The organism is Mucilaginibacter sp. GW822-FHT03E02, from assembly GCF_058801545.1.
Genome location: NZ_JBXANJ010000001.1, coordinates 5,477,324 through 5,592,666, shown reverse-complemented (window position 1 = coordinate 5,592,666; position 115,343 = coordinate 5,477,324). Strand labels below are relative to the sequence as shown.

Below are 115,343 nucleotides of genomic sequence, written 5' to 3'. Positions count from 1 at the left end.
TATATTGTTGGTATCATACGCGATGGCATATTTATTTATAAAAAAGGTTTTGGCCTGGCCAATTTAAACTACAATTCGCCAATGAGCGATAGTTCGGCTTTTTATATGGGATCGACCTCCAAACAGTTTACAGCAGCCTGCTTATTGCTGCTTGCTGACCAAGGTAAGATCAATATCAATGATAATATCCGGAAATACCTGCCGGAAATGCCTGAATATCGCCAGCCCGTCACGTTAGCAAACTTGCTGCACCATACCAGCGGGATAAGAGAATATACTTCACTTATGCTGTTCAGCGGGCATGATATTAGTTTTGAGGGGCTGTATAACAACGATGACGTTTTTAATATGCTCCGGCGGCAGCAGGCGCTTAATTTCCAGCCGGGTGAAAAGTACACTTACAGTAGTGGCGGCTACATCCTGCTTGCTAAAGTGATTGAAAAGGTAGCCGGTATGACCTTAAGGAAATTTGCCGATTCCGTTTTGTTTAAACCATTGGGGATGAACCACACATTTTTTGATGATAACCGGGATGAAATTATACCTAATCGTGTGGAAAGTTACTACCCCTACCAGAACAGTTACCGTCAGTACATCAAGGCTTTCGACATGGTTGGCGACGGGGGCCTGTTTACTACGTTGAATGACCTGGCCAAATGGGATGCCGCTTTTTACAACGACCGGTTGGGTATAATAAATTTTGCTGAAAAGTTGGGTGAGCGGTACACTTTGAAAAATGGACGCACGATCCCTTATGCGTGGGGCATCAACAATGACACTCACAAAGGCTTACGCATTTTAGAGCACGGGGGCTTTATGCTTGGGTATGACTCTGAGATATTGCGTTTTCCGGATCAGCATTTCACAGTGATCGTTCTGAACAATGCTCGCGGACGTATCTGGACAACGTCTTTAGCTAATAAGGTCGCTGATTTATATCTTGCAGCCTATGAACAAAATAATGCTCCAATCGTCGCAATTCCGACTCCAAAAATCAGGATAAGCAGCGCACGTGCGCTGGAAATTGCTGGAAATTACTGGAACGTCAATTACAATTACTACAATCAGATCGTGCTCTCTAAAGACACTTTATATTTTGACAATACTGACGGATGGCGATCTGCTTTGATTCCCCTAAGCCGGGATACCTTCCAGATTAAAGGTACCGCGATCAAACTATATTGTTCGGGTGAGAACATGCAATTTCATAATCCTGATGACCCGAACCCCGATGACCAGTTTGTAAAATATGATCCCGCACCTCCTCAGAACGCGCGCGAACTCGGAGGTTACTGTGGTACGTATTATAGCGATGAACTGAAAACCCGCTACCATATCCAGCAGACGGGAAATAGGGTTACCTTAACTATCAATCAAAATCCCCCAATTCAAATTTTTCCTGTTAAAGGTAACTTTACCTGGAACAGTAAAATCAAACTTTGGATCGGTATCGGTGAGATAACTTTTTTAACCGGTGTACAAAATAGGGTCAGGGGACTGGAAATTGGAGACCAGCGGGTAAAGGGCGTATATTTTAAGAAGGTCGATTGATTATGACCTGGCAAACTGTTTTGGCAGAAAGCCGGTATGCTGTTTAAATACCCGTATAAAGTGGCTTTGGTCAGCAAAGCCGGAGGCAAATGCAACATCAGTGAGCGGCATTTTCGCATGTCGGATAAGGCTGACAGCTCTTTCAGCTTTTAACTTGCGCATATATACGCCAAGCGTACAGCCGAAGTATTGCGGGAAATGCTTCGAAATTGTGATTGGGCTGACCCCACCGGCATCGGCGAGTTCTGCAAGCGTCAGGACTTCATTCCAGCGATCATGCAGGAGCTGATGTATTTGAGTCACCCACAATGGTGCGCGGCCGTTGATAATATAGCTGGCCTTTAAATCGAGCGCCCGCAATAACAGCATTTCAATGGAAACAGCGGTGCAATCGTCATCAGCGAGCAATTCTTTATAAATTTTAATGGCAGCAAATTTAACGTCCGGTATTTTTCTAACTGCGATTTCAATAGTAGAAGGATTAAATAAGCCACGCGCTAAAAAGACGTCTTCAAGTTCAATATTCAGTCCCCTGGAATATGCTCCTTTCCGGATGTTCTGATGGGGCTCCCCAGCATGATAAAATGCAATACTTCCAGCCTGCATCTCATTTTCTTTACAATTCCGTTTCTCGATGCTGCCTCCGTTAATTGTGAAGTAGATCTGGGCATGGTCATGATAGTGCATTGCATCTGCCTGCAGGTCACCCGGCTCGTAATCAGTTATGCAAACGGTGAAACCAGCGTTGCGGTTAGCAGCGCTAACATTCCCAAAGAAACTTCCTTCATGCAATGCAATCATTGGTAATTAATTATAATAAATGAACCGATAATTTACAAAAAGCTGCAGGACTTAGAAAATAAATTGATGGATATGAATTTAAAGTTCGATTCGGGCTATTGTCAGTATGGTCACCCAAGCTCTAATGTAATTTAAAAACGATACATAAAAACGTTCTCCGAGATAAGGGACATCCCAAAAGTCCGATAGAACCTAAAAAAGATTTTATAGCTTATTAATTTCAGATTTAAGTGCCGAGAGCAACTCACTCCTTCATTATGATAGCGTACCCTGGAACAATAATAACGCCGAAGCCGCAATAAAGGCATTCGCACAGCACAGACATCGAGTAAAAGGCCAATGCATCTCAGGGGAATAAGGTACTACCTGAAAATGCTGGCCGTTGCTCAAACCTGTCGCCACCGCAATATCTCATTCCTGGACTTTTTATGAAGGAAAAAAGAATTTGGGAAAATGTTCAGCCCTGTACTATGCTGGGTTAATTGCCATTTGAATAGGAAAAATTGTTTATTCACCACCTGAAGTATGAGCGCAAAATCCAATTGGATTCATGGGAAACAGCACGGCAATAGACCGTCACTTCCCCACCACATATGTCGTCTCATCCTTCGCTTCCGACATCACAAAAAACGCTGAATGGTCCCTACATCGGGAAGTTTGGAGAGTTTGTTATTTTTACTTGCTTAATTGGAGTTTTCTTGACAGAGTAAACCATTGTATATTGTTAAATGATTGGATAACAGCTTTAACAAGTACTATCATGGAAACTTTTGAATTCTCAACGTCCAATTCAAAATATAGATTATACATTTTGGGGTGGACACTGGACATCGAACCACTTATTGAGTCAATTTATTTTTATATCTTTCTGATTTATAAATAATTAAATAAAAACAAAGTCGATCTCGGAAAGACTGCTGCCCCTTTTCTAGTAAAAAGGTCCCTCCACTGGAGTGATTAACAGCCATTTATTTTTTTCTGAAATGTAGTCAAGGTCCCATTGCCTGCAGGAAATAATCTCTTCTTTTTTAGTTATTACCGTAAGCTTCCTGCACTGAGAAAATGAAGCCGTCTTTAGTCCCAGCCCAAAGCGGCCCAGGTCATTTTTGCTTCTTATTTCTTTGGGGTTTCATGTTGCGAGCCGCATAGCTTCGACGAGCTCGGTTTCGAGCATGCCGGCACCATTATCTAAAATGGCAAATACGAGCTCGGGCTGAGGCAACATAACAATTTTAACGTCAGAACAACCTGCAGTAAGGCTGTTATCAATCAGGTCTGCGACCGCAACTTCGAAAGAGTAACCAATGTCGCGTATAGACTCAATGAAATTTCCGACATTAGGGTCAACAACTTCCGTTTTTAGCATATTTATAATGGTCCAGGTCTTATGAAAGACAGTAGCGCTAAATTTACTATATTTTATAATATCCTAACTATACTGTCGCTGATATCGATTAATTAATTTTATTTAGCTGACCAATGAGCTTTTCCATCGTTAGCTCAAAATTCGATTTCTTAAGTTCACATTCCCACAGCACAATTTCCTGCCAACCAAGTTTTTGCAAGTTTTCTTGGGCGAATAAATCACGAGAAATGTTGCCGGATATTTTTTTTGATCCAATATTCAGTGTTTGACTTTGGCACCGCAGCAAATCGGCAGTTTTCATGCGCGTGCCAGAAACAGCCGTGTACAAAAATTGCCGTTTTATATTTGCGGAGAACTATATCGGGTTTGCCCGGCAGCTTTTTATCATGCAGCCGGTAACGAAATCCGTGCGCAAATAGGTATTTCCTTACTGCCATCTCAGGTTTTGTATTCTTACTGCGTATTCGCGACATATTATAGCTTCTTGCTTCTTTCGAGTGCCTGTCAGTCATGTCAGTAAATTAATAAATATTTATAATGCGTACTATACCTCTTAATACGCAAACCATCAAAGCTATAACGTATATCTTCCTGATCAATATCTTACACAATACATAAATTTGCACATGGAAACAGAAAAAATGAACCTGGCTGAAAGGGACCGCTATCGTGCCTACATCGGGATGTACGCAAACAATAATGTCAGCATCTGGGGGCAGTATGAAAGGCTGGCTGATTACATATTCGGATCATACCCGGGCACTGACAGACGTTTTGATGAAATCGCGGTACCTTTATTACACAAAATAGCACATGGCATTGAACTTGCATTGAAAGAAAATATCGCCTTTTTCTCGGAATATCATGATATTCAGCGTCTTACCAAATTTGACAATTGGACTGCATCAATAAAAAGCCACGAACTTGCCGATTTAGCAGAAGAATTTAAAATTGCTTATGGTAGACTGCATAAAAAATTAGGATTGGATTCGGCTGAAACAGCAGAATTCAATAAGTATTTCTTACCGCTTTTAGAGCTGATCAGCATACTCGACCGGTCATCTGAAACCTACCGATATGCCGAGAAGATCGGAAAGAACGGTGAATTCATCAAAATGAGCCTTGAGCATAACAAGCAGGTAGACTTTTTAAAGGTTAAAGAACTCTTTGATCAAATTAAAACTTTATTTATAGGCGCGCCAAACTCAGTAGGGCATTATACCGACTTCATTGACTATCAAAGGGCACATCCGGAATACGAAAAGGGAAGAGGATTTCTTTACTGTCAAAAACTCATTTATACTGAATGGTTTTTAAAACAGACGCAGGAGAAACTCGATAAGGAAATGATAAAAGTAATGGATGGAGTCTGGTTCGATCAAAAATCCGGGGAGAATTACGAAATCCAGGTTTGGGATGGGAGTATTTATATTATTGCTGTTGATATTTCCAAAGCACGTCAGACTGCCAAGGTAAAAGGGCATAAAGCCCAGAAGCCTAAAACTAAAAAGCATAAAAATTAATATGGCAAAAATCATCACAGGCCCTGAAATATACAACGAAAAGAGAAGGATACTTTTTTCTGCTTTTCACCAAGGCGGAAAAAAGAGAGAAATGGCCTTTGAATGGCTGGAGGGGTATAGAAAATCTGGCGCGCTGAATATTCAGGGGTATACGGGATTAAAAGCAGAATTGGGCTTTTATAAAAATTATAAAAAAGATTTCGGATTGGTCTTCGCCGGAGATGCAGGTGACCACACAGATTTCAGCGCTGTTTTTGATGGCAAGCCATTCCGGATCGATGTGACTACTAATCTTGACTTTAAAAAGCTGAAGGACTATGAACCGCTGCAAAAGGAAGACGATGATAAATATAAAATTGCATTGGTTAACGAGATCGGCGAACTTGTAGAACTGATAGATATAAATTATCCCTTTTGCCCGGAATGCGGAGAAGGCAGACTGATTGATACAACGGTTTTGTGCGCCACCAATTATAACAGTAAGGGAGACTGCTTATGGGACCAGGATCAGCAGCTTATCGGCATCTGTAATTATTGCCAGTATTTTGAATTCCACCAACTGATTACCAGTAGTATAAAAAAATATGGAGCCGAAATAGGTGATGCGCTTGAACATGAAATGTCGTTTACCGAAGAAGAATTTCCGGAAGATGAAAGAAAAAAAATAGATGTTGAGCATATTATAACCTCGCACACCAATGACATTGTACCCTATCTTAACAATGCTTTTAAGCGACCTATAATGGCAATAGGTGATTATGAGTACGAAGTTACTAACCCGGATGGCGATGGTCATTATGTACTAAAAAACTATTATCGCAAGAATTTTAAATTCCTGGATGAATACATTTTAAATGAGTATGAAATTGAATTATGATAAGGGTTGGCTTCGTTTTTAAATGAGAGTAGTAGCGTTCCGTCAAACTTATAATACGAAGGGGTAAAGAAATGCTTGTCTGCAGCAGTTTTCTATCTGGCAATAATTGTGCAATTAAAAACGGTCTGTCGGTTTAATGATATATTAGCATAACCAAGGTTCGAGCCAGCATCCAGTAGTCTGGTTCATCTCCAAGATGATACTTATCAGGATTTTTTCAATAACTCAAGTTGTCGTTTTAAAACTTTAATTGCGGCAGCAACGCCCGTCTGTTGCGGAGCAACAGCGGGCGATTTTGGATTTCATCGTATCTCGACTATTAACCCATCTTGACAATCTGCGGCTTCTGCTTCGGCATCCTCACGGTTATTAAAAACCAAATTATTGCCTTCCGTATCGGTTACAATAATGGCGTATTCCGGGCCACCAAAGGTCTCGATAATAATATAATTCATTTTTTTAAGATTTAATGGTCATTCATCACCAACAACGTTCCGCCGAAATAATGTGCCTCCCCACTTACTCCATTCATTGGTTCGGCGTATTCGTGGACAAACTCCAGTCCGAAATGGTCGGCCATCTGCCGGATAATATCGGTATTCGGAGACCAGCGGGTCTCATAAAACACAGTTGGGAACAAACTTAACTCCAGTTCAAAAAAATATCCTTCCTCCGCCTTCACAAATTCCGGTAATTGTCCCTTATCCTCGCTTCGCTGCTTCTCTAATAATACCCTAAATAAATTATTAAGCTTTTCAAGTTTGTCCGGTTCACCCCGGAACTCTACTGTATTTGAACACCAGTTTGCCATAGTTTTTAAATAATGGCAGATGCCGAAGCATCTGCCTGTTATGATTCTTTAATTCAATAATAATGCGCTGTTTCCCGCTTTGGCAAAACCATTGCAAAGGTTAAAAGCCACCTGTGATCGGTCTTGCCCTGTTCCGTACATGATGGATTTAAATTTACTTTCATCATCACGATAGCTACGGACATTTTGGTAGTACCCTGTCACAGCATTATACGTCCCAAACAAAGTACCTTTCACGGAGCTTTCCTGCTGGCTATCTGCGGTCATGGCGTAATCAAACACACTTGATACCATGTTGTTGTAATGGCTTGATAATTCTTCATCCTTGCCCGTTTTCAGCTTTTCGTAAGTTTCCTTGTTCGGTATCATTGCTAATTGTATCAGCCGTTTGACCTGCGGGTCTGTTATTCTTACCCTTGCCCAACGGTTAAAGATAGCTTCTAACTCTATTGATAATTGGTCGGATATACCTAACATTTTATGTGCTGATTTCAATTTTTCGGCGGCACTGGCGGTATGTCGTATTTTAATGCAGTTACTGCAATTGTTCAGTGCGGCATTTAAAGTATTGGAACACCATATTCTGACTGGTGTAAAGGCGATAGTGATACTGCCCAAACCGTCATGGGTTGATGTCAAAAAAAGGTACTGGTCAATCAGGTCGTTACGTCCAACCTTAATATAATCGGGCAGTTTTGCAGTTATAAAAATGGTTTCACCGTAACCTAATGCCCCAGCGGTTTCATAGCGAATGCCACCGTTACCGCCTACGATGCTGTCGAAAAAGCTAAAAGCCTCGGTGTTCTGCACTACTTCGTAATCCTTGCCTATCTTATCGCCTAATATGGCTTCCGTATCGGTTCGGAACGTGTAAAAACTGTTATCGGAAATGATGTTGTTGCCACTTGGCAGGGTATGCAGATTGGGGCGTTTCATTACCTCGAAATCTAAACCCGCCTGTATCATGGCTTCGGCGCTTGTCGCGTTTTTGGCAATGGTCGTTCCTAAAATGTGCCATACTTTAGGCTTTACTATGTTATTACTGTAATTTGTCATGACTTTACTTTTTGGTGTTTAATGGAATAATTTTAGTTTCCAAAACCTCGACGTTTGGCGTACTGCTTACGCTCAACTTGGTTTTGGCTTGGAGTTCCGCAATAGCATCGTGGATACTTGTATGGGTGGTTCTGATACCCACCTTTATCAATAAAAAAATGCTTTCTTTCATGCCTGATAGTCATATGCGTTTAAAAATTCGTTCAACTCAAATTGAAATAAGGCGGGATTGTCTTTTGCCAACTCCTGTGCATAACCAGCCCAATAAATCTGGTTGGTTAATTCGATGAAAATCTCTAACATTGCTTTAGAATTTAGAATGGTTCAACCATTTTGAAATATGCCCTATGTACTCCGAATACATAGGGCATTTCCATTTGCACACTCAAAAAGGGATTACTATGCTGGCTTCCACTTCGGCCAGTTTGTCGATACAAAGCTGTTTTACCTCGTGGGCGACATAGGCGATAATGTAAGGGTTCTTGGTAACGAACTCGTTGCCGTCATCATCGGAAATCACGAGTTCGCAACGTTGAAAACGGCTGTCGCTTGCCATATCGTCCTTATCATCGTTTTGGGCGATGGTAAAGCTGTCGAGGTTGCCAATAGTGTTTTGCAGTTTGTTTTTTTGGGCGATTTTCTTGCTCAATGCTTCCACCACTTTCACGGTATCGGCCAACTTGCGTTCCTGCTGTTCCCTTAACTGTTCTTTAATTTCCTTTTTGGTCGGCTCGGCCTGTGGTTTGGCTTCCCCTGCCTTTGGCTGTTCTGTCTGTGGTGCAGGTGTTTCGACTTTGGGTTCTTCCTTTTTCGGCTCGTCCTTTTTATCGTTAAAGGCTGTGCTTACAGGCAGGTTATTGATTTTTTGCCCGTTACCTGCGGTATCTGTTTTATTGGTTGCGGCATTACTATCAGCTTTATTAACTATTCCGTTTGTTTTAACTTCTGTGGTTTTCATGATTTTTTAATTTTAAATGGTTACTAAATTTTACTCCTTGCTGTGATGGTCTCCGGTCTGCTGTTTCCGCTGTGCCGGGGGCGCTCTGCTTTTCTGTATGTCCATATCCGTTATGTTTTTCAAGGTCACCGTCGGCATGAGCCTCCGGTGGCTTTTTGTAAGCACCCTGACCTGAGCACGGCGGGCTGAAGGGCAAGACTTTGCGGAAAAAAATACGACCCCGGAGCGCAGCGGAGTGGGTGGAGATTTTTTTCCAGCAAACCCGCAGGGCCCCGGTCTTGACATGCAGACCCGGCGTTCAGAAATTTGCTTGCGAAAAGGCCAGTGGAGAAAATGGGAGGAGTTAAAGAAAGGTGATAAATAGGAGCAAAAAAGCCTGGTGGGTTGGGCGATGCGCCAGCGAAGCCCAAGCCGGCAGGTGTTTTAAAACGCAGTGAAGCGGCTGAGGAACGAAGCGGCTGGAACTGCTGGTTTAAAAGGGATTAATATTATTGCTTTTATACTTTTATTATTGGGATATTTGATAAACCTTAATGATAACCTTGTCAATGATTATGACAATGTGCATTATATTAATTGATTATAATAATTTCTAATAGGCTGATATAGTGCAAAATGAGCCAATATTTTCTGTAGAAGAATTAGTCGCCAACAATGAACGTAAAGGGAAACTAATTGCGTTAATAGGTTCTGGTGATGCTATATTGATGGCTGGCGCGGGCTGTTCAGCCTCCCTTTATCCGTCGTGGCGGGATTTTGTAGATAAATTAGACAAAGCAGCTAAAGATATAGATCCGGATTTTAACCAGGACAAGGATGCTTTTCTGCCGTTTGCCGACGCAGTGAAAGAATGTTTAGGCGAGGATCGTTATTATACATTGATTTATCAGACATTTCAGCCAGATAACGAAGGGGCAACTCATGAAGCTTTTCATGAAACTTTGTGCCGATTGCCTTTTAAAGCGATAACGACAACAAATTATGATATTGTTTTAGAAAGTGCGCTAAATAACATCAAGCCCGCTTTAGATATTTCACTTCAGTTTGAGAGTTCGATGAAAATCAGGCTTTATGAATTTCTGCAATCCTTGAACCTGAATTCTAAAACACCAAAGCGAGTGTTGCACATCCATGGAAAGTTCGACATAAAAGAAAGTATCATATTAAGCGGCAAAGAATATGAATCGAAATACGGTTTTGCCCTCGTAAAGAATGATGTGGACTTATTTGACCAACTTCAGGACGGAAACTTAACGAAAGAACAATTTCAGCAACTGCTTTTGCAATATGGTTATGAATGGCCAATCAAACGAAAGATTTTATGGTCAATACTGGCGACTAGGCGTGTGGTGTTTATGGGCTTTAGTCTTGACGACCCCTATTTCCGCCGAATGCTGGATCATGTTAAAGAAGACTTAAATACTTATGGTGCGGAAAATCACTATGTGGTTTTGCGTATTACAAAGTCTTCAAAAGAACAGGTCATTACATTTTCTGATTTGTTGAAACGGGAATACGGCATTATTACTGTCTTTTATGAGGACGAAGAAAAAAGCTACAAAGGGTTTGAAAACTTTATCTACGAATTGGGAGCTGCGATATTACCACAAAAACCAGCAAAGGTTGCCTATGCAGAAGAAGTTGTTGCAAAAGCAGAAGAAGCACATGGCGATGATGATTTAACTGAACAATTATTTAAATTAAGCGGTGAGCAGGACAATGAAGATTAACAGAACAATACTATTAGACCAGCTATACGAGTTTTCACTCGGTGATCATGGATTGATTGTCGGCAAGCCGGGTATTGGTAAAAGTTATATGCTCCGCGAGTTAAAGAAGAAACTACTGGATAATAATATACTTTCCTTCATCATCAAAATAGACAATGCTTTTGACAGTTCAGATCAGGCAATTGCAACGGAATTGAAAATAGATGGCAATTGGCTTGATACTTTAAGCAAAATTAAGCTTCGCAACGAGCATAAAGCAGTCTTGATTTTTGATGCCTTTGATGCTGCGAGGGATGAGAATATCCGTAAAGGCTTTCTTATGCAAATAAAAAAGGCTAAGAAATTATTGCAAGATAAATGGCACATCCTGGTTAGTGTTCGTACTTATGATGCATCGAAATCAGTTGAACTTATTAATCTTTTTCCAGGCGACGCTAATAGAAGCGATATAAATTATTGCAGAAAAATTGAAATTGAAGAATTATCTGATGCAGAATTGGATCAGGTATTTGCTCAGAATGTTAAACTCGGCGGTTTTTATCAAAACAGCAGCCGGGAACTAAAGGAAATATTACACATACCTTTTTTCTTACAACTTTCAGAAATTATTATCGGTGAACTTAATGCTACAGAATTAGAGGAAATTAGAAACATTAAATCAGAAACGCAATTGTTGAATACGTTTTGGCAGCGAAAGATTTTAAATACCGACAATCACCTAGCTAAAGAACAATTGCTGTCAAGTTTGACCTCGGCTTTAGTGCAGCGCCGTTCCCTTAGCTGTCCCAAATCTGAACTGTTACCATCATTAGCGAAAGATGATCTGCAATCATTTGAATATTTACGAAGTGAAAATATATTAGATGAAATATCATTAAATAATTCCCGTATTGCGTTTTCACACAATATACTTTTTGACTTTGCTGTTAGCATTTACTGCCTGAATAGCGATGCCAGGCAATTATTGAAATTCATCAACGACAATACGACACGTCCGTTCTTTCTGCGCCCAAGCTTTCTATATTTCTTTACTGGTTTGTGGTATTTGCATCCGGCGACATTTTGGTCGCTTTATGAGCATCTAAAAACGGAGACATCAAAAGAAATCCAGTTAATGGTAAGGCTTATTCTTTACGGCGTAATTGCTACTGAATATGCCAATATCAACGAAATATCAAATTTATTAAATACAAAAAATGCTGCGGATGACGTGAATATTAGAAACCTACTTCAGTCTATTCGATTTATCAGAAGGCGGACCTTAGTGCAGGATGTTTGGCTGCTAAAGCAATTATCAGATCAACTGTCTGTCGCCTATATTTTTGAATTTGCCTTTTTATTAGAGCGGGCGATTAAAGATTATCCTGATAGCGAGTTATTTGCCGCTTGTGGCGAGTCGTCGAGAAACCTCGTAAAATTCGTCCTTAAAAACCGGGGAACTGAATACAAGCAATATTTGGATCGAATAGCTGCCCAACGCGGGATTGAACTGGTTGCTAAGACCTATGTTACTGACCCGGGTGCCTCGCGCGAAATATTAGGGAGGATACTCGGCTTAATCAAGGAGCCAGGTTTTGAAATTGCGTATTTCACTAACCTCTCGGAATACAGCAGCTATATTATTCCAATTGATCCGGAGTTTGTTGGCAGGGTTTACGTCGCCATATTCAACTATCAGGAAAATAGCCAGGAACAAACAAGGATGGGTACTGGTGTGGTAATGAACCTTCTAAGCAACCGCAAGCAGGACTTTGAATTGTGTTATTATCGCCTGCAAAAGCTTTTCCCCGACTTCATTACCGATGCCCCCGATATTGCACTGCCTATAGGAATTCAAATTGTCAATAAGGCGGTGTTAGAGGATAGAATGATGGACAGATCTATAAAAAGCACTCCCTTTAAATACGAGAACTTGAATGCAGAAATTATCCACGACTTTTCGTCTATATGGGGAGACCGGTTATATAGCAATAAACCGGTGGAGATTTCATTTGATATCATTCATTTTCTTGAATCGTTAATTGAAAAAAATGACCTGCAAAACCTAACGAAATTTCTTAAAGTTTTTATTTCTGAAGCAAAAGTCGGTTTTCTTTGGAAGCAGTTCTTCAAATTAGCTGCTAAATATCCGGAGCAATTAATTCAACAAGTCTACCCGATAATACTTGTGCCAAACGTTTTTACTGCAAGTGAAACCTCATACGAGATCCGAGATTTAATCGAGAAAGGAATCGAGTTTTTAACTGATGAACAAGTGCTGAAAATCGAATATTTGATGTTTGGAATGTATCCGGCAGAAACAAAACCTAACGTCCTGCATACAGCGCTTTCAAGAATACCTCCGGAACGCTTGCAGACCGAAGCGGCAAAACTGTTTATGGCCGATAAAAATCAGATTGAAAACGAGCCGGGAATTCGTTCTTCGTTTTCATCCTCCGTATATACTAACGAAGAATGGTTGAAAGACCAGGGAGTTGATATTAGTACGCCATTGTTTAAAGACTTGAACCGGTTGGTTAACCAGATGGACGCATTTAGCCATACCTTTTTAAATAGTGAACCCATTTACAGTGAATACAAGCCTGTTTTAAGTTTGAGCAAAGAAGCTTTTTATAAAGTCCTGAAATCCGATAATGTACCTGTTGAACTGTTTTTTACGGTAATTAATTCCATTGCAAAAACAGTAGCAATAGCTACACGCAATATGGAAGACCTAACGGAAGAAGATTATGCTTTTATCAAAAAAACCTCGCTATTTGCTTTCAACTATTTGTCAAAATTTGACGATGACAATGCAAATAGTTCACCTGCACGAGGATATTCGCCAACACCGAGAATTGAGGCGGCTGAAGCACTATTAAACATTTATGTTTATAGGAAAGATAACGAACTACTTGTTGATTTGGAAAAGGCATTGCAGGATAAAAATTCTGTTGTGCGCTTTCATTCCGTTAGAAATCTGATAAAACTTTTCAATGCGGATTATTTGCTTTACCGCCGATTATTGATTGAACGTCTTGAAAACGAAACAGATTTTTTTGTTTACAGCACCTTGATGCAAAATGTGATGTTCAAGAATGCGACACTAAAAGATGACGCAACTCAGCTGCTAAACATTGCATATTCAAAAACAGAATTTTTTACTCACAATAATTCGTTCCTGGATAGTTTTTCAGAAATGTTATTGTGGGCACTGGCTCAAGAAGTAGAAGTTGCATACACTATACTTTATGAAGCTTATAGGTATCCGGAATTTTGCCACACCATCATATTCAGGATGTTTGAAAAAATGCATCCGTCTTTTCCTGAAAACGACTACAGCAACCCCGATGAGCAGACGAAAAAGAAAATTGATATTATCCTACACTATGTTGAACAGGCCGGAAAGGTGTTAGTCGATATCCCCGATGAAAGGTTTACTATGCAATTACCCGAAGTGGAGTCGGCGTTTAAGATCATTGATCAAGTGGTTATGCGGATATATTTTGACATTGACGCAAAAACGTACAACCGAAGTGATTTTAAGCTTCCTGTAAACGAAGAGAACAGGCGTTATTTTTACTTTTTGGTAAAGCCTGTTTTTCAAAAAGTAATTTCAATTTCAGAAACCATAACAAACAAAGGTTTTATCATTGGTCACACGGCGCATTACTTTATGCAAACTTTGAACATTCTGTTACATTATGATGCCAAAGACATACTGAGGATGTTGGCCGCCATTACGCGGTGCTCAATACAAGGGGGATACACACTGGATTCGTTCGCGATACAAGAGGTCGTACATATAACAGAAAAACTACTGGCAGACCATCGCAATTTATTATTGGAAGATCAACCATTTCAAGACCTTTTGGATATCCTTGACATTTATATCAATTCGGGATGGACAAACGCATTAGAGTTGTTATGGCAATTGGATGAGATATTTAAATAAGAAGCCTGACCTGACCAAATTGACAGATTAGGCTTCATTACATTTATATAAATATAAATGACTAACTATTCTTCTTGTTGGTTACCTCGGTGCGCACCTCCTGCGCAGTTACCTTCAATTGCTGCATTGCGTTACGCAGCCTGGTTCCGGCGGCGTTATTGCCGTTGTTGTAAAATTTCTCCGCATCAGCTTCCGCGGAGGCGATCAGTTCCTTTAATTTTGCGATCTGCTCCATAATAAAATAATGATTTAAAAAGTGAATAATAATTGTTTTTTCGTTTTTAAAAAGCCGCAAAGATAGCTTTCCGGTCTATACACTCATACCGTGTTCCTGTTCTTTTTCCTTGCCCTTTCCTTTGCCTACCTGCAAGGTTTGATCCAATTTCGGCTCCTTTAAGAACTGTTCCCGCTTTTCGGGTTTACCATCCTCCCTGAAGAAATTCAGTTGACTATAACGCGGCACGGCTTCCATAAACAGCTTGGTATCCTGTCCGTCTTTAACAGTCGTCACCAGAGGGCGGTTACCGTTTTCCAGGGTTTGAATTAAGGCTTCCTTCTTTTGGGGGTCGTTCAGTTCCTTGATCTGGTATTTATCCAATACTTTTTCCAGTTCAAAACCATAGGTCGGTACATGGTACTGGTTGGTCTGGTAATTCTGGTATCTGTCCTTCGGGCTGTCCATATCCAACTTGATCCAGGCAGCATAGCCCTGTCCACCCAGGTTCAGCAGGTCATTGCGAAAAACAGACCGGCCCTGTATCAGGTTAGCAGCCTGCTCCGCGGTAAAGCCCCTGCCACGTTCAACGAAAAAAGTTTGTGTTTGGGCGGGCGTACGGAACGTTCGCTGGAAGTCCTTGGCTACATAATTAACCTTGCCTTTTTCCATCTTGGCCAGTTCCACCTTATTGGCCGCATCCTTGCCTACAGCCAACTCACTGTTGCCTTTTTGTTCTTTAAAGAAGCTGATGGCCTCGGTTACATTTTCAAAGGATTTGACCAGGTTCTTGCCCGGTGCCTGCGCATTGGGCGTAATGACCATGTATTTTTGTCCATCTTCCAAACCCTTGCCGGTGTTCAGGGCCACTTCGTATTTATTAAAAAAGTAATTTTCGGATTGGCCGGATTGCCTGAAATGAAGCGTGAGGTCAACCTGCCCCTTGGCGCCGTTGACCTTATCGTTCAGTGTAAATTCCGGCACCCCTTTTTCGATCTGTTTTTCCATTTCGGCTGCCACTTTATCCTTAAAGCCCAGCTTTTTTAGTTCCTCTTTGAGATTTTCCAAATTGTTTCTGTTCATATCAATACTGTTTATGGTTAATGAATTTGCTTGTTTTAACTCTTCCAGCAACTGGTTGACGTGCCGGTAGTAAACGGGGTATTCGTCGCCCCCTCCCGGCAGGTACCCGAAACCCGACTTTACTTCCAAATAGTCGAGGGCTTCACCGATGGTGTCAAATAAACTCAGCTGATGCGGTTGTAGATCCATGTCTGCGGGCCGCAGTTCAAACACAACGTGATTTAGCCCGACATCCTGGGCATCTTCGAGCATTGCGATAATGACCTGTGCATGTTTGGTTTCCAGCCGCATATCAGGACTTGTTAATGCGAAGCAGTACGGTTTCACCGCCTTTGAGCTTTACCCGTATCTTCCTGACCTTTTTGCCGAGTAAACCTTTAGCCGCCGAAATACCCGCTGTCGCCGCCTGTGTGCTCAAACTGTTGTCCATACTCAAAAACTGCATGCTTTCCAATGCCCCGTTTGCGCCGCTGCCCGCTGCCTCGCCCAATTCCGCTTCCGGCACCGCAATGCCCGCCATCCCGTCCAGCGAAAACACGGTGAGATTGACGGGGATAATCGCGGTGCCCAGGCGGATATTGCGAATATCCAGTAACAGGCGCTGATTGGTGATTGTACACGAACCGAACACCGTTTGGCCCTTTGGAATAGTCAAGCCGTTGATCCTGATCGTATCCTGTAAGCGCAATCTGACCACGCCGCCCGGCGCTACTTTCTGGTTGCCGTCAATCATAGCGGGAATGGCCTTGAATGCGCTGTCTTTTACAACCGGCTTATTAATCGGCTGTTGTTCCTTAACCAGGGCCGGATTCTGAATGGCCATGATCTTGTCGAGCATCGTATTGAGCTGCTGCATCTGCGGATCAGGTTCATTCGCCTGCTGTTTTTGCTTCAGCAATTTTTCCAGCCGTTCGAGGTCTGCTGATCTGGCATCGGCCCCGTCATCAACCGCCAGCGGCCTGGGCACCGTAGCAGGCTGGCTGATCTGTTTATTGATTTGAGCCAGGCGTTCTTTGATCTTTACCTCATTATCCTGTGCGCTGTTTACAGGGGTTGCCGGATGCCGTAGGTATTTGGCCGTATCCCATCCTAAAGCGGCAAACGCGCCAGCGGCGGATTTTGATTTAGCCGATGCGGAATCACGCTGCGCCTTGTCATACACCGTCATTTTGTTTTTGGCATCGTCCTTTTGTAATTGCGGGCCTGGTAACTGGGTATTGATCCCTTTATTAATTAATTCCGCCTGGGCATTTGTTTCGCCCTTGCCGCCGCCGAGCGCGTAGAAGCCTAATGCCATAAATGGCAGGACTAATAGCGGCAGAAAGAGCAGCATTTTTCGTTTCCGTTCTTCTTGTGTTGTCATAAATATTGTTTTAAAAGTGAATAATAGCTTTCAAGAGCAGCAGCAAACAGCCACCGCCGAACAGCAGGCAGAAAAGCGCTAAAGCAATGATCTTGGAACTGCGGTTCCAGTACTGTGTCTTCCGACTCAGGTAAGCCGCCGCCTTTCTTTGCTTCCGCTCAACAGACCGCCTGACCGGCATGCTAAAGGCGCTTTCCACACGGTTGCCTGTCTTTATTTTTCTGAATAAGTTCATGGCGTGTTCTTTTTTTCCTGTTCATCGTTATTTTGCAATATTTCCCAGCCCTGTATCAAAAAGCCGTGCGGGTTATTGTCCGTTTCGGTTTTCAGGTCACTGACTTTTCCTTTTGTGATGAGTTTACGGGTTACCGTACTGCTGGCCCTGACCAGTTTTTCTGTGGCATAACAGGTAAAGCCATAGGGATAGGTATCCGGGTCTAAGCGGATGCTGTCTATGTTTACCTGCTGGTTGATATTACCGGAGATCAGGTTATTGAAATACCCCGCTTCCTTTAAATTATCATAAGCGGCCTTGGCACTCCCGTCGGCCAAATACAAAGCTTTGGTAATAGTAGCGTCGATCTGCTTGTCATCCGGCACCAGGGTAAAGAAATCCTCGTGAAAAGTCCTGATATGGTCACGCAATTCTACCGGCAGGTTCGTCTTCCGGTCGGACGCGATAGCTTCCAGCACCTTGCCGTTGTACAGGATATGTACCCGGTTCTGCGCTTTATTGACGATATCATAGCTTTTATAGATACAAAAGCAAAGCGTAACCATATTGGCCAGCAACAGAAAAATGCTGAATAGCTTGATGTGCTTAAACGCGGTGTCTATATTTTTGAATTGTTGAAACATAAAGGCCCCCTCTAAATCTCCCCCGGTAGGGGAGATTTATGTTAATAGTGATTAATTGAGTTAATTATGATTTACCAGAAAGACGATCCTTTTGATGACTATTGTTTCCCGCACTGTTCCAGCCATCCATAAAGTCGCGCGGCATGTTCAGGATATTGCTGCGGGCCTGTTCCGCGCGGTCGCCTATCGCTGCCGCAGCGCCAGGGGCCATGCTGAATGTAGTGGCGGCTACACTTGTCACCTTGTTTAGCAGGCCGTTACCTCCATGCGCATGGATCACATAATTGGCAACGCTCGGCACCGAGAAATAACCCACAATGCCAATACAGAGAAAAATTAAGTAACAAGTATCGGTCGGTGAAAAAAATGTGTCGCCGGCGCTCTGTATCTGCGAAATATCCAGCTTGATCATTTGCTGCTGTACCTGCCCGATAATACTCCCGAAGATATTGGCGATGGGCAGCCATAAAAAGATGTTGATGTACCTCGCTACCCATTGCTGCAAGGAATGCTGTAAGCCGTCGAAGACAGCAAACCCGAATACCAGCGGCCCCAATATGGCCAAAACGATCAGGTAAAAGGTGCGTAAAGTATTGATGCAGAGAATTGCCGCCGCATAAACCACCTGCAAAATCTCAGACATCCACTGCTTGATGTTATTCTTGAAATTGTACTGCATTTTATCCATCCAGAACTTTACGTCGTTGCCCAGGCTGGAAAAAGTGCCCTCATTCTGGTCGTTGGGATCGTCGGGATGCGTGTATTTATACCACTTGTCACGGTCGCCGTTGCCGTCATCGCCTACATACATCTGGTAGCTTGAACTGTTTTTGATTGCGTCCTGCTTTTGTTTGAGCAATAGCGCTATCGAGTTATCTGAATTGGTGACCATGGTGCCGGTCGCCGATACGATGGGCTGCATCACCCCGTTCATCAGCGAGATGACCATTGGAAACAGCATGATCGCCATCCCCAGTGCGAAGGGGCGCAACAGCGGATAGAAGTCGAGCGGCTCCGCCTGCGCGATCTGCCGCCATACCCGCGAGGCGATATACCAGAGTGCCGCAAACCCCGCTATGCCCCGCGCGGCATCAATGAGATTACTGCACATCGGGATCATTTGGTTATATACGTTATCCAGTACCGGCTGCATTCCTTTTAGGCTGCTCGTAATATCCTGCGCCTGGCTTAGATGGGGAAGGATCAGTAAAACCATTAAGCCCCCCAACCCCCTGAAGGGGGAGATTTTCAGTCGTGTTTTTAGTTGTTTCATGGGTATAAGGTTTTTAAGTTATTGACCTCGTTCTGTTCCTGTTGCCGTTGTAAAAGCAGGACACGGGCGCGCCTGTTAAAGTCCCGCAGAAAACTTAGCTTGTCATTACTGGAAGCATAAATTCGGTCGATAGCCGACAGGCGCTCATCGTCCGACATCCGTAATTTGGAAGCGGTCAGGATATTGGCCAGGTCGTTCACATCATTTAAAGCCGCACTGGTTAGTTGTGCATAAACCCTGGCCAGATAATCCAGCTCTCCGACATTAAAACTTCCGCTGCCTTGAAACTGGCGGTATGCTTTTTTGTATTCAGACAGGATGCTGGCCTCATCTGCAATGATATCCGGTACCCGTGCGTATTTCGCAACTTCGGGATTGACCTGTAACAAGCCATCCAAAAAGACCGAATGCAGGTTAAAATTACCCTGCGACAGGTTTTTGACCTGCTGGTAACCTTGCGTCAAGATGGAATATCCCTGCTGCATATCCGATAAGATGGCTTTGAATTGGGTTAGTTTTTCAATATCGAAGATCAGCTGCATCATATCCTGGTCCTGGGCTTTGGAGGGCTGAGAGCGGAAAGCGCAAAGCATAAAGCAAATAAGCCCCATCCAAACCCTCGCGGGGAGGGAGCACTTTAAAAGTCCTTTAATTGATCTCATAATACCTCCCTGATGATTGTGCATCCTTTAATTCCTGATTGCGCTGGAGCGATAGCATCCTGACGTTATTACAGAAAGATTGTGTAAAGGCATATTTATCTTTCACCCTAACATAGATGTGATCCAACCGATTAATACGCTCATCATCGCTCATTTGCGCCTGGCCGCTGGTAAGGACTAATTGCAGTTCGGTTAAATCCTTGTCGCATTCAGCCAGTATTTTAGCTTCGACCTGGGCGATATATTTCCGGTTACCCTCATCCAGGCCTGTCAGGCTGTTCAGGTGGTCAAATTGCCCAGGAATCTGCGCTGCATAGCTGATGATGGTATCCGCCTTTGGATTGTCCTTGATCTCCGGGTTGACGGTTCTTAATGAACTGTAATAAGCCGAATGCAGACCTTGTTCGTTTTTGATGTATGATCTAATATTGCCCAGGCCATTCCGCGAGATTTGATAACCCTTTTTGACGTAGCTGCTATATTGCGCGACAGCCGCGATTTGCTGTAACAGGTATTTCATCAGCGTTTCCTTCTGGTTAAACCACTCGCCAAAAGTCTGGGCTTCGCTGCGCTCCGCAGAGCCAAGAAGCAAGAGACAGGAACCTAGACAAAAGATCAAAAAACCTTTCATTTTTCGCCTTTGACCTTTTAGTTTATTCGATTCCATAATAGCGTTTTAAAGTTTCTACCTCGTCCGCGTCTTTGGCCCGCTGGATGCTGAGCACATAATTCTGGTTATTGAATTGCTTCAGGTCGCTGCAATTGGTATCTACCCGGTCCGCAGCCTGGTTAACCAGTTCCAGCCGTTTGGCATCGCTCATCTGCGTTTTAAAGGAATTGATGACCACTAAAATTTCATCCAGGTTTTTGACGCTTTCCTGTAAAATGCCCGAATAGACCGATTGCATATACTTCAGCTCATTGGCGGAGAAATGCTTATCCGACCTTAGCAGGCCCCAGGCATGGTTGTACTGGCTGACCAAAGCTGCCTGCTTTTCAGTCATGTCCTTGATCCGCTCGTAGTAAGCGATGACGGATTTGACCTGCCACAACTCATTGTAATAGCTGCTGTACAGATCCTTTTGCTTTTGCGACCAGTCTGAAATCTCGTTTAACTTCAGCTTGGATAGCTGGTTTTCCAGCGCCTTTTGCGCGTTTTGCAGCCAGATCGTCTTATTCTGCATTCGCTGCACTTCCAGGTCAATGGCCCGGATCACCCGGCCGACCGTTTCCTGCAATACCTGGCTGACCACGATCTGCGCATCCGCGTCTTTGGGTATAGACACAAAGATCGTAACCGCAGACATTGGTAAAATGACCATATATTTTTTCATAATATCTTTGATTATTCGTGTTTTCATTGTTTTTATGGGTGCTCATGAGTTTGCTTTTAGCCATATTCTGACACAATACATTCCTTAGCGCCATAATGGATAGCGCTGAATGCTTATTGGTAAATGGTTTCGTTAACTGATCCGTCTACAGCTTCCAGTAGGTATTACTGCCGATATAAAGCTTGTTCTGATCGGGCTGGAAGATGAGTGTCGTCTCATTCTGCATCAGCTGCATGACCTGTTTAACCGGGTCCCAGTTGCCAGTTAAATGCTTGATGTTGTACTTCGCCGGGTACAACTTACCGTCCCCGATCCTGCGGTAACCGGTTTTGCGGGTAATGAGGTAGATATAATCCGTATTCACGGCTTTGGAGATGACCAGTGTATCATTAGCCACGCTGAACTCGCTTTGCGACTGGTTCACATAGGTGCCGGGTATGAAATCACTGCCACTGTTACTCTTACAGGCTGCCATTAATAAAATAGCGCCGGCCATCAGTTTAAATGTTGCTTTCATAGTTTTAATTGTTATTTCTTTTCTGTTCGGTGGTTTGTATGTTAAAGCCCTTATGATTTATTGCGGAGTTCCGTCGCCAGTATCGCGATGCCTTTCCGGATGCTGCCATATTTTTTAGCGTACTGCTGCACTTTGACCTTTTCGCTTTCTTCGGTCGTATAGGCCAGGTATTCTTCCAGGCTGACCTCCGTGCGGTAGACTTTGGAGAGTTGCCCCAGGGAAATGAATACTTCCTTGTATTTGCGTTTGGGATCATTGGCCCTGTTCATGGAAAGAATCAATGCCTTTTCCTTTTCAGTCAAGCCCAACAATTCCTGAATTGCGTCGAACTTGTTTTGGTACTTGCTTTGGTCAAGCAGTATCTTGCAATCGCTGTTATTGATGATCGCCTGTTTTACTACGGGACTGCTGATAATGTCCTCAACCTCCTGCGTTACAACAATGGCCTCACCGAAGAACTTTCTAACCGTCTTAAACAGGTACTTGATGTACTCGGCCATGCCATCTTTGGCGATGGCTTTCCAGCATTCCTCAATAAGCAAAACTTTTCTAATGCCTTTTAGCTTACGCATTTTGCTGATGAACATTTCCATCAAAACCAGCGTAACGACCTGGAATAAAATGGGATGATCCTTGATATTGTCCAGTTCCATGACAATAAAGGGCTGGTTTAACAGGTCAAGGTTTTCGCTGGCATTCAGCAGGTAATCAAATTCACCACCGCGGTAATAGGGATTGAGCACATACAAAAAATTGCCGATGTCAAAATCTTTCTCCTTAACTTTTCCGTCTTCCAACACCTGCATATATTCTTCCATCAAGTATTCATAAAAAGTATTAAAGCAGGGAAAGAGATCGGGTCGTTTGGTCAATTGATCAAAGTACCCGGTCAAGGCATTGGATAACGCGACATATTCGCTGCGCTTAAAGGGTTCATCGTCCTTTTTCCAAAGGGCCAAAAGCAACGTTTTGATACTTTCCTTCTTCTCGGTATCCAGTGCATCACCCTCCGATAAATAGAAAGGATTGAATTTGATCGGATCGCTTTCCGAATACGTAAAATAATAGCCGCCTACCAAATCGCATAAACCTTTATAGCTATGGCCCACATCGACTAATACCACATGCGCACCTTGTTCATAATAGGAACGGATCATGTGATTTGTAAAAAATGATTTACCCGAACCGCTCGGCCCTAAGATGAATTTGTTACGATTTGTGGTGTAACCTAACTTCATCGGTTCATCGGATATATCTACATGAACCGGCTTGCCGGTTAAACGGTCGCCCATCCGCATTCCGAAAGGACTGATGCTGTTTCGGTAATTGGCTTCGAGGTTGAAAAAGCAGGCGGCCTGTTCAATGAATGTATCGAACGTATCATTCATGGGAAAATCGGCCTCATTGCCCGGCATCCCGGCGAACCATATTTGTGCAGCGCCGTCGGTTTCCTGCCTGGCGGTGGCATCCATTTGCGCCATAGCGGAGGATATCAGATTCTTCAGTTCTTTGATCCTGTTTTCATTATCTGACCAGACCAGTACGTTCAAATGTGCCTTAACGGGTAAGCGCTGCTGCCCGATCGCCTCATTTAAAAAATCGTTAACCGCGTCACGGCTGATCGCGTTTTCCCTTGAATAACCAGATAGCGACTGTAACCTTAGCTTTTTAGCTTCCAAGCGTTTGATGGTCTGTTGCCCGTCTTCAATAAAAATATACTGGTTTAAAATATGATTGCAGGGCAATAGCTGACCCAGAGGCGAGGCGAAGCCGATGCTGAATTTGGTACGGTCGGTGCTGTACCTGTCATAATTGATCCGGCTGCCGCAAAGGGCGGGCAGATCTTCCACATCGGCTAACGTATACAGTTCACAATGATTTTTGCCGACCCTGATCCCGTCTTTGATGTGGATGTCCTGCAACACCGGCCTTTGCCCGGGCTTGTTTAAAAAGCAGTATCGCTCGATAATACCGGCCCGCTCCGCGGTTCCGGCCAGTTCGTCGTCATTCAGACGGCTCAATGACACAAAGCCGCTGTCTTTCAATATCCTCGCGAATTGCCCGGCGCTATCCAAAAAATCCTTAACTAAAACGGGGTTGATAGTTTGCTGCGGTACAATACTCTTACGCAGGATATTGCTGTAAGCGGAACTTGCTAATTTCCTGTCTTTTGGCTTTTGGGACAGGAAGATATAGCAATGGTGCTCCAGGTATTCCCGTTCATTAAAGAACTGTTCACTGGAACGGGAGAGGAAACTTTTCCCGGCTCTTTCAAAATCAGCTTTAAAACTGCCTTCAGTGAACCAGTCCTGTTTATGAAAAATGCTGCCTTGCGGTAATAAACGGATCGCCTTCACCCAGGCCTGGTGGTATGCTTCATAATCCCGGTCAGACAAGGTGAAAATTTCCGGCAGGGTCACTTCGTAAGCGATAGTGATGTCGCCATGCGCTGACAGGATCGTAGCGTTTTCTACTTTGGTTAAGGGCAATATTTTTTCGATGTCTGTTCCCATGTTATGCTTGCTTCAGTGTGATAAATAATTTCCTTGACCGGAATTTGAGGTATACCGGCAGTTGCCTTTTGGCCAGGTGTTTGGCCAGACCGTGCTCACCAAAGCGGTGGCTTAAGCGGAATACACCAATAAATAAAATGGTTCCTGTTCCGAATATGACGGGCAGTATGATCCACAGGCTCAGTCCGCAGATATACAATACCGCGAAACCGATCAGCAAAACCACCAAGCCTATGGCCAGGTAAGCGATGTATTGCGCTTTTAATCCCCGGAAAACTATGGGTTTAGATACGCCTTTGTTGATTTGATATATGCTTGACATAATAGCCCCCTCTAAACGGCGTAGCCCTCAAGCACGCCTTTTTAATTTTATTTGTGCTTAATCTCCCCCCGGTAGGGGAGACTTTTTGTTTTTTTGATTATAAGCCAAAGAATGATTTGAGTACTGTGGCGACAACGACTAAGAACACGCAGGAACCGAACCAGGCGGCAGCTACCTTGTTGGTGTCCGGTTCCCCGGCGTTCCACTTATTGAAAACTTTAATGGCGCCTATGATCCCGACAACCGCACCAATGGCATACATCAGGTTACAACCGGAATCGAAATATCCTTTAACCTGGGTAGTGGCTGAATTGATACCAGAGTTGCCGTCCTGACCGAAGCAATAATTGATCGTCACCAATAAGGCCGCGAACATTAAGGTTTTGAGCAGGGCCTGTTGTTTTGGCGTATAGGGAATATGGCTTATGAAAAGGGATTTCGCTGATTTGAGTTTAGATTTCAGAGATTTTAACATGATTGAAAGCGTTTGGCGGTTAATAAATTAGTTCCACAAATTGTCGAGTTCTTCATCCGATATCGGGAAAAGCACATTGTCCCGGATGAAGTCGTTCAGTGCCCGCTGGCTGGGTGTGCCTTTGATATCCGGGTATTTCGAGCTGACCAGACCAAACAGGGAAATAAAATCCTGCTTGTTGCCTTGCTCTGTTTCCAGGATATGAAAGATACTTTTTAATTCCTCCAGCACATCGGGCACTACGCTTTGCTGCCGCTGTCGCCCTTCGTCGGTGTTCTCGTTTTCAAAATGCTCGTTCCGGTTTTTCCCGTCGCTCTGCTGGCGCTCTTCTTCATCACCTGCCGGTGGAGCGAAACCAAACTGCGCCATGCTTAACCTTGACATACCTTCGGGCAATGCAGGTTTGCCCATCAGGTCTTCTTCTTCCGTTGAAAACTCCTCATCCCAATCTTCGTCCCAGGCATGGGCCAAAGGTTCCGCCGATCTGTCCGGCTTAGGTTTGCCGCTTAGAAATTCCTTGACCTGCCCCCGGTAAAAAAACAGGATAATGGCCCCGTACCAAATCAAGCTGAGGACCAGGGCAGCGACTAAAAACTGCTGCCAGGTGAAATGCTGTAACATAATATTTCGCTTTAATACCCGCCGCTCCATTACGGCGGGATTTACAAAGGCAAAGTTTGTCATGTCCGCAATTTTTGGCTCGCAAGGGTTTCGGTACATGCGAACGATTTATTTTAAAGGCCTGATTTATAGTCGGTTTTTCGGGGCTTTTTCAATGCCAGATCATCGTCCACGCGCTTGTGAATGGATTCCCGCATCTGCTCGATGTAACGGGTAGGACTGGTTGATTTCCTGTTCCTGATGTCCAGAAAATCACGGTATGTCCTCGAAAGGTCGATCTGCAAATGCCTTTCCATAAAGCGGATGATCACCGAAATATCGGCATTGCCATTATTGAGCTGCCCTGTAAAATACAGTCCATAGATCACCTCGACGAGGTTGATCTTGTCACCGGTCCATTTCAGTTCCGGCGTTACTTTTTCCTCAGAAGGCATGTTGCTTAGTGATGGGTATAGCTTTGCAAGCGCTTTAAGTAAATAGTCCTGTAGAAGTTCATAGGCTATGATTTTAGAAAACAGGTAATCGCAACTGGTTGAAAATTCAGGATCAGGTTCCGGTACTTCCGGTATCAGCACACTTTGCACCTCCACACCCCGGACAAAATAGAGTTCGTCAAGTTCGGTCGCGCCTAAGCGGTAATACTGGTAATGGAAATAGATGTGCTGAAAAAAGCGCTGCACCGATTTCAGTTCGTCCCTGTAAAAGTTCTTCAGTGTTTGAGAATCTCCCGCAGGGATGCTCGTTTCAATGTTATACTTTTCCAAGTAATAGATCCGTAGGGAGTAGAAGAGCGGTTTAATATGCTTGAAAAAATGGATCTGTTCGGCCTTATCCTTAAAAGGATTTTGTTTGATATGATCCTTTAGTTCTTTTAGGGCCGAACGGATGGCTTTTAAGACCGCGGCCAGTATTTTAAAGGGTTCACTTTCCTCTGCTTCGATTTTTGCGATCTCACTCTTAAGCCGTGTTAACAGCTTTTCGCTAAATTTCACTAACATAAAAAAATAGGTTAAATGATTCCTGCGGTCTGCCGGTTATCCGGCTACGCCGACCATACAGGAGATGCGTAGAGATTTTGCCATAGCGATTCTGCTTAAATGGATTAAAAAACAGATCTAAATTAAGGGAAGGGTAAACGGCAGTAAATACTCAAATCAGGGATTTGGCATCCCTAAAAAGGGGTAATTTTCATGACAAAGGAGTCTAAATCAGGTTGAGCCAAGGAAAGAGAAAGATCTACGACTAATCCGACTTACAGATTTGATAATCAAGTAAGGGTTAAAATATTTAGGATAAGGTGTAGATTAAAAAGTGAAACAATGTAAAATTCAGTGTGGCAACTTGTTGTTTCGCAATACCTTTGTTGTAGTCTTGTTTATGGTCTCGATCATATTGCTGGTAGGCACTGTCGTAATCTATAACCAGTTTAAACTCATCAGAGACAGGAATCCCGGTTTCGAGAAAGGCAACTTGTTGTATATTCCAATAATAGGAGACATCTGGAGACGAGCAAATAATTCTCTAAACCAACGGGAAGAGTCAGGTACGTCCGCTTTTCCCAAAGTTTTATAAAAATATCCTGAACGATTCCCTCGCATACAGTCTCGTCACAAAGGCGTTTATAAGCTACATTAAAGAGTTTATTCCAAAATCTATTATAAACAGCTTCGAACGCTGCCTTATCACCCTATTTAATAACACAGCAAGTTCTTTATCGCTAAGGGCCGAAAATTCGAGCATTGGTTTATTAAATTAAACAGCGGGCAACTGAATATTTTTTAAAGTACGTATTATTTTGCGAGTTTAACAAAACAGAAAAAGAGAATGCAATACTTTCATGCCGACTGTATTTGGAAATATTCATTAGCACTTTTTGTTTCTATAATCAAACGGCACTTTCCTATAAATTATAACGGGTTTGCTATAATTTAAAGAAAAGGAATAACTCATAAAAATACATTTACATCAATAAATAAAAATGGCTTGTATCAATGACTGAAGTTATTCTGTTGGTTGTTCTAATAATAATGGCTACGTTGTCCTTATTGCAAAAAAATAGACAATGAGTGGTATTGTTAAGGTATAAGTAGCCGATAATATCACAAATACTAATGCTGCGGAAGACAGTACAAATGATTCGGACAATGAGTTTTTTACAGACCCTGCGTAAAACCATCATGGTTAAGTAATATCGAAAGAAGCTTAAGCTAAATACATACAATGCCTTTCGCCATGATTCATAGGCGTACCGCTCTAACATTCATAAAAAATAGTCGAAGTAAGCCCCAATTAGTCTCATGCTATGAAAAAAACCATTTTTATCAGTAAATATCATTGGCTTCTTCCGATAGTTATCTGGATTGGCGTGTTTTTTTTGCTATTCTTATTTCAAATCATGATTTCATATGAGGAACTGGATCGAGGAAAGGTTCTCAATACATTTTTACTAATCCAATGGGCAGTGTGTCTTTTTTTTGTCCATACTTACTTTTTATTGCCGATTATCCGTAGAAAAAATGGAAAATTGATTTATATACTGTTGCTGATTACCGGCTTAATATTGCATGTATTAATACTGATTAATCTGCAGCCGGATGTGTTCAGCCTGTCTGCAAAAAATATCCTGCCGTTAAAATCCAGAGTTTCTGGTGAACCGTTGTTTTTTCCGTTAGCACCTTACGTAATTGTCATATTTCACAGCTATTGTTATCGCCTATATATTGATCAAGTTAAGCAGAACCATATCCTGAAAGAGCTGGAAACTGTCAATGTTAAGATGGAGCTTCAGTTCTTAAGGTCGCAGATCAGTCCGCATTTTATCTTCAACCTCATCAATACACTGGTTTCCCTGGCGCGTAAAAAATCCGAATTATTGGAAGATTCGCTGATCAATCTCGCGCAGTTATTGCGTTACATGCTTTACGATATTAATGACCAGCATATCCCACTCAATAAAGAAATAGAATATTTAAAAACCTATGTCGACTTGCAGCTGCTCCGTTTCGGAGATGGTATTAGCTTCAATTTGTTAGTTAATGGCAGCTTTGAAGGCTATAATATTGAGCCGATGATACTCATCCCATTTATAGAAAACACCTTTAAACATGGTACAGATTCCGTTGCCCATCCGCTAATCGATGTAGCCATTTGTGTTAATGAAAAGAAAAGAATTTTAAATATGACCGTCAAAAACAGCGTGAATAAAATTTCAAAAAACCAGGATCACAGACAAGGCATCGGTTTGGCAAATGTTCAGCGGCGGCTAATGCTCCTATACCCTGGAAGGCACCAAATTCTGCTATCAGAGACAAATGATACTTACAATGTCAATTTAGAAATTAGCTTATCAACATGAATTGCTTAATAGTGGAAGATGAACTTCCTGCGCTGGAATTACTTGCTGACACCATACGTCAGGTCCCCTTCCTGAATCTTTTAGGAACCGCGAGAAATGCTTCAGATGCCATGAGCTGGCTGGATTTGTATAACATTGATCTGATGTTCCTCGATGTTGAGATGCCCGGGATAACGGGACTGGAGTTTTTACGATCCCTTACTCGCCCTCCTTTAGTTATTCTTGTTTCTGCTTATGAGCAATATGCGTTACAGGGTTTTGAACTAAACGTTGTAGACTATCTGGTAAAGCCGGTTCCTTTCTCACGGTTTTTAAAAGCGGTCCGTAAGGCTCAAAGCATTTTAAAAAACCTGCACACGGTGGGTACTCTCACACCATCTGAAACCGAATATGTATTTATCAACGCCAATTATTCCCTGGTTAAGGTTATTCTGTCCGACATCATGTATGTTGAGGGGCTTAAGGACCATGTAAAGATTCACCTTGTTTCCGGAAAAACGGTCATCACCCGTCTTTTATTAAAAGACGTTGAGGAAAAGCTCAGTTCCGGAAAATTCATGCGTGTACACAGGTCATATATCATAGCCCTTGATAAATTGGATACCATACAAAAGACCCAGGTTATGATCCAGGGCATAGAAATTCCTGTTAGTGATGGTTATCGCCAACAATTACAGCACTACGTTACAAGTAGAAATTTCTAAAGTGTCGCGGGCTGGCACAAAGCTTATTCTACGTTATCGAAGGAGAAAAAGATGCAAGTTGATTGATGCTATGACTGTTATAGCGTTAAGGTAAATTTATAATTCTGATAGCCCAGGTTATGTAACGATAGACTCATCATATAATTTTGGTAAGCTACTTGTTTTATGAGTAGCAAGCTGTTACGATGTGGGCGTAATATAAAGCTCGGACCTTTAGTAAGATGAGAATACCGGACGAGAAGATAACGCCAGGTAACAAAACTGGAAAGCCTTGATAGCCACAAATACGTTGTTGTGTACCCAAGGCCCGGCAAAGAGGACAAATAAAAAAGCGAATTGTCTCCTGGATTACTTAAAGTCGCCCGGCTTAAGCTGGTCGGGACTCATGTGCTTAGGATTGCCAATCAAAAATCCGCCTGCTTTTGATTAATGTTTATGCGAAGGTGGTCTTTTGGAACTGTTTGCGTTGAAGACGTAACCTAAGGAAAAATTAAAATTCAAACCGCTAATGGCATCAATTTTTCCTAGTGAGGCAAATTTTGTAGATTGAATATATCGAAGGTTGGTACCTAAAACTAATCTTTTCATAATCCTGAAGTCGATACCTGATCCTAATGTCATCTGCAACGGATGACGGTAGTCTGAATTGAGATTTGGCATGTTGCCGCCTTTAACCTTTGCGCCGGCCGCAAAGATCCAGATCAATCCGCCCCCAGCCATCACATAAGGATGTATGACACTACCAGATAGTAATTCATGTTTAAGTCCTAAACTAATCGGTACAATAAGCCCGCCGCCGACTTTGGTTGTTTCGCCTGCACTTTCGTTTTTTCTTGGAACGCTTAGGTTACCAACTCCCACAAACCAAGCTGTAGAATTGCTGAACCATTTCGTCAAAGTAAAAGCTTTGATCGAATGTGCATCACTGAGGTCCATATTAGTACCGTCTTTTATATTCGTTTTAACTGATCCGAACATGTAGAGTCCTCCGGCGCTGAAATCGATTACCCAGCGTTTATAAAAACTATATTGCATGACAGAGTCAGGAGCAGGCTCTGCCAAATCATCGGCAACCCATAAATTGTATTTTTTCGATGTCTTTGTTTTGGCAGCAAGCATCTCCTTCAAATTCTGCGAAAGCTCCTGCGACATCGAGACTACTGAACGGCTTTCAGCTATCAGGTCAGGATATTTAATCTTTAGATTTTCAACCAGGCAATAACCCCCTGTGTCGCTAACAATATAAACGCGATTTCTGTCATGCTGAAAATCTTGATAAGTATCTGCAATAATTGTGTTTAAGAATTCAATGTCGTTCTCGACTGCATCATCGGCACAACTCCATTGGCCACGTAGGCCAGCGGGGAACAACATGTTACAGGGATATTTAGAAAGCTGTTTTTGGGCCAACAGGTAGGTCTCATTTGCATCACTTCCATTTTGGTGAAGCACAATGACTAACGGAAGATTGGTGGTTTCCTGTTGGTCATTAATGTTGGTGTAGTACAAGTAACTTCTGTTTTGCCCGTTAATTTTTTTAATAAACGTCTGCTGTGCTCTCAAAGCGTGCGAGGTTACGGTTAACACCGCAGTCAGTACTACGATGTGCCTGATTATACAGGTTCTATAGAGACAAAATCTATGCGTTATTGAATTGTTCAAAATGGTCTTTAATTAAATGCTTTTAATTGGTGGTTAATAGGTTGAACAGTTTGCTTAGCAAACCGAGCTCCATTCCACTATTGGATGGGATTGTCCTCAACGCAGCGTTGAGATGCCCAGCGTCGCGAACTATGTCTCAGCGCTGTGCTTATCTTTCAATGCAAAAAAAATTAATAGTGGTCAAGTCTTAATCATCATCATCGACAGCATTTGGATCAAATACCCAGGTATCATCTAATCTGGTACTGCCGTTATTACCCGTGGTCACATAGGCGAGGTTTTTAATGGTAAATGCTACACCGTAAGCACGATTAGTACCTTCAAATGTATCGACCTGAGTCCAAAAATCTTTAACAGGGTCGTATCGCCAGGTGTCATTCAAGGCAGAATACTTCATTCCACAGGTTATATAACCATTGCCTCCGATTGTAAAGGCCATAGTATTTGACCGGCTGAGGTCATAATTGTCATCATCATTTTTTTCATCATTATCATCGTCATCAAATCTGTTAAGATCGCGTTTTATTATCCAGTTGCCGTCCACTGGGTTAAACTCATATAGTTCAGGAGTGTACGAACCGTTGTTCGTACCACCTCCAACATATACATTACCGTTAACAGTAAATGTAAAAGCGCCGGACCGTTTAACCGTGAGGCTATTTTCCTTTTTCCAGGTATCGGTGTTAGGATCATAGCTGTAAAAATCCGATTGTTCTTTACTATCATTATCTTTCCCCGTTCCAACATAGCCTTTGTTATTTAATGAGAAGGCTACTGCATCATAGCGGCCGACATTGATTGGCATGTCTGCTATCTTTCGCCATGAATTAGTAGACGGAGTATATTCCCAAAAATCCTTTAACGCAGTATCCCCATCGTAGCCCGTACCAAAATACCCTTTTTCGTTTATAGTAAATGCAACACCATTACTCCTTGCCTTACCCGGAAAGACGGCCATAGGGTACCAGGTTTTTTTGTCTCCATCAAACATCCATACATCATTAAACCGATCATCCCCGTCATATCCTGTACCAACATAGGCTTTATTGTCTATCGTAAAAACGAAGGCGCCATTTCGCGGTTCCCCTTCAAAATCGGCCGATCTGCTCCACGCCCCGTCCTTATCGCTGTCTTCTTTTTTGCAACCCACCAACGTGGTAAATAATAACATTATCCAATAAATGCTTCTTTTCATTTTTGTCTGTTTTATAGTCATATAAATTGATTCTTTCATTCTGCGGGTCAATTATTAACCGGTATTTTAGTCCGGAATCTGGTACTTGGTATATTTAATTTTGAGTTTGATTTTTGCCTGAGGACTACCCGGCGAGCCGAGGACAACCCGCTCAACAGAAGTTGGGAGCGTTGAAAGGGGTACACTGATCAGCAAAGAGAGATCTGCGTTATTAGCTGTTTTCCTTAAATTATTAAGGAACTGCGTAATGTTAAAAACATACCGCATTTTGCCCTGTATATCACCATCATAATTTTTCTGTAGTATTGCGGCCTGGTCACCCTCCCCGTAGAAATTGTTAATTGTTGATTGCGGTTTATTTCTCTTGTTAGCAACGAACAAGTTGAGTACTGCAGGTGGATCAAAAACGTTATTTGCATCCTTGGGAATTTCAATGATTAATGTTGCCTGGTTGATTGCATTGACCTTTTCATTCAGCCACTCCAGTATAAAAGGGAATTTGACTTTGGTAACCAATCCAATTCCAGATTGGACAAAACACCTATTGCCAGTGGCGGTATAAGTAAGAGGCTTCTTTCTGATAATGCTTTCTATCGCGGTACCGGTACGGTTACCGGTTATCCCGTTAAACTGCAGGGCGGAATTTGTCAGATTAAAATCAATCGACTTCGCTTCCCTGTTTCCCTGATCTGTCTCTTCTGAATAATAAACCTGAACTGAAGTACGGCTGGCCTTAAAATTAAGTACATTATTCCCGGTGCCTTGACCGGCAATCAACGCGATCCCTTTAAAATAATCATCGAATTTATCCTGCGTGGTAATTACCTGGTCGTTGTCCTTTACAAGATTGAAAAGAGACTCGCCTAAGCTGTTAGTCAGTTTAATTGTAATTGAATCAACTCCTTTAGGCCTTGGCCGGAAGCTTTTGCTCCCAAGTAATGTACTTTCAAACCTGACACTGCTGTTATTGTATAATGCAGATGTGGTGTTGATTAATGACTGTTCATCAGGATCACTCACTTTCAAGTTATCTTTAAGCTTAAGCTTTTCTGCAAGCTGATGAACTTCTATTCTGGACATTTGGGTAGTATCACCATAGTATGACCCCGAATAGGCCAGTTTAAGGGTCACCGAATCAAATCGCGCCGTCTTTGAATTTTTGAGGTCCGGACGGTTTGCAGGAACCGCCAAAGGTAGATATGATGACGTTTCAATCACGCCAAAATCCGGATCATTCAATTTTCCTATCAGTATTGTTCCTGTGCCAGAGGTTTTGATAGAATCAAGCAATAAGGTAGCAGCCTGAACCGTCGTCGTGTCGATTTCACTGTAACCCTCACCTGTGTCTTTTCCAAGGTGGATTTCATGAGTATTTTTATTACAGGCAGTTAGTATCATTAGGAACACCACGTATATCGTTGCCGTTTTATTCATTGTTTTTATTCGCTGTTTCTTTTTTTAATCAGGGTAGTTACCCGCTATACCTGTGCGTGAGAACCGTTACACCAGAATATGACGTGATGATATTTACTATCCGGATATTTCGTAGGTAAACATCCGAAAGCTGCATGTTAATAAATGTTAAACACGACGAACCCCCTATATTTCTCCGTCCACGGGCTGTTTTTTCGAGAAGATTGAATTTATTTGATAGCTGTTTTCAGGCTAGGACGCCTGGAAGTATATCCGTTTCAAATGGGAATTATAGGTTTTAATAGTGAATCAGCGCGAAGCTATCGGCCTCGTTTTCGGAATCGGAAGATTATCGCGCCCCTTATGTTACACCTCTTTGTTCTAACTCTTATATCGAGTAAAAAGATAGCTGTTAAATCGCTGTCTTCTTACTTTAGTGATCATAGGGATTTCCCGATGTTCAATATTGTATAACCTGCTTTTTGAGTAGCAATAAGTGCCCTGAAAAACAGGCGAAATGTTTGTGCTGTAAAATCAGATCGGGGTGAACTACTGATGAATCTACCCCGATCTTAATGGAATTCGTTTACTTTTCTTTCTTTAAAACCAGGGTTATGGCATCCCCACCGTTCATGCCCGGCAGTGTCAATGTGATCACATTGTCCTTGACCTTACCGGTAACTTTGGTGGTATTGCCCATCAAGTCCATGGTGAACGACAGGTCATCATCTTTGATAACACCATTTTGAAGGGTGGCGGGCGTTCCGTCAGGACCTGTAGTTGTTCCCGTTAGCTTTTCGCCATCAACTTTAAATATATAGGTCACGTCGAATTGATTCATTACTTTACCTGTCCATTTACCGGTAATATCTGCACCAAAACATGTGGCGATTACGGCGAGAGTGAATAATGCGGTTGTTAGCGATTTTCTGATCATTTCAGTTAATTTAAGTGTTTATAAATTGGGTTAATTTGGTTTTGCTTATTCATATCGCAGCGCTTCTATCGGGTCAAGTTTTGAGGCTTTTAGCGCCGGGTAATATCCAAAGAACACACCGATCACCGTACACACGGTGAATGAAACGATAATCGACGATTCATTTAAAACAGGGGGCCATGCCAATGCCTTGGCAATGATGAATGCTAAACCCTGCCCAATTACAATCCCGATAACCCCGCCTGTAATACTGATCATGATGGCTTCGATCAAAAATTGGTTGAGTATGTCTTTTCCACGGGCACCAATAGACATCCTGAGTCCAATCTCTTTGGTGCGCTCTGTCACTGAAACATACATGATATTCATGATACCGATACCCCCGATAATTAATGATATACCTGCAATAGCGGTCAGCAGGGCAGTTAGTAAGCCGGTAATGGTTCCCAATGTTTTGATCAGTTCTGCCTGCGTCCTGATCACGAAATCATCATCTTCCGTAGCACGCAAACGGTGTGTTACCCTCAATATCTTTGAAATCTCATCTGATGCAGCTTCTGACAGGGCCTCGGATTTTGCCGAAGCGTAGATACTCCCGAAATAAATAGACGCAATTACACGCTTCTGTACTGTGGTATAGGGTGATAAAATAATATCATCCTGATCCTGCCCAAAAGTATTTTGCCCTTTTACGGCTAAGATCCCGATGACCTGGAAAGGAATCTTGTTAAAGCGGATGATTTTGCCCAACGGGTTAACGCCTTTCGGAAAAAGGTTTTTCACCACCGTTTGTCCAATTAAACAAACTTTTGCAAAGGTCCTTACGTCCCTGTCGGAAAACATGATACCATCGCTAATGGACATATTTTTTATAGCGAGATATTGTGAATTTACTCCCTCTATGGTTGTTGGCCAGTTTAACGAACCGTTTATGGCTTGCCCTTTGGATTGAGAAGATGGCGAAATCCCATTAATATAAGTAGCACTTTTTTCAATCGCTAATATATCTTTTATCGTCAAGGTCTCTACATTGGCGCCTTGCAGCCTTGCACCACCAGGCACATTACTGTTAGGCATTACTGTGATCAGGTTGGAACCTAACCCTGCAAGAGAATTATGTATGCTTATTTTGGACCCTGCCCCGATGGCGCCAATGGTAATTACAGCGGCAACACCAATTATGATCCCCAGCATCGTCAATACAGCCCTGAGTTTATTACGCTGTAACGCTCTCAAAGCAAGTCTTATTAAATTTATTATTTTCATGATCTATAAATCAATAATCATCTGTTACCGGTAAGGCGGCAAGCATTTCTTTTGCCGATTTCCTGTTCTTGTGAAAGGTGTCTTTTACCACCCTGCCGTCTTTAAGGATAACCGTCCGGCTACTGAAGGCAGCTATATCTGGTTCATGCGTAACAAATACTATGGTTTTGCCTTGTACTTCATTAAGTTCCTGCATCAGCGCCATGATTTCGTAGGAGGTACGCGAATCTAGGTTACCTGTGGCCTCATCTGCGAGTATCATCACCGGCTCGTTAACCAAAGCTCTTGCGATGGCTACCCGCTGCTGCTGTCCACCTGAAAGCTCATTAGGCATGTGATGCATTCTGTCAGCAAGCCTTACAGCCTCCAATGCGGCTATCGCGCGTTCTTTGCGAATTGCTGGACTAATTGTTGGGTTGTAAAAAAGGGGTAGTTCTACATTTTCGAGCGCTGTTGTTCTGGGCAATAAATTATAGGCCTGAAATACAAATCCAATTTTTTCGTTACGCAGTTTGGCCAGCTGGTCGCGGTTCTGCCCCCCAATGTTGACGCCATCCAGCAGATAAGTCCCTTCGCTTGGTTTATCCAAACATCCAAGTGTATTAAGCAGGGTAGTTTTACCAGACCCGCTACTGCCCATGATGGTGACAAACTCACCAGCCATTACATCAAAGGAGACACCCTTTAAAGCACGAACTATTTCCGTTCCCATCTGGAACTGCCTTTTGATGTCGCTCAGTTCAAGTATCTTTTTCATTATTGCTTCTTCTTTGCGCCAGGAGGGGCCGGTAAGATTGAACTGGATTCGGCAACTACACCACCTGGTACAGGCAACGAGGAAACAACCTCATCGCTGGTATTTAGCCCTTTCAGTATCTCCGCGTGGGTATTGTCATCCAATCCGATTATTACAAGCGTTTGAACCAGTATATTGCCTTTCTTAATCCAAACGGAACCTGCTTTACCTACGTTGGAACCGGCTTCCTTTGTTTCCGCTTTTGCCTTGACGGGCTGTAAAACAAATTGCTTGTTTATAATGGAATCCGGTGTAAAGTTCAAAGCTTTAGAGCTTATCAATAAGGCATTGTTTTGTTCTTTGGTGTAAACGGTAATATTCGCGGTCATGCCTGGCTTTAGCTTCATATCATCATTCGGGGCATTAATGATTGTCGTATACGTTACTACATTTGAAGATACTTTAGGGTGAAGCCTTACTTCAGCAACTGTTCCCTTAAATGAATCTTCAATATAAGCATCAACTGTAAAGGAAGCACGCTGTCCCTTGGCTACATTGCCGATGTCAGCTTCGTCAATGGCAGCCTGCACCTGCATTTTGGTGATATCTTTAGCCAGCACAAATAATGTAGGCGTGCTAAAGCTTGCAGCCACAGTTTGGCCAATACTAATGTTCCTAGATAATACAACCCCGTCAATAGGTGAATAAATATCGGCATACGAAAGGTTTTTTGTGGAAGACCTCAGTTGCGCCTCCGCGTTGGCAACCCCCGCAACAGCTGCATTATAAGTATTTAAAGATGTCTCATAATCCAGTTTGCTGATAGAGCCGGTGGAGTACAACAGTTTTTGCCTGGCAAAATTGCTTTGGTTAAAGATCAGTTGGCTGCGTTGGGTTTGCAGGTTAGCGCGGTTCTGGTCAACTACGGCCTGTAGCAATGTTTTATCCAGTTGGGCCAGCAATTGCCCCTTTTTAACTCTGGAATTAAAATCCGCATTTACCGCACTAATGGTGCCTGAAACCTGTGTACCCACTGAAACCGTATCTAACGGCTGAATAGTACCCGTAGCAGTCACCGATTGCGATATATAACCGTAGGTTGGTTTCTCGGTTGGTAATACAATGGGTTGTTCTTTTTTCTTAAATGCAACGAACCAAACCAGGCCTGCAATTACGATAACCGATAATGTGATCAGTATCTTTTTATAACTTTTTTTCATCTTATTTCTTGGACTGTTAAAGTTTAACGGGTTCACCTTTATAGAAATCATAGATCTCTATGGTTAATGCGGCATTATATTTTGCCTGTATATATTGTTGTAATGCCTGTATGTAAAGTGTTTTCTGCTGTAAGAACTCCACCATATTAGAAACCCCTAATTTGATCTGCTCATTCGCTACCCGGTAAGTTTCCTGGTTGGATTTAAAAGCTTCTTCGGCGGCGTCAAACTGGTTCTGCGCGTTAATCACATTGATGTATGCCTTTTCGATATTTAATGAAAGGGCCGTCTTGGTATCTTTAAGGGTTAGCTGTGCCTGGTCGATATTGATCTTTGCCTCGGCTACATTTGTTTTATTGAGCCTTTTAGTAAAAATCGGCACGGATAGAGAAAGGCCGACCTGCTGATTAAAGCCATTACTCAACTGCGTAAAATAACCCGGTGTTGACCCGGCATAACTCGACCCTATAAAACCGGAGGCGGTTAACGTAGGTTGGTAGCCGGATTTGGCTTTGTTTAAACCCACTTTCGCGATATCAATCCCCAGCTGGCTGTTTTTTACTTCAGGGCGGTTCGCAAGCGCTATTTGCTGAACCGAATACAAGCTAACGATCGCTTTTTTTGAAAGGATAGTATCCGGTACCACGATATCAAACTGAGTGGAAGTAGGTACTTGCAATAGCTGCTTTAAATTAATCAGATCCTGCCGCTGCGCGTTCTCAGAAGTGATTAGGGAATATTTATCATTGGCATATTGTGCCACCAGTTGTGTTACATCCTTCTTGGCAATGCTGCCGGCTTTAAACCGTTCATTGGCCTGATCAACCTGTGCCTTAGAAGTGCTAAGGACATTTTGCTGATAAATGATTGTTTCCTTATCCAATAGTACGTTCAGATAATATTGCGTGATCTGAAGGGTAATATCGTTTTCCTGTTGTAAAATGCTCAGGTTAGCGGATTCTACCGATAAGTTTTTTTGCTGTATATCGCTTCTTAAATATCCTCCTTGGTATAATGTCCAGGAAGATGTTAAACCATAATTGCCTGAGCCAAATACGCGGGACTTGTAATCTCCGGAAGTGCCTGCTGGGGTATTATTATGGGTAGCGTACTGTGTTGCCGAACCATATAGGTTAGGTAATACTCCCGCCTGGGACAGCAGCAATTCTTGTTCACTTGTTTTTTGGCTAAGTCTGAGGCTGTTTAGTTGAATGTTATTCTTTTTGGCATAATCGAGACAGGTTTGCAAATCCCATTTAAGAGAGGCCATCTGGGTTGTATCCTGCGCAATTACTGGATTCATAGGAATGACAATACAGCAAAGCCCCATGAGTAGGTACGGCATTATTTTAGTCATTACATTGATGATATTTTCTTTGATCCCTAACATGAGTATCAAAGGAATAAGGAATGTTGTACTAAAAAAAGCGTTATAGACACTCAGCAGCAGAACATAGATAGAATGAGGGTTTCAATCTATGGGGTCAATCTGCAATCAGATCCATGTCCTTAAAAAATGAGTGAATACTTCTTTGTACTGTTCGGTTACGTGAATAGTAGTCTGATTGATTTGCACTGAATTTTTGGTAACTGATTTGATTTTATCGAGCGCAACAATAAAGGAGCGGTGAATCCGAAGAAAATTACTATGAGGTAATTTTTCTTCCAGGTTTTTCAGACTGGTCAATGTAAAGATGGGGTTGGCTTCGTTAGACAGGTAAACCTTGATATAATCCTTGAAACCTTCGATATAGAGAATATGACTAATGTTGACCTTGACAAGCTGGTATTCGACTTTAAGATAAATGTATTCCTGTTCCGCTAAATAAGTGGCCTGAGTTTGTTGAGTCGCCGGTTGCTGGTTTTCCCGCATGGCAAAGTATTCCTGTGCCCGCGTTACCGCTTTGGAAAAATCCACAAAATTAAACGGCTTCAGCAGGTAATCTAGTGCCGCCACTTTATAGCTTTCCAACGCATATTGATCGTAAGCGGTTGTGAAAATGATGCGCAGACTTTGCTTATTCGGCGACTGCTCGATTATCCTGGCCAATTCAATGCCACTAAGGTCAGGCATCCTGATATCCAGAAAAACGAGTTGGATTCCTGGCAATTCATGTATCGCTTTTAAGGCCGTTAACGCATTTGAATATCGTCCCGACAACTTCAAAAAGGGTGTTTGGCTTATATACGAGGAGATGCGGTTTAAAGAGATCGGCTCATCATCAACAGCTATACAGTTTATAATCATTACAGGGTGAGATTTAATTGTACCGTAAATTCATTGGCTACTTGGTTACTTTCTACTTTTAACTGATGCTTACCGGGATAAATAAGATCCAGTCTGCGTTGCGTATTGATCAGTCCAATACCATTACTTTCTTCCAGGTTTTCTGCTTTTTCAATGAAAATCGAATTGCGTACTTCAATATTTAATGTTCTGCCGATTTGTTTTATACCGATGTAAATGTAGCAGGGATGGATCGAACTAATCCCATGCTTAAATGCATTTTCAATAAACGGCAGGAAAAGCATAGGTGCAACTTTAACATTCCTAAGATTATTGGGTTTGTCAAATATGATCTGAACCTGATCCGTTAGCCTTAATTGCATCAATTTGATATAATCCTCAACAAAATTGACCTCTTTTTCAAGCGTTGTTTCATCGTTTTTGGTATCATACAATACATAACGCATCATATGAGATAAGGTATATATGGAATCCCCGGCCGACCGGGTATCGGTTTCGGTTAATGCATGGATGGTATGCAAAATATTAAAAAAGAAATGTGGGTTGATTTGCGCCTTTAAGAAAGCTAACTCGGAACTGATCTTTTCCTTTTCTGAATTTTGTACTTTAAGCTGATCCTGCTGGATCTTCTGCACTACTGCTATAATGATACCGACTCCAAAAACAACCAGCGTAATGATAATGATGCTAAAATCAACAACCGGATCATTTTGAAAATTAATGTGAGCCCTTTGCTTTGCAAAAATTTTCTCCATCATTACCGGAAGGTTAAGCAACGCACTTATCAGGCGATTAAGCAGCACCATAATTACCAAGGAACACGTTACCAGTACGGCAAACAAAAAACTTTTGCTTTTATAAAGTATCCGCGGAACGAAAACATTAAGGTTGAGATAAAAAACACCTGCCCATAAAAAATAATTGATTCCCTGCTTTATCCAAAATTGTGGAGGCAAACTTATAGGCCAGCTAAGCGGTAGGCACGTAATTACCAATAATCCTAATAGCAAAAAAAAATGGACTGATAATACCAGTTTCTTTAATGAGGGTAGCGTCATTGCTTATAATTGATGGTCTTTATAAAATTAGCTCATCTGGAATATATATCGCAATTGACAAATTTATCTCAATTAATGTCTATGCAATAGATATAAAGGCATACAAAATAGATGAAATGATGGTTTTACTCTACGGAATAAATCACGCTGATGCCTTGGCAATTACAGAACCATTGACCGCCTATTTCTGAGATGTTCAGTGCTTCGCCCTTATTTACAAAAAAATATGTGCCCTGCAAGAAATTTTTAAATATTCGTACTAACGCTTTTTATTTCTATAAACAAACGCCACTTTCCTATAAATTATAACAGGTTTGCTATAATTCTTAAACTCCTGATTGCCGCTAAAATTACTTTCGTAGTAATTACTCGAAATAATCCGCATCAATGACAAAAACAATACTCCTGATTGTCCTATTTTTAATAGCAACATCATCCTTTGCGCAAAAAAAATACACGATAAGTGGTACCATTAAGGACGAGGTCACCGGTGAGCAACTAATAGGTGCTACAGTAAAAATAAAGGAACTTCCGCAAAGTGGGACAGCAACAAACACCTATGGTTTTTATTCCTTATCAGCCGTTGATGGTGAATATACTTTATTGTTTACTTATATAGGTTATGAAACCGTTGAACGCCGGATTTCTCTGCATCAAAGTCAGACCATTAATATTGGATTATCGCCTAAAAGTGAACTAAAAGAAGTGGTTATCAGTGCTAATAAACCCAACAATGATAATATCGTCACGCCGCAAATGGGGGTTGAAAAATTAAACATGGCGCAAATTAACCAGGTGCCTGTACTGCTGGGAGAAAGGGACGTATTAAAGACCATATCCTTAATGCCGGGCATAAAATCGGCTGGTGAGGGGAACACCGGTTTTTATGTCCGGGGCGGCGCGTCAGACCAGAATCTGATCCTATTGGACGAGGCCACCGTGTACAATGCATCACATTTTTTTGGCTTTTTCTCAACGTTTAATTCTGATGCTATTAAGGATGTCAGCATTTACAAAGGCGGAATGCCGGCGGAATATGGAGGCCGGTTGTCATCTGTGCTCGATATTAAAATGAATGAAGGCAATAATAAAAGTTTCACTGTACAGGGCGGCTTGGGTTTGATCTCCTCGCGCATCAAAGTCGAAGGTCCCTTAGTCAAAGACAAAGGATCGTTTATGATCAGCGCCAGAAGAACCTATATTGACCTTTTCCTGAAGGCTTCGTCTGACTCTACCATTAAGGGTAGTTCGCTTTATTTTTATGATCTTAATGCTAAGGCAAACTATCATTTCGATGACAAGAACGCTATTTATCTTTCCGGATACTTTGGAAAGGATGTTTTAGGGTTAAAAAACACCTTTGGCACAAACTGGGGTAATTCTACCGGCACGATTAGATTCAACCATTTATTTAGCAACAAACTATTCTCCAATACTTCCCTGGTATACAGTAACTATAATTACACTATACAAAGCTTTCAAAGCAATGACAATTTTAAGGCTACTTCAAAAATTACCGACCTCAATCTGAAAGAAGATCTGCAATATTCGGTTGCAGATAGCCATACGTTAAAGTTTGGGTTGAATGTTTTGCATCACTCGATTGCGCCGGGTAGCATTAGCACAACTTCTTCATCCAGTTTTAACACCAGGAGTACTGAACAACGATACGGCCTTGAGAATGCGTTGTATGTGAGCGATGAATGGAAGGCGAATAGCCAGTTGACATTCTTGTACGGCGTGAGGTTAAGCGGTATGTTCCTTTTAGGGCCGGGGACATTCAGTACCTATGATGCCTCAGGGAATATTGTTACTTCTACTACCTATGGCTCGGGACAATCGGTAAAATCCTATTTTAATCTTGAACCCCGCTTTTCTGCCAGTTACCAGCTGAATGATGAGAGCTCGGTTAAGACATCTTATAACCGCAATACTCAGAATATTCACCTGTTAACTAACTCGACCAGCAGCACGCCTACTGATCTTTATGTAATGAGCAGCAACAATATCAAACCTGAAATAGCTGACCAGGTATCTGCGGGGTGGTTTAGAAATTTTAAAGACAATACCTATGAATTTTCGGCTGAGGTTTATTACAAATGGATGCAGAGCCAGATCGATTACAAGGATGGAGCACAATTGATCGCCAACCAGGATGTGGAGTCGCAGCTTACTTTTGGTTCGGGAAGGGCATATGGACTGGAATTGTTTTTTAAAAAGAAATACGGCCGTTTTAACGGTTGGATTGGCTATACGTTATCCCGCACAGAACAAAAGTTTGCCGCCATCAATAACGGTGGTTATTACCCGGCGCGGCAGGATCGCACACATGACTTATCTGTAGTGGGTATTTATCAGCTGAATAAGCGTTGGTCGTTTTCGGGAGCCTTCACTTATGGAACCGGGAATGCTGTTAGTTATCCGACCGGTAAATATGAGGTTGGCGGCCTGACTACTTTTTCTTATTCACAGCGTAACGGGTACCGGATGCCCGCATCGAACCGGCTGGATATAGGCGCCACATTGGAAGGAAAGGAGCACAAAAGATTTCATTCCAGCTGGACATTCGGGATATATAATGTCTATAATCACCGGAATCCATATCTTATTACTTTTCGGGATAGCAAGACCGTGCCAAATACTACTGAAGCGGTGGAGACCAGCATTTTTGCAACGCTTATTCCTTCTGTTACCTGGAACTTCAAATTTAAATGATCAAACCGCATGAAAATAATGAACTTAAAATATCAGATCGTCATACTTTTTTTATTATTCGAAACAATGTCATGTACCAAGGTCATTGACCTTAAATTAGGCGACGATACCGGTAAACTGGTTATAGAGGGCAATATTACCGACATGAGCGGTGTTCAATACGTTAAACTCAGCCGTAATGTTACTTTTACAACTACAAATACCTATCCTCCTGTAAGTGGTGCGGTCGTTTCGGTTAGTGACGGTAGCGGCACTAACTATATGTTTACCGAAGGACCTTCTGGCACCTATTCTATCGCCTCAATGAAAGGGATCACAGGTAATACCTATACCATGACCGTTTTAACGGGAGGAAAAACGTATACAGCCAGTTCAACTATGTCCGGGTTGATACAATTGGATTCTATAACAGCAAAAACCAGGGAGCTGGATAATAGCAAGAACCAAAAGGAGATCACTGTACACTATCAGGACCCAGCCGGGACAGTTAACCAGTATCGTTTTGTGATGTATGTAAATAATATCCAGGTGAAACAAGTCTTCGCTTTTAACGATGATTTTACAGACGGTAGATATGTTCATAATAATCTGCGCGAAGATGATATTGATATTTACCCCGGCGATACCGTAACTGTGGAGATGCAATGCATCGATAAACCAGTCTATACCTATTGGTATACTCTGATGCAGCAAGGAGGCAGTAACGGCCCCGGAGGGGCAGTTGCGCCGGCAAACCCACCATCCAACATTTCCCCAACTGCATTGGGCTATTTTAGCGCGCATACAACACAAAGCAAATCGATTATCGTAAAATAGACGGTTGACATGGAGTAAGCAGGGTATTCAAGGTGATATAAATGAACGTTTTTATATTAAAATCGAACTTTCATCCTATACAGTGGTCGTATATTTGAATGAACAATATCATAATTTAATTTATCGTGGACGAGCAGCACAGGCCATTGAATAAAAATTCCCCCTGGGGATTATGGACAAATCCCAGATACAGGTTGTTTCGGCATTTCATTGCCTTATTTGTAATCAGTGCAATGGTTTATAATGTCCCTATTTTGCCTAACGAATCTTTCGCATACTATATCAAAATCAGTCTTTTGTCTTTACTGTTGTTCATGTTTTATACGAATATGTACCTTTTGGTGCCGAAGTTTTTGCTGCGCAACCGGTACTATGGATATGGCCTTGGGATTGTAGCATATCTTGGACTGGCCTACTTGCTGGTAAGCCATGTAAAACCATATTTGGAAGCTGACCGCAAAGATCAAATATTAGTGCCCACTATATTTTGGATTGTTGTGCTGGTTGCCGCGTCTACAGCGATCAAACTCTTTCAACGTTGGATAAGAGATTCGGAGCGTATCAATGAACTGGAGAAAACTACTATACAGGCTGAATTAGAACAGCTCAAGAATCAGATTAATCCACATTTTCTGTTTAATATGCTGAATAATGCTAATTTGCTTACTCAGAAAGATCCCGTAAAAGCTTCACAGGTATTAATGAAACTTAGCGATCTTTTGCGCTACCAGTTGTATGACAGTACAAGGCCAAAAGTGCTGGTTACGGCCGATATTCAATTTCTGACTGATTTTCTTAACCTGGAAAAAATACGCCGGGATAACTTCGATTTCCAAATAAATCAAGAGGGTGAAATTAATGGGGTACAAGTAGCGCCATTGTTATTTATTACCTTTGTAGAAAACGCCATCAAACATAATGTGGATGCTGAAAGACTATCTTTTGTTGATTTGAATTTTAGAGTAAAGGGTGACGAGTTGTATTTTAAATGCATCAACTCAAAGCCACCGGTGAAAGTGAAAAGCAACCCAGGTGGTTTGGGATTAGCTAATTTAAAGCGAAGGCTTGAATTACTTTATCCTGGCCAGCATGATCTGTATGTAAGAGACGAAGCACATCTTTTTTGCGTAGCCTTAATGATAAAGTTATGAATTGCATCGTTGTAGATGATGAACCGCTAGCCAGGGAGGCTATTCAATTGCTGGTTGAAAAAACAAAAGACCTGCACCTTTTGGGTAGCTTCAACAGTGCCAATGCGGCTTCAAAGTTCATGGCGGACCATGCAGTTGACCTGATCTTTCTCGATATACAAATGCCAGGTATAAGCGGTATCGAATTTGCAAAAACTGTCCCTTATGAAACGTTGGTTATTTTCACAACGGCGTTCAGTGAATATGCTCTTGATAGTTATGAGGTTGAGGCCATCGATTATCTGGTTAAACCCGTTCAAAGCGAGCGCTTCCAAAAGGCCGTGAGTAAAGCAGCTTCCTACCTTCAGCTTTTAAAAACAGATCATTCCGGCGATCATATAGAGACGGTAGCTAACGATTACTTTTTTGTAAAAGCGGAACGAAAAATATTTAGAGTCGCTTTAAAAGATATCCTGTTTATCGCTAGTTTAAAAGATTATGTCATATTGCATACCGACGAACAGCGGATTATTACTGCTATGAATATAAAAACGATTCACAAACAATTACCTCAGAGCTTTTTTGTACGTATCAGCAAAGGTTATATAATTAATTTAAGGGAAATCGACTCGTTTGATAATAATACTGTTTTTATCCGTAAACATGAGATCCCGATAGGGAATGCTTACCGGAATTATTTTTTTGACGAGTTTGTCGCAAAGAAACTCTTCAGTAGATAATCGGGGTAATTTCAAACCATAGTTTATTATTACCTTTTTTGCTTCTTTTAGGCAAAGCTGTCTTTTGTTTTATGGTTTAATAATCCCTGACGAAAAAATAAATTAGCTGATTGAATGGATAGCGGTTTGTCATTGAAAAAATCAGGTGCATTCTCCAATATGTTTTTTAGTAACTGACAATATAGCGTCGTCGCGGCCCCAGCTTCTATTTCAATTTTGAAAACACCTTCTGACTGGCCATTTTTAACAATCCCAACCAGGAATGGGCTTAACGTGAACACCCCAAACTCGGCAAGCAAATGATACCCCATGGGCGCCTGCTTTCTTATTCCATGAAAGAATGCAGGCGTTAAAATAGTTAGTATATTTTGAATAACGTTTAAAAAGCGGTCTAATTCATGCAAAGCATCAGGCTTTGTTCCCTCATCTGGTCTCCATGATAGTATGCTTGTATCAAATAAATTTTTAAGAATACATACAATCAGCATCTCTTTATTTTCGAAAAAGCGATAAAGCGTTTTTTTAGAAATCCCGCACACGGATGCGATGTCATCCATGGTAACTGCTTGTGGTCCATAAGCAGCAAATAGGGATGTTGCATTTTCAACTATGTACTTTTCAATATCAGCCATAAAAATTCTTAACTAATTTAAACAGGCACTTACCCGGAAGCAGGTGCCTGTTTGTTTAAATTTTTTAGATGATCAATGATGGTTAGACGTTGTTACGAACTGACTGGTGGTCACTTCTTTTTTTGGAAAGCGCTGTCTGAATTTATCGCCGAAACGGTCAACGCAATAGTAAACCATAGGTACGACGAAAACAGTAAGGCAAAGACTTGACGATAGGCCGCCTATGATCACCCATGCCAGTCCGTTTTTCCATTCGCTGCCCGCCGCGCTTGATGTAGCTATTGGTAACATACCAATAATCATAGCCATCGTTGTCATAAGTATAGGACGTAAACGTTCTTTTCCAGCTTCTATTAACGCCTGCCAACTGGTATAGCCCTTCTCTTTAAGGTGGTTGGCAAAGTCAACTATCAGGATAGCATTTTTGGCCACCAGCCCCATTAACATAATCATACCCAATATGGTGAAAATGCTCATAGAGGATTTGGTTAACGCCAATAACAGAAATACGCCTATGAAGGCCACCGGTAGAGAAAATAATACCACAAAAGGATAAACAAAATTATTGTACAAGGCGACCATTACCAGGTACATGAGTATTACAGCTGCCATAATAGCGAGTCCCATAGCTCCAAATGAATCGCCCTGACGTTCCACATCGCCGCTCCAGCGCAAATCAATGCCTGCAGGTAATGGTTTTTCTATCAATAGTTGTTTGATACTATCGGCAACTACACCTGATGTAACTCCAAGCACGTTGCTTTTGACAGTTACGGAAGTACGCCTGTCCTTACGTTCCAATACGCTGGGCCCGCTGCCTTGTACCACATCGGCAAATTGTGATAACCTGATCAATTGGCCAGATGCATTGATAAACTCAATATTTTTTACATCTTCTACACTGTGCTTGTCAAAATCGTCAAATTTTACCCGGATATCGTATTCGTTGGTGCCCACTCGGTATTTGGCATCAGTATTACCGGCATAGGCATTTTGCAAAACAGCCCCTACCTGGTTAACGTTCAGGCCGAGCTGGCTCATTTTTTCCCGATTGATCCTTACTTCGGCCTCCGGATTACCTTCTTCAACGCTTAGCGTAGTGTTAATTGCGCCAGGCATAGCTTTAATTTGCTGCTTCAACTGATTAGCAGTTGCCATCAGTTGGGTGCTGTTCTCGCCGTTTAATACCAGTTGAATAGGTTCGCCGCCATTAACCATATCTACCATCGTCGGGCTTATCTTCACCCCTGGAAAGTGTTGGGCGATGTCCTGACTCTTCTGCAACATTATTTTCTCTGTGGGAAGAATCCTCTCTTTTTTGTCAACTAAGGTTACCGTCAGCTCTGATTTGTAATCAGAACCTACGCCAGATACCAATGACGATGTACTTGAACCCGCTACGTTACTAAAAACCGTCGTTACGTCTTGTTGTCTGCGGAGGTAGTCTTCTATTTGTAACGTGCGTAAATTGTTTTGTTTTACAGTTGTATTTTTATCGTACTCCAGCGCAAGTCTGAACTGTCCCTTATCGGTAGCGGTTACAAACTCGCTACCGATAACCCCTAATTTCATAACCTGGCTTAGCAATATAAAAAGCAACACTACAAAACCGCTCATAATCAACTTATGGCTGAGCACCCATTTTAAAGCATTGGTGTACCAGTTCGTTAATCCGGTAATCATTTTTTCGAATAGTAGAAGGGGTTTATGCTGAAGCTTTCTGTTATCCAGAATGGTTATCTTTCCAAAACGCGAAGCAAGCCATGGCGTAAGTGTATAACACACAAAAAGGCTCATTAATGTGGCCACCACAATGGTGGATGAATAAGCGCGCAAAATAGAGCCTACCGTATTTTGAATCAGGCAAAGCGGGCCAAAAACAACCACATCCACCATGGTAATGGCTATGGCCGAGAAACCTATTTCGGAACGTCCATCCAGTGAAGCTGTAACTTTGTCCTTGCCCATTGCTAGATGGCGATGTATATTTTCGAGTACTACTATGCTATCATCCACCAAAATGCCTATTACTAATGACAAGGCAAGCAGGGTCATTAAATTCAGTGTATAGCCAAAAAGATACATCGAAATAAAGGTTGCGACAAGTGATGTCGGGATAGCCAGAAGTACGATAAGCGAATCACGGAGGCTGTGCAGGAACAGCAGCATGATGATCGCCACCAAAATTACAGCCAGTATCAAGTCATCTACAACCCCGTGTGCGGCTTCTAATGTATAATCAGAAGTATCATCAGCGATAATAAATTTTACGCCTTTTGATACATATGTTTTTTCAATGCCGGAAATCTTTTGTTTGATCAGCTGGCTGATGGCAACCGCGTTGGCATCGTTTTGTTTTTTAATCAGCAAGCCAATACCATTTTGCCCGTTATAACGGAACACAGAGGTGACGTCTTTTGTAACATCAGCTACACTCGCTACATCTCTTAACCTGATAGGGCTGCCAGTGGAAGGCATACCGATTACCAGGTCATTCAATTGCGTTACTGAGCTATATTTGCCCGAAAGGCGTACTGTCATTTGCCCGGTCGACTCGGATTTTACTTTACCCGCCGGAAGCTCCTGGTTACCATTGGCTACTGCAGCGGTCACATTAAGGATAGAGAGCCCGTAATAGTCCAGCTTACTTTTATTAATGTTCACCTGGATTTCCCGTTCTTGTCCGCCTATCAACGTAATCTCACCGACACCCGGTATTTGTTGAAACAGTGGATTGATCTGATTTTTGATAATATCATAGAAATCGGCATTGTCCAGTGATGATGTCGCCATCATTTGCATAATAGGCTGGTCGCTTGGGGTTACTTTGCTGATACTGGATGCTTTTACATCCGTTGGCAAATCGCCTTTGATGTTATTTATTTTCCGCTGTGCATCCTGCTGCTTCTCGTCAATATTGCTGCCAGTAACAAACTCGGCGGTTATAATCGATGTACTTTCCAGTGACTGCGACGTAATGGTTTTTATACCATCAACTGTGCTCAGCTCGTCTTCTATTTTTTTAGTAACTGTTTGTTCTACGTTAGCTGGTGCGGCGCCTGGGTAACTGGTAGTTATCACCAGTGTAGGATTAGAGATATCAGGCAGTAATTCGTAACTCAGCTGCTGATAACAAAACAAACCGCCCCCTATTAGCACCGTGAATATAACGATGATGAGTGAGGGTCTTTTTATGGCTATTTCGGTTAATGACATATTTATATTTTTTTAATTTTATGGTTTAAAAGCGTGGTGGTAAAAATTCCTCTACCGGTTTTAGCTATTTCACATCTATTTTAGTGCCGCTGGTCAGATTTACTAATCCTCCTGTGATTACGATATCATTGACTTTCAATCCATTGGTTACTTGAACATCTGTTTCATTGCTGGCACCGATTTCTATATCGCGAAGTTTCGCCACGCCGTTTTGTGCCACATAAACTTGCGGTTTTTGTGAAGAGCCTAACAAAGCAGAGCGGGGAATACTGATCGCGTTTTGCAATGCAGAACTGCCGACGATAACATTACCGTACATGCCTGCCCTTAGTGGCGATTGCACGGTGTTGGTTACCAAAACTTTTACTGTATAATTGTGCGAAGCATCAGCGTTACTGGATATGTAATCTACAGCTCCTTTAAAAATTGTATTAGGGTACACATCCGTTTTTACATTCAGGGACATATCTTTCTTAAATTGCATTACATATTTCTCCGGAACGCTTATCTCTAGTTTAAGTGTCGCTATGTCAATAAGCGTAGCCAGCGTTGTTCCAGGTGATACTATCGCCCCCAAATCAAAGTTGCGTGCCGTTATCACACCGGCAAAAGGTGCCTTGATTGTATATTGATCGATTTGTCTTTGTAATTGCTCAATTTGGGCCTGATTAGTAAGTACCTGGGTATGGGCGTTGTCCATTTGCAATTGGGTAACACCGGTCGGCGCCGCGTTATAACGTTTTAATGTGGTTGCCGCGTTGGCAAGGTTTGCCTTCGCTGAACTGAATTGGGCCTGCAATACAGCATCATTAAGGTGAGCGATCAGCGTTCCCGCAACAACCTGGCTGCCCTCTTTTATGCCAACGGTGATCACTTTTCCTGATGTTTCAGAAGCTATGGATACTTCCCTGCTTGGCGAAAAGGTTCCAAGGAAGGTGGTTGATGCTCCAAAAGACGACTCTTTAACAGTATCGACCTGAACTAAGGCCTTAGCATTGATATTGGCATGGTATACCCTCTCCGTAACTTCTTTCTTATTGGAAGCCAACTTGAATATCGTAAGCGCTACTAAGCCCAGAACGGCAATGATGACAATAAGTCTGGTTGTTTTTTTCATTTTATTATAATTGATATGTGTGTTGTTATTGATTTTCACTAATGAGTTTTAGTTTTTAAGCAAGGTTCCTTGTGTTTTTTTAAGATTTAATTCTGCTTGCTTGATGTTAATGAGCGCGTTAACGAAATTATTTTGCGCTGTGTGCAAATCACTGCTGGCATTTATAAAGTCGCTTACCTTTACCAGTCCACTCTTATATTGTGTGTCAATATCCCTCATGACCTTTTGCGCCAGCGCCAAGTTGCGTTGCTGGTTTTGATAGGTAATAAAGTTGCTTTTCAGGTCTTCGTAGGCATCGGCAAGTTCCTTATTGTTTTGTTGAATGGTCTGCTGCGCCTGGACTTCGTATTTTTTGATTTCAAAGTCCTTTTGTTTGGCCTGATATCTGATACTGAAACCATCAAAAATGGGAATGGTCAGTTTTAGACCGACGTAGGACGACGGATAATATTTACCATTGATACTTTTAAAAGGGTCGGCATTGGTATAGTTGCCATAAAGTCCATACCCCCCGTTTAAGGAAAGATTCGGCAAATATCCAGCTTTGATATTCTGACGCTCCAGTTTGGAAATATTTATATTTTCCATGATCTGCCGATAATTGGTTTTTGAATCTGGATTGAACGTAGGCGTTTGCAGCAGCGCATTGCTGGCCTCATTATCGGTAAATGGCACTACTGTGATGCTGGTGACCAAGGGCAGGTTCATCAGCGTCTTCAATAAATTGTAATACTTCTCCCGATTATTTGCAAGAGATTGCAGGCTAGCTTTGTCGTTATCGCGGGTTACGGTAAGCCTGTCAACGTCAGTTTGGGTAGCCAACCCGGCCTTCAGCTGCTGTTGCATACTGGCTAGCAATGATTCCGTATTGTTTAGTGTTTCATTACTTAGTTCAATTTGTTTTAATACTGACTGGATATTGTAGTAGGTAGCTGAAAGATTGTAAACCAAATCTTCCTTACTGCTTTGTATTTGTAACTGATTAAGGTTTAAAGCCAGTTTTGCAGCTTTTAAACCGATGGTAACCGACGGGTTAAAAATGGTTTGATTTAATGTTATTTGTGCATTTTTTGTTTGCGGCACCCCAAACTTTACTGCGCTATAAGTGCCAACTGGTCCGCCAAAAGCTTCTGCCGGAATAACGGATGTTTGCACCTGGAAAGAATACTGATATGAAGCACTGCCGTTAATGTTAGGCAACAATGCACTATATTGCTGCTGCACGCCGGCTTTGGTTTTCTCCAGATCATAATTGTCGGCCCTAAGTTGTAGGCTTTGACGTAAGGCGGTATCTATACATTGCTCTAATGACATTACCTGCTGTGCTCTTGCTGAACGGGTCAGCATAATAAATACTGGTAATAAGCAGAGTATCTGGAAAGCTTTATTTTTCATTTTTATATAATTTTATTGTTTAACTTTTTTGTTTAATTGATTCAAAAAAAAACATTAATTGAAGTTCGTTTTCAAAAAATTGATCACGTAAGCCTTTCTATTGCTCATCAATTGAAAATATTGTTCATTGTTAAGCTTTAAGATATTTTGCAGCAAGCCACTTGCCGCAAACGGAAACATACAAATGGCCATCAGCGTCATAAAGATTTGTTTAGGATTCCCGGTGATTTCTTTTCTTTCTACCGCTTTTTCAATTTCATGAAGCATCGCATCGGTAAGACTGATAATCGTATTATCCATTGGCACCTCCTTCATTAAATTGGGATGGGTATTAAACTCGTTGAGTATAAACAGATCCAGCCCCGGTTCCTGGCAAACTTTGTCAAAATACTGAGTGACGAAGAATTCCATTTTCTCAACGATAGTTGATCCCTGGTTTGTTAACGCTTTTGCCCCTAGATTGATATCATAAAAAACATCCCGTAAGACGGTGAGAAATAGTTTCTCTTTACTACGAAAGTAGTAGTGAAGTGCTGTCCGGGCGATGCCCGCTTCATCCGCAATCTCTTGCAGACGGGCCCCCTTTAACCCCTTCTTCAAAAAAACTTTTTTTGCTGCTACCTTAATCAATTTTTCCGGGTCGGCATAGCTGTCTTTTTTATAAAACATATTTATTGAACAATTTTGTTAAATACAAAAGTAGAAATTTATTTTTAAATTCCTACTCGTTGTTCGAAGATTTAATTCAAATTTAAATTGAAGCAGATCGTGAATTTTAAATCCTCCAAGTGTTACTAAGTTTGTTTTTAGCGTGGGAAGGGGAAATTGCATGCAAAAAACTCAATAGTCTGATTTTCGGCATCTAAAAAAAATAGCTTTATGATGACATTCTTTCTTTCCATAATAAGTTTAATATAGAGCTTTTTATCCAATCGGCAGGGGGAATCATGGAAAGTTTTCTACCGGTGACTTAATGAATATCAATAAAATTCTTATCATGGCTGATGATTTTCCCATCCGCCAATTCAATCGTTCGGTCACTGGCTTGGGCAAAATCATTATCATGGGTTACTGCAATTATGGTTTGACCAAACTCATGTGCTATCTGTGTAAAAACATCAAATACAATTTTAGTGTTCTTACTATCTAAATTGCCTGTTGGTTCGTCGCACATAATAATTGCAGGATCGTTGATAAGCGCCCTGGCAATAGCTACCCGTTGCTGCTGCCCCCCGCTTAGCTTTGCTGCTGGTTTTAATGCCTGCTCTTTGATGCCTAAAACATCCAGTTTATGGTATGCTCTTTCTTCTACTTCTTGGTAAGTGTATTTTCCCAGCTTCAACGCCGGGATCATCACATTTTTCAGGCAAGAGAATTCAGGTAACAAGTAGTGGAACTGAAATACGAATCCGATATTCCTGTTTCGTAATGCCGCTAATTCATTTGTTTTCTTTCCTGTTATTCTTTCATTATTAACAAATAACTCTCCTTCGTAAGACGTGTCCATTGTGCTGAGACAGTAGAGTAAAGTGGATTTGCCCGAACCACTTTTGCCAACTAATGTTAAAAACTCCCCTTTATATGCCTCAAAACTAATATCGTCTAAAACCTTAAATTTAACGGGGTCATAAAAATATTTCCCTAATGATTTTGTACTTAAAATAACTTCTTTTTTTTCCATGTTCGGATTATTTTCTAAAGATTTCTACAGGGTCAACTCTTGCAGCTTTCCTTGCTGGAAAATAACCAGCACAAAGTGTAATAAACAAACCTAACCCAAAGCTTTTTGCAAAAAGTCCGGGTTCAAAACGGATAGGGAAATAACCCACTGGGCCGCCCATGTATATTCTTGACATTATTGCAATAAGCACGCCACCAACAACCAGCCCCATTAGCGTGCCAATGAATCCCATTATGAGCGCTTCGGATAGAAAAATCCTGACTACATCTTTGCCCGCAAATCCTGTTGCTTTTAATATGGCAATGTCATTTATTTTTTGTGCTATCGTTGAACTGAGAATATTGTAGATACCAAAAGCTGCTACTACTAAAATAGAGAGAGAGATAGCACTCATTAATATATCTCTCGTCTTGCCGCTTGCCAATACATCTGCATTCGTAGTTTTCCAGTCTTCTACCTTATATGGTGTTAATTGTTGCAACATAACCGCGTACTTTTCACTTTCATTAGGATCGGGTACGTTTATAAAAATATTACTTACGTAGGAAGGCCCTTCTTTTATAAATTGCTGTGCTGTGGTAATATTCATATAGGATTTTGCATTGTCAGTTATGCTATTGCCGGTTGTAAAAATGCCTGCTATTTTCATTACTTTTACAACGTTATAGGAAGAAGTTACTGTAATATTATCATTGATTCCAAGGTTTAACTTTTCCGCAATGCCACTTCCTATGATGATACCATTTAAGTTGCCTTGTACCCCGTTCAAGCTGCCTGCCACTATGTATTTGCCTGTCTTGAACATGGCGTCATATTCAAGTATATTTACACCATTGCCGTCTCCCCTTAACTGTGCCTTGCCGCGGTTATAAAATGCGTCAAAACCTACCTGTGCAATTGCATTCACAACATAGGGCTGTTTTTTAATTCTCGACAGCAACTGTTCAGGATTAATTATCTTCTTCGACAGAGTGGTAATCTGAGGATTCACAATAACAGCAACATGTCGAGAATCTGGAAAAGGCATCAGAGGCTGACTCAATTCATCATCCTTATAAATCTTGATGTGGGCGCTGTTTTTAAACATTTCATCTGTCGAAAAGGAAGAAAAGCCAGATGTCAGTGAATTCATAAATAAAAATATCCCGACACCAAGAGTAACACCTAATGCTGCAACGAGTGTTTGTCTTTTCCTGGTAATTATGTGTGTAAAAGCAATGTCTGTATTTATACTGCGTTTCATTATTATCAGTTTAATTGTGCTCCTGCCTCTGAAGTATTTGTTTTATTGGCCGCCAGATTTTCTGTAACCAAGACAGTATTTTCATCTATTCCACTTAATACCTGGACCCATTCATTGCTTACAAACTTCGTAACAACTTTTACTTTTTCTTTTTGTCCTTTTACCTGCACATATCCTCCAAAATCAAGATATTTTCTAGGAATAAGCAATGCATTTTTTGTTGTTGTTACTATGATGTTGCTTTGCAATTGTGTGTTTACAATAGTAAAATCTAAACTGTCAGTAAAAGCAAGTTTGCAAATGAATGACTGGGTGCTCTCATCAAACGAAGGATAAATCTCCTTAACTGTACCTTTATAGATTTTTTCCTTATTTATGTTCAATTGTATATATGCGATTTGACCGACCTTGATTTTCCCTATATTGCCCTCATCAACATTCACTTTCGAGTATATATCATGTATATTTCCAATTAATGCAATACTTTCACCACGTTTTACGTAGTCACCCGGTTGTTTATACTTCTTTAGAATTTTCCCCGCTACAACGGCACTTATTTTGTTTTTGCCAGTAATTAATTCGTATATATTTTTGGTTGCTTGTGTACTGATAGCCTGCTGATTGGCTTGCTGTTGCGATTGCTTGTAATTCTCCAAAGCATTTTCATAGTTTGATTTTGAAGATTCATATTGAATCTTGGCATTGTCAAGGTCTATTTTAGCAATACTGTTATTCTCCCATAATTTTTGATAGCGTTGCAGGTTAGTTAAATCCAGTTCCATCTTTTGTTTGTTGATGTTAATAGTATTTTGTGCCTGCTGTAAAGCAGGTGCATTGTTTTGTGTGTTTCGATGTGCTATTTTATACAAATCTGTTGCACTTTGTTCATTAAAAGTGGCTTCTCTATTATTAACAATAGCCAATACATTTCCTGGTGCAACAACATCTCCATCCTCAAAATTTACCTGTGAAAGATAACCGTCTGCTTGTGCTGTAAGATCATATGTATTGTCAGCCTCAAGTATGCCCGAAGCAAATACCGTTTCAGTCACATCTTTCCGGATCGGCTTTGTCTCTTCTGTTTTTTTGCCACAGGAATAAAAAAGCAAAACGGGAAACGTAAGTACTATCGTGCGAATTAATTTCTGATTCATTTTATTCTGTTATTAATATCAATTTTTGTTTTGGCATTGAGTACTGTTACCTGCGAAGAAACAAGGTTATAGTGGCTGCTTACCATTTCATTAAACTTATTAAGTGTTTGTTCAAGGCTTGCCTGTCCTTCAGTGTACAGGTTCAGGTATTTTTGATAATTCTCTTTTCTTAATAAATATATTTCCTTATTGGCAGTAGCCTGACTTAACGCTTTGTCATAGTCCGTATAAATTTGTCTTACCTGTAAATCTGATTTTATTTTTTGTTGCTCTGTGTTTTTTTGAGCAAGTAAATAATCATACTTCGCCTTTGAGGTTTGACTCATTGTGTTAGATGATGGGAACGGGATACTAAGCTTTAAACCAATATAGCTGCTCGGATACCATTTTACACTACTGTCAAATAATTTACCTCTTGTGTTATTTTGCTGACTAGTGCTACTCTGAAAAAAGGAAAGCGCTGGATACTTAGAATACTTTTGCTGTTTCCAATTTGATAAAGCTATCTTTTCCTTTAAAACGCTGTTGGCGAAAGCAACGTTATTATATTCAACAAACGGCTTTGTGTCAAATTCTGTTAGCGAAAGCTTATTCGCGATCTGTATGTCTTCCTTTTCAGGAATATCACAAAGTATTTTTAATGCTAAATATTGCTGCTTTATCAGATATTCAATCTGGTTTTTATTTTCCCGCGTAGTAAGATTGTTTACGTTTGCATCATTTACATCCTGTTGCTTTATAAGCCCTGCATTATACTTGTTCTTGGTAATTGCTAATAGGCTATCTGAGATAGCTACATTTTGCACGGTGCTATTCAATTGTTCCTGTAGCGAGACGATATTATAATAACTAGTGGCAATGTTTTCCCAAAGTTCTTTTAAGGTAAGCTTATTCTCTGACGCATTACTTTCAATATTAAGCTTAGACATTTTTAGATTTTCCCATCCCGTCAGGTTAAAAAGTTTTATGTTTATATCATTGCTGAAATTAGTAACATAAGGAACACCCGTCTGCACCTCTTTATATGTCCCTGCCTGACCACCGAACGCCTCTGAAGGGAAAAGGCTTACGGGTAATTTGGTATTGTGAGTATAGCTAAAAGTGGTATTGCCTGTTGGGTCTGGGACACTAAGTATGGCTGCCAGCTTTGCTTTTTTGGCCTGGTCTAACCGGATATAACCGGATTGAACAGAAATACTTTTTGACACTGAATAATTCAATAAGGAGTCAACGGATGTGAATATTTTCTGGGCGTGAACGGAACCGGAAAGAAAAATGAAACTACCTGTTACAAAGGCCTTAATCTTAATCTTCATCTGCAGGATCTTATTTTATTCTTGTTAGGTATACAGTTCTGCTGATCAGCATCTTCTTGGCCACCATTTTTAAATGATCTGGGTCAATCACAGTAACATTTACGTCAAGTTGAATATCCGCGTCCTCAGGGTGCATGAGACCTTTGAAAGTTTTTGAAGGCTCATTGTATTTCAATTTCTTCAGGATAATTACCCCGTTTTTTGATGGCGTATGGCTGTCATTTATTATTTTTCCATAATAGTTACTGTCTTTAGCTAGATATATTTCGATATCCATGGCTTTATCCTTTAGCCCGATTTTCCAGTTGCCGATAACGCCTTCATTTGTTTGGCAAAAGGCGCCCAATCCTCCAAAAAGGAGAATAATTAAAACGCTTGCGCGAATGCTTAATGTTGTCATATTCTTTTATTTTGGGACAAAGATTTACATATATCCCATTGACAGCAATTGTACGTTAGCCGAAATGGACAAATTGAGGATTGAACGGGATGAAGAAGCCCAAAACCGTTGGTTTCAGCAGCAATGAAAATAGTGCGACCTTATTAATAAAATACAAACCTTGATGGTTTTATCGTTATGCCAAGTCTTAACATCTGCCTTTTTTCCTTGTAATCAAGTAAGTTTTCGGCATATCCTGTGAACCACTGAAGTGTTATATATTGATTTTCATTTTTATTCAGCCGGTAACTGACTTGCGTTTGAAGCGAGCCCCGCCAGTCAAATTTGTGTCCTTTTCGCACGGTTGCGTCAATCATTAGCCTTTGGTTTAATGTCTTCCATTGGTATGCTACTTCAAGCTTCCCTACATAATCCAGTAAATCGGGGTTGTCGGCTTCATATTGAAAAGGTATCCAAAAGTTCAAATACAGCCTTGACCTTTTTGAGGCTTCAATCGCCCAATTGAGTGCAAGCCTGTTCCAACTTCTAGAATAAATACTGTCTTTACCGTTAGATTCATGCTCGAAAGCTACCGACAGACTTATCAGTTTTTGTTTGTAATAAAAGAATTTACTAATTGCGATTGAGGGATTATAATTTGTTTCTGCGAAAGGGCTGCTTTTACGGTAAATATCCCAAAAAGACTTTTGAGTATAACTCAGGTAGAGAACGGTGTTAAAGGGCAAAACTGCATTGGTAAGCCGCTGTTTAAAGCTGATTTGAAATTTGACATCGGAATTATATTTAGTTGGCTGAGTATTGACCGGAACGCCGGTTATAAAATAATTGTCCTTATAAATGGTAAATGACGGGGAGTTTTTTATAAGGGCACTAATTGAATCCTTCGCCTGGAACGTTTGAGCTTCCGCAATATTACAACAAACAAACAATAGGGCAGTTGTAGAAATTCTGCCGGCGGCAAGAACAGCAAGGCCCCGAGTCATATTAAAAATATTGCGCGCGTGCACTGCTAGTTGATTGCAAATAACGTGTATTTTGGACGTCTTTATGATTTGTGGCATAAGTGTTTTACTAAGCAGTAAAACTTTGGAATAATAGGGTAATACGAAAAGAGAATTTGCCTGAACTGGACAAAATGGAACCCGAACGTATTTTCATTGTGAAAGCCATTCCACAAAAAATGTGGTTTTTAATTTGCCTACCAATATCTGTTCGTTAAACGGCACGCTAAGGTTGATTATAATTTTTCTGTCAAAGAAATGGGCGGCGTCTTTTATTGCTTTACGATTTACGAGATGTTGCCGGTTGGCTCTGAAAAATGAAGGGGCAAAAAAACTCTCAAGGTCTTCAAGGCTTTCATTAACGAGAAATCTCTTCTGTCCAAGTGTATAGGCGAAGGTATATCCATCTTCAACAAAAAAAACTGCTATACTGCTGGCTTCCAGTGGAATTATTTTATCTGCCTGCCGGATGATTATAGCGCTTTTTTTAGGCGCAATTTTTGTTTCTAAAAGGCTCAGCTGCTCTTTATAATTCTCGTTATTTCTCGTAAACCTTTTCTCTAGCGTAGTATATTTTGCCAGCGCTTTTTCTATAGTTGCTTTGTTAAATGGTTTCAATATGTAATCAATGCCAGTTGCTTCAAAGGCCTCTGAGAAATAGTTGTTGTAAGCCGTGCAGAATATAACTGGAACCTGGTTCTTCATTTTTTTTAATATTTCAAAACTAAGGCCATCGCCCAATTGAATATCCGAAAAAATAAGATCTGTATCTGTATGGCTTTTAAAGTATTCAACAGCATCTTCAACAGAATGTAGCAATCCATCAATCTCTACATCTGGATTTACTGCAAGTATGGTCCTTTTCAAATCTTTTGCCGTAAGCTTCTCGTCTTCTATAATTACAACTTTCATATTTGAATACCATTTAACAGATGCAATTTAGCAGTGAACTCGTCCTTGGTGTCTGTAATTTCTACATCCTTATTTGCAATAATTCTGTAGCGTTGGTTTAGGTTTTTTAATCCGGTGCCAGTGGTTTCCACAGCGTTTGCTAGCATTTTATTGTTGCTAACCAAGATAGCCCCCCCGCCGATGCAGTTGATCTTTATGCGCAATGGTCTTTTTTCTGTAAATGAGTTATGTTTAAGTGCATTCTCAACTAATGTTTGCAGGGCATACGCAGGTATTTGCATTTTGTACACATCGTATGGGATGCACACATCAAAAATAACGGAGCTTTCAAAACGTATTTTCTGCAAATCAATATAATCGTTGGTAAATTTCAATTCCTGCTCCACTGACACCATGTCGCTTTTATGCATCTGAACAGAATAGCGCAAAAAATCAGAAAGTTTTATTGAGTAATTTTCAGCTTCATCAGGATTCTCCTTTATTAAAGATTTCAATACGCTAAGTGTATTAAACAAAAAGTGGGGTTGCAATTGCTGCAACAGCACCTGTTTCTGTGCCTCAAGATTACTCACTTTAAGTTCCTGTATTTCAATTTCAACATTTTTGTTTTTTTGTGTTGCCAATATAGAATTACAAATTATTAAAATGATGGCGTTAACGGCAAGCATTGAAACAGAAGGGTAAACAATTAAAATATATTTTCTAAAAAGCAGTTCACCTTCAGAGATAAAAGATGGTGCCGGAAATAATGCTCTAATAAAAATTAGTAATACTTGCAAAGTGGCCACAAAAGCAAAACTGGAAATATACCATTTCCAATTTTTAGATGCTCTAAAATAGCGGATGATGGCAACATTAATGACCCAGAATATAAGTACATTAAGCATAATAGCCAAGCCTGCAAACAAAATATATGAGGACTGTGCCTTGTTAAATATGTAAAAGGGTGCAACGCCGTATAAAGCAATTATCGGCGACGAAATAAGAGCAGTTCTGATCAATCTTCTGTATAAATCTCTATCCATATCACTACATTTTTATAAGCGTTCACGTCTTATACAGATGCTCTTTTATAAAACATATTTATTAAACAAAATTGTTAAATACAAAAGTAAAAATATACTTTTTAATTCCAAATCGTTTTTCGAAAGATTAACTCAAATTAAAATGCAGGAAATCATTGACTTTATATCCCCCAGGTGCTATTAAGTTCGTTTTTAGCGCGAAAACGGGAAATTTCTGATAGAGATTAAGATAAAGGATACAATATCTTTAATTTAAGCATCTAAAAAAATTAACTTCATAATGACATTCTTTCTTTCCATAATAAACTTGACATAGGTTTCCTTATCCATCGACAGGATGTGGCGAAGGAGTGTCTGACCTAAAAATGGAAAAGAACATAATGAAATTAATGTTATCATGAATTGTGCTGGGTGGATCGGTTTCATAGCTCCAGCTTTTACTTCACCTTCAATCCCTTCTGTCACATCTTTTACCCTTGCTTCCCGTTCCTCTTTATTTAATGCCAGGGCGGCCAGTTCAGGATTGGCATTCAATTCCGTAATAATGAACATTTCCAGGTAAGGGTGTTGTAATGATCTTTCTAAAAAAAATTCTATAAACTTTTCGGTTTGCTCTCTAAACGTGATCGCTTGCTCAGAAATAGATTGAATTTTTGTTTGCATCTCGATCATCGCTTCCTGAAGAACAGTATCTAATAGTTTTTTCCTGCTGCGGTAATAATAATGTATGGAGGCACGGTTAATTCCGGCTGCATCAGCAATATCTTGTGTAGTAGCATGTATGTTGCCATCTACAAAGAATACCTTCTTTGCGGTGTCCTTAATAAGTTGTTCCGTTTCTGTGGCTAAAATTTCCATTGATTAACATGTTTAACAAAAATGTTATGCAAAGGTATTGTTTTTTAATCAGCATACTATTCAGTTGTAATTCTATGAATATTGATTAAGTAAGGGAAGTCAATCTATTTAATTTGCTTTGGGCGATACCACGATTGAAACCGAAGAAGTCATCTATTTAATGTTAAGCAAGGTACGATGGTCGACTCGCAACGCAGGATGTCACTAAATTAAACTACATTTCCAGGAATATCAGGAAATTGATTAGAAGGGATAATTTATAGTAATTATCTACTTCGTTTGTTTCGTCCACCTGCCTTATTAGAAACATTAGCCTCATACAAGGAAATTACCTTTTTTTGCGTTTCAATAATGTCTGTTAAATCCTTTAGCTTTTCGCCTTTTGAACTCAATTCGGTTTCAAGTTCGAGAATACGATTTTGAAGTGTCACCATGTCTTTACTGAACATGCTTTTCAAAGGTTCCTCATTCAAATAATATAGAAACAGATTCTTATTTAGTAGCCTCGAAAATAAAATCAGCTTATCAATATCTACTGATTCTCTTTTATAAATACCAAAGAGTGTTGATTCATAAGGGTCATAAGACAAAATATCCTTATAAATGGCTGCCGCCTCATCGTATTTATCCGGGAATTTCCTCAATGCGAATCCCAGGTTTAACTTTGCTATTGTAAATCGAGGGCTAATTTCAACGGCCTTTTGAAAGCAATTGATAGCTTCAGGAGTGTCCTGAAATATATCATGATAAATCAACCCCAGGTTATTTAAAGCCTCAACATTTTTAGGATTTAAGCGAAGTGCTTTTATGGTTTATCCAGGTTTAGCATATTCCCCAGGTGAATAACGATGACAAGAGGACATTCTCGAAAACTTGACCACACCATTCCTGCTCTGCTTTCATTCAATTGTATATGAATGGGTCGAGGGGATACACAGCTAATTTGTTAATGATTTTGTTCTCCCGGGATTAACTGACGTTGTCTTGTTCTGAAAAGATAATCCATGAATAACAAAATGTTAAAAGGAACTAAATACAGTAAAACAGAAGTGGCAATTTTTATAATTCCCAAAGTTGTGCTTGATAAGTTTAAGCCAAATCCTGAGAAATAGGAGCCGCACGGTAGGGTTTTAAATTTGAATGGGATGTAGTCAGAATCAATAGAAGTATCGTGATAGTGACACCTGCAATAATCAGCCCGATTTTTTTAGTGGTTATTGGTTCTAAAGTTTTAGTTGCTTCAGGTTGAATATTAGCCGCTATATTGTTGATTGTGCATCCCCCATGCCATGTGCAGGCAGCCATCGCCATCAATCATAATACTGATGCATTTATAGTCATTAGAAAAAAGAGCATCGATAGATAAATATAACAAGTTAAGCGGCAAATAAGTGCCGCTTAACTGTTTCGCATTTTAGTAGCCCGGGTTTTGTTCTAAAACCGCATCCTTATTTAGTTGAATTTCTGAAAGCGGAATTGGCAGTAAAAGATTTTTAGCGACAATCCCAACGGTTGGATGTACTGCATCAGTGGCGTTAAGACGGATAGCACGGTCAACAAGTGTACCGGTACGCATCAGGGTTAACCTTCTGTTTTCTTCACCTATCAACTCACGCGCCCGTTCATCAAGTATAAAATCCATAGTCATTTGCGAGCCGGTTACCAGCGGGGCCCGGGCCCGGGTACGCAAAATATTGATACTTGCAGCGGCTTCGGCGGTTTTACCTTGTTTTACCTGGGCTTCCGCCATTAAAAGGTAAGTTTCACCCAAACGCATCATAATAAAGTCCTTTATCATGGCATAGCCAAAGGTATCATTGGGGTCAAACGCGCCCCATTTAGTAGTGCTTGGGCAGATTCTGAACAATGTATCGGTACCGGTAAACGGAACCGGTTTACCATAAAGTGCGCTATAGGTGGGGGATGGGTCGTTATAATAATATTGCCTTCTGATATTGTTGTTCGAGTTACGCATATCGCCTGCAGGGTATAAACCATATAGTACCCAGTTACTTAAACGTAACCTTGCAATACTGCGGCCACCCAATGAATCACATGGCAACATACCGGGCACCTGGTAATAGGCAGCTCCCCAAACACGGCGCTGCTGCGCATTATCAACGTTGCCGCCTACTACCGTGTTTGGATTTTCTTGCTCGAGTACCCAAATAGCTTCGGAGCTACCCTGCGAACGGCGCTGATTGCCATACACAAACATATCGGAATAATAATCGCCCCTGCCGCTTGCCCTAACACCATAACGGGAGTTAACGAGGCTGAATTTACCGCTGCTGATAACTGCCTGGGCCTGTTGCTCGGCAAGGTCGTTTTTACCCATGCGCAAATACGCTTCGGCCAGCAGCTGCATCGCCATGTATTTATTTGCCCGGCCAACAGCTTTGCCCTGCATATTCACTTTGCTGCCGGTACTGTTAAGGTCGGCAAGGTTGGTACTCGCATAAGTAAGATCGCTAACGATCTGCGCATTCACGGCATCAAGTGCTGTGCGTGTAAAATTAGCCTTGTAGCCGCTTACCGGGGCGGTAACCAGCGGCACTTTACCAAAAAGGGTGGCCAGGTTATTGTAAGCATAGGCCCTAAAGAATTTTGCCTCGGCTTCAACCTGTTTTTTGCCTACCAAAGTAATCTTGGTAGTCGTCGGATTTTCGGCAGAAGCAATAATAATGTTGGCATTGTTAATCAACGCGTAATACTTACTCCAGATGTAAGATGCAGCGGCATCTGTATTGGTTAACAGGCTGTAATTATAATAGGGCACTTCAATGCCCTCTTGCTGTGCGGTGGCATTGGCCACATCGGTTCCAACCTGCCAAACGCTTGGCCAACCCTGACGGCCTGAGTAAGTTAAAATACCGGTTTCATAATTATAGAGGCCAATAGCAGATGCCTCGAATCCTAATGAGTCAGTTAATGTTAACGGCGTATATGAAGAGTAGGGTTTTTCGTCGAGATAGTTTTTTTTACATGACGTAATTGTCACGGCAAGTATGCATACAACACCCAATATTGAATATTTTTTCATGTCTTTTACGTTTAACTTATTTTAAAGAAATATTGGCTCCAAAAACGATGGTGCGGGTTTGCGGGTAGTTATTGGTCCAGTCTCCTGATCCTCGTGTTGAATAATTATCTTCCGGGTCCCAGCCTATCCATTTGGTGAAGGTGTACAGGTTCCGGCCACTTGCATAGATTGTTAAACCTGCAATATGTAACTGATCGAGTATTCTTTGTGAAAATACATAGCTTAGGGTGATATCTTTAATGCGGGTGTAGCTGGCATTATGCGGATAACCATAACCGCGGGTGTTGGTATACGATAATGCCTGGAATTGATTATTGCCATTTGTTGGTGTCCAATAGCCAATTGCGGCAGGTGTATTTCTACGCCCGGCTTCGTCAGCATAGTTAAAATCAGCGTTATTTTTTAACATTCCCTGGGCCGTCTGGATAAATACGCTAAGATTAATTTGCTTGTAGTGGAAGGTGTTGGTAATACCGGCTGTCCATTTAGGCGCTGTCTGGCCTAAAATGGTTTTGTCGTTAGCAGTTATTTTTCCATCACCGTCCAAATCAGCAAATTTAAGGTCGCCCGGCTTAGCGCCGGGGTCTTGTTTTGAAGCATCTTCACCGGTTTGCCAAATGCCCGTCATCTTATAGTCGTAGATTACGCTTATGGGTTTTCCAAGAAACCAGCGGTTACCCAAATCGTCTTTACCATCTCCGTAAAGGCTTATAATTTTGTTTTTGTTGGTTGAGTAAACAATATTGGTTTCCCAGTGAAAATTTTTCAAATCGATGTTATGGGTGTTCAGTGATATCTCCAATCCTTTGTTTGAGGTTTTGCCAATATTATCAAGCACTGAACCGTAACCGGTAATGCCAGGCAGTCCGCGGCTTAGCAGCAAACCCGACGTATTTGAGCTATATACATCAATAGTGCCGGCAATACGGTTTTTGAGCAATGAAAAGTCCATGCCAAGGTTGGTGCTTACAGTGCTTTCCCAATGCAGGTTTGTATTACCCAGGTTGCTGGCTTGTACACCTATCTGGCTTACGCCGTTGAATGGAGAACGTATGGTACCATCGGTAGTAATAGTGCGGTAAACAGGCAGCGCCTCGTTACCGGATTTACCATATGACAGCCGTAACTTAAGGTTATCCACAACCTTCGAATCTTTAAGAAAGGCTTCCTTAGTTATATTCCAGCCGGCAGCAGCCGAAGGAAACCAGCCATACTTATTAGTATTAGCGCCAAATACAGAGGAACCATCGCGACGGGCTGTTAAGGTTAACAGGTACTTGCTATCGTAAGAATAGTTAATACGTCCCATTTGCGAGTTAGCCGCGTAACGATCAGAGTATGACGATGAACTTAAAGTGCTGCCCGCGCCGATATTATTAAATGATAGTTCGTCATTAATATAACCGGTACCTGATGCGGTAGAGGTAAAATACCTGCGGCGCTGTGCACTGTACAAACCGGTGAAATTCAAATGGTTTTTTCCAAAATCACGGTCATAGTACAATAGGTTCTCAATGGTATAACTTTGTGTTTCGGAACTGGCTGCACTCGCTGCACCTAATGGCGTATTCGCCAAACGCCCGCTGTAACTGTCAACACGGGCAGGCAAATAGTTATAGCCCGCGTTTAGCCGGTATCTTAATCCTTTAATTGCACCGCCAAATTTTACTTCGGCGTAGCCGTTTCCGCTTAGGTTCACGCTGCGGTTTATCTGTTTAGTGGTCAGTCCCAACATTGGGTTGGTATACAATTGTTCGGGCGACTGCGGATATATCATATAGGTGCCGTCCGGATTGTATTCGGTCCCGTAAGGGCTCATAGCAGTGGCGAGCAGTAAATTGGCACGGCCACCATCATAGTTGTTATTTGAAAAGAATGTTGAAGTACCGACTGTTAAGAAATTCGTTACATTAATGTCCAGGTTTGACCGTATACTTACCCGATGATACTGGTAGCCCTTAACCACACCTTTTAGGTTCAGGTAATCGCCCGAAATGAAGTATTTAGTATCAGGAGTGCCACCTGAAATGCTGAGGTTATGGTCCTGCATTATTCCTTGCTGCGTTGCTTGTTTCACCCAATCGGTGGTGATGCCTTTGGCGTAGTTGGCTCTTTCACCGTTATTGTAAACCGGTTCGGTAAACTGCTGTTTGCCGCCGGTCTCCATCAGGTAATCCAGGTATTTTTGTGTAAATGATGCAGGGTCACGCGGTGCAAGCAAATGCGCGATATTTTCGTATCCCGCATAACCGTTGTAGCGGATAACCGGTTTGCCGGATGTTCCGCGTTTTGTAGTCACCAGTATAACTCCATTTGAACCGTTCATACCGTAGATTGCAGTTGCAGAGGCATCTTTTAATATTTCAACCGAAGAAATATCATTGGGGTTAATATCATTGAGCGAACCACCACTTTTGCTCAGCGGGATACCATCAACTACTACATACGGGCCTGAAGTTGCGGTAATAGAGTTTTGCCCCCTGATGAGCGCAGCCGGTTGACTGCCCGGAATGGCAGATGTGGTAGTAACCGTCAGGCCCGCCACCGCACCTTCTATTGATTGTAAAACATTAGTAACGGGCAATTCCTCGAGTCTCTTTTTAGGTACCGAAGTTATTGACCCCGTAACGTCCGAACGTTTTTGGGTACCGTAACCTACAACCACTACTTCGTTGAGTAGCTTGCCATTGCCCATCAGTATTACTGTTGGTGTTCTGTTAGTACTGCTTACCCGAACCAGCTGAGGCTCCATGCCTATAAAGCTAATTGTTAACGTGGCCGGAGCATTAAGCGTTAAATTGAAGCTGCCTTCGGTGTCAGTGATTACTGCCTGTGTTGATCCGTCCACTTTCACAGAAGCACCGAGCAGAGGCTGGTTCTTATTGTCTACCACCTTTCCTTTCACCACGTACGATGTGCCCTGTGCAAATGCAGGTTGGCTAAAGCTGTTAATTATTACGCTTAAAATAAACGTAATATAAACTGCGTAAGTAAATTTTTTTCTCATATAATTTAATTTTTGAACTTGTTTTTGATTTGATGTTTTTTCTTTTTTTCTGGCAGGTATAACCCTATCCTGGGAGCTATACTGCGGGCATAGTTGTTTTTACAAAGCATACTGATACATAGCTGTTTGATGTAAGCGTTTTTTACTGATAACTAAAAATGAACGACTTGGCGCCAATCGATAGAAACTAAATAAGGAGATTTTTTCATCGCCCGTGGGGGACAAACCTGTAAATTGACGGGGGGGTAAATCTACATAGCCCCCCTTTTTGCGTCATTCGCAAGATATTGTTCCATTGTGTAGAATTTCCTGTGGTATGATTGAGAGATTTAAACTATACTAACTTATGATTCAACCGAAAGTATCCCGATAGGGCCCGCCGTTTTGCAGCAGCTAATAGTATTTGGTCATTGTCTCGTTCTTGGTCTACTCTGTTGGAGAATACAAACAATTTTGAATACCTATTAAAGACTATATTTCAAAACCGTATATGGCAGAGCGAAGTAAAGATTGTATCAAAATAAAAAAGTAAAATTCAATACAAAAATGATATTTTGTCGTTCTTGAATTCCATTGGTCTTTGTGAGCCCTTGCACACCTTGTCGAGAAAATCAACCATGAGAGACACGATGGTTCGCAGAGGATGTCACAGCAAAATTTAATTTGGCCTTTCTGGAGTTCTATCCTATCTGGCGAAAAGATATTATGACTAACGCCTTGGCTCTTCCATCAAAAAGGTCTTGCGGAATGCTGCGCGATGCTTCTTAATAAAATCCGATGGTTTAACTCCAAATTGTTTTATGAAATGCTCGCGGAAATATTTAATGTCGTTAAACCCGGCATTCAGAGCAGCCTCGTTTACATTGCAATTGGTATGGATCATAAGCTCGGCGGCTTTGCGTAACCTTACAAAGCGAATGAAACCTTTAACGGATTTACCACTTACAATTTTTATCTTTTTAAACAGACTGGAATAGCTCATCCCCATTTCGTTGGCTATTGTTTTTACATCAAAATCGGGATCGGCCAGGTAGTTTTCAATGATCGCAATACACTTATATAAAAAGTCTTTATGATGTTCGGAAATATTACGGGCGTTTGACTTTAAGGTTACCTCGTTATAAAAATAGTTTTGCAATTCCTGCCTGTCTTTCAAAATACCCTGTACCCGGGCTATCAGTAGATCTTTTTCAAAGGGCTTGCTTACAAAGTCAACGGCTCCCACTTCTATACCCGCTAGCTTCGCCTCGGGGTTAGGGTCACCTGTGAGTAACACAACCGGGATATGGCTAAGCGATGCATCCTGCTTGATAATCCGGCATAAATCAATTCCCGATAGCGAATCCATTACAATATCGCTTATCACTATATCAGGCACGTGTTTTTTAATCATTTCCAGACCCGATTCGCCGTTTGTCGCTTCGTATGTCTTGTATTTCTCTTTAAAGATTTTTTTGATGTAAGTCCGCAATTGCAAGTTATCATCAATTATTAGCAAGGATTGCCTGTCGGATATCAGTAATTCCAGGTTGCTTACATCTTCCTCGGCCGAGATCCCTTCCTGTGACTCGTTATTGATCAATTCCTCTAGCAGGTGCTGGTCAGATGTTTTTCGCTCTGCTTCATCGTTTGCCGGTAACAGGCTGGTTTTGGGCAACGTTGCTGTAAATGTGGTGCCTCCCAGTTCGTTTTTAAAGTATTTTATTTCTCCGTTATGGCTCTTTATGAAGCTTTTTACAAGATAAAGGCCGATGCCAAAACCTGTTTTGAGTAAGGAATTATCTTTAATTTGATAAAATTTATCAAACGGCTTTTCTCCGGCGTCCCCGGCAATACCGCAACCATTATCGCAAACCTCAACTACTACGCTAGTTTCCGTTTCAGAAAGGCGTATATTAATTTTACCACCTTCTGGAGTAAACTTTATTGCGTTTGATATCAAGTTAAATAAAGCGATTTCCAACTTTTCGCGATCCCCGGCTATCATCAATTGTTCATCATCACAATCAAACTGATAATAAATATTTTTCATTTTAGCCTGATGTTTAAAACACAAGTAAACATCTTTAGTAAGCGCATAGAAATTCAGGTTAACAATTTTTAACTGGCCATTTTCGCTTTCAGTTTTTCTGAATAGCAATAAATGGTCAACCAGGCCAAGCAGGCGGCGCGCGTTCCTGTAAATGGTGTTTAGTTCCGAATTGTTTTTATCGTTGTTCAATAAATCTTTTATCGGGTTAATTATAAGTGTAAGCGGCGTACGGAATTCGTGCGAAACATTGGTAAAAAACGACAGCTTCTTTTCATTCAGTTCTTTTTCCCGTTCAACTTTCAAATTGGCAATCTGCACTTCATATTTTAGTTTTGTTTGTCTCATAGCGTACAGCCAAAACCGATAAATAATTGTTCCGATTATAGTAGCATAAATCAAATAAGCCCACCACGTTCTTTGCCAGGGTGGCAAAATGGTTATATTAATGGTGCGCTGGTTATTAATCCATACGCCATCAGTGTTGGTTGACTTTATTCTTAACGTATAATATCCTTCATTCAAGTGTGTATAATTAACGGTTCTTATTTTCCCTGCATTATTCCAAACATGATCCCACCCTTCCAGATAATAAGCGTATGAAATTTTATCCTGAAAAGAATACTCAAGCGCAATGAAATCTGCCGAAATAACTGCTTTGTCATACGGCACCGTGATTTCGTTAATATTCATCACACTTCCTTTACCCTTATATGCAGGGTCTCGCTCAATCGATAGATTGTTTATTCTTAATCCGGTTAAGAATATTTCCGGATTACTTATGGAACGTTTTAGGCTATCGGGGTTAAACTGATTGAATCCTTTTATCCCTCCGAATAAAAACTGACCCGACTTTAGTTTTAAAGCGGCATTATAACTAAATTGATTACATAAAAGTCCATCTGATGCATAATAGTTTTTGATAGTTTTCGAAGCCGGATTGAATTTACAGAGCCCATTATAGGTGCTGAACCAGATTGATCCTTCATTATCTTCTAGTATGTTAAGTACTGTGTTACCTGGCAAGCCATCGGCGCTGGTGTATCTGGTAAAGGTTTGTTTGGTTCGGTTAAACAAAAGCAGGCCACCAACATCTGTTCCCAGCCAAAACCTTCCCATCTTGTCCTCGTGAATAGTAAATATTACTGAGTTCATAGGGTAAATGCGATGCCGTTTGCCGTTTAAATCAATCTTAATCAGCTGGCTGTTGTTTCCTGCCCATAGGCTGCCCTCCTTATCTTCACAAAAACAATTGATGCTGGTCAGGCGGCTATCAAACAGCTCAAACTTATCTGTTGTAGAGTTATACAAATACAAAGCGCCCCCTCGCGTGGTAGCAGCCCATAGGTTGTGATGCCTGTCTTCAAATAATTTCCAGACACTGCGGTCTTCCATCCGTGTAACAGTGTTAAAGCATCTATAATGTTTAAACGTTTGCGTACTTTTATTAAACAGGTTGATGCCGCCGTTAAAACTGGCAATCCATATATTGTTTTTATAGTCATTGATTATACTCATTACAAGATCGCTGCTTAATGAAGCCGGCGAGTTTTCGCTATGTCGATAATTTGTAAAGATATTTAACTTGGTATTCCAGTAACTTAGGCCTCCTCCTGCTGTTCCAATCCATATATTTGCATCGGTATCCTCACAAAAGGAGCGGGTGAAGTTGTTAATCAGGCTATTTTTATTTGCAGGGTCGTGGGTGATTGCTGTAAAAGGGTGATTTTTGTTGTCTATTATGTTTATTCCGCCTTTGAGGGTGGCTATCCACTTTCGTGAATCCCTGTCTTCATAAATGTAATATACCGAGCTGCTGCTTAACGAGCCTTTTGCTTCCCCGGCTAGGAGATAACTCACTTTCCCGGTAAAAGGGTCAATTATATTTATACTTCCGCCATCTGTAGCAACCCATACTTTTTCAGCTTTGTCAATGTATATCTGCATGATGTTTTTGCTGGTTAATTTGTTATCCTTCTGACTCACATCAATTAACTTATCATGTGCTACATCGTATTTATAAAGCCCCTGTTCTGTTCCCATCCAAACAAAGGCATTATGAAAATCAGGAGTAATGCAACTAACACCTTCCAACTTATCGCTAATTAAAATAATTTTATCCGACGATCTGTTATACTGGCAAAGGCCGATACCACTGATAAACAACCATATCCGGCCCTGTTTATCAATAGATATGTTATGAACATTATAATTGCGGACTTTATCTGAGTAAACTACCTGGCGACAAATTATCTGCCCTTTTTTACATACTAACAAGCCAATGTCGTTGGTCCCGATGTATACATTTCCGTTTACATCGGCGCCCAGGTTGTATATTTTTGAAGTGATTTTTATTAATTTGTTCCCGGTTGCCGGGTGATAATACACCGAGTGAATTTTTGCGTCTGCATAATTATAATAAGCAACGCCGCTTTCGGTTCCTACCCAAATTTTTTTCCCCCAACCTTCTGTAATACAATTTACGTGATTATTGCTAAGCGATTCTTCGTCGTTCCATTTGTTTTTGAATACCTGGAAATTGCTGCCATCATACCTGTTCAGGCCATCGTAAGTGCCAAACCAAAAAAAACCATAACTATCCTGAAACAACGTGTTAACTGAATTATTAGAAAGCCCATTGTCAATACTTAAATACCTCATAGACTGACCAAAGCTGTTGTTATTTAACAGGATAAAAAAAGCCGAAAGAATAAGGGCAAAAAAGTGTAGTAATGGTTTATTCATCAACGGTAATAAATGGGTTTAATGCTATGGAAATCAAAGCTAAATATTTCAAGCCTTTAGTAGATGGAAATATAAATAGTTTGTGATATAATTTTAACATTATAAAATGTCGGATTTACAGCTATAATTAAGCTTATTTATATCTGCTTTGCACGGAGTGAATGATGTTGGTCAAAACGGGGCACTCTTCACTACTTAAAGCACTCTCAAATGCCAACAACGTATTCAAGGGGTTGTATTGACAGGACAGAGTACACAAAAACATATTCAGAACAAGCTGATTGAAAAAGTTAAGGAGAAACTATCTACAACGGATTTATCCCTGAGCGAAATTGCATATGATTTGGATTTTGAACATCCGCTATCGCTTAAAAAGCTGTTCAAAATAAAAACCAACTTTTCGCCCTTGAAGTTTAGGCATTCATTCAATTAGTCAGTGTTAATAAAATATGTTGTCGTATTGTTATTAAAAGATTATTGAGGGTCTTGAAACTGCATCCGAGATTACCCTACAAGAGCCTGTTATCTTGAAGAACAGGCGAAATTTGTTGGTCGGTAATTCACAAAAAGTCAAATAAAAAAATGATGGAAGAATAAATAATAATAAATCAAATAATTTACGACGGCATGATCAGCTTACTTTTGCCTGCCATTGGAGAGATCAAATGGATCTTGAATTGGATAATCTGGAAATTCAGGAATATGAAAAAATCCGGGAGTGTCATTATTATTTCCTATTCCGTTTTAAATTTTCAGCTTGCAATACAAATCTTGGGAATCAGTTATCTAAATTTAGTTATTTAAATAGTGATACTTTACCGCCTTAGCTTGGCTTTCATATCGATATATTTTGCTCTTCGTTATTTGCGGTACCATCTTTTAACTTTTCTTGTTCTTCCTTCTGAATTTGAAGTCGCTCTTTCGGTTTCCTGGCTTCGATCTTTTCCATTTCCTCAGCAATAAGCACGCTTATTGCTGCTTTGATTTTCTGGTAGTTTTCTTCCACATCTTCCGGCGAAACATATTCCACTAAAGGTATCGGTTTGTATCCGGCTTCTTCTTTAGCAATGGCCTCATGGTCGTTCTGTATCTCACTGTGAAATAATTTAAGCTGTATTTTTTGTTCGGGATTATCGGCCACCATACCGACAAAATCACCTGACGACAATGTTGCAATTTTAGAGGCTGGTATCGCGTAATCCAATTGGGTAGCTTTGGTGGTAGAGGTATCGCTGCTGTTAATGGTCATGCTGTTCTTATCCTGCACGATCTTGCCAAAGTTATCGGCTAAGGTTTTGGCAGTATCCCCGGTCACCTGCCCGCTGATGATATTCCCGACAATTCCTGTAATGACGTCTGCCTGTTCAGCGCCATAATCTTTTCGTAGCTGGCTGAAATCCTGTACGGCTAAAGTCGTGGCCACCTTATTGCTCCGCGCCGTGGCGATCAGGCTGTCCATGTTATTGAAAAAGATGGTTGGAAACTCGTCAAAGATCAGGCTGCTTTTTAACTGGCCCTTCCGGTTTACCAGTTTGATCATACGGGATATATACAGCGATAATACCGCCCCATAAATTTGTAGTTTCTGCGGGTTGTTTCCCATGCAGACGATCTTCGGTTCTTCTGGATTATTGACATCCAGCGTAAAGTCATTGCCGCTCAACACATAGTATAATTGGGGTGAAGCTAACCGGGCCAGCCCTATTTTGGCGGAAGCAATCTGACCCTCTAATTGGGCACTGGCGCTATTGTTATAAGCTAGAATAAAAGGATTGATCAATACCCGCACCTGTTCTTCTTCCTGTAATACGGAGAATAGCTGTTCATAATCAGTTTGCATCAGTTCGATCACATGGGGCAAGGTGCAATATTTACCATCCTGGTATTTGCGCAGATACCATATTACGGCTGTCAAAAAGTTGATCGGGCTTTCCACGAAAAATTCGCCTTGTTTTTTTATCCACTCGCGGTTAAGTCCTAACATGATCGTGCGGCTCGCTTCCGTCGCGTCCGTAATATCGGTCATAGCTTCCGGCTCCAGCGGATTGCAGCGATGGGTATGGTTCAGGTCATCGAAATTGATCACATAAAACGAAGGTCTAACCTTATAGCTATCCTTGTACATTAACAGCTTGTTATAGGCGATTTTCGAGAGGTCATCGTATTTAAAATCATAGACGAACATGGAAAAGCCTTTTTTGATATGCTGGTCGATAACGTGCCTTATCACGAAGTAAGATTTACCCGCGCCGGGTGTGCCTGCCACCAATATGCCCCGGAATGGATTGATAAAATTGATCCATGAATCGCGTATCCGGCCTTTGAGCTGGTATTTGGCAGGCAGGTTAATGGAGTACTCATTTTCCAATAATTCTTCCTGCTGCGGGAAAGTTTCATTTTCTGAATTGAAGATATCCTTAATCAGTTTGTCTTTTAACAAGCGTGATAACCAGGTGCCACCTGTTAAGATGAGCAAATAACCTATCCCTGTTAAGGCCATATAAACAATGGCAATTACGGGTAAACTGACCGGCAGGTAAAAACTTAATTTGCTTATAAAATAAACGAGCAGGCCAGAAAGGAGATAGGCAATAATGCTCTTGTAATTGATCTTCTCATCCTTTTTGCCTTTTACGCCGGTTAAGGATATGATCAAAAACAGCAGGGCCGCAAGTTTCGGTTTCCACAGATCATTAAATAAACCTACACGGGCAATGTTGCCTATAATGCGGTCAGTTATCATTGCTGTCCAATGCCAGCTTATAAATGCCTGGTAACAGCAGATATAAAAATGGATAGCCAATATGAATATGCTGATCAATCTGGTAAAATCGATGATCTTGCGCAATCCTTGTGTATCTTCTCCTGTTTGCATGAGTCCTTCCTACATCCTCCCCCGATAGGGAGAACATTGATCTTTATAGTAAATATCTAATTGAATTGATTATAAAGTCAGTCCCTGATCTTGTTGCCGCTCGTTATTTTTTCTTTTTTTCTTTTTACGCGGGATGATCGGCGCCACGTCGGTTCCCCCTTTGGCGAGAGCGATCTGTAGTATATTGGCAGGGGCTTGTGTCCTGCCCTGGTTTTTGACGGGCATGTTTTGTTGCTGCTTTTGGGCCGGCCTTATTTTCTGCCCGGTTTCATGGGTTCGCTTTTCCGCATGCAGCGCTATTCTTTGGTCAAGTGTTCCTTTCTTCTTTTGGTTGGCATAGCTAAAAGTATCTGTAAAACCGCGTTCAAAACTAAAATATTTGTCAAACAGCGTTTCACCTGATTGTTTAAAGGCCGAGCGATCAAACTGACCCAGTTTCTGGGAATGAGCCGCATTTTTACCCCGTGAATTGTTCATTGGGCTGAGTTTGACTTTATTGGTAATATCCTTGCGGCTGACGATGACCTGTATATGCATTTGTTCGCCCGGCTTGCGTTCACCGCGCTTTTTTAATCCTTGTTTAACTTCGGGGTCTTTATGGCTATAATAACGGTAGTTTTCCAGCTTACCGAACCAAAGAAGATCTTTATTGCTATTAATGCCCGGCCGCTTGAAATTCATAGCGTATTCGTCCATGATCTTAGCTGCATAGGCCTTCAGTTGCTGTTGTGCACCATGTTCCCCGTACTTTTCTTTGAGAAAGGCGATCTCCTTCTGGCTTGGGCTGATATTGATAAGGAAAAACTTGGAATCGGCCCTGCCCAGTTTAGCCACATTAGTATCTATGGCCTGCATGGTTTCAAAGGATTGTATGCTATGACGTTCCTGGTTAAACCATAGTTCCGGTCTTCTTTCCTTATCCATCCGGTTTTCCTTATCCAGATAGTGAACCAGGCTACTGCTGCTACCTTTGTTATCTGCAGTTTCGCTGTCAGTGATATTGATATACATAATATGCCTCCTAACCCTTTGAAGGGAGATTTATAGTTTGCTGATATGTTGCCTTGTTTCCTGTAGTAATGTTTCCCTATCCTTTGACGAAACATTATAGCTGGTTTTGCTATAATAATTCAGGATATACAGGAATTTAAGTTTCAGGCTTTCCTTGTCATCCAGTTTATCAGAAATGGTTTTAAGCAGGCGATTTGTTTCAGTTGATTGCTGTGCCTGGCCTGCCAGTATATCCCGGTTGGCTTTTAAGACGTGGTTATTAAAGCTGTCGATAATCTTGAACTGCGAAGCGACCATGCGGTCAACCTCGGTCTTGATGGGAATAAGCATTTTTTCTTCCTGTGCCCGAATAAAACGAATATAGGTATCGTGATTTTTGACCAGCGTGTTTTTCAATACCTCATCATTAATATCCGCCGGGTCTTTGCCGGTACGGTGAAAGTACTCGACCATCTGGCTGAACAATTGCAGTTTGCCACGCCCCAATTTTTTAGTCAGCTTACAGATTTTATCGTCGAGCGCAATAGGAAACCGGATGGTTTTCACATTAAGGTCTTTAGCTATTTTCATCTTATTTTTTAATCATTGTATACACCACTGTATACATTTTTCCGGCGTGCCGGTACTTCTATGGGCACAATGTATACCCGGAGTATACATGAAACCCCGTTTGCTGGGCAAACGGCAAGCAGAATAGGGCTCTGCCCAATTCCCGCTTGCTCCAATTTTTCGAAGAAAAATAGGACGCTCTTAGCCGCATATCGGCTTCGCCCGTATGCTAATTCTGAGCAGCATCATGCCGCCTGCCCGGCGGGTCAATTGGAATAAAGGATCGTAAAAGCTGACGTATCCGCTGTGGCGGCTCCGTTCGGATGCGTTTGATTTTAGCATAGAATTGGCCGTTAAATGCTCGGCCCTTGAGATCGGACATTATTTTTTGATTTTTCATGACTATCTGAATTGATAGTCAAAGGTGGGGTGGTTGATTTATTGCTGTTCGCAAGAGGCGCGGTAGTTGCGATAAAAAAAGAAAATTGATTGATAATATGTCCCGATTGTTTTATCATTACCAATTAAATCTCATCTCTAAATCATGGAAACGCAAGCCATTAAAAGTTCGATCATGCCCCAGGTCGTATTGTTTGAATTAAATGGTACTGAAGTAATATACAGATCGGAGGGCATTGAATTTTACATCATCAAAGACCCAGATGATAATATTTTTTTCTTAGCGAAGACCCAATCCAAAGTCGAAAGCTTAAAATATCTAAAAGGCCTTACACGCCGGATGAATTGATGGATGCGTTCATCGCATTCGTTCTTTCCTTCCTGAAAGAGTATTTTAAGGATGTACCTTTAACTAATAGGAGCAATTAAATCGAGGGTATTTATTTTTCGTTCGCATTTCACGACTTTCTTGCGAACCTCAATTCTAAAATTCCGGCATCTTCGTATCTTTTAAGAGAAAGGACACTAAGATGTTAACGGAAAAACGCTCCATAACCCCGCACAAAGCTATCGATCTGTTCGAAAAGAATGGTATTACTATTGACAAAGAAGAGGCCGAGCAGATCATTGCGTTCCTATATCTACTTGCAGAAATATTCATTAACGAGATGGCCCGAGTATGATGTTGACAGCTATCTTGTATATCAGGGTTAGTACCGACGAACAGGCAGATAAAGGTTATTCCCAACGCAATCAGGACGAAGTACTGCACAAGTATTGTCAGCTGAAGGAAATCAGCGTACTTGAAGTAGTTTACGAAGACCACTCGGCCAAAACATTCAACCGTCCTGCCTGGCAGGCCATGTTTTCCGGCTTAAAGAAAAACAAACGCCGTAGTCCAGACCTCATCCTGTTTACCAAGTGGGACAGGTTCAGCCGCAATGCGGGCGATGCTTATCAAATGATTAGTCATTTGCGCAACTATAAAATCGAACCGCAGGCCATCGAACAGCCACTTGACCTGTCCGTACCCGAAAATAAAATGATGTTGGCCTTTTATCTGGCGGCTCCCGAAGTAGAGAATGATCGACGTGCACTGAATATCTTTCACGGGATGCGGCGGGCGAAAAAAGAAGGCCGCTGGATATCTTCTGCGCCGGTCGGCTATGTCAATAAATCCTATGAAGATGGTCGCAAGTACATCGCGGTTAAAGAACCGCAGGCAGCTATCATGCGATGGGCTTTCCAAGAAATAGCTTTGGGTAAATACGCGGTGGAACAAATTTGGAAGTTGGCCAAGGGACGGGGTCTGGCCTGTGGCCGCAATAATTTTTGGAACCTTATCCGCAACCCGGTTTACTGCGGTAAGATCATTATTCCTTCTTTCAAAGACGAACCCCTGCACCTGGTCGATGCTCAACATGAGCCCATCGTCAGCGAAGTGGTCTTTAACCAAGTACAACAGGTATTAAACGGCAGGCTACGGCAGGCTAAAAAGATGGTCAGTCCGTCGCAACTGCCATTGAGGGGCTTTTTAAAATGTCCCAAATGCACCCGTATGCTCACAGGCAGCCCCTCCAAAGGCAGCCGTAACTATTACTATTATTATCATTGTTCCTCTTCCTGTGGCACCCGTTTCAGCGCTGATCAGGTTAATAGAGCGCTGATAGATGAATTAAAAAAATATGTAGCCAGGCCGGAAGTAACTTTGTTGTTCAAAAAGATCATTATGGATGTGGCACAACACAAATATACTGACCAGCAAAACCGGCAAAAACAAACGTTAAAGCAACTCGAAGATCAGCAAACCCGTTTAAACCGAGCCAGAGACCTGTTGCTGGTAGGAGATCTCGATTCCGATGACTACCGCAACATTAAAACGGAAGCAGAAAAGAAGATAGCTGTTTTGAACGACTTGCTTGCTTCTATGAACGACCCAATGCAACTGGTACAACGTGCATTAAAGAAATATGAGAAGCAATTATTAAACCTGGCACTTTTCTATCAAAATGCAACCGTAGAACAAAAACGTAAATTGGTTTGCTTGCTATTTCCGGGTAATTTGAAATATATGGGAAGCCATTTCGTAGTTGATAAGACGGGGGATGCTTTAAGGATAGTTTATAATACGTAAGCTCTTTTAATTATTTAGGGCTCAATTCAGGAAAAGCTTCGCCCTCTACAAAGCGTTTCAGCAGTTCAGGTACTTCCTGGCGTAGTTTCTCTTCCAGTTCAACACCGCTCCAGATATGAGTTTCTCTAATACCATATTGTGCAGCATAACTTTTGATCACTGCTCGGGTATTGACACTTACCCGACCTCCACAAACGACCGTAAAACAATTCGGGATGGCATTTTTTTTAACCAGTTTGTCGATATCATCTGTGACTTTCTTTAAAACAAGTGAGCGGTAATTAGCGCATTGATAACAATAGCTCTTGTCCTCGCTAACTCCCCATATATCGCGCCCGTCATCGTCTCCGGTTTGCCCAAGCCACTCTATACTATCCCAATTCTTTAACCTGGAAATGTAGGCAAACACCAGCCGTTCAAATTCAGTGCCGCTACGGTCTTCAAAATGGATAGGCAACACTGTTTTCTCAACTAATAATGAAGTTCCTCTACCGGTTTTAAGATAGTCAACAATATTTTCAACAGCTATTTCAGTTCCTTTGGATGGGGCTAAAGTGATTAAGTCGGCCATTGCCCTCCGATTATCCTTAACAAATTCCTTTGCAATTCTGAAGTCTTTTAATGCTTTTTGCTGAATGATATCATTAAACAGTTTTTCTATTAACTGTACAACCTCCGAGGCATCTCTGCAAAATTTCTTTAATGGAATCAGGATTAAACGCAGATCTTTTTCCACAGGGTTAGCATCTTCAGGCCTGGTGCTGTATTTAAAATGATAGGGATTACGGTTAGTAATCAAAATTGCGGGTAAAAGATCTTGGGCATCCTGCCCATTGATATTATGCCAGGAAAGGACTTCGTCTTCAAAATGCACCCGATTGGTTCCACGAATGATAACTGCATTATTCCGCGCAGCGATAGTGACCATTCGCTCATAATTCTGATTTAAAGCGTTACCAATCGGTGTGTCCCAGCCATAATCAAGTAAATAAATATAATAATCCCGGCTGCCATCAGCCGGTAAATTATTCAGTGATTCTACATAAAGTCCCATACGTTGTATTAGATTAAGCCTGTTTTTCGCAAATCTTCTACAACAACTATAACACTTGCGCGGATATGCTCGTAATATTCTATGGCTTGCATTTTGGAACTGAAATTTGCTTTGATTAACTCATCCCGTAATGATTGCACCAATAATTCAAGGGGTTTGTAATCCCATTCCCTTTGTGACATAAAGATTTGTACAATAGGTTTTGCGCCCTCATATTTTAATGCAGTATTGAAGTCTGTAAGTATTTTACCGAACAAGTAGCCGGGTATTACCATGCCTTGGCTTAAATCCGGATAATAGCTGCCCCATTGTTTTATTTTAGCAAAGCTGCTAAGAACACCATTAGCAACATGAATCAAAGATGTTCTGATTTCATCGGCTATAGCGCTGGGTTCAGCTAATTGCTTTTTTAGGCTTTCATGTTCATTTTTGAGTTCTGCGTTTTGATTTTGTTCTTTAATTAAATCCTCTTTTTCTTCGGGATTTTTAGCATATAAACCAATTTTAAAATCGCTTATTTCTATTTGGTGTAACAGGTCGTAATAACTTTCAATTGCGGTCATTTTAAAGGTTTTAAGGTTCATAATTCTGTAAATATATGGAAAAATACGACGGTTATTTGCCTGAAAAACCTTAAATTGGTAGTGTATCAAAAGGTTAAAAACATGAAAAAAGCAGCATTGTATGTGAGGGTAAGCACCGATGAACAAGCCGAAAAAGGCTATTCCCAACGTAACCAAGAAGAAGTGTTACGTAGGTACTGCGAAATAAAATCCATAGAGGTTGGCAAGGTGTATTATGAAGATCATTCAGCTAAAACATTTAACCGCCCAGTCTGGTCAAAAATTTTAGTTGACCTGCGAAAAAGCCGCGGCCAAGCTGATCTGATCCTTTTTACCAAATGGGATAGGTTTAGCAGGAATACGGGAGATGCGTATTATATGATTAACCTGCTCAATAAATTTGGTGTCGAACCACAAGCGATTGAACAGCCACTTGACCTGGAAATACCGGAAAACAAAATGATGCTGGCCTTTTATCTTGCTGCGCCGGAAGTAGAGAATGACCGCCGAGGCTTAAATGTTTTTCATGGTATTCGCCGTGCAAAGAAAGAGGGGCGTTGGACTTCAAGCGCACCTGTGGGTTATGCTAACCTTATTGAAAACGGGCGAAAATATATAGCACCTAAAGAGCCCATCGCTTCTGCTATGCGCAAAGCGTTTAAAGACGTATCAGAAGGTAAGTTTACCTTGCGGGAAATTTACAAGCAAGCAAAAGAGAATGGCATTACTTGCGGGTACAATAACTTTTGTAATATCCTACGGAGTCCGATCTATTGCGGGAAAATACCCGTTCCTAAATATAAGGACGAAGAAGCTTTTTTGGCAAACGGACAGCATGAGCCATTAGTAAGCGAAGTGCTTTTTAATCGTGTTCAGGATGTTTTGAACGGTAATATAAAAGGAAAAGCCACAACGATACGCAGTTCGGAACATCTACAATTGAGGGGATTTTTAGATTGCCCAAAATGCACTCGCAAATTGACCGGCAGTTCTTCCAAAGGTCAGGCCGGACAATATTATCATTATTACCATTGCGGAATCGCTTGTAAATGGCGTATCAAAGCAGAGGACGTTAATAAAGCCGTTGATAAGGAAATTTTGAAGGTCGGCATAAGAGAGAAGTATGAACCGTTTTACAGAGAATGCATTAGTAAAAGCTTCCGCTTGCACTCCAATAACGGCGAATACAGCCAAAAACAGATGGTTGAGCAGATTAAGGCACTGAATGCACGTATTACCCAGGCCAGAGATCATTTCATGGCGGGAGAGTTTACCCATGCAGATTTTAAGGCAGTCAAAAACCAGTGCGAAATTGAGATCAATTCCCTTGAAAAAAAACTGCCGGATATTATTCTATCTACTAAAATGGTCGATCAAAAGCTAAATGGGCTAATGTCGAACCTTAACATATTGGCTGACAAGTATAAACAAGGTGATACTGAGCAAAAGAGACGTATAATTAGTTCGATCCATCCCCAAAATATAGGTTTTTCAGGATTAGAACATCGAACTAATGGATCAGTCCGAAAAGTTGTGGGCGAATAAAAAAAGTATTTGTTTTGCGGCAGGAATAACAAATACGAATACCCTTGTCAGCAGCATACGAAACCCTTGTCCGTTTAATCTTACCAGAAGGTATCTTAGCATATTTTGAGCTTATAAATGTTAATTCTTCAGAAAATGGGCAGCTAAACATTTACCTGGAAGAAAAGAACCTCGCTCCATCGGGGTATGAAAAGGCACAACTTGAATCAAAAGGTTTCTTACCGGAAACAGCTATACAGGACTTTCCCATCCGCGGTCATAAAGTAGCTCTTTGTATCAAAAGACGCAGGTGGGAAGTAAAAACAAGTGGAGAGATCATCACAAGAGACTGGGATTTAGTAAGAAAAGGTGCGCGAATGACAACAGAATTCGGCACTTTTTTAAAAGGTATATTTGGATAATCATCCTATTAGCAGCCATTTATTAGGCAAGTTATATCAGGTGGACGGCAAGCAGCTCGGTCAGCAATATAAAGATCACCTGAGTGATTTTCAGAGCTGGGGCCAGAAAGAGCATGCAGAGGAGTGGATGCTGTTTGCAGATAATATAGGCCCTTACCTTAGTATAGATGAAACCGCCTTGAGCAACGGAGAACTGTATACCATTGTTACCAATAAAGCAGCCAAAGGGGGTAAAAAGGCTATCGTAGCGATGATCAAAGGCACACAGGCCGAACAGATCATGGCTGTACTGGAGCGAATACCTGTCCGTAAAAGGAATAAAGTTAAGGAAGTGACGATGGATATGGCTGCTAACATGATCAAAGCTATCCGCAGGTGTTTCAATAATGCTGTGCGGGTTGTTGACCGGTTCCATGTACAAAAGCTGGCTTATGATGCTGCACAGGAAGCTAGGATCAAATATCGCTGGGAAGCATTAGAGCAAGAGAACAAAGCAATAGAGGACGCTAAAAAGAACAAGCAAAGCTATCAGCCTGAAGTATTTAGCAACGGGGATACTTTAAAACAATTACTGGCCAGAAGCAGGTATCTACTATTTAAACACCCATCTAAATGGACCGTATCACAGAAAGAAAGAGCTGATTTGTTGTTTCCAAGGTATCCCTTGTTGCTCAAAGCCTACAACCTGTCAATCCGGCTGGGGCAGATTTTCACTATCTGTAAAGACAAGCAGCAGGCGTTTAAAAGACTGGCAATCTGGTATAATGATGTAGAAGACGCAGGTATTGATGCTTTTAAAACTGTTGCCAGATCTGTAAAAACGCATTATGAATCTATCTTAAACTTCTTCGATAACAAGAGTACCAACGCATCTGCAGAATCTTTCAACGCTAAAGTCAAGGCTTTCAGAGCTACTTTAAGAGGTGTAAGGGATACTTCTTTCTTCTTATTCAGACTTGCTAATATCTATGCCTAACTTTTTATCCCCCCCCACAAGAATTCCGCTTGATCCGAACTAATCGGATCAATGAAACCGTAGGGGCTATCTTGCTGATTAATAAACGATTGGGGGCAAAAAAAAACTGGACAGAATCAGAATTATCTGACCTGTCCAGTATGGTGGTATCAGCTGGGATCGAACCAGCGACACAAGGATTTTCAGTCCTTTGCTCTACCGACTGAGCTATGATACCTCCTTTTGGGGAGTGCAAATGTAGCTTTTTTTTTGTGTTTGGAAATTATTTTTTAAAAATAGTTTATAAAAAGCATCCAACACACTGTAATAAAGGCCATTATTTTTACCGAAATCTTTTTTAAACTGCCTGTTGACATCCGCTGCTCTTCTATATATTCTCTATCCGGCCATACAAAAAATTGTTACACAAATACAGCATCACTTAACACACGTGATATAGGTTTTGTATATTTAGGCCTTCTATCTATTTATAACCCTGACAACCAATTACTTAAAACAATTTTTATGACAACAGCCAAACCAGCCTCTATCGACGATTATATTGCAGGCTTTCCCGAGGATATTCAACAAATATTACAACAGGTACGCGCTACCATCAGGCAGGCGGCCCCGGAAGCCGAAGAAAAAATAAGCTATGCCATGCCTGCCTTTACTTTACATGGTAACCTTATTTACTTTGCAGGTTATAAAAGCCACATTGGGCTTTACCCAACGCCAGCCGGGATAGATGAATTTAAAGATGACCTTGCCAAATACAAAGGTGCAAAGGGGTCTGTTCAGTTTCCCATTGATCAACCTATGCCATTAGACCTGATAGCCAGGATCACTAAATTCCTGGTAAAGCGCAATTTAGAGAAAGCCAAAAAGTAAACCTGCGTTAACTTAAACCGGCTAACTATTTTGTAACAGATTTATTGAACTTAAACTGAAGCGTAAGCATGAAGTATCTTTTGATTATCTGTGACTGAACATCAGTTATCGAATTTTCATTAACCGCCCTGGCAGTACTGATATTTTGGTTGAAAATATCGTAGCAGGATAGCTTTATCTCGCCCCTATCCTTTTTCAAAAAACCACGTGCCAGGCTCAGGCTAAGCAAGTGGCTATTTTTTTGAAAACCCGCTGGCACCAATGGGTTATATAAATAGGTATAACTTCCCTCAAGGTTCATTCGTTTTGGCCAGTAAACATTAAAATGCGCATTGGCGTTGTGCATAATATAATTTTGATTATTGAAATTTACCCCGCTGTAAACTGTGTGAACATTACTTACTGTATATTCCGGGTTTATTTCTATAATGTCTTTCCAATTAACAGAAAAACGTTCGGTTATATTAATACTATAACTGTCCTGATAACCATCCTGGTGGTTCAGCACATAAAAATCGTGGTTTTTGCTTATAGTTAAATTGCTTGCCGCACTAAACTGTAAATCCTTTCTTTTTGCAAACCGCTTGCTAAACCTGCCGCTAAAACCATAGTTGTACCTGCCATTCCTGTTAATAGGCGTACTTGTTTCAATCAGTTGAGCATCAAGCGTGTGTTCCCTGAAAATGCTGTTTTTTTCAAAGGCGGCATTTGCAGAAAGGTACAGAATAATGCCACTTTGGTAATTATATTTATTAAAGTTGATATTGAAGTTATCGCGGGTTGTAGGCTTTAGGTCCGGATTACCGGTTACCGAAAATAATGGACTAAACACTACTGTATAGGGTATCATATCGCCAATATTGGGCAACTGAACACTCTGGTTGTACCCTGCAGAAAAGTTATTGACGCTCAGTTCGGCACTGGGCAGCAAATTGGTAATGTGTTGATTTATATCCTGCGAATTCCTGTTAAAAACGTTATTTACTTCCTGCAGCATGGCCGATAAATGAGCAGTAATAGTAATATTCTTCGGAAAGTGATAGCTAATACCCGGCGTTAAATTTTGCACCCATTTGTTTCGGGTTAAATCGCTGCTTTGCACCAGTAAAAGGCTATCATACCTGCCAGTCACGGGGTTATAATTATAGGTTGATACCTTGTTTAACTGGTTACTGTAATCTAAACCCGCGCTTACATCGATAGTTAACTTCTGATTTACGGGGTAACGGTACGATGCCTTGATACGGGCATCATTATCCCTGTTATTGTTTATATCCTGCCGCATAAAAGTGTATGAGGGAAATGAAGTGATGTACGACGTTAGCTGCTGGCTATCAAAGCCATTGCTCCGGCTTGGATTGATTTGCAGATTTTGTTCTATATTAACAGATGCCCCCTGCTTTTTCAATTGCCGGTTATAACTCAATGCATGCTCAAACCTAAAATTGTTCCCCGACGAGTTATTGCTGTTAACAGCGTTGTTAATTGGATTAATAAAATTACTGAAACTATTACTACTATAACCGCTTGAACCATCGTTTTGCGCAATGTTGATAACGGGATCGTATTTAACCTCTGTGGCTTGGTCGGGCTTCCATCGTACTGATGCACTTAAAGAATGCTTACCGGTGGTATTGCGGTTGTTGCTTACTGACCGGGTTGTGGCAATAGTATCGGCTAAAAACTGCTGCCTGTTGGTAACCGTATTAAACGCGGTACTATTATGGTTGTACAGGTATGATAGGTTCACTTTTAGTTTTTTTCCGTAATCGGTATTGATATTAATGCCGCCCGATGTTGTTGTTTGCTTGCCTGCAGGTGCCCTGCCAAAACCAAAACCTCCCTGCGAAAACGCTACGCCCCCCCTGTTTACGCCGCCCATTGTATACAGATCGTTAAAATCAAACCCGGTGCTATTAAGGTTGTTACTTACGCCTAACAGGCTCACTTGTAAAGTATCCCTGAACAGGTTTATCAGGCCGCCGGCCTGGTAATGATCTTGCGTACCTGCACCCCCGTAAACTTTACCAAAAAGGCTTTTTTTCAATATCTTTTTAAATTTAAGGTTGATTATTTTATTCAGCTGTGCCGCGGGCACCACGTGATCCGGATCGTTTTCGCGATCGTCATAAACCTGCACTTTGGCTATCATATCAGCATCAAGGTTTTTAGATGCTATCCTTGGATCGTTAACAAAAAATTCGCGGCCGTCAACCAATATCTTTGTTACATTTTTGCCCATAACGGTTATAGTACCATCGCTGGCAACCTCCAGGCCGGGCAGCTTCTTCAGCAGGTCTTCCACCACGGCATTGGGGCGGGTTTTAAAAGCCTCGGCATCAAATTCAATGGTGTCCTTGCGTATTACAATGGGCATACGTTCGCCTTTAATCACCACCTCTTTTAATTGCCTGGAACGCATACTAATAGCCCCCAGGTTAAGCACCTGTCCTTTAAAAAGTGTAAAAAGTTTGCGATAAGGTTGATAGGCAACAAATGTGATGAGAACCTTAAGCGGAATCCCTACCGGCATATTGTGTAAAGAAAAAGTGCCTTCCTTATCACTTAAAGTGTAAGCCACCAAAGTTGATGTAGTATCGCGGGTATCTAAAACGGCTATAGTAGCAAATTCAACTGGTTTTTTATCCAACGAATCGATGAGCTTTCCTTTAATGTTCCCTTTATTTTGCGCACTGGATAATATCCCGGCGAACAATAACAACACAGTTAGTGGAAGTATTTTACACATCTATGCAATAAGTTTAAGTATTACTAAAGATGCGCAGTTTTAATAACTATATCGAAAACATTAACATAAATAAAGAAATTTTAACAATACTTAACATTTAGTCAGTTTAATACATAAACTATATTGCCTATTAATAACAAGGCTCATCTCAATCTCATTTCTTAAGTGTGATGATCCTGTCATACCAGCCTTCGGGAGTCAGGCCGCCGGCGCTTAAAATAGCGGTATGGCTATCGGGACGGGTAACATCATAAATTGTTTCGGAACCGCGAATCGTAGCATTCCCGGCATGCACAACAGAATAATCAATCACCACTTTACCGTCGCCACGGAAATTGTAGGTAGCCGAATCGATGAGGCTTTTTACGTGGGCAACCAGCCTGCCATTTTCTGTAAATTCATACGTATCTGCAGCTACGCCTATGTATTTACCTCCACCGCCTTTAAAGGGCCCTCCACCTGCTAATGACGATGAATCGCTCAGCAACTGCCACTTGCCGGTTACACCAACGTTTTGATTGTCGTTTTTGCCGCAGGCTGATAAGCCAATAACTATTAAAGCTAAAAGACTGATAGGGTACAGGTATTTCATCATGGTTTAGTAATTATTGGATAATATAACTATACGTGAAGGTTAACGTAAATGCTACATCGTTCCTATCATTTTTAAAACCTTCAATGCTGGCATCGCCAGTAATACTCAAATCAATGCCCGTTGTTTGACCAATGAGGCGGATCAGAAACAAGCTTTATAACTCCGTAGGTTTTGCCCACCTGTTGCAGTTTTGAATTACTGTTATTACCCGGCGTGGCTGGTATTGGTATTACCAGGCCATTGGCCTGCTTCAAGTTTAAGGTTCCGGTCCAGGTAATCGTCATATCTATAGCGGTGCCTTCAGAATGTTTAGATGGAAAGGCCGGGCGAAAAGCAATACCATATCCTGCTACCATAGCTTTAGCTGCTGCAATTGACTCTGCCGGTGTTGGATGCACCCATTGAATCTCTAATCCGGGAAGAGTGCCTGCATGTTGAGGTGCAAGCGTTCCGGCGGCTATATCAAAGGAAGTATGCATTAGGAACGCCCGCTCCGTTGGCCTCAGCGTTGCCGAAATAACTACAGCGGCATGTGCGGCTATTAGTGCATCATGAAATAACTTTACCTGGTTTTTAAAAGGTGATACCAGATCATCTATTGATCTGCTTGTGGGGTACCGGTGTACCCATTGGGAGCCGCTTAATTCCATAAGTTTTAGGATTTAGGATTTTTCATAGCTAAGATATTGATTTACTGACAAAAAGCATTACCTATTGCAATAATTATTTACCTAAGCAACCAATAGGATTCTGATTAACTTGGCAGGAAGGATATCTGAAAGACAAAAAGCGGGCCTAATATTGGTACATACGAACCAAATGTTAAAATCTTCTTTGCCCCAGCAACCGCAAATAAACCTGTTCGTGCAGTTCACGCATCGCGAAGAAAAAAAGTATAAATACCAGTAGATTTTGAAGGTAAGTTGAATGGCTAATTGCAATTTAGGTTACATGATAATGTTTTACCGGGTTTGCCCCTCGTTATGCAACCGAAGTGACACCTCTTACCACTATTAAAACCCGATCTCGTAGCTAATAACCAGTATACCTGTTCAGCAAGTGCAGGTTATTTAAAGCATCGCCCATGGTGTTGTTAAAATACGCGTAAACTGTTTTACCTTCTGCTTCCCATTCTTTTACGTATTGCGCATATTCATGCAAAAAGTCATCGCCATAGCTGCCACGATATCCACCTTCGGGCCCATGAAACCGCAGGTAAACAACATTATCGTTAATAGCTATCAGCGGACTGGCAGATTCCGGCATATCATGCAATACCATCCCCATACTATATCGCTCCAGCAACTCATAAACATCCTCTTGGTACCAGCTACGGTGCCTGAACTCAGCCGCTACTGCCCATTCATTACCCGGGTCATTCAGGCGAATGATGCTAATCAGTTGCTCAAACGCGTGCAAATTGCTCACCTGTATACTGGCCGGGAACTGCACCAGCAGGCAGCCTTTTTTATGACCGGCATTGTTAATTGCCTGCATAAATCGTTCTACATCTTCGGGTTTAAAAGCCAGGTTTTTATTGTGTGTTATCTCCCGCCACAATTTATAGTAAACCTGAAATTATCCGGCACATCGGCAGCCCATTTAGCAACGGTTTTACCTATGGGCAATTTATAAAACGAGCTATTGATCTCGATAGAATTAAACAAAGTTGCGTAAAAACCTAACCGGCTTAAATGTTGAAATTCTGCCGGAAAATCGCGTTTGGGTATGGGAATCTTTAAACCACTTGTACCTGCGTAAAATAAATTATCGTTGTCCACCCAAGTATAATAAAACAACTGGCCCGATTGTTTTATATCGAAACGATCGTTCCGATATAAAACCAAGCCCCTTTTTGAATTTTGACTTTTGAATTTTGACTTAGCCCAACTGCTGCAATTGCTTTATATCTTCGGGCGTTGTTTTACAACAGCCGCCAATAATTTTGGCGCCTGCCACGTACCAGCTTTTTGCACCATCATAAAAATGGGTATCACCGGCGCTAGCCGGTAGCCAGCATTTATTTTCCGCGTCCCAAACCTCGCCCTTGTTGGGATAAACCAGGATGTACTTGCCTGTATTTTCGGCCGCTATTTTTACCAGGGATGCAATGTGCTGCGGGGCGGTACAGTTAACCCCAACAGCCACAACCTGTGCCGATTGATTTAATAGCTTTACGGCTTCGGCAAAATCCTCTCCGCTGCTCAGGTGAGTTGCATCTTTACAGCTAAAACTTATCCAGGCTTGTACCCCGGGAAACTCCGCCAGTAATTCCTGCAAAGCTACGGCCTCATCTATACAGGGGATGGTTTCGCAGGCCAGCACATCCGCGCCGGTTTCAACCAGCACCTGCATCCGGCGGCGGTGAAATGTTTTCAAATCCTGAATACTTACCCCATAATTGCCCCTATACTCAGATCCATCGGCCAACGAAGCCCCGTAAGGACCAACAGAGGCAGCTACAATGGGTTTTTCGCGACCGGGGGATGCTTTCATAAACTCATCACGTGCGTCAAAAGCCAACTGTACGCTTAGTTGCATCAGGGCAAGGGCTTCGTCGTCAGTGTATCCGTGTTTTGCAAAACCTTCAAAGCTGGCCTGGTAACTGGCTGTTGTTATAACATCGGCGCCGGCCACCAAATAATCATAGTGCACCTGCTTAATCAGTTCCGGGTCCTCGCTCAGCAACTTTGCCGACCATAAGCTATGATTAAGGTTAGCACCCCTTGCCTCCAGTTCGGTTGCCATTGCCCCATCAAGTACAACGAAACCCTTTTTTTGAATAAAATTATCGAAGATATTTTTCATGCGTGAAATTCTGCCCGCAAGGTAGCAATTGTATAATTTATGGGTTACACCTTACAATTTAAATTTTGAAGAATGTACCCCGCGACGACACAACAATTCCTCTCTCAAAGGATCGTATTTAACAATTACATCTTATAAACATCCCTATCGCCATTTATTTAAATGCCTTAAGGTTACCAGTTTGGTGCCTCCCTTAAAATCGATATCATCACGAAATTTTATCCTGATTTTATTATTGGCTACTTTTTGCACAAGCCCGTTAAATGCTTTTAATTCATGGTCTATCCTCCGGTTGAGGGTATCGCTTTTTATATTGACTTTGGTATCCAGCCCAAATAAACCATATTGGCTTACTGTTACCGGCAGTGGTGGCAATTGCCATTCCCAAATCGGGAACGAATATAGCCGTTGCCATTTATGACCTTTGAAAGTCATGATGGTATATGAGTTTAGGCTCGACCAATCGGCATTGTCTATTACGTATGATATCTCATCGGTGCCGTCGCCATTTAAATCGCCTTCATTTTTCAGGAAAGTTAATCCAAAATTATCTTTCGATGCAATTTGTAGTTTACTTATATTCTTGTTATTACAAGTTAAGACTGATATTGGTTTCTTCCTGATAACCGAATCAACCATACCATCATAATCTACATTATCATAAAACTTATTGGTTTCTTCATGATCTATGCCGCTAACAAAATGTTCGGTAAGGGTGTCTTTTTTGTCATCTCCGTCAAAATCGCCGGTGATTACAAAACGGTAACCCCAAACAGGCTTCGCAGGCTTTACGCTACTCGTTTTATCTTTCGATTGCTCATTTTTTAAAGAAACAATCTTAGCCGGCCCTGTGCTACCTGGCCTTTTTTGAGCGTTTGAGCAGGCGTAAGTCAGCAGGCAAATAAGAATAAGGCTCGTAAAAAGGCGGGACATGCTAAAAGAAATATTGCCTTAATTTAAGCAATAATTATCAGTGTTATTGTAAGCCTGCAAAATATAAAAGTTGTTAAATTTTGCAGGCTTAAATGCCGGTATCCACGGAAACAAGATATCAATACTGCTACACCAGCACCGTACCCCCGTCAATTACCAAACTCCGGCCTGTTCCGTATTGTTGTTTCATCAGGTAAATAAAACCTAAGGCTACGTCCTCGGCCTCCCCTACTCTTTTCAGTAGCAGGTTATTTTGCAGGTATTGGTACATGCCATCGCGCTGCTCATCGGTCATGGAATCCCAAAGGCTGGTTTTAATAACACCGGGCACCACGCAATTTACACGGATAGGCGCCAGCTCGACAGCCATGGCCCTTACAAAGCCCTCTATGGCACCACAAATAGCCGATGCTACCGACCACCCCGCTCCGGGCCTTTGGCTGGCTGTGCCGCTGGTAAGCGAAATGGAGCCCCCCTTGTTAATATAAGGCGCACCGTACTTCACAGCGGCAAACGCACTCCAGAAACGGAGATTGAAAAAACCTATCGCTTCATTAACAACCGTATGGCTGATGTTGCTGAGGTTAAGATTTTCGCCGGCGGTATACACCAGGTGATCAAACCGGCCTGCTTTTTCAAAAAAGGCTTTAATATTTTCTTCTTTACTTAAACCTACAGCATAACCTTCGCTGCCCGGGGGTAGCAGCTCCAATGCTTTATCAACGCGTTGCTGGTTGCCGGATACAATAACCACTTTAGCACCCTCGGCTGTTGCCGCTACGGCTGTTGCCAGGCCCAGGCCGCTGCTGGCCCCCAATAATATTACTCTTTTATTTACTAATGATTGATTGTTCATCGTTTTTAAATTTTGATGGTACAAAATTCGGCACGATGGCAGCCTATCCACTTAACAAATGGTAAAAAGCGTTATCTTGTGACCATTACTAACGGGCTTGGCAAACGCCCGTTCATTTTACAAATATTAGCATCAAGTACCTAAGCCGCGACAAATACGCATTTACTACAGACAAAGACGCTGCGACAGTTAAAAACATTTTACTGTTAAACACTTTAATAAACCCCAAACTGGTTATGATAAATACCAACAAACGGTTTATCGGACAGGTGGACAACAATAATTTCCGGGTTATTAGCTCAGGAAAAAGGGGTATTTTGTGTATTTTGGAAGGCAAAATAGAACTCGCTGAAGGCAAAAAAAACGAGATTATCATCGAGACAAAGCTTCACAAAGCATTTTTGATATTATTTATTGTATAGGCCGTTTTGATGTTCGCCTTATTGATGGTATCTCCCTTTTTATCTGAACCGAAAGAGCCATTTTCACTATTGATCTTATTTCCGTTTTTTATCGCAGTTTGCTTTTTCAGACTTTTGCTGCATGGTGGCTATGTTCTTTCGCGTAACGCCGGCGTCAAAGCTATAACCAGGTTGCTTGAATAAAAATACTTTCCTCAGCTCATCCGCTCGCGCGCCTCAAACTGTTTAATAATGCCACGCCTTTCTATCGGGTTTTGCTTTGGGAGCTCTGCCATTCGCACCCGGTATACCATATGCGGAAACTGCCTGCCGCCCATAGTAGTCCACAGGTTGCTGGTTTCTTCAAAGCTGGGCGAGTAATTTTCGACAGTGAGCCTAAACCCATCGTTACCTGTTTCTGCCCCGGTCTTGGCAGGCCAGGTAAAGACGTTGTTGCCGTCAAAAAAGTTTATGATGTGCGAAAGATTTAACAACGACTGATCGTACGAATGGTAAACGCATGACGATATCAGAACATAAAGGCTCAGGTACCGGGATGCCGCCCGGCCAATATTGCGCGTATTATCAGGAAAGTGCTTTACAGGAATATCTTCAGATGCAATTACCAGGGTAATAAGCACGTTGTTTAACCGGTTAATTTCTTCGCCCGTTAAATGAGCAACATTGCGTAGCTGAACAAAATCATCGGGCACGCTGCCATTGCCTGCGGCGGTTTTGAGGTTATTGTTTAATTGCTGGGCCAAAAGTTTTACTGCCTGGTAAATCATCACTTTAATTTTAATGCTTTGCTGCAGTAAAATTGGCTATAAACAGCTTTTTTATGATAAGTGCCGGTACTAATATTGGCCCGTATAATTACGCGATATTGTTACGTATACCTACTGTGGCAAGCCAGGCTTTTAATGTACCACAATCAGGAAATTCGCTTTTAAAATGGATATGATTTATTTATCGCCGAGGCGCAGAGCGATTTGCTTATTTTTTCTTTGCGCCTCTGCGTCTTTGCGCGAAAAACTTGTAAACGCTATTTCTCTGGTACCACAATTATTTTACCACCCTAATTTTAGTGACTATAATATAATTGTATGTAGCAAAAATACCTGTATCTTTTTTGTAACTTAAATTAACGTTTATAGGGAACCGGGTATTTTCATTAATTCCCAATTGGGCCAGCGAGGAGTTGATATGATAATAGGAAGGTGGATTTTTTGCGGTATCGTTTTTAATGGTGATCAGTAAGCCACCACATAAAGGCGAAGGGCACATGCGAAGGTCGTAGCCTGTTAAAACCCCATCGCTTTGATACGGGGTTTCGTTATTCTTTTTACAGGATGCAAATAGCAACCCTAAACAAAAGATGATAGCAAGCAATTTCATGATTAGTTTTATTATCAATACGAATTTAGTATTCGCAGCGATACAGGCTACTAAAAATAATTAAAAATCAACACTTTATATACCCATTAAATACAAATACCAACGAAATAACTTATATTGGTGTTTGCTTTTAATTTAGTACTACATCAACCTTATTGCCTGTAAATGACACCTACCCAAACCAATGCACCATGGCCAATATGGAGGCTGATAGCCTTCCGCTTTTTTTTCATTTACCTTACCCTGCAGATAGCGCCGCTGGCCTGGCTGGGCGCAATCCCCGGAGTGGGTAAATTATTGTCTTTTTACTATTCTTTTGTTGATTGGGCTGTAACCACATCTAACAAGCTATTTTTTCATGTTCGCGAGGTATTGGTACAGCCAAACGGCAGCGGCGATACCTCATGGGCCTGGGCGCAGTTGTGGGCAATGTTATCCGTAGCGATCATTGGCTGCCTGCTATGGTCGGTACTTGACCGTAAGCGGGCCAACTACACCCACCTTAACTACTGGCTTTGCCTGGCAGCCCGTTATTACCTTGCCTTTTTTGCCTTAAGTTATGGCATACTTAAAATATATGCCTTGCAAATGCCCTTTCCCAACCTGCATCAGCTGGCTACTCCGTTAGGCGATTTGCTGCCTATGCGTTTATCGTGGATGTTTATTGGTTACTCCAAAACCTACCAGGTATTTTCGGGCATTATGGAAACATTGGTGGGCCTGCTGCTGCTTAACCGCCGCACGGCTACCCTTGGCGTGTTTTTGGCGACCGGCGTATTTGCCAATGTAATGATGCTTAACCTCAGTTATGATATCCCGGTAAAAATGTTTTCTATGGAACTTACTTTTGTAAGTTTGTTTTTGCTGGCCAATGAGGCCGGGCGGCTTTACTACTTTTTTGTACTCAATAGGCCTGCGCCAATTGCCGATACTTATCATTTTAAATATACTCAAAAATGGATGCGTATTGGCCGCATTTTAGTCAAATGTGTATTTATAATACTGGCAGTGTTTATGCAAATTATAAACAACTGGCAATACTACCAAACGCAACATGCTGCGCCGGCCTTGCAGGCTTTCAAAAACGGCGTATATGAAGTTGCCGTTTATTCGGTGAATAATAAGGAGATCCCTTTATCCATTACAGATACTTTACGATGGCACGACTTTATCCTGGAAGATGGCGCAGGCAGCATCAAAACTGCTGATACCGCTTTCAGGCAACGCTATAAACGGGGGTATTTTGCCTACAATACGGATGAGGCAAAACATATTTTCAAAATAAAAAAAATGGCCGACGACAGCCTATGGATGGCCAGTTTCAGGTATGAAAAGCCGGATAGCACAACTATAAAGTTATGGGGCAAATTGCTTAATGATAGCCTGTATGTAGTACTGAAACGGACAAACCGCCACTTCCAGCTGGCCGAGCGGCAGTTTCACTGGCTAAGCGAGCACAACAGGTAATTGGGAGATCTGTGGTCTGAAGCCTGTGGTGTGGGGTCTGTGGTGCGAACCGGACTTTTACCTTCGAATGCTTCCGATCACAGAACACAGACCTCCGACCTCATACAACAGGCCTCAGACCACAGCATTCAATTGTAACAACTTTACTGTTTAAATCTGTAGCTATCAAACAATTAATCAACATCGATGCTTTTTAGATAAAATAGTTAGCAATGCCTAAGTGGATTAAAATAATATTGAGAGTATTGGGGGCTTTAATAGGTGTTGTAATCATCGCGTTTGCAGGCGTTTCTATGTACATCATCTTCAACAAAGAAAAGGTGTTAAAAATGATGACCACCGAACTCAACAAAAACCTTAATGGCACGCTTACCATTGGTAAACTCGATCCTACATTTTTCAAGGGCTTCCCCGGTGTTTCGGTAAGCCTTAAGGATGTAATAATAAAAGACAAACAATGGCCGGTACACCGCCATACACTATTAGATGCCAAAAACTTCGATGTATCTGTAAATGCCGCGGCTTTGCTGCATGGCAGCGTGGAAATTAATAAAATAGATATCAGCAATGCCGTTATTGATTTGTTTACCGATAGCACAGGGTACAGCAACACCGCTGTGTTTAAAAGCCAACCAACGGATTCTGTTAAAATAGAGAAAAACACCAGCCCATCTACTCAGATCAAACGCTTTGGTTTAACCAATGTGAATTTTACCGTCGACGACCGCAAGGCTTTCAAGTTATTTAAGTTTGAGGTACAGGATCTTGATGGCCGCATGCAGTGGCCTGCTACCGGCTGGCACGCCTACATCAGCCTGAAAACAATGGTTAAAAGCTTTTCTTTTAACACCAGGAAAGGCAGCTTTATGAAAGATAAACTACTTTCCGGCGACTTTGACATCACTTACAATCAACCATCAAAACAAATTACAGTAGCCCCTAAGGTTTTAAATATTGGTGGCGATGCATTTACTATAGGCGGTAAGTTTGACCTGGGCAAGCCGAACGTTAATTTTGCACTTAACATTACCAACGATAAAATCTTGTGGACAGATGCATCCAACCTGCTGGCGCCCAACATTACCAAAAGCCTTAAAATGTTTAATATTGATGACCCGATAGCCGTAACCTGCAAAATTGCAGGCACTTTTGGCGGCGGGGGCGATCCATCTATATTTGTTACTGCCCGGATAAGCGATAATATTGTTACCATGCCCGGTGTTACGATTGAAAACTGCAGCTTTAGCGGGGTATTTTCCAATAATTATATGAATGGCAGGGGACTTAATGATGATAACTCCGTTATCAAACTCTATCATTTTAACGGTACTTATAAAAAGGTGCCATTCACCATCGATACGGCTTTTATAAATAACCTGAATACACCGGTGGCCACGGGCATTTTTAAATCAAACTTTGATATTGCAAAACTAAACGGTGCCATTGGCGACGAAGACCTGCGCTTTACCAAAGGCTATGCCGATATTAAGCTGGCCTATAAGGCCAATCTGGTTAACTTTCGGCTCTTAAAACCTCAGTTAGCCGGTACTATCAATATCAAAAATGCAGCTGTAAGCTATGTGCCGCGTAATCTTAATTTTAAAAACAGCGCCATTACCATCAAATTTGCAGGTAACGATTTATTGCTGAACAATATCCGCATGCAATCGGGCCAAAGCATTGTTTACATGGATGGCCGGGTGAACAATTTTTTAAACCTGTACTACACCGCTCCCGAAAAAATAGTGCTTAAATGGCAGGTGCGCAGCCCGCAATTGCATTTGGCCGAATTTCTGGGCTTTTTAAACCGGGCCGAGCCGGTTGAAAAGGTTAAAACCAGGAGCAAAAAAACCAACATGAACGATGCCTTAAGTATAGCATTTGAAAAAGGCAAGGCCGAGATCCACCTGCGGGTTGATAAAGTTTATTATAAAAACTTTTTGGCCACCGACGCAACTGCCGACTTTTTAATGGCCGACAACAGCATCAAGGTTAACAACTTAAGTGTTAAACATGCGGGCGGCTCATTAAAGCTTAACGGCAATTTTGTGCAAAACGGCAAGGTTAACGATTTTACCATCAATACTAAAGTTGATAACGTAAATACCAGCAACTTTTTCCTGGCGTTTAATAATTTTGGGATGAACAGCTTTACGTCGAAAAACCTGAGTGGCTTTTTATCAGCGCAGTCCCATCTTACCGGCAAAATTAATGGCGCCGGTAACATTGTGCCGGGCAGCCTGAAGGGCCTAACCACAGTTGATTTAAAAGAGGGCGCTTTACTAAACTTTAAACCAATTACAAGCGTAGGCAAGTTTGCGTTTCCGTTCAGAGATTTAAAGAATATCCGCTTTCAAACGCTTAATATGACGTTTGACATTGATGGCGATAAAATAAACATCAGCCCGATGCAAATAAATTCAAGTGCCATTAACATGAATATAGCCGGTGTTTATTCATTCTCGAAGGGTACAAATATAGCGTTGGATATACCTTTGCGTAACCCCAAAGGCGATACCGCAATAATTGACGCAACCGAACGTAATAAAAAGCGTATGAAGGGAATTGTATTGCACATTTTGGCCGCAGATGGTGATGATGGCAAAATAAAAATCAAGTGGAACAAAAATCGCGATAAAGACAAAAAAGATGATAAAAAAAATGAAAATACCGATGATAAAAAGGGCTTCTGACAGTTTTAAAAATGGCAGGATATGTGCCTCATTTATAACAAATAAAATAGATGTATTTTTGACACAATAATAGCAATTGAATGCGTATCTTTGTGCATCCATTTAAGAGAGATCACGATTGATAATACACTTACCGGTAACTGCAACATATTTCAATACGGTAAACACCGCGCATCCTACTGCAATAGTATCAAAAAGCCAACCCTTGCATCATCAGTATCCCGGGTTCAGAAAAAAATTAGGAGCACCGTTAAATGATCATATTTTTTTGTAAAGCAGGTTAAACCAACCGTGTAAATTCTTATCGGACATATAATTAGCTGAAATAAATCTATTCAATAAAATGAGACAACTCAAAATATCCCAATCCATTACCAATCGTGAATCTCAATCACTTGAAAAATACCTTCACGAGATAGGTAAAGTAGATTTAATATCTGCCCAGGAAGAAGTGATCCTGGCGCAAAAGATCCGTGAGGGCGACCAGGCCGCATTAGAGCGTTTGACAAAAACAAACCTTCGTTTTGTGGTATCTGTGGCAAAACAATACCAAAACCAGGGTTTAACCCTGGGCGATTTAATTAACGAAGGTAACTTAGGTTTAATTAAAGCTGCTAAACGTTTTGACGAAACAAAAGGCTTTAAATTCATTTCATACGCAGTATGGTGGATTCGCCAATCTATATTATCTGCCGTTGCCGAGCAGTCACGTATTGTGCGTTTACCATTGAACCAAATTGGTTCATTAAGCAAAATTCATAAAGCGGCTTCAAAATTAGAGCAGGAATTTGAAAGACAACCAACACCGGAAGAACTGGCCGAGGACCTTGAAATATCTGTTGATAAAATTGCCGATTCATTAAGCAATGCGGGCCGCCAGGTATCTATGGACGCTCCGTTTATACAGGGCGAAGAAAATACCTTGCTTGATGTTTTGCAAAGCACCGATGCAGCAACCGATACCGAACTGATGATGGATTCATTATCACAAGAGATCAAACGCTCATTAGGTATCCTTGCCGAACGCGACCGTGAGGTTATTATCCTTTTCTTTGGTTTAGGTGGTTATGCTGCCCATTCGTTAGAAGAAATTGGCGAGAAATTTAACCTTACCCGCGAGCGTGTACGCCAGTTAAAAGATAAAGCGTTGATGCGTTTACGCCACAACTCAAAATCAAATCTTTTACAATCGTATTTGAACTAAGAAACGATCTTACAGATTATAAGAAACGCGAATGATGAAAATTATTCGCGTTTTTTTGTGGTATAATTATTTCTCCTGTCATGCTGAGTGGTAAAATTTCGCGAAATTCCGAAGGGAGAATGACAATGATTTCTCCCCAATGTCATGCTGAACTTGTTTCAGCCCCCCACGTGCTAAGTATACTTCATGCGGGTCACCTGTCCTGTGGGATCCTGAAACAAGTTCAGTATGACTTCCGTTTTTTAACTTGTCATGGGTAGGTACGAAGCATCTGCATACCATGCAATATTCGTCATGCATCGTTCGCGAATAGGAGATGCTTCGTTCCTCAGCATGACGGCCTTTTTTGATACAAAAACTTTACCCCATAAAAAAAGCATCTGCCCTTTAAGAACAGATGCTTGTACGATTATAATAATAGTTTATTTATTAACCTACTTTTACATTTACCGCATTTAAGCCTTTTTTACCTTGCTCTACATCGTAGGTAACGCTATCGTTTTCACGGATAGTGTCGATAAGGCCTGAGGCATGTACAAAAACTTCGGCACCACCATTTGTTGGTACGATAAATCCGAATCCTTTGCTTTCATTGAAAAATTTTACTGTTCCTTGCATTATATTTTTATTTAATTAGGCGAATGTACAGTTAAATAATTAACAATTTGTTATAAATAAGGCAATTAAAGTTTTACCACGCAAAAAAACTTTAAATAACAAAAGCCCTGGGGTTACCGCGGGGCCTTTATTATTAGCATGTTAGCCTGCTATTAGTGCGTTAAAGCAGCGCTGCTGTACACATGATACTCGCCTGGCGCAAGTGTTACCGGCATGGTTGCCGAGGTAACATTTAGCGTTGCCCCCGTTAATGCATCGGTATAGGTACCGGTTGACGGAAAGGTAATATTGGCAGTTTGCGTTACCACATCAAAGTTTCCTAATACTTCCACATTGGCGCTGGCATCTTTTAACTGGATACTTTTAACATAACCTGATAAATCATACATATAATTTGTTGATGCAAATACCGCGTTTTTTTTATGCAGGTTAATCATTGCCGAATAAACTTTATATAGCTGCACCCGCTGGGCATCGGCAAAATAGTTCCACAAAATAGGTTTATTACCTGTGCGGCCGTTCAGGTCGATAGATTTATCGTAACCCAATTCACCAAACTGCCATAACATTTTAGGGCCGGGTACCGAGAACAGGAATGCCGCAGCCATTTCTTCGCGTTTTAAGCCGGTTGCAATATCCTTAACATTATAACTACCCGAAGCGTTTCCATAGCTTTCATTTTTAAACATCAGGCGCTCCTCGTCATGGCTTTCAAAATAACCCACCAATTGGTATGGCAGGGTAAAGGTATGCTGATCGTAAAAGATCCCTTTAAAATCCCAGCCGGTAATGTAGCCCATGGTAGCCTGGTTGGCTGCATAATTCAGGTTGTTCCAAAGCATCATGCCCTCACCGGATAGTTCTTTTTCTTCCTGGTTGGCTGCAAAATGTTCCAATATCACATAAAAATTATTATTGTCGATGCTTTTGATGTAATTGTTGTAATCTTTCCAGATGGCAACGCGGCTGGCATCATATTGGCCCCAGGGACCTACCGCGGCATCGCTGGTACCATAATTTACCTGCGTGAAGCCCTTGGAAAGATCAAACCTGAAACCATCTATCTTATACTCCTGCATCCAGAATTTGAGCACATTTTTTACAAAGTACTTGGTGGCAGCGCTTTCATGGTTAAACTGGTACCCTACGTTGTACGGGTGCGTAGGATCAACATTGTACCAGGGGTTATTTGCAGCTGGCTTGCCCGCGGCAGTATTAAAATACATTTGCACCATTGGAGATTGACCGAACGAATGATTTAAAACCATATCCTGGATAACCGCAATCCCTCTTGAATGGCATTCGTCGATAAATGCTTTTAAGGCATTTTTAGTTCCATAATATTTATCGGGCGCAAAGTAAAACGAAGGATTATATCCCCATGAAAGGTTACCTTCAAATTCATTTATAGGCATCAGCTCAATGGCATTTACACCAAGTTTGGCCAGGTAGTTTAATGAATCTTTTAAGGTTTGATAATTGTGATTGGTAACAAAATCGCGCACAAGCAGTTCATATATCACCAGGTTCTTTTTCTCAGGGCGTACAAAGGTTGGCACCTTCCAGCTATAAGCAGGCTGATTGGCCTGCAGCACGCTTACATTTCCGGTTGTTTTGCCGCTTGGGTAAGCTTTTAAACCAGGATAGGTAGTTGCATCTATATAGCTGTCATTGGCAGGATCCAACACTTTTTGGGTGTACGGATCGGCTACTTTAAGTGTGCCGTCAATCAGGTATTGGTAGGCGTACTCGGTATTGGCATCAAGGTTATCAATCTGGATCCACCAGTTTTTGCCATCGGGTGTATGATTCATGGCGTATTTGGCATCGGCTGTCCAGTTATTAAAATCGCCTATAACGCTTACCGATGTTTTTGATGGCGCGTACAAATTTAAAATAACCGACTTGCCCGCGTTGATGTAAGTAACCCCATCAACAGCGCCCGAAGGCAACGCTTTACCCCCCGGCACTACCGTCGTGGTGTCTCCGGGAACGTTCCCGGAATTATCTCCAGAAGAAGGCTTCTTGCATGAGGTAGATCCAATCACCAAAAAGGTGACCAGCAAAAAGTAAACATTTTTGATTATCATATATTTTGTGTTTATAAAATTGGCGATATAAAAGTAACCTGAATTTTCTATTTTAAGTATAACAACACCCAAAATAAATTTCTCAAAAATAGCAACTGGGGTTATGCTATGAAAACCAAGCGTTTACAAAAGTATATAATTAGGTTTTAAGAAACAATAGGCGCTACCACTTTCAGACAACCGGATATAGTGGGTGAAAATCTGTGCAACATACCGGACGATTATAACCCTAACCTTGACAGGGGTGACGCAGCATGAATATTTTTAAATAAACCTGTCAATCCACAAAAATTATACTTAGCATTGCGCTTATTTAGAATCATTCTTGAAAATGATATTCGCCATAGTATTGCTTAATCATGTCAGGTTATACGCCTATACTATCAATTTAAACTTATGAACAATTTTTATAAAATAACCCTATTTATACTATCCATCGTGGCATCCGGCTATGCCCAGGCGCAAAAGAGCACCAGGGATACCCTGCACCTGGATAGTGTGATTATTAAAGAAAGCAGGGCAAAATACCTGTCCAATGTGCAGGGTACTTATATTTTTGCAGGTAAGCGTACGCATTTAATTTACCCTGATGCCGGTAAAATTACCCTTGTCAATAACTCCGCCCGAATGCTATTTGCCAAAGTGCCCGGCCTTAATGTTTGGGAAATGGATGGCGCCGGTTTGCAATTAAACATAGGCAACAGGGGTACCGATCCGCACCGGTCTATCGAGATGAACATGCGGCAAAACGGATACAATACCAACTCCGACGCATTTGGCTACCCCGAAAACCACTACAATGTACCCTTCCAGGCCATTGGCGAAGTACAGCTTGTACGGGGCTCGGCCGCGTTACAGTTTGGCCCCCAGTTTGGCGGCATGGTAAACTATAAAATTAAAGAGGGTGACAGCACCAAAGTTTTTGGTTTTGAGAGCGAACAAACTGCCGGTTCAAATAACTTTTTTAACTCCTACAATGCCGTTGGCGGAAAAGTTGGCAAACTAAGCTACTACGCGTTTTACTCCACCCGTCGGGGCGATGGCTGGCGGCCTAACGCGGTCTTTGCTTACCACTCGTACTATGCCAATATCAAATACCAGTTTAATAGCAAGGGCAGCATAGCCTTGCAGTTTTCACGATCAGATTATGTACAGCAAATAGCGGGCGGCTTAACAGATGCTCAATTTGCAGTTGATAACCGGCAATCATTCAGGGCCAGAAACTTTTTTAACCCCGAAATTAATATCCCGGCATTGTTATTCAATTACGCGTTTAACAGCAACACCCGGTTGGAAATTACATCACATGTCGTATTTGGCCAGCGTAACAGTGTGCAGTTTATCAATACGCCCAACATTAAAGACACCGTTAATGCAAGCCTGAAAACCTTTAACCCAAGGCAGGTAGACAGAGATTATTATGCAGGCTTTACAACCGAAGCGCGTTTATTGCATACCTACAAATTGGGCTACCTTAAAAGCACCTTTACCACCGGGGTAAGATATTTTGAAGAAACCACCAAACGCAGGCAAAAAGGCGTAGGTACCATCGCCTCCGATTTCGATTTAACCCTGGTTAAACCTTATGGAATAGATTTAAGGCTGCACTCCATCAACTATGCTGCCTTCGCTGAGAACATTTTTCAGGTTACGCCACAATTTACCATAACGCCGGGAGTACGGTATGAGTTTATCAAATCAACCACCTCGGGCGTTATCAGTAATGCCACCTACCCCATTGGCTATAAAGGGAACCGCAACTTCCCGCTGTTTGGCACAGGGTTACAGTACCAGTTCGGCAATGGCAGCCAGCTGTACGGCAATATATCGCAAGCTTACCGCCCCTACCTGTATGCAGCCGTTACCCCTGCTGATAACCTGACAATTATTGACCCTAATATTAAAGATAGCCGGGGATATGATATAGATATGGGTTACCGCGGTAATATAGGCGCTATTTTCAGTTATGATATTAATGGCTTTTATGTACGCTACAACAACCGGGCAGGTACGCTCACCCAAACCGACGCCCAAAACGTAAGCCATCTGTTTTTAACTAATATTGGCAATGGCGTGGCCAAAGGGATCGAGGCTTATACCGAAGTATCATTACTCCGTTCGTTTGATGCCCGTGCGGGCAGCGATATCCGTTTGTTTAACTCACTGGCTTATACGCACGGGCGCTACATCACCGGATCAATTAACCAGGCAGGTAAAAATATTAGCCTGGCCGGCAACCACCTGGAAAATGTACCCGACTGGATAAACCGTACCGGCCTTACCTTTTTAAGCGGGCCTGTAAGCAGTACCCTGCAGTTGAGCTACACCAGCAAAAGCTATAGCGATGCCAATAATACGGTATTTAACTCGACCGGCGCTACAGGAATAGTACCTGCCTATCATGTGGCCGACTGGGCATTTAACTATCGGTTCCTGAAAACCTACCATATCAGCGCCGGCATCAATAATCTTTTTAACGCCAAATACTATACCCGCCGCATTAACATGTACCCGGGGCCGGGCATTTTGCCGGCAGATGGCCGGACATTTAATATCGGCTTTGGAATTAAGCTATAAACAAAAAAGGCCTTCCGGGATTATGGAAGGCCTTTTTGCTTATTTTTTGTCAACTATTCTAAATGTTTTTTTACTATTCCGGTTAGCTCAGTTAAATCGAATGGTTTTTTAAGGTAGCCGTTGGCGCTGCCGGCTTTGGTAATTTCTTCTATATTGTTTACGGCTGATATCATAACAACTGGTATATGACTTGTGGTTGGGTCGCTTTTAAGGCCTTTGCTTATTTCCTGGCCGCTGGCATCGCTTTTCCAGTCGGTAAGCCAGTTATCCAGCAGGATAAGGTCAGGGTTTATTTCTAAAAGTTTTTTTAATATCCGGGCATTGTCCGAGGCTACAACTTCGTAACCCTCCTCTTCCAGAACGTACACTATAGTATCCCTGATGTCTTTATCATCTTCGATCACTAAAATTTTCTTAGCCATAAGGTATTGATAGTTAATACCGAATATAGTTAACTTTAATTAAAAATTATAAAAATTTCCTATAATTCATTTTAAAATTAAACAGGTCCGGTGTTATAATAACAAACAGACCACTTTTTGTTTTGGCAATTAAGCTGATACAGGAAAATATTTTCGGCTATAATTACCTTAGCTATTATAGCAAATGCGGCAGCGGGGTTCGTAGCTTTCTTTCTCGCCCAAAAGGATGCGGGCGTTATCGGGTACAAGGCGATAGGAATACATAGCAGGGTTTCCGCATTGCACGCAAACGGCATGCAGCTTGGTAACCGATTCGGCAATGGCCATAATGGCCGGCATAGGACCAAAAGGGCGGCCCTTAAAGTCCATATCCAATCCGGCTACTATAACACGAATACCCCGGTTAGCCAGTATGGTACATACTTCGGGCAACTGATCATCAAAAAATTGAGCTTCGTCGACCCCTATCACGTGGGCATCATTGGTGAGCAATAATATAGCCGAAGCACTATCAACTGGTGTTGAGCTAAACCTGTTGGCATTGTGCGAAACGATGGCATCTTCGCTGTAACGCGTATCTGATTTAGGGCTAAATATCTCTACTTTTAGTTTAGCTATGCGTGCACGGTTTAACCTGCGGATAAGCTCTTCGGTTTTACCTGAAAACATAGATCCGCATACCAGTTCAATACTGCCACCTGATTCACTTTTACGCCTGAAAACATCTTCGTGGTAAACCATTCTTTAAATAAATTCTAAATCCTAAACTCTAAATCCTAAAAACAAACTCTAAATCCTAAAAACCAAACTCTAAATCTTAAAAACCTGTTGTAATTGCCAAATTTCGATATTAGATTCTTGACTCCTTAGCCCAAAAAGAAAAAACGGAAGATGTAAAACAAAGCAACCGATATTCATATTGTAACTACAGCATACAACGCGTATGGTATAGCACGGCGCCAAATATCAGAATTTTATCCTATTTTTGGTAAGCATTTTCCCAACATTGAAGCCATGAAGCAAATGGATATTTTTAAAAAGATTGGTGGTATTTTACAAGAGCTTAATGACCAATATGATTACCTGAAAGCCGAAAGCAGCGATTTGAATGAACTTGAACTGGAGCTTTTTGTAGCCAACGCCCATTTTTTAAAAGATCATGCCGAAATATTGCGCAAAATACATGAGCGCAAAACCACACCGGCCGAAAAACCGGAGCCGGTTGCCATCAAGCCGGAACCTGTAATTGAAAAACCCAGGCCAGCGGTTACAGCCACACCTGCATCAAGACCAGAGCCTTTACATGAACGTCGCTTTTTTGAGCCGGTAGTTCAGCAAAAACCGGCAGTTGAAAACAGGCTGGAATTAAGCAAAGAAGCCGAACCGCTTGTTCACGTGCCTTATAACCCGGTTAAACCCGAAATAGAATTGCCTATTCCTGCTAACGAAGAACCGATCTCTTTTATCGACCCTGAAGCAGATAACACCATAGATTCATTTGAAACCGAACAGCCCGAATTACTAAATCAGGAATTAGTTTTGGAGGAGGCCGAAGATCCTGAAGCGAATTTTAAAGATGCCGAACCCGTAACGCAGATTGAAGAACCGATAACAGTAAGCGCACCATCGGTTGAAAAACCGGCACCTGCGCCGCAGCCCGAGTTATTTAAACCAATGGCGTCTAAAACTGAAACGGCCAAAGAAGAAATCCTCACTTTTAACCAAAAGATGTCGGCCCAGAAAACCGAACGAGACAACGGCCTATCAGCACAGGTAAACGCCTTACCCGTTACCGACCTGAAATCGGCCATAAACCTGAACGATAAATTACTTTACATTAAAGACTTGTTTAACGGTTACAGCCTGGCCTACAGCGAAGCGATTGAAATAGTAAACCGTTTTAACACCTACGAAGAAGCCGAGCGCTTCCTGAAAACCAACTACGTTACCAAAAACAACTGGGAGGGCAAAGCTGCAACTGCCGAGAAATTTTATACTCTTTTAAGAAGAAGGTATCCTGCGGTTTAGTCATTAGTCATTAGTCATTAGTCATTAGTCATTAGTCATTAGTCATTAGTCATTAGTCATTAGTCATTAGTGGCAATGAAAATCCGCAGTCAATTGTTTTGATCTGCGGATTTTTTTGCTCTTATTTTGACTTTCGACTCAAAACTTCGGACTTAAGACTTACAACGTCGATCCTTGTTTCTTTCCTTCGGCGGCCTCGCCGCCTGTTGCTATGTTACCTCCCCTGCCTTTTGGGTCAAAGGCGCGGAATTTAATTTCGCCTCCTTTATAATCAACCGGTGCGGTGTATATTTTGCTGTTAGCGTCAGGGTCTTTACCGTTGGTGGTGTAACGGATGGTTAGGCCGGGGAATTCGATATTGCTGGCATACTTACCATCCTGCAAGCTAATGCCTGGCTTAGGTACACGATAATTATAACCACCATTATAATAACTTAAGCGGGGCAACTCCCGTTTGCCCAATACATTCAAAAATGTCGACCACGCTAAATCATATTCCTGTTTTGCTTTTATGGGGTCTTTTTCGGTAGCCCAGGCCGGGTCTGCCGCCCAGGCACGTTCGGCAAGGCCAAACAGGCGGGGGAATATCATGTAATCCATACGCTCGGGTCCTTTAACTGTTTCGGCCCATAGCGCGCCCTGTAAACCAATAATGTTGGTTTTACCATAATCGGTAAGGCGCTGCTTGCCTAAAAATATGTTTTGGTTTATGGGCGCGCCATTCCTGTCAACGTCAGCATTCTTAAAATAGTCATATGGGATAAAGGAATAAAATTTATCGATACCCAAAAACGCGCCCCAATAATAACCCGGCTCATCAAATGATTTGTAGTTGGCCATATCAAAGTATAAATTGGTAACACAGGTAAGCACAACCTTGTAGCCGCCATTGGCCAGCTTGTAGGCCAGGTCTTCCTGGCCGCCGCCTAATACGTTGTTCCATACATCGGCCTGCAGGTGTTCGCCGGTAAAATCGGGATTGGGCACATAGGTGTCGTTACCGTCTATCTTTGTTTTGCGCAGGGCCATTTCTTCCCATCCCGCCAGGTGAATTCCTTTCGCTTTTAATATCTGGTTTACCCGGCCGTAAAAATAATACCATAAATCGCCTGTGTTTTGAATTTCGGGGTGGCTGGCCTTTAAAGTGAGGTAGGCCGGCGATTTTTCCCAAACGTGGGGTGGCACTTCATCGCCGCCAAAATGAATACCAGGCAATGGCGCACCGGCTTCTTTGTAAATGCTTATCAAATCATCAACAACCCTTTCAACAAAGGTATAAGTTGATGGCAACGATACGTTAATTACATTATCATTCCAATATTGTACAGACCGGTATTCGGATTTATCGTCCAAATCGCGCAGTAAATATTTGGTGGCTTCGTCTTTTTTGCCTTCGGCCACCAGGCGATCATAACGGGCATCCATGGCTTTGATAGATGCACGGGCATGGCCGGGTGTTTCAATCTCGGGGATTACGATGATGTGCCTATCGGTAGCGTATTTCAATATTTCAATGTACTCCGCCTTCGTATAAAAACCGGAGCCGTAAGGATTATTTACATCAGGCCCCGAACCATGGGATGCAGGCAGGTGATTTTTGCTATCCAGCGTATGACCGCGTTTTGAACCAACCGAAGTAAGTTCGGGCAATGATGGAATTTCAATTCGCCAGCCTTCGTCATCTGTTAAGTGAAGGTGCAAAACATTTAGCTTATAAAGGCTCATGGCCTCAATCAGTTTAATAACCTGTTTCTGAGTCTGGAAGTTACGGGCCACATCCAGCATCACGGCGCGGTGGGCAAAACGGGGAGCATCCTTTACATCCACGCAAGGAATTTTAATACTCTTTTCGGTTTTAACCCATGCAGCGGGCGAAACCAGGTTTGTTAATGATTGGATGCCATAAAAAGCACCCGCAGCTGTCGACGCGTTAATGACAACACCTTGTGCACTTACCTTAAGTTCGTATCCTTCGGGTGCAATGCCATCAACTTTTTTTAATGCGATAACTGTACCCGCTGAGCCTGCCGAGATAGTTAACGGCCTGCCCAATATTTTACTAAAGCTGTTGGCCAGGTAAGCTGCTTCTTTGGCAAAGGCACCATCGGCAACAACCAACGTTTTTCCGTCGATAGTAAACGTACCAGCGGTTTCGGTATAGCTTACCGGTGTAGGCAATATTTTAGGTAACTGATCGGCGGAGATATCGGTAACCGTTTTATTCCTGTCGTAAACAATTTCGGGAGTAACCAGGCCTGCGTAGCTTGGTTTGTATGGCTTGATATCAAAAGAGCCAATACTATAACCTTTTTCGGGCTGCTCATCCCAAACCATATATATACCTTCGGGAGCATCGGTAACGTTTACTACGGGGTCATCGTTTACATATTCTATCCGGGCCGATTCGCCTGGTTTCAAATCTTTAAAGCCCCCGGTTGGGGTAATACTGTATAAATCGCCGTTTACCTGGTTTATTTTGGCGTTACCGCTTACCGCGTTCTCGGTAAAACCACGGCCCGAGTTAAAGTAAAACTTCCACCCGCCAGCCGGCAAAACGTTTTTACCATTATTGGTAATTACCAGTACGGTTAACGCTTCATTTTTATTCTGATAATTGTTATCCATCACCTCCCAACTGATGCGTAGGTCGGCGGCATTAAATTTTACGGCATCGGTAGTTTTGAAGGCTGTACTCATAAAAAATGCTGCAAACAGCACCAGGATAAAGATTTTGCGCATAGTTGGGTTATGTTAGATAATAAAGGGCAGCTAAATATAGGCAACTTTTTAAATAATTTTAATAAGTTGAAATATTATTATTACACCCGCCCTTTTTAAAGCAGTCTGCAAGTGTTGTGTTGCGCAACAGATGACACAAGCCGCAACAACGCGAACACACTGATTATCAAATCACAAAGCGCAGCAATCACCAATAACCCTCCCTGTTACACCCCAAACTTAATCCACCCTTCACCCTCATACCCAAAAGCAAATTGTTTTGGGCGGATTATTTCGGCCAGAATTTCAATAGAGTCCACAATCCGTGGGCCGGGGCGGTTAAAGTATTGATTGCCATCGGCTATATACAGTTGATTGTTTTTTACGGCCTTTAAATCGGCAAAGCCAGGTAATTGCATTAAAACATCAATCTCCTTTAACGTACGTTCTATCGAAAAGCCACAAGGCATCACTACTATTATTTCGGGGTTCTGTAGCCGGATATCGTCCCAGCTTACATAGGGAGAATGCTTTCCATCCTGTGCCAATACAGGTGTACCGCCGGCAATGCTAACAAGGCCGGGCACCCAATTGCCTGATACCATCATGGGTTCAAGCCATTCGATACAGGCCACAGTAGGTTTGCTGTCGGCAAATTTCAATTTGTGTTTAATAATGTCAACCCGCTCGTTCAACAGTTCCAGCAACTCGGCACCGGCCTGTGATACGTTCAGGGCATTTGCTATAGTGGCTATATCGTTAAAAATATCGTCGGGGCTATTGGGGCGTAAAGACACTATCCTGGCTTTTTTATCAAGATAATTATCCAAAGCCAGTTCAACATCGGCCAATGATACCGCGCAAACCTCGCACTGATCCTGCGTAATTACTACATCAGGAGCCAGTTGTTTAATCACTTCGCGTTTAACGGTGTAAACTGATAAGGCATCGGCCAGCAATTCTTTCACCTTTACATCAATTGCAGCACTGCTTAACCCATCAGGAAAATTGGCTTCGGTACAAACCGGCAGTTGTTTTACAAATTCGGGATAATCGCACTCGTGCGATCGCCCCACCAGGTTATCTTCGAGCCCCAGGGCACATATTATCTCGGTTGCGGATGGAAGCAAGGAGATTATTTTATCAGTTGACATGTTTCAGACGTGCAGATTTCAGATATGCAAATGTACGGAAGATGGATGGATTAGATGTGCAGATTTCAGATGTGCAGGTGTGCAGATGAAAAAAATTGACTTGCAGGTTTCAAATTAAAACCTGCAATTCTAAAATCTGCACATCTGCACATCTATAATTTGCACATCTGCACATCTACACCCTATCTTTGCGCCAATGATATTCCTTACCTTCATCATCGGGCTTATAGCCAACTGCATTGGTTATATCCCTCCCGGAAACATTAACCTTACTGTTGTACAACTAACTATAAACCGCGGAATGAAAGAAGCGCTGCGGTTTATGATAGCCTTTTCATGCGTTGAGTTTTTTTTTACTTATTTTATCATGCACGCCGCAAACTGGCTATCGAGTCAGATGCATTTAAGCGTTATTATAGATTGGGTAATGGTTGTACTGTTTGGCACCCTGGGCACTATTACCTGGATTCACCGCAACAAACCGCCCGAAACCAATTACTCCGACCATGCCAGTATTAAATACGGCATCCTGCTTGGATTTTTAAACCCTATGCAAGTACCGTTTTGGATGGTTACCGGTACTTACCTCATCACTCACGAATGGATCATGACAGGGAAAGTGGCCCTGGTTATATTCAGCGTAGGCTCGGCAGCCGGAGCCTTTTTAGGCCTGTTCCTATACGCCGAATTTGCCAAATTCATCAAAAGTAAATTCGCGCTTAGCGCCCGGCTTATTAATACAAGTATCGCTATTTTGTTTTTCGCGTTTGCGGCTTATCATATTGTGAAACAGGTTTATCTGACTTTTTTTAAACACTAATTTTTTGATTTGAAAATTTGAGGATTTGAAAATTTGAAGATGAATGCCTGGTGACCGCTAAGTATTGACATAAAAAAAGCCTCATCACTGAAGCCTTCTAACTTATATTACATTTGAGGATTTCATTTTCAAATTCCCAAATTTTCAAATCTTCAAATTTAAGATTACGCTATCTCCAGCTTATTCTCTTTATAATAGCCGGCCTTTAGTTTCCCGCCCATTTCGCTGTAGGCGTTTAGGGTGCGCTCTACATCCTCCAATGAGTGTATGGCGGTTGGGATAAGCCTTAATAATATCAATCCTTTAGGGATAACCGGATAAATTACTATCGAGCAGAAGATGCCATAGTTTTCGCGAAGGTCGCGGGTTAGGCTGGTGGCTTCGTAAAGGTTGCCCTCTAAAAACACGGGGGTAACCATGGTATTGGTAACGCCCAGGTTAAAGCCACGCTCTTTTAAACCCTTTTGTAAGGTTGACGAGATGAGCCACAGTTTTTCACGCAATTCCGGTTGCGACACTAACAGTTCAAAACGTTTTTTTAAGCCCAATACCATTGGCATCGGCAAAGCCTTGGCAAATGTTTGCGAACGCATGTTATAACGCAAAAAGTGTACTATCTGCTCATCAGCGGCAACAAAAGCGCCTATACCAGCCATTGATTTGGCAAATGTGGCAAAGTATACATCTACCCCATCAATACAATCCTGCTCTTCGTGCGTACCGGCACCTGTTTTGCCCATGGTACCAAACCCGTGTGCGTCATCAACCAATAAACGGAAATTGAAATCTTTCTTAAGATCTACAATCTCTTTCAATTTACCCTGCGCGCCCGACATACCAAAAACACCTTCGGTAATCAGTAATATGCCACCACCAGTTTGCTCCGTTAATTTGGTAGCACGTTCCAATTGCTTTCTGCAGCTCTCAATATCATTATGCTGGTAAACAAAACGTTTGCCCATGTGCAAACGAACGCCATCAATAATACAGGCATGCGATTCGGCATCATAAACTATAACATCGTTCCTGTCAACCAGGCTATCTATAATGGATACCATTCCCTGGTAACCATAGTTCAATAAAAATGCGGCTTCTTTACCTACAAACGCGGCCAGGTTATTCTCCAATTCTTCGTGGTGAATGGAGTTACCCGACATCATACGGGCGCCCATCGGGTACGCCATACCGTAATCAGCAGCGGCTTTGGCATCAGCTTCCCTCACTTCGGGATGATTGGCCAGGCCAAGGTAGTTATTAAGGCTCCAAACCAAATGCTCTTTCCCATTGAACTGCATATGCGGCCCAATTTCCCCTTCCAGTTTGGGAAATGAAAAATAACCATGTGACCATTTTTGGTGCTGACCCAGCGGCCCGCCCAAGCTTTTTGTTATTTTATCAAATAAATCCAAAATAATTTACCGTTAATCGTGAATAATGTACAAATATAGCTGTAAATAGAAGCTAATACAATAGCTATAACTTTTTAGAATAGCTTATAACTTGGGGATAGTATCAAGTAGTAAGTATCAAGTAGCAAGATTTTTTTTCTGACACCAAGTTGATGAGACTGAGGCATCAAGGCAGATTTCCTTTAACCCAAAAAAGCCGTTATAAGAATGGTAAA

Annotated in this window: 96 protein-coding genes, 1 tRNA gene and 3 pseudogenes (1 of these 100 cut by a window edge); 25 read left to right on the top strand and 75 right to left on the bottom strand. The window is 41.5% G+C overall.

All coding sequences use genetic code 11. The annotated features are described in order from the left end of the window. Positions 1 to 1,551, top strand: the 3' portion of a protein-coding gene (locus AC1RM2_RS23240) for a serine hydrolase domain-containing protein (protein ID WP_492987521.1). The gene continues 150 nt to the left of window position 1, outside the view; the window shows 1,551 of its 1,701 coding nt (coding positions 151-1,701); its start codon lies beyond the left edge, outside the window; the stop codon is at positions 1,549 to 1,551. On the opposite strand, the gene AC1RM2_RS23235 is transcribed toward AC1RM2_RS23240, so the two are convergent. The 4 genes and pseudogenes from AC1RM2_RS23235 to AC1RM2_RS23220 form a co-directional block, all read right to left on the bottom strand. After that, on the bottom strand, positions 1,552 to 2,352 hold the full coding sequence (locus AC1RM2_RS23235) for a helix-turn-helix transcriptional regulator (protein WP_492987520.1): 801 nt from the start codon (positions 2,350 to 2,352) through the stop codon (positions 1,552 to 1,554). Positions 2,353 to 3,280: 928 nt separating this feature from the next. Next, a pseudogene (locus AC1RM2_RS23230) lies at positions 3,281 to 3,718 on the bottom strand (ATP-binding protein). Positions 3,719 to 3,806: 88 nt separating this feature from the next. Continuing rightward, positions 3,807 to 4,019 carry a hypothetical protein gene (locus AC1RM2_RS23225; protein ID WP_492988279.1) on the bottom strand — a complete coding sequence of 71 codons (213 nt, stop codon included), beginning with the start codon at positions 4,017 to 4,019 and terminating at the stop codon, positions 3,807 to 3,809. Beyond that, positions 3,937 to 4,191: a very short patch repair endonuclease gene (locus AC1RM2_RS23220; protein WP_492988269.1), complete on the bottom strand. Its 255-nt coding sequence runs from the start codon at positions 4,189 to 4,191 to the stop codon at positions 3,937 to 3,939. Before AC1RM2_RS23220 ends, AC1RM2_RS23225 begins: the two co-directional genes overlap by 83 nt. Before the next feature lie 153 nt (positions 4,192 to 4,344). Between AC1RM2_RS23220 and AC1RM2_RS23215 the strand changes: the two genes are divergently transcribed. Together AC1RM2_RS23215 and AC1RM2_RS23210 are read left to right on the top strand one after the other, a co-directional pair. Next, positions 4,345 to 5,241 carry a hypothetical protein gene (locus tag AC1RM2_RS23215; protein WP_492987519.1) on the top strand — a complete coding sequence of 299 codons (897 nt, stop codon included), beginning with the start codon at positions 4,345 to 4,347 and terminating at the stop codon, positions 5,239 to 5,241. Between the two features lies 1 nt (position 5,242). Beyond that, the gene (locus AC1RM2_RS23210; protein WP_492987518.1) at positions 5,243 to 6,118 is read left to right on the top strand and encodes a hypothetical protein; all 876 of its coding nucleotides are present in this window, start codon (positions 5,243 to 5,245) and stop codon (positions 6,116 to 6,118) included. Between the two features lie 302 nt (positions 6,119 to 6,420). Here AC1RM2_RS23210 and AC1RM2_RS23205 read toward each other — a convergent pair whose 3' ends face one another. From AC1RM2_RS23205 to AC1RM2_RS23180, 6 genes are all read right to left on the bottom strand, one after another. Further along, positions 6,421 to 6,573, bottom strand: a complete 153-nt coding sequence (locus AC1RM2_RS23205) for a hypothetical protein (protein ID WP_492987517.1) — start codon at positions 6,571 to 6,573, stop codon at positions 6,421 to 6,423. Between the two features lie 11 nt (positions 6,574 to 6,584). After that, positions 6,585 to 6,929: a DUF1281 family ferredoxin-like fold protein gene (locus AC1RM2_RS23200; RefSeq protein WP_492987516.1), complete on the bottom strand. Its 345-nt coding sequence runs from the start codon at positions 6,927 to 6,929 to the stop codon at positions 6,585 to 6,587. 48 nt (positions 6,930 to 6,977) lie between these two features. Continuing rightward, positions 6,978 to 7,985 carry a DUF932 domain-containing protein gene (locus AC1RM2_RS23195; RefSeq protein ID WP_492987515.1) on the bottom strand — a complete coding sequence of 336 codons (1,008 nt, stop codon included), beginning with the start codon at positions 7,983 to 7,985 and terminating at the stop codon, positions 6,978 to 6,980. A 4-nt stretch (positions 7,986 to 7,989) separates the two neighbouring features. Beyond that, the gene (locus tag AC1RM2_RS23190; RefSeq protein WP_492987514.1) at positions 7,990 to 8,157 is read right to left on the bottom strand and encodes a hypothetical protein; all 168 of its coding nucleotides are present in this window, start codon (positions 8,155 to 8,157) and stop codon (positions 7,990 to 7,992) included. Next, complete coding sequence (locus tag AC1RM2_RS23185) at positions 8,154 to 8,288, bottom strand: hypothetical protein (protein WP_492987513.1); 135 nt, start codon at positions 8,286 to 8,288, stop codon at positions 8,154 to 8,156. The genes AC1RM2_RS23190 and AC1RM2_RS23185 overlap by 4 nt, the downstream gene beginning before the upstream one ends. Before the next feature lie 82 nt (positions 8,289 to 8,370). Further along, complete coding sequence (locus AC1RM2_RS23180) at positions 8,371 to 8,943, bottom strand: hypothetical protein (protein ID WP_492987512.1); 573 nt, start codon at positions 8,941 to 8,943, stop codon at positions 8,371 to 8,373. Between the two features lie 608 nt (positions 8,944 to 9,551). On the opposite strand from AC1RM2_RS23180, the gene AC1RM2_RS23175 reads away from it, so the two are divergent. Both AC1RM2_RS23175 and AC1RM2_RS23170 read left to right on the top strand, forming a co-directional pair. Continuing rightward, the gene (locus AC1RM2_RS23175; RefSeq protein ID WP_492987511.1) at positions 9,552 to 10,673 is read left to right on the top strand and encodes an SIR2 family protein; all 1,122 of its coding nucleotides are present in this window, start codon (positions 9,552 to 9,554) and stop codon (positions 10,671 to 10,673) included. Beyond that, positions 10,663 to 14,607 (top strand): hypothetical protein, encoded by a 3,945-nt coding sequence (locus AC1RM2_RS23170; protein WP_492987510.1) that lies wholly within the window; start codon positions 10,663 to 10,665, stop codon positions 14,605 to 14,607. The genes AC1RM2_RS23175 and AC1RM2_RS23170 overlap by 11 nt, the downstream gene beginning before the upstream one ends. 61 nt (positions 14,608 to 14,668) lie before the next feature. Here the strand turns inward: AC1RM2_RS23170 and AC1RM2_RS23165 are convergent, their stop codons facing one another. The 15 genes from AC1RM2_RS23165 to AC1RM2_RS23095 form a co-directional block, all read right to left on the bottom strand. Continuing rightward, a complete protein-coding gene (locus tag AC1RM2_RS23165) occupies positions 14,669 to 14,842 on the bottom strand; it encodes a histone H1 (RefSeq protein WP_492987509.1) in 174 nt (57 codons plus the stop codon). Positions 14,843 to 14,917: 75 nt separating this feature from the next. After that, entirely contained in the window at positions 14,918 to 16,195 is a 1,278-nt protein-coding gene (locus AC1RM2_RS23160) for a hypothetical protein (protein ID WP_492987508.1), read from the bottom strand. Position 16,196: 1 nt separating this feature from the next. Then, positions 16,197 to 17,267, bottom strand: a complete 1,071-nt coding sequence (locus tag AC1RM2_RS23155) for a conjugative transposon protein TraM (protein ID WP_492987507.1) — start codon at positions 17,265 to 17,267, stop codon at positions 16,197 to 16,199. 10 nt (positions 17,268 to 17,277) lie between these two features. Then, positions 17,278 to 17,502, bottom strand: a complete 225-nt coding sequence (locus AC1RM2_RS23150; protein ID WP_492987506.1) for a hypothetical protein — start codon at positions 17,500 to 17,502, stop codon at positions 17,278 to 17,280. Next, positions 17,499 to 18,125, bottom strand: a complete 627-nt coding sequence (gene traK, locus AC1RM2_RS23145) for a conjugative transposon protein TraK (protein WP_492987505.1) — start codon at positions 18,123 to 18,125, stop codon at positions 17,499 to 17,501. Before traK ends, AC1RM2_RS23150 begins: the two co-directional genes overlap by 4 nt. 64 nt (positions 18,126 to 18,189) lie before the next feature. Continuing rightward, a complete protein-coding gene (gene traJ, locus AC1RM2_RS23140) occupies positions 18,190 to 19,341 on the bottom strand; it encodes a conjugative transposon protein TraJ (protein WP_492988268.1) in 1,152 nt (383 codons plus the stop codon). A gap of 53 nt (positions 19,342 to 19,394) precedes the next feature. Then, the gene (locus AC1RM2_RS23135; protein WP_492987504.1) at positions 19,395 to 20,060 is read right to left on the bottom strand and encodes a TerB family tellurite resistance protein; all 666 of its coding nucleotides are present in this window, start codon (positions 20,058 to 20,060) and stop codon (positions 19,395 to 19,397) included. After that, positions 20,047 to 20,727: a hypothetical protein gene (locus AC1RM2_RS23130; protein ID WP_492987503.1), complete on the bottom strand. Its 681-nt coding sequence runs from the start codon at positions 20,725 to 20,727 to the stop codon at positions 20,047 to 20,049. The genes AC1RM2_RS23135 and AC1RM2_RS23130 overlap by 14 nt, the downstream gene beginning before the upstream one ends. Continuing rightward, positions 20,714 to 21,421 (bottom strand): conjugal transfer protein TraI, encoded by a 708-nt coding sequence (locus AC1RM2_RS23125; protein ID WP_492987502.1) that lies wholly within the window; start codon positions 21,419 to 21,421, stop codon positions 20,714 to 20,716. The genes AC1RM2_RS23130 and AC1RM2_RS23125 overlap by 14 nt, the downstream gene beginning before the upstream one ends. A gap of 118 nt (positions 21,422 to 21,539) precedes the next feature. After that, the gene (locus tag AC1RM2_RS23120; protein WP_492987501.1) at positions 21,540 to 21,911 is read right to left on the bottom strand and encodes a hypothetical protein; all 372 of its coding nucleotides are present in this window, start codon (positions 21,909 to 21,911) and stop codon (positions 21,540 to 21,542) included. Between the two features lie 50 nt (positions 21,912 to 21,961). Continuing rightward, positions 21,962 to 24,424 (bottom strand): TraG family conjugative transposon ATPase, encoded by a 2,463-nt coding sequence (locus AC1RM2_RS23115; RefSeq protein ID WP_492987500.1) that lies wholly within the window; start codon positions 24,422 to 24,424, stop codon positions 21,962 to 21,964. 1 nt (position 24,425) lies between these two features. Next, the gene (locus AC1RM2_RS23110; RefSeq protein ID WP_492987499.1) at positions 24,426 to 24,746 is read right to left on the bottom strand and encodes a DUF4133 domain-containing protein; all 321 of its coding nucleotides are present in this window, start codon (positions 24,744 to 24,746) and stop codon (positions 24,426 to 24,428) included. 97 nt (positions 24,747 to 24,843) lie between these two features. Then, complete coding sequence (locus tag AC1RM2_RS23105; RefSeq protein ID WP_492987498.1) at positions 24,844 to 25,221, bottom strand: DUF4134 domain-containing protein; 378 nt, start codon at positions 25,219 to 25,221, stop codon at positions 24,844 to 24,846. Positions 25,222 to 25,248: 27 nt separating this feature from the next. Further along, the gene (locus AC1RM2_RS23100) at positions 25,249 to 25,905 is read right to left on the bottom strand and encodes a hypothetical protein (RefSeq protein WP_492987497.1); all 657 of its coding nucleotides are present in this window, start codon (positions 25,903 to 25,905) and stop codon (positions 25,249 to 25,251) included. Between the two features lie 50 nt (positions 25,906 to 25,955). Next, a complete protein-coding gene (locus AC1RM2_RS23095; protein WP_492987496.1) occupies positions 25,956 to 26,840 on the bottom strand; it encodes an RteC domain-containing protein in 885 nt (294 codons plus the stop codon). A 1,304-nt stretch (positions 26,841 to 28,144) separates the two neighbouring features. Between AC1RM2_RS23095 and AC1RM2_RS23090 the strand changes: the two genes are divergently transcribed. Together AC1RM2_RS23090 and AC1RM2_RS23085 are read left to right on the top strand one after the other, a co-directional pair. Beyond that, positions 28,145 to 29,197: a sensor histidine kinase gene (locus AC1RM2_RS23090; protein WP_090652574.1), complete on the top strand. Its 1,053-nt coding sequence runs from the start codon at positions 28,145 to 28,147 to the stop codon at positions 29,195 to 29,197. 11 nt (positions 29,198 to 29,208) lie between these two features. Further along, complete coding sequence (locus AC1RM2_RS23085; protein WP_492987495.1) at positions 29,209 to 29,901, top strand: LytR/AlgR family response regulator transcription factor; 693 nt, start codon at positions 29,209 to 29,211, stop codon at positions 29,899 to 29,901. Between the two features lie 426 nt (positions 29,902 to 30,327). Here the strand turns inward: AC1RM2_RS23085 and AC1RM2_RS23080 are convergent, their stop codons facing one another. The 10 genes from AC1RM2_RS23080 to AC1RM2_RS23035 form a co-directional block, all read right to left on the bottom strand. Continuing rightward, positions 30,328 to 31,464 (bottom strand): alpha/beta hydrolase family protein, encoded by a 1,137-nt coding sequence (locus tag AC1RM2_RS23080; protein ID WP_492987494.1) that lies wholly within the window; start codon positions 31,462 to 31,464, stop codon positions 30,328 to 30,330. A 286-nt stretch (positions 31,465 to 31,750) separates the two neighbouring features. Next, positions 31,751 to 32,758 carry a Kelch repeat-containing protein gene (locus tag AC1RM2_RS23075; RefSeq protein WP_492987493.1) on the bottom strand — a complete coding sequence of 336 codons (1,008 nt, stop codon included), beginning with the start codon at positions 32,756 to 32,758 and terminating at the stop codon, positions 31,751 to 31,753. 66 nt (positions 32,759 to 32,824) lie between these two features. Beyond that, positions 32,825 to 34,192, bottom strand: a complete 1,368-nt coding sequence (locus tag AC1RM2_RS23070) for a DUF4270 family protein (protein ID WP_492987492.1) — start codon at positions 34,190 to 34,192, stop codon at positions 32,825 to 32,827. Positions 34,193 to 34,757: 565 nt separating this feature from the next. Continuing rightward, a complete protein-coding gene (locus AC1RM2_RS23065) occupies positions 34,758 to 35,108 on the bottom strand; it encodes a hypothetical protein (RefSeq protein ID WP_492987491.1) in 351 nt (116 codons plus the stop codon). A gap of 45 nt (positions 35,109 to 35,153) precedes the next feature. Continuing rightward, the gene (locus tag AC1RM2_RS23060; RefSeq protein ID WP_090652580.1) at positions 35,154 to 36,374 is read right to left on the bottom strand and encodes an ABC transporter permease; all 1,221 of its coding nucleotides are present in this window, start codon (positions 36,372 to 36,374) and stop codon (positions 35,154 to 35,156) included. Positions 36,375 to 36,384: 10 nt separating this feature from the next. Then, entirely contained in the window at positions 36,385 to 37,131 is a 747-nt protein-coding gene (locus AC1RM2_RS23055; protein WP_304441811.1) for an ABC transporter ATP-binding protein, read from the bottom strand. Then, positions 37,131 to 38,330, bottom strand: coding sequence for an efflux RND transporter periplasmic adaptor subunit (locus AC1RM2_RS23050; protein WP_090652582.1), 1,200 nt, complete (start codon positions 38,328 to 38,330; stop codon positions 37,131 to 37,133). Before AC1RM2_RS23050 ends, AC1RM2_RS23055 begins: the two co-directional genes overlap by 1 nt. 16 nt (positions 38,331 to 38,346) lie before the next feature. Next, the gene (locus AC1RM2_RS23045; protein WP_255369922.1) at positions 38,347 to 39,633 is read right to left on the bottom strand and encodes a TolC family protein; all 1,287 of its coding nucleotides are present in this window, start codon (positions 39,631 to 39,633) and stop codon (positions 38,347 to 38,349) included. 192 nt (positions 39,634 to 39,825) lie between these two features. Continuing rightward, the gene (locus AC1RM2_RS23040) at positions 39,826 to 40,578 is read right to left on the bottom strand and encodes a LytR/AlgR family response regulator transcription factor (protein WP_492987490.1); all 753 of its coding nucleotides are present in this window, start codon (positions 40,576 to 40,578) and stop codon (positions 39,826 to 39,828) included. Further along, positions 40,578 to 41,336, bottom strand: a complete 759-nt coding sequence (locus tag AC1RM2_RS23035; RefSeq protein ID WP_492987489.1) for a sensor histidine kinase — start codon at positions 41,334 to 41,336, stop codon at positions 40,578 to 40,580. The genes AC1RM2_RS23040 and AC1RM2_RS23035 overlap by 1 nt, the downstream gene beginning before the upstream one ends. A gap of 687 nt (positions 41,337 to 42,023) precedes the next feature. On the opposite strand from AC1RM2_RS23035, the gene AC1RM2_RS23030 reads away from it, so the two are divergent. From AC1RM2_RS23030 to AC1RM2_RS23015, 4 genes are all read left to right on the top strand, one after another. Continuing rightward, positions 42,024 to 44,351: a TonB-dependent receptor gene (locus tag AC1RM2_RS23030; RefSeq protein ID WP_492987488.1), complete on the top strand. Its 2,328-nt coding sequence runs from the start codon at positions 42,024 to 42,026 to the stop codon at positions 44,349 to 44,351. A gap of 66 nt (positions 44,352 to 44,417) precedes the next feature. After that, the gene (locus tag AC1RM2_RS23025) at positions 44,418 to 45,167 is read left to right on the top strand and encodes a DUF4249 domain-containing protein (protein ID WP_492987487.1); all 750 of its coding nucleotides are present in this window, start codon (positions 44,418 to 44,420) and stop codon (positions 45,165 to 45,167) included. A gap of 125 nt (positions 45,168 to 45,292) precedes the next feature. Continuing rightward, on the top strand, positions 45,293 to 46,318 hold the full coding sequence (locus tag AC1RM2_RS23020; protein WP_492987486.1) for a sensor histidine kinase: 1,026 nt from the start codon (positions 45,293 to 45,295) through the stop codon (positions 46,316 to 46,318). Continuing rightward, complete coding sequence (locus tag AC1RM2_RS23015; protein WP_090652589.1) at positions 46,315 to 47,037, top strand: LytR/AlgR family response regulator transcription factor; 723 nt, start codon at positions 46,315 to 46,317, stop codon at positions 47,035 to 47,037. The genes AC1RM2_RS23020 and AC1RM2_RS23015 overlap by 4 nt, the downstream gene beginning before the upstream one ends. A 47-nt stretch (positions 47,038 to 47,084) precedes the next feature. Here the strand turns inward: AC1RM2_RS23015 and AC1RM2_RS23010 are convergent, their stop codons facing one another. From AC1RM2_RS23010 to AC1RM2_RS22925, 18 genes are all read right to left on the bottom strand, one after another. Next, entirely contained in the window at positions 47,085 to 47,669 is a 585-nt protein-coding gene (locus AC1RM2_RS23010; protein ID WP_492987485.1) for a TetR/AcrR family transcriptional regulator, read from the bottom strand. Between the two features lie 72 nt (positions 47,670 to 47,741). Then, complete coding sequence (locus AC1RM2_RS23005; protein WP_492987484.1) at positions 47,742 to 50,885, bottom strand: efflux RND transporter permease subunit; 3,144 nt, start codon at positions 50,883 to 50,885, stop codon at positions 47,742 to 47,744. Between the two features lie 64 nt (positions 50,886 to 50,949). Then, positions 50,950 to 52,002, bottom strand: coding sequence for an efflux RND transporter periplasmic adaptor subunit (locus AC1RM2_RS23000; protein WP_492987483.1), 1,053 nt, complete (start codon positions 52,000 to 52,002; stop codon positions 50,950 to 50,952). A gap of 48 nt (positions 52,003 to 52,050) precedes the next feature. Beyond that, entirely contained in the window at positions 52,051 to 53,397 is a 1,347-nt protein-coding gene (locus AC1RM2_RS22995; protein WP_492987482.1) for a TolC family protein, read from the bottom strand. Positions 53,398 to 53,451: 54 nt separating this feature from the next. Then, on the bottom strand, positions 53,452 to 54,066 hold the full coding sequence (locus tag AC1RM2_RS22990) for a TetR/AcrR family transcriptional regulator (protein ID WP_492987481.1): 615 nt from the start codon (positions 54,064 to 54,066) through the stop codon (positions 53,452 to 53,454). A gap of 301 nt (positions 54,067 to 54,367) precedes the next feature. Further along, entirely contained in the window at positions 54,368 to 55,078 is a 711-nt protein-coding gene (locus AC1RM2_RS22985) for an ABC transporter ATP-binding protein (RefSeq protein ID WP_090652595.1), read from the bottom strand. A gap of 7 nt (positions 55,079 to 55,085) precedes the next feature. Beyond that, positions 55,086 to 56,321 (bottom strand): ABC transporter permease, encoded by a 1,236-nt coding sequence (locus AC1RM2_RS22980; protein WP_090652596.1) that lies wholly within the window; start codon positions 56,319 to 56,321, stop codon positions 55,086 to 55,088. A 5-nt stretch (positions 56,322 to 56,326) separates the two neighbouring features. After that, positions 56,327 to 57,475, bottom strand: a complete 1,149-nt coding sequence (locus AC1RM2_RS22975; RefSeq protein WP_492987480.1) for an efflux RND transporter periplasmic adaptor subunit — start codon at positions 57,473 to 57,475, stop codon at positions 56,327 to 56,329. Further along, the gene (locus tag AC1RM2_RS22970) at positions 57,472 to 58,791 is read right to left on the bottom strand and encodes a TolC family protein (protein WP_492987479.1); all 1,320 of its coding nucleotides are present in this window, start codon (positions 58,789 to 58,791) and stop codon (positions 57,472 to 57,474) included. Before AC1RM2_RS22970 ends, AC1RM2_RS22975 begins: the two co-directional genes overlap by 4 nt. A gap of 10 nt (positions 58,792 to 58,801) precedes the next feature. After that, a complete protein-coding gene (locus AC1RM2_RS22965; protein ID WP_090652599.1) occupies positions 58,802 to 59,191 on the bottom strand; it encodes a hypothetical protein in 390 nt (129 codons plus the stop codon). Positions 59,192 to 59,334: 143 nt separating this feature from the next. After that, a complete protein-coding gene (locus AC1RM2_RS22960) occupies positions 59,335 to 60,252 on the bottom strand; it encodes a phospholipase A (protein WP_090652600.1) in 918 nt (305 codons plus the stop codon). Positions 60,253 to 60,345: 93 nt separating this feature from the next. Next, positions 60,346 to 61,104 carry a LytR/AlgR family response regulator transcription factor gene (locus AC1RM2_RS22955; RefSeq protein ID WP_090652601.1) on the bottom strand — a complete coding sequence of 253 codons (759 nt, stop codon included), beginning with the start codon at positions 61,102 to 61,104 and terminating at the stop codon, positions 60,346 to 60,348. Further along, positions 61,101 to 62,129 (bottom strand): sensor histidine kinase, encoded by a 1,029-nt coding sequence (locus AC1RM2_RS22950; RefSeq protein WP_090652602.1) that lies wholly within the window; start codon positions 62,127 to 62,129, stop codon positions 61,101 to 61,103. Before AC1RM2_RS22950 ends, AC1RM2_RS22955 begins: the two co-directional genes overlap by 4 nt. A gap of 252 nt (positions 62,130 to 62,381) precedes the next feature. Continuing rightward, positions 62,382 to 62,987, bottom strand: a complete 606-nt coding sequence (locus AC1RM2_RS22945; RefSeq protein WP_090652603.1) for a TetR/AcrR family transcriptional regulator — start codon at positions 62,985 to 62,987, stop codon at positions 62,382 to 62,384. Positions 62,988 to 63,253: 266 nt separating this feature from the next. Next, complete coding sequence (locus tag AC1RM2_RS22940; RefSeq protein WP_090652604.1) at positions 63,254 to 63,796, bottom strand: tetratricopeptide repeat protein; 543 nt, start codon at positions 63,794 to 63,796, stop codon at positions 63,254 to 63,256. 605 nt (positions 63,797 to 64,401) lie between these two features. Next, a complete protein-coding gene (locus tag AC1RM2_RS22935) occupies positions 64,402 to 66,030 on the bottom strand; it encodes a RagB/SusD family nutrient uptake outer membrane protein (protein ID WP_492987478.1) in 1,629 nt (542 codons plus the stop codon). Between the two features lie 16 nt (positions 66,031 to 66,046). Then, on the bottom strand, positions 66,047 to 69,037 hold the full coding sequence (locus AC1RM2_RS22930) for a SusC/RagA family TonB-linked outer membrane protein (protein WP_492987477.1): 2,991 nt from the start codon (positions 69,035 to 69,037) through the stop codon (positions 66,047 to 66,049). Between the two features lie 709 nt (positions 69,038 to 69,746). Continuing rightward, positions 69,747 to 73,811: a hybrid sensor histidine kinase/response regulator transcription factor gene (locus AC1RM2_RS22925; RefSeq protein WP_492987476.1), complete on the bottom strand. Its 4,065-nt coding sequence runs from the start codon at positions 73,809 to 73,811 to the stop codon at positions 69,747 to 69,749. Positions 73,812 to 74,046: 235 nt separating this feature from the next. Here AC1RM2_RS22925 and AC1RM2_RS22920 point away from each other — a divergent pair. Beyond that, positions 74,047 to 74,244: pseudogene (locus AC1RM2_RS22920) on the top strand (helix-turn-helix domain-containing protein); the annotation flags it as partial. Between the two features lie 402 nt (positions 74,245 to 74,646). On the opposite strand, the gene mobC reads toward AC1RM2_RS22920, so the two are convergent. The 3 genes from mobC to AC1RM2_RS22905 form a co-directional block, all read right to left on the bottom strand. Continuing rightward, a complete protein-coding gene (mobC, locus tag AC1RM2_RS22915) occupies positions 74,647 to 76,686 on the bottom strand; it encodes a conjugal transfer protein MobC (protein WP_492987475.1) in 2,040 nt (679 codons plus the stop codon). A 69-nt stretch (positions 76,687 to 76,755) separates the two neighbouring features. Further along, a complete protein-coding gene (locus AC1RM2_RS22910; protein ID WP_492987474.1) occupies positions 76,756 to 77,697 on the bottom strand; it encodes a DUF5712 family protein in 942 nt (313 codons plus the stop codon). A gap of 30 nt (positions 77,698 to 77,727) precedes the next feature. Next, on the bottom strand, positions 77,728 to 78,267 hold the full coding sequence (locus AC1RM2_RS22905; protein ID WP_492987473.1) for a BfmA/BtgA family mobilization protein: 540 nt from the start codon (positions 78,265 to 78,267) through the stop codon (positions 77,728 to 77,730). A 523-nt stretch (positions 78,268 to 78,790) separates the two neighbouring features. Here AC1RM2_RS22905 and AC1RM2_RS22900 point away from each other — a divergent pair. The 3 genes from AC1RM2_RS22900 to AC1RM2_RS22890 all read left to right on the top strand — a co-directional run bounded on the left by AC1RM2_RS22900 (position 78,791) and on the right by AC1RM2_RS22890 (position 80,779). After that, complete coding sequence (locus tag AC1RM2_RS22900; RefSeq protein ID WP_492987472.1) at positions 78,791 to 78,994, top strand: hypothetical protein; 204 nt, start codon at positions 78,791 to 78,793, stop codon at positions 78,992 to 78,994. A 181-nt stretch (positions 78,995 to 79,175) separates the two neighbouring features. Continuing rightward, complete coding sequence (locus AC1RM2_RS22895; protein ID WP_492987471.1) at positions 79,176 to 79,328, top strand: hypothetical protein; 153 nt, start codon at positions 79,176 to 79,178, stop codon at positions 79,326 to 79,328. Next, the gene (locus AC1RM2_RS22890) at positions 79,325 to 80,779 is read left to right on the top strand and encodes a recombinase family protein (RefSeq protein ID WP_492987470.1); all 1,455 of its coding nucleotides are present in this window, start codon (positions 79,325 to 79,327) and stop codon (positions 80,777 to 80,779) included. Before AC1RM2_RS22895 ends, AC1RM2_RS22890 begins: the two co-directional genes overlap by 4 nt. Positions 80,780 to 80,789: 10 nt before the next feature. Here the strand turns inward: AC1RM2_RS22890 and AC1RM2_RS22885 are convergent, their stop codons facing one another. Both AC1RM2_RS22885 and AC1RM2_RS22880 read right to left on the bottom strand, forming a co-directional pair. Next, on the bottom strand, positions 80,790 to 81,833 hold the full coding sequence (locus tag AC1RM2_RS22885; protein ID WP_492987468.1) for a hypothetical protein: 1,044 nt from the start codon (positions 81,831 to 81,833) through the stop codon (positions 80,790 to 80,792). Positions 81,834 to 81,841: 8 nt separating this feature from the next. Continuing rightward, complete coding sequence (locus tag AC1RM2_RS22880) at positions 81,842 to 82,396, bottom strand: hypothetical protein (RefSeq protein ID WP_492987467.1); 555 nt, start codon at positions 82,394 to 82,396, stop codon at positions 81,842 to 81,844. A 102-nt stretch (positions 82,397 to 82,498) separates the two neighbouring features. Between AC1RM2_RS22880 and AC1RM2_RS22875 the strand changes: the two genes are divergently transcribed. Genes AC1RM2_RS22875 through AC1RM2_RS22865 form a run of 3 tightly spaced genes read left to right on the top strand, consistent with a single transcriptional unit; the run spans position 82,499 to position 85,318 of the window. Beyond that, entirely contained in the window at positions 82,499 to 83,941 is a 1,443-nt protein-coding gene (locus tag AC1RM2_RS22875; protein ID WP_492987466.1) for a recombinase family protein, read from the top strand. 44 nt (positions 83,942 to 83,985) lie between these two features. Continuing rightward, a complete protein-coding gene (locus AC1RM2_RS22870; protein WP_492982898.1) occupies positions 83,986 to 84,342 on the top strand; it encodes an ISAon1 family transposase N-terminal region protein in 357 nt (118 codons plus the stop codon). After that, positions 84,335 to 85,318, top strand: a complete 984-nt coding sequence (locus tag AC1RM2_RS22865) for an ISAon1 family transposase (RefSeq protein WP_492982900.1) — start codon at positions 84,335 to 84,337, stop codon at positions 85,316 to 85,318. Before AC1RM2_RS22870 ends, AC1RM2_RS22865 begins: the two co-directional genes overlap by 8 nt. Positions 85,319 to 85,459: 141 nt before the next feature. Here the strand turns inward: AC1RM2_RS22865 and AC1RM2_RS22860 are convergent. Next, positions 85,460 to 85,535: transfer RNA gene (locus AC1RM2_RS22860), tRNA-Phe, on the bottom strand. A gap of 287 nt (positions 85,536 to 85,822) precedes the next feature. On the opposite strand from AC1RM2_RS22860, the gene AC1RM2_RS22855 reads away from it, so the two are divergent. Continuing rightward, positions 85,823 to 86,188, top strand: coding sequence for an iron chaperone (locus tag AC1RM2_RS22855; protein WP_492987465.1), 366 nt, complete (start codon positions 85,823 to 85,825; stop codon positions 86,186 to 86,188). A gap of 25 nt (positions 86,189 to 86,213) precedes the next feature. Here AC1RM2_RS22855 and AC1RM2_RS22850 read toward each other — a convergent pair whose 3' ends face one another. The 9 genes and pseudogenes from AC1RM2_RS22850 to AC1RM2_RS22810 all read right to left on the bottom strand — a co-directional run bounded on the left by AC1RM2_RS22850 (position 86,214) and on the right by AC1RM2_RS22810 (position 95,928). Continuing rightward, the gene (locus AC1RM2_RS22850) at positions 86,214 to 88,937 is read right to left on the bottom strand and encodes an outer membrane beta-barrel protein (RefSeq protein WP_492987464.1); all 2,724 of its coding nucleotides are present in this window, start codon (positions 88,935 to 88,937) and stop codon (positions 86,214 to 86,216) included. A gap of 154 nt (positions 88,938 to 89,091) precedes the next feature. Next, positions 89,092 to 89,532, bottom strand: coding sequence for a hypothetical protein (locus AC1RM2_RS22845; protein ID WP_492987463.1), 441 nt, complete (start codon positions 89,530 to 89,532; stop codon positions 89,092 to 89,094). A gap of 110 nt (positions 89,533 to 89,642) precedes the next feature. Continuing rightward, complete coding sequence (locus AC1RM2_RS22840) at positions 89,643 to 90,182, bottom strand: hypothetical protein (protein WP_492987462.1); 540 nt, start codon at positions 90,180 to 90,182, stop codon at positions 89,643 to 89,645. Positions 90,183 to 90,564: 382 nt separating this feature from the next. Beyond that, positions 90,565 to 91,313: pseudogene (locus AC1RM2_RS22835) on the bottom strand (DUF72 domain-containing protein). Between the two features lie 100 nt (positions 91,314 to 91,413). Further along, the gene (mmuM, locus tag AC1RM2_RS22830) at positions 91,414 to 92,340 is read right to left on the bottom strand and encodes a homocysteine S-methyltransferase (protein ID WP_492987461.1); all 927 of its coding nucleotides are present in this window, start codon (positions 92,338 to 92,340) and stop codon (positions 91,414 to 91,416) included. A 144-nt stretch (positions 92,341 to 92,484) separates the two neighbouring features. Next, on the bottom strand, positions 92,485 to 93,273 hold the full coding sequence (locus tag AC1RM2_RS22825; RefSeq protein ID WP_492987460.1) for a hypothetical protein: 789 nt from the start codon (positions 93,271 to 93,273) through the stop codon (positions 92,485 to 92,487). Positions 93,274 to 93,400: 127 nt separating this feature from the next. Then, positions 93,401 to 94,129, bottom strand: a complete 729-nt coding sequence (locus tag AC1RM2_RS22820) for an SDR family oxidoreductase (protein WP_492987459.1) — start codon at positions 94,127 to 94,129, stop codon at positions 93,401 to 93,403. 616 nt (positions 94,130 to 94,745) lie between these two features. Further along, complete coding sequence (locus AC1RM2_RS22815; RefSeq protein WP_492987458.1) at positions 94,746 to 95,318, bottom strand: Pvc16 family protein; 573 nt, start codon at positions 95,316 to 95,318, stop codon at positions 94,746 to 94,748. 277 nt (positions 95,319 to 95,595) lie between these two features. Continuing rightward, positions 95,596 to 95,928: a hypothetical protein gene (locus AC1RM2_RS22810; protein ID WP_492987457.1), complete on the bottom strand. Its 333-nt coding sequence runs from the start codon at positions 95,926 to 95,928 to the stop codon at positions 95,596 to 95,598. 165 nt (positions 95,929 to 96,093) lie between these two features. Here AC1RM2_RS22810 and AC1RM2_RS22805 point away from each other — a divergent pair, with 165 nt between their 5' ends. From AC1RM2_RS22805 to AC1RM2_RS22795, 3 genes are all read left to right on the top strand, one after another. Continuing rightward, the gene (locus tag AC1RM2_RS22805; RefSeq protein WP_492987456.1) at positions 96,094 to 97,395 is read left to right on the top strand and encodes a hypothetical protein; all 1,302 of its coding nucleotides are present in this window, start codon (positions 96,094 to 96,096) and stop codon (positions 97,393 to 97,395) included. Between the two features lie 212 nt (positions 97,396 to 97,607). Continuing rightward, complete coding sequence (locus tag AC1RM2_RS22800) at positions 97,608 to 100,088, top strand: AsmA family protein (protein WP_492987455.1); 2,481 nt, start codon at positions 97,608 to 97,610, stop codon at positions 100,086 to 100,088. 343 nt (positions 100,089 to 100,431) lie between these two features. Continuing rightward, positions 100,432 to 101,292, top strand: a complete 861-nt coding sequence (locus tag AC1RM2_RS22795) for a sigma-70 family RNA polymerase sigma factor (protein WP_090652399.1) — start codon at positions 100,432 to 100,434, stop codon at positions 101,290 to 101,292. Between the two features lie 429 nt (positions 101,293 to 101,721). On the opposite strand, the gene AC1RM2_RS22790 is transcribed toward AC1RM2_RS22795, so the two are convergent. Together AC1RM2_RS22790 and AC1RM2_RS22785 are read right to left on the bottom strand one after the other, a co-directional pair. Next, positions 101,722 to 101,913: a cold-shock protein gene (locus tag AC1RM2_RS22790; protein ID WP_090652398.1), complete on the bottom strand. Its 192-nt coding sequence runs from the start codon at positions 101,911 to 101,913 to the stop codon at positions 101,722 to 101,724. 149 nt (positions 101,914 to 102,062) lie between these two features. After that, complete coding sequence (locus AC1RM2_RS22785) at positions 102,063 to 104,000, bottom strand: alpha-amylase family glycosyl hydrolase (RefSeq protein ID WP_492987454.1); 1,938 nt, start codon at positions 103,998 to 104,000, stop codon at positions 102,063 to 102,065. A gap of 396 nt (positions 104,001 to 104,396) precedes the next feature. Between AC1RM2_RS22785 and AC1RM2_RS22780 the strand changes: the two genes are divergently transcribed. Continuing rightward, positions 104,397 to 106,577: a TonB-dependent receptor family protein gene (locus AC1RM2_RS22780; protein WP_492987453.1), complete on the top strand. Its 2,181-nt coding sequence runs from the start codon at positions 104,397 to 104,399 to the stop codon at positions 106,575 to 106,577. 53 nt (positions 106,578 to 106,630) lie between these two features. Here AC1RM2_RS22780 and AC1RM2_RS22775 read toward each other — a convergent pair whose 3' ends face one another. Continuing rightward, complete coding sequence (locus AC1RM2_RS22775) at positions 106,631 to 106,999, bottom strand: response regulator (protein ID WP_492987452.1); 369 nt, start codon at positions 106,997 to 106,999, stop codon at positions 106,631 to 106,633. Positions 107,000 to 107,167: 168 nt separating this feature from the next. After that, positions 107,168 to 107,740: a thymidine kinase gene (locus AC1RM2_RS22770; RefSeq protein WP_477357404.1), complete on the bottom strand. Its 573-nt coding sequence runs from the start codon at positions 107,738 to 107,740 to the stop codon at positions 107,168 to 107,170. 273 nt (positions 107,741 to 108,013) lie between these two features. On the opposite strand from AC1RM2_RS22770, the gene AC1RM2_RS22765 reads away from it, so the two are divergent. After that, complete coding sequence (locus AC1RM2_RS22765) at positions 108,014 to 109,027, top strand: DUF8457 domain-containing protein (protein WP_492987451.1); 1,014 nt, start codon at positions 108,014 to 108,016, stop codon at positions 109,025 to 109,027. A gap of 159 nt (positions 109,028 to 109,186) precedes the next feature. Here AC1RM2_RS22765 and AC1RM2_RS22760 read toward each other — a convergent pair whose 3' ends face one another. Together AC1RM2_RS22760 and AC1RM2_RS22755 are read right to left on the bottom strand one after the other, a co-directional pair. Then, positions 109,187 to 111,766 (bottom strand): family 20 glycosylhydrolase, encoded by a 2,580-nt coding sequence (locus AC1RM2_RS22760; RefSeq protein WP_492987450.1) that lies wholly within the window; start codon positions 111,764 to 111,766, stop codon positions 109,187 to 109,189. Between the two features lie 206 nt (positions 111,767 to 111,972). Further along, positions 111,973 to 112,899 (bottom strand): cobalamin-binding protein, encoded by a 927-nt coding sequence (locus AC1RM2_RS22755; protein WP_492987449.1) that lies wholly within the window; start codon positions 112,897 to 112,899, stop codon positions 111,973 to 111,975. A gap of 196 nt (positions 112,900 to 113,095) precedes the next feature. On the opposite strand from AC1RM2_RS22755, the gene AC1RM2_RS22750 reads away from it, so the two are divergent. Further along, positions 113,096 to 113,719, top strand: coding sequence for a LysE family transporter (locus AC1RM2_RS22750; protein WP_492987448.1), 624 nt, complete (start codon positions 113,096 to 113,098; stop codon positions 113,717 to 113,719). A gap of 164 nt (positions 113,720 to 113,883) precedes the next feature. Here AC1RM2_RS22750 and AC1RM2_RS22745 read toward each other — a convergent pair whose 3' ends face one another. Next, positions 113,884 to 115,128 (bottom strand): aminotransferase class I/II-fold pyridoxal phosphate-dependent enzyme, encoded by a 1,245-nt coding sequence (locus AC1RM2_RS22745; protein WP_492987447.1) that lies wholly within the window; start codon positions 115,126 to 115,128, stop codon positions 113,884 to 113,886. Between the last annotated feature and the right edge of the window lie 215 nt (positions 115,129 to 115,343).

What these genes read in the sequence shown, in the direction of transcription:
- AC1RM2_RS23235 (WP_492987520.1), bottom strand. Translation starts at nt 2,352, where the DNA reads ATGATTGCATTGCATGAAGGAAGTTTCTTTGGGAATGTTAGCGCTGCT.
- AC1RM2_RS23225 (WP_492988279.1), bottom strand. Translation starts at nt 4,019, where the DNA reads ATGAAAACTGCCGATTTGCTGCGGTGCCAAAGTCAAACACTGAATATT.
- AC1RM2_RS23220 (WP_492988269.1), bottom strand. Translation starts at nt 4,191, where the DNA reads ATGTCGCGAATACGCAGTAAGAATACAAAACCTGAGATGGCAGTAAGG.
- AC1RM2_RS23215 (WP_492987519.1), top strand. Translation starts at nt 4,345, where the DNA reads ATGGAAACAGAAAAAATGAACCTGGCTGAAAGGGACCGCTATCGTGCC.
- AC1RM2_RS23210 (WP_492987518.1), top strand. Translation starts at nt 5,243, where the DNA reads ATGGCAAAAATCATCACAGGCCCTGAAATATACAACGAAAAGAGAAGG.
- AC1RM2_RS23205 (WP_492987517.1), bottom strand. Translation starts at nt 6,573, where the DNA reads ATGAATTATATTATTATCGAGACCTTTGGTGGCCCGGAATACGCCATT.
- AC1RM2_RS23200 (WP_492987516.1), bottom strand. Translation starts at nt 6,929, where the DNA reads ATGGCAAACTGGTGTTCAAATACAGTAGAGTTCCGGGGTGAACCGGAC.
- AC1RM2_RS23195 (WP_492987515.1), bottom strand. Translation starts at nt 7,985, where the DNA reads ATGACAAATTACAGTAATAACATAGTAAAGCCTAAAGTATGGCACATT.
- AC1RM2_RS23190 (WP_492987514.1), bottom strand. Translation starts at nt 8,157, where the DNA reads ATGAAAGAAAGCATTTTTTTATTGATAAAGGTGGGTATCAGAACCACC.
- AC1RM2_RS23185 (WP_492987513.1), bottom strand. Translation starts at nt 8,288, where the DNA reads ATGTTAGAGATTTTCATCGAATTAACCAACCAGATTTATTGGGCTGGT.
- AC1RM2_RS23180 (WP_492987512.1), bottom strand. Translation starts at nt 8,943, where the DNA reads ATGAAAACCACAGAAGTTAAAACAAACGGAATAGTTAATAAAGCTGAT.
- AC1RM2_RS23170 (WP_492987510.1), top strand. Translation starts at nt 10,663, where the DNA reads ATGAAGATTAACAGAACAATACTATTAGACCAGCTATACGAGTTTTCA.
- AC1RM2_RS23165 (WP_492987509.1), bottom strand. Translation starts at nt 14,842, where the DNA reads ATGGAGCAGATCGCAAAATTAAAGGAACTGATCGCCTCCGCGGAAGCT.
- AC1RM2_RS23160 (WP_492987508.1), bottom strand. Translation starts at nt 16,195, where the DNA reads ATGCGGCTGGAAACCAAACATGCACAGGTCATTATCGCAATGCTCGAA.
- AC1RM2_RS23155 (WP_492987507.1), bottom strand. Translation starts at nt 17,267, where the DNA reads ATGACAACACAAGAAGAACGGAAACGAAAAATGCTGCTCTTTCTGCCG.
- AC1RM2_RS23150 (WP_492987506.1), bottom strand. Translation starts at nt 17,502, where the DNA reads ATGAACTTATTCAGAAAAATAAAGACAGGCAACCGTGTGGAAAGCGCC.
- traK (WP_492987505.1), bottom strand. Translation starts at nt 18,125, where the DNA reads ATGTTTCAACAATTCAAAAATATAGACACCGCGTTTAAGCACATCAAG.
- traJ (WP_492988268.1), bottom strand. Translation starts at nt 19,341, where the DNA reads ATGGTTTTACTGATCCTTCCCCATCTAAGCCAGGCGCAGGATATTACG.
- AC1RM2_RS23135 (WP_492987504.1), bottom strand. Translation starts at nt 20,060, where the DNA reads ATGAGATCAATTAAAGGACTTTTAAAGTGCTCCCTCCCCGCGAGGGTT.
- AC1RM2_RS23130 (WP_492987503.1), bottom strand. Translation starts at nt 20,727, where the DNA reads ATGGAATCGAATAAACTAAAAGGTCAAAGGCGAAAAATGAAAGGTTTT.
- AC1RM2_RS23125 (WP_492987502.1), bottom strand. Translation starts at nt 21,421, where the DNA reads ATGAAAACACGAATAATCAAAGATATTATGAAAAAATATATGGTCATT.
- AC1RM2_RS23120 (WP_492987501.1), bottom strand. Translation starts at nt 21,911, where the DNA reads ATGAAAGCAACATTTAAACTGATGGCCGGCGCTATTTTATTAATGGCA.
- AC1RM2_RS23115 (WP_492987500.1), bottom strand. Translation starts at nt 24,424, where the DNA reads ATGGGAACAGACATCGAAAAAATATTGCCCTTAACCAAAGTAGAAAAC.
- AC1RM2_RS23110 (WP_492987499.1), bottom strand. Translation starts at nt 24,746, where the DNA reads ATGTCAAGCATATATCAAATCAACAAAGGCGTATCTAAACCCATAGTT.
- AC1RM2_RS23105 (WP_492987498.1), bottom strand. Translation starts at nt 25,221, where the DNA reads ATGTTAAAATCTCTGAAATCTAAACTCAAATCAGCGAAATCCCTTTTC.
- AC1RM2_RS23100 (WP_492987497.1), bottom strand. Translation starts at nt 25,905, where the DNA reads ATGACAAACTTTGCCTTTGTAAATCCCGCCGTAATGGAGCGGCGGGTA.
- AC1RM2_RS23095 (WP_492987496.1), bottom strand. Translation starts at nt 26,840, where the DNA reads ATGTTAGTGAAATTTAGCGAAAAGCTGTTAACACGGCTTAAGAGTGAG.
- AC1RM2_RS23090 (WP_090652574.1), top strand. Translation starts at nt 28,145, where the DNA reads ATGAAAAAAACCATTTTTATCAGTAAATATCATTGGCTTCTTCCGATA.
- AC1RM2_RS23075 (WP_492987493.1), bottom strand. Translation starts at nt 32,758, where the DNA reads ATGAAAAGAAGCATTTATTGGATAATGTTATTATTTACCACGTTGGTG.
- AC1RM2_RS23070 (WP_492987492.1), bottom strand. Translation starts at nt 34,192, where the DNA reads ATGAATAAAACGGCAACGATATACGTGGTGTTCCTAATGATACTAACT.
- AC1RM2_RS23065 (WP_492987491.1), bottom strand. Translation starts at nt 35,108, where the DNA reads ATGATCAGAAAATCGCTAACAACCGCATTATTCACTCTCGCCGTAATC.
- AC1RM2_RS23060 (WP_090652580.1), bottom strand. Translation starts at nt 36,374, where the DNA reads ATGAAAATAATAAATTTAATAAGACTTGCTTTGAGAGCGTTACAGCGT.
- AC1RM2_RS23055 (WP_304441811.1), bottom strand. Translation starts at nt 37,131, where the DNA reads ATGAAAAAGATACTTGAACTGAGCGACATCAAAAGGCAGTTCCAGATG.
- AC1RM2_RS23050 (WP_090652582.1), bottom strand. Translation starts at nt 38,330, where the DNA reads ATGAAAAAAAGTTATAAAAAGATACTGATCACATTATCGGTTATCGTA.
- AC1RM2_RS23045 (WP_255369922.1), bottom strand. Translation starts at nt 39,633, where the DNA reads ATGAATCCAGTAATTGCGCAGGATACAACCCAGATGGCCTCTCTTAAA.
- AC1RM2_RS23040 (WP_492987490.1), bottom strand. Translation starts at nt 40,578, where the DNA reads ATGATTATAAACTGTATAGCTGTTGATGATGAGCCGATCTCTTTAAAC.
- AC1RM2_RS23035 (WP_492987489.1), bottom strand. Translation starts at nt 41,336, where the DNA reads ATGATGGAGAAAATTTTTGCAAAGCAAAGGGCTCACATTAATTTTCAA.
- AC1RM2_RS23030 (WP_492987488.1), top strand. Translation starts at nt 42,024, where the DNA reads ATGACAAAAACAATACTCCTGATTGTCCTATTTTTAATAGCAACATCA.
- AC1RM2_RS23025 (WP_492987487.1), top strand. Translation starts at nt 44,418, where the DNA reads ATGTCATGTACCAAGGTCATTGACCTTAAATTAGGCGACGATACCGGT.
- AC1RM2_RS23015 (WP_090652589.1), top strand. Translation starts at nt 46,315, where the DNA reads ATGAATTGCATCGTTGTAGATGATGAACCGCTAGCCAGGGAGGCTATT.
- AC1RM2_RS23010 (WP_492987485.1), bottom strand. Translation starts at nt 47,669, where the DNA reads ATGGCTGATATTGAAAAGTACATAGTTGAAAATGCAACATCCCTATTT.
- AC1RM2_RS23005 (WP_492987484.1), bottom strand. Translation starts at nt 50,885, where the DNA reads ATGTCATTAACCGAAATAGCCATAAAAAGACCCTCACTCATCATCGTT.
- AC1RM2_RS23000 (WP_492987483.1), bottom strand. Translation starts at nt 52,002, where the DNA reads ATGAAAAAAACAACCAGACTTATTGTCATCATTGCCGTTCTGGGCTTA.
- AC1RM2_RS22995 (WP_492987482.1), bottom strand. Translation starts at nt 53,397, where the DNA reads ATGAAAAATAAAGCTTTCCAGATACTCTGCTTATTACCAGTATTTATT.
- AC1RM2_RS22990 (WP_492987481.1), bottom strand. Translation starts at nt 54,066, where the DNA reads ATGTTTTATAAAAAAGACAGCTATGCCGACCCGGAAAAATTGATTAAG.
- AC1RM2_RS22985 (WP_090652595.1), bottom strand. Translation starts at nt 55,078, where the DNA reads ATGGAAAAAAAAGAAGTTATTTTAAGTACAAAATCATTAGGGAAATAT.
- AC1RM2_RS22980 (WP_090652596.1), bottom strand. Translation starts at nt 56,321, where the DNA reads ATGAAACGCAGTATAAATACAGACATTGCTTTTACACACATAATTACC.
- AC1RM2_RS22975 (WP_492987480.1), bottom strand. Translation starts at nt 57,475, where the DNA reads ATGAATCAGAAATTAATTCGCACGATAGTACTTACGTTTCCCGTTTTG.
- AC1RM2_RS22970 (WP_492987479.1), bottom strand. Translation starts at nt 58,791, where the DNA reads ATGAAGATTAAGATTAAGGCCTTTGTAACAGGTAGTTTCATTTTTCTT.
- AC1RM2_RS22965 (WP_090652599.1), bottom strand. Translation starts at nt 59,191, where the DNA reads ATGACAACATTAAGCATTCGCGCAAGCGTTTTAATTATTCTCCTTTTT.
- AC1RM2_RS22960 (WP_090652600.1), bottom strand. Translation starts at nt 60,252, where the DNA reads ATGCCACAAATCATAAAGACGTCCAAAATACACGTTATTTGCAATCAA.
- AC1RM2_RS22955 (WP_090652601.1), bottom strand. Translation starts at nt 61,104, where the DNA reads ATGAAAGTTGTAATTATAGAAGACGAGAAGCTTACGGCAAAAGATTTG.
- AC1RM2_RS22950 (WP_090652602.1), bottom strand. Translation starts at nt 62,129, where the DNA reads ATGGATAGAGATTTATACAGAAGATTGATCAGAACTGCTCTTATTTCG.
- AC1RM2_RS22945 (WP_090652603.1), bottom strand. Translation starts at nt 62,987, where the DNA reads ATGGAAATTTTAGCCACAGAAACGGAACAACTTATTAAGGACACCGCA.
- AC1RM2_RS22935 (WP_492987478.1), bottom strand. Translation starts at nt 66,030, where the DNA reads ATGAAAAAATATTCAATATTGGGTGTTGTATGCATACTTGCCGTGACA.
- AC1RM2_RS22930 (WP_492987477.1), bottom strand. Translation starts at nt 69,037, where the DNA reads ATGAGAAAAAAATTTACTTACGCAGTTTATATTACGTTTATTTTAAGC.
- AC1RM2_RS22925 (WP_492987476.1), bottom strand. Translation starts at nt 73,811, where the DNA reads ATGAATAAACCATTACTACACTTTTTTGCCCTTATTCTTTCGGCTTTT.
- mobC (WP_492987475.1), bottom strand. Translation starts at nt 76,686, where the DNA reads ATGCAAACAGGAGAAGATACACAAGGATTGCGCAAGATCATCGATTTT.
- AC1RM2_RS22910 (WP_492987474.1), bottom strand. Translation starts at nt 77,697, where the DNA reads ATGTATATCAATATCACTGACAGCGAAACTGCAGATAACAAAGGTAGC.
- AC1RM2_RS22905 (WP_492987473.1), bottom strand. Translation starts at nt 78,267, where the DNA reads ATGAAAATAGCTAAAGACCTTAATGTGAAAACCATCCGGTTTCCTATT.
- AC1RM2_RS22900 (WP_492987472.1), top strand. Translation starts at nt 78,791, where the DNA reads ATGGAAACGCAAGCCATTAAAAGTTCGATCATGCCCCAGGTCGTATTG.
- AC1RM2_RS22895 (WP_492987471.1), top strand. Translation starts at nt 79,176, where the DNA reads ATGTTAACGGAAAAACGCTCCATAACCCCGCACAAAGCTATCGATCTG.
- AC1RM2_RS22890 (WP_492987470.1), top strand. Translation starts at nt 79,325, where the DNA reads ATGATGTTGACAGCTATCTTGTATATCAGGGTTAGTACCGACGAACAG.
- AC1RM2_RS22885 (WP_492987468.1), bottom strand. Translation starts at nt 81,833, where the DNA reads ATGGGACTTTATGTAGAATCACTGAATAATTTACCGGCTGATGGCAGC.
- AC1RM2_RS22880 (WP_492987467.1), bottom strand. Translation starts at nt 82,396, where the DNA reads ATGACCGCAATTGAAAGTTATTACGACCTGTTACACCAAATAGAAATA.
- AC1RM2_RS22875 (WP_492987466.1), top strand. Translation starts at nt 82,499, where the DNA reads ATGAAAAAAGCAGCATTGTATGTGAGGGTAAGCACCGATGAACAAGCC.
- AC1RM2_RS22855 (WP_492987465.1), top strand. Translation starts at nt 85,823, where the DNA reads ATGACAACAGCCAAACCAGCCTCTATCGACGATTATATTGCAGGCTTT.
- AC1RM2_RS22850 (WP_492987464.1), bottom strand. Translation starts at nt 88,937, where the DNA reads ATGTGTAAAATACTTCCACTAACTGTGTTGTTATTGTTCGCCGGGATA.
- AC1RM2_RS22845 (WP_492987463.1), bottom strand. Translation starts at nt 89,532, where the DNA reads ATGATGAAATACCTGTACCCTATCAGTCTTTTAGCTTTAATAGTTATT.
- AC1RM2_RS22840 (WP_492987462.1), bottom strand. Translation starts at nt 90,182, where the DNA reads ATGGAATTAAGCGGCTCCCAATGGGTACACCGGTACCCCACAAGCAGA.
- mmuM (WP_492987461.1), bottom strand. Translation starts at nt 92,340, where the DNA reads ATGAAAAATATCTTCGATAATTTTATTCAAAAAAAGGGTTTCGTTGTA.
- AC1RM2_RS22825 (WP_492987460.1), bottom strand. Translation starts at nt 93,273, where the DNA reads ATGTCCCGCCTTTTTACGAGCCTTATTCTTATTTGCCTGCTGACTTAC.
- AC1RM2_RS22820 (WP_492987459.1), bottom strand. Translation starts at nt 94,129, where the DNA reads ATGAACAATCAATCATTAGTAAATAAAAGAGTAATATTATTGGGGGCC.
- AC1RM2_RS22815 (WP_492987458.1), bottom strand. Translation starts at nt 95,318, where the DNA reads ATGATTTACCAGGCAGTAAAACTTTTGGCCCAGCAATTAAACAATAAC.
- AC1RM2_RS22810 (WP_492987457.1), bottom strand. Translation starts at nt 95,928, where the DNA reads ATGAAATTGCTTGCTATCATCTTTTGTTTAGGGTTGCTATTTGCATCC.
- AC1RM2_RS22805 (WP_492987456.1), top strand. Translation starts at nt 96,094, where the DNA reads ATGACACCTACCCAAACCAATGCACCATGGCCAATATGGAGGCTGATA.
- AC1RM2_RS22800 (WP_492987455.1), top strand. Translation starts at nt 97,608, where the DNA reads ATGCCTAAGTGGATTAAAATAATATTGAGAGTATTGGGGGCTTTAATA.
- AC1RM2_RS22795 (WP_090652399.1), top strand. Translation starts at nt 100,432, where the DNA reads ATGAGACAACTCAAAATATCCCAATCCATTACCAATCGTGAATCTCAA.
- AC1RM2_RS22785 (WP_492987454.1), bottom strand. Translation starts at nt 104,000, where the DNA reads ATGATAATCAAAAATGTTTACTTTTTGCTGGTCACCTTTTTGGTGATT.
- AC1RM2_RS22780 (WP_492987453.1), top strand. Translation starts at nt 104,397, where the DNA reads ATGAACAATTTTTATAAAATAACCCTATTTATACTATCCATCGTGGCA.
- AC1RM2_RS22775 (WP_492987452.1), bottom strand. Translation starts at nt 106,999, where the DNA reads ATGGCTAAGAAAATTTTAGTGATCGAAGATGATAAAGACATCAGGGAT.
- AC1RM2_RS22770 (WP_477357404.1), bottom strand. Translation starts at nt 107,740, where the DNA reads ATGGTTTACCACGAAGATGTTTTCAGGCGTAAAAGTGAATCAGGTGGC.
- AC1RM2_RS22765 (WP_492987451.1), top strand. Translation starts at nt 108,014, where the DNA reads ATGAAGCAAATGGATATTTTTAAAAAGATTGGTGGTATTTTACAAGAG.
- AC1RM2_RS22760 (WP_492987450.1), bottom strand. Translation starts at nt 111,766, where the DNA reads ATGCGCAAAATCTTTATCCTGGTGCTGTTTGCAGCATTTTTTATGAGT.
- AC1RM2_RS22755 (WP_492987449.1), bottom strand. Translation starts at nt 112,899, where the DNA reads ATGTCAACTGATAAAATAATCTCCTTGCTTCCATCCGCAACCGAGATA.
- AC1RM2_RS22750 (WP_492987448.1), top strand. Translation starts at nt 113,096, where the DNA reads ATGATATTCCTTACCTTCATCATCGGGCTTATAGCCAACTGCATTGGT.